The sequence below is a fragment of the Alteromonas gracilis genome, assembly GCF_043642145.1.
GTDB classification, from domain to species: Bacteria; Pseudomonadota; Gammaproteobacteria; order Enterobacterales; family Alteromonadaceae; genus Alteromonas; species Alteromonas gracilis_B.
The window spans coordinates 1-115,343 of record NZ_JBHZRZ010000002.1 but is presented as its reverse complement, the minus strand read 5'-3'; the positions used below and the strand labels follow the sequence as shown (position 1 = coordinate 115,343).

Below are 115,343 nucleotides of genomic sequence, written 5' to 3'. Positions count from 1 at the left end.
GCATAGTGTAATTTGTCTTTCGCGCGCGCCACTTTCGCTGATGGCGATTGTTGATTAAGTTTATGTTCAAGTGCATGCAGTTGCTTTTCTGCTTTTGCTAAATCGCTTTGCATTTTATGTGCTAAGCGAAGTTGTAGCCTATCTAAGGTTTGCCACTGCGACTGAATACGGCTTTGTGGATGCAGTGCATTCAAACGCTGCTTCTTCAATGCTAACTGCTGCTTACTAGCTTGCAGGTACTGCTGTATTGCGCGTGTTATGCGCTGCTTTTGTTGATTTAACGTTTGGAATAGAGCGGTAGAGTCCTGACTTAAAATTTCCGCAGCAGCGGATGGAGTAGGGGCGCGTACATCAGCCACAAAGTCACTAATAGTAAAATCTACTTCGTGACCCACTGCGCTTACAATGGGCAAGGCACTTGCGGCTACTTCTCTGGCCAAGCTTTCATCGTTAAAACACCACAAGTCTTCTAATGAGCCCCCACCTCGAGTAAGTAAGAGCACATCAACCTCGGCGCGATGGTTAGCCGTTCTTAACGCGTTAATTAACTGTTGAGGGGCGGTTTCACCTTGTACCATTGAGGGATAAACGATGACTTCAGTTTGTGGGCTGCGGCGTTTTAACACGCTCAACACGTCGTGAAGCGCTGCACCGCTTGATGAAGTAATTACGCCTATACGATTAATACGATCAGGCAAGGGGCGCTTTCGTGCAGCGTCAAACAAGCCTTCATTGTTGAGTTTAAATTTCAATGCTTCAAAAGCTTGTTTAAGCGCACCTTCACCATCGCTTTCCATGTGCTCGACAACCAGTTGATAGTCGCCGCGCGCTTCGTAAAGCCCTACTGATGCGCGTACTAAAATTTTATCGCCTTCTTTCGGGCGAATACGAACATTGCGGTTTGCGCCTTTAAACATGGCCGCGCGCACCTGCGCTTTATTGTCTTTCAACGTGAAATACCAGTGCCCAGAAGCCGCGGCCACAAAGTTTGATATTTCGGCCGATAGCCAAATTAGGCCAATTTCGCCTTCCAGCACGGTTCTGGCTAAGCGGTTTAGCTTGGTAACTGTTAAAATTTGTCGAGACGTAGATGGCGAATTTGTAAACATAAAAAAAATCACTGGGTTTAATACATTTAGAGTTTACCTGAAAACTAAAAAACACTACAATTGCGCCGCAATTAACCCTCAACTGAATAGGTGTTGTTGCATGCTACGTATCATCCAAGAAGCCCTGACGTTCGACGATGTGTTGCTGGTTCCCGGCCACTCGACCGTCCTCCCTCACACTGCAAATCTTCAAACGCGTCTTACGCGCGGTGTAACGCTAAATATTCCAATGGTGTCTGCTGCCATGGACACGGTTTCTGAAGCCCGTCTAGCTATCGCGCTAGCTCAAGAGGGTGGTATTGGTTTTATTCACAAAAACATGAAACCTGAAGAGCAAGCCAAACACGTACGTGAAGTTAAAAAATACGAAAGTGGTGTGGTATCAGACCCTGTTACTGTAGCGAAGGATGCGACCATTGGTGAAGTTATCGCGCTTTCTAAGCGCCTAGGCTACTCTGGTTTCCCAGTAACTGATGAAAATAATAACCTTATTGGTATTGTTACTGGCCGCGACCTTCGTTTTGAGAAGCGCTTAGAGCTTCCAATTAGCAACGTAATGACCGGTAAGGATGATCTGGTTACTGTTAAAGAAGGTGCAAGCTCTGACGTTGTGCTAGATCTAATGCACGAACACCGGATTGAAAAAATCCTTGTTGTTGACGACGCGTTTAAGCTAACTGGCCTCATCACCGTTAAAGACTTCCAAAAAGCAGAAAATAAGCCAAATGCATGTAAAGACTCACTAGGTCGCCTTCGCGTTGGTGCTGCGGTAAGCGTTGGCCCAGGTACAGACGAGCGTATAGCACTACTTGTTGATGCAGGCGTTGACGTTCTACTTATTGATACCTCTCACGGTCACTCACAAGGCGTTATCGATCGCGTGAAAAAAGTACGTGCAGACTACCCCGAGGTTCAAATTATTGCGGGTAACGTAGCAACGGGCGACGGCGCGAGAGCACTTGCTGATGCTGGTGTAGATGCGGTAAAAGTAGGTATTGGCCCTGGTTCAATTTGTACTACCCGTATCGTGACCGGTTGTGGTGTACCTCAAATCACGGCGGTATCTGATGCAGTAGAAGCGCTAAAAGATACTGATATTCCTGTTATCGCTGATGGCGGTATTCGTTTCTCTGGTGACATTGCTAAGGCACTTGCCGCTGGCGCTAGCTGCGTTATGGTTGGCAGCATGTTGGCGGGTACAGAGGAAGCGCCTGGGGAAGTTGAACTTTTCCAAGGCCGTTATTACAAGTCATATCGCGGCATGGGTTCATTAGGTGCTATGGACCAAAGCCATGGTTCTTCAGATCGTTATTTCCAAGATTCTGATAATGCAGAAAAACTAGTACCAGAAGGTATTGAGGGCCGTGTAGCGTATAAAGGACCAATTGCCAATATTATCCATCAGCAAATGGGCGGCTTACGTTCAGCTATGGGCCTAACTGGCTGCGCTACTATTGAAGAGCTCAACACTAAAGCACAATTTGTACGCGTGACCTCTGCCGGAATGGGCGAGAGCCATGTTCACGATGTAAGCATCACCAAAGAAGCGCCAAACTACCGTTTAGGTTAAGGCGACCGACAACTGCGAGGCTGGTATTACACCAGCCTTTGTTCTTTTATTTAACGGGTAAAAATAAAACATGACCACAAATATCCACGACCAACGCATACTTATTTTGGATTTTGGCTCGCAATACACGCAGTTGATAGCACGTCGTGTTCGCGAAATTGGCGTTTACTGTGAGCTTTGGGCTTGGGATGTGACCGAAGAGCAAATCCGCGAATTTAATCCTCAAGGGATTATCTTGTCAGGCGGCCCAGAGTCAGTAACTGAAGAAGGCTCACCACGCGCGCCTGAGTACGTATTTGAAGCCGGCGTGCCTGTGCTGGGCGTGTGCTATGGCATGCAAACCATGGCAGAGCAACTAGGTGGCGGCGTGCTAGGCTCAGACAAACGTGAGTTTGGTTATGCACAAGTTGAAGTGATTAAGCCAAGCCCACTGCTAGATAAAATTGAAGACGCCATTGGCGATAACGGTGCGGCGCTTCTTGATGTATGGATGAGTCACGGCGATAAAGTGGCCGCTATTCCTGAAGGTTTTGAAACCATCGCGCAAACCGCTTCTTGCCCACATGCAGCAATGTATAACGCCGAAAAGCAATTTTACGGTGTGCAGTTCCACCCTGAAGTGACTCATACGCGTCAAGGCATGCGTTTGCTAACCCACTTTGTGATGGACATTTGTAAATGCGAAAAGCTATGGACTGCTGGCGCGATTATTGAAGATGCAATAGAGCGTATAAAAGAGCAAGTGGGCGATGAAGAAGTTATTCTTGGTCTTTCAGGCGGCGTAGATTCTTCAGTAACCGCAATGCTGCTTCACCGCGCTATTGGTGACAAACTTACCTGTGTGTTTGTTGACAATGGCTTGCTTCGTTTAAATGAAGCTGACCAAGTAATGGAAATGTTTGGTGACCACTTCGGTTTAAACATCATCCGTGTTGATGCTGAAGGTCGTTTCTTAGACCGCCTTAAAGGCATTGAAGACCCTGAGCTTAAACGTAAAGCTATTGGCAATGAGTTCGTTCGTGTATTTGACGAAGAAGCGGGTAAGCGTGAAAACGCGAAGTGGCTAGCGCAAGGCACCATTTACCCAGACGTTATTGAATCAGCCGGTTCGGCAACGGGTAAAGCGCACGTCATCAAATCGCACCACAACGTTGGCGGCCTTCCAGAGGATATGGAGCTAGGCCTTGTTGAGCCACTGCGTGAACTATTTAAAGACGAAGTACGCAAAATCGGCCTTGAGCTAGGTTTACCGTACGACATGCTTTACCGTCACCCGTTCCCAGGCCCAGGCCTAGGTGTTCGTGTTCTTGGTGAAATTAAGAAAGAATATTGCGACTTGCTACGTCGTGCTGACGCCATCTTTATTGAAGAGCTATACGCAGCCGATTTGTATCAAAAAGTAAGCCAAGCGTTTACCGTATTCCTTCCTGTGCGCTCAGTAGGCGTAATGGGTGATGCACGTAAATACGACTGGGTGGTTAGCCTTCGTGCAGTTGAAACCATCGACTTTATGACAGCTCACTGGGCACACTTGCCTTATGACTTCTTAGGTAAAGTGTCGAATCGTATTATCAATGAAGTCGATGGCATCAGCCGCGTGGTATACGACATTTCAGGTAAGCCGCCAGCAACAATTGAGTGGGAATAACCTGCTTATAGCTGAATTAAGAAAGAGCCCTCGGGCTCTTTTTTTTGAAATTAATTATTGTGAGTTTCGCGTTTTGCAATCGATACTGTAACTGTATGGGAATAAATATAACCGTATTGCAATTAATACCTTCACTGTAACCATAGCGTCATAAAAATATAATCTAATGACGCGTCTTTCTTACAATAATACTAAAGGTTAAGCCGTGTTCAACTACACTAGCATCAGCCGTTTGGTCATGACGCCAGTTCTCGTCAGTTTCCTCACCCTTGTGCTGTTAAACGGTGCATCGATTCTAAAGTCTTTCTCGCTGCTCAATTCGTTCGACGAACTAGAAAATACACTTGTTCAATCTGAGCGCGATGTTAATACCACACTAAGTACATTCAAAACCCAGGTTCAAGAGTGGAAAAATGTGTTACTTCGTGGACATGAAAAGGAAAGTAGAGAGAAGTACTGGGAACGCTTCAAGCAGCGCGAAGCGGAAATTACTCGCCAGTTTGACCAAATGCTAGCAAACGATGTAGTTAATGAAAGTATTAAAGCAGATATTAGGCAGTTTCAAAAAGCCCATGCTGTTATGGCTACGAAGTATCGGGAAGGGTATGACGCTTTTATCAACTCTGGGTACGACTCGAAAGTGGGCGACAGCTACGTTCGAGGTATTGATAGGGAGCCAGCTAAATTATTAGCGGGCATTGCTGGGGATATTGCAACCGATTCAGCTGATGCCATAGCGCAGCTTAAAGCAAATACCCGGGCTATGCTTTGGGCCATCATTCTTGCTGCTATTGCTTTGTCTGTTGTCTCGGTTGTGTATGTTATTGCTCGCCTGCGTTCACAGGTGATTAAACCAACGAAACAAGTGGCAGCGTGTATTTCAAACCTTGCCAATAGCCGTTACGACTATAATTTAACGTATTCTAGCGACCATGAATTAGGGATGTTAGCTAATTCTGCACGCGCACTTCAATTCAAACTGAAGGACTCGGTTGCGCAACTTCAAGAAGCAGAGAGAGAAATGGAGAAAGCATTCGGTACGCTGGGTAACGTAAGTCAGTCAATCATGGATGGCGCAAACGGCCAATGCGACGCATCAAGATCTCTTGACAGCAGTACCGATAAGCTTAAAGAAATTGTTCAAAATTTAGTGGCGATAACTGATCAGGTAGCGGTAGCTACAAACAACTCTGAAAAGAATGTGGCAAGCTGTTACGCCACATTTGAAAGTGCTAATGCTGGGTTTAAACAGCTTGCTAAAACCGTGACCGAATCAAGCAACATAGTCTCTGAACTACAAAGTAGAAGCACTAATATTCTAAAAGTCGTAAACGTCATCAACGAAATTGCCGACCAAACTAATTTGTTAGCACTTAATGCGGCAATAGAGGCAGCAAGAGCAGGGGAGCACGGTCGTGGTTTCGCTGTAGTCGCAGACGAAGTGCGTGCGCTTGCGGCTAAAACGCAGCAGTCTACCAAAGAAATTAACGATATATTAAGCAGTTTTGAGGCCGAAGCCAAAGGCGCAGTTGCAGCCATGGCATCGGGTAAACAGTTATCAGATAACAATGCGGCAGAGGCTGCAACAGCGCTTGAAACACTTAATAACGTGGTAAGAGATATTCAAGAAACCGCGAGCGTCGTTATTGCACTTAACGAAGCTGCAGACGAGCAAGAGGCCGTTTTACAACAGGTAGAAGCGATAATTAGTAATGTAGTTACGTCTTCAGAAAAATATCACCAATTAGCCCAACGGGATGACATGTCGCGCTCTATGAAGAGTATGTCAGACAACGTTGAAAAAGTAGTGAATAGTTTGACCCGCTAGCGGCGCTTTGTCAGTATAAAAAATTCATCGACCAAAAGGAGCGTTATGCTCCTTTTTTAATTGCTTTTAAAGCGAATGTATTTAAGAAATTGTACTTTTAACAATGACAACGCCTTTAGTATTTCATCCCATATATAGTCAGTTAGACCTTCCAGAGCGCCATCGATTTCCCATAGAAAAGTATGTAGGGATCCGCGATGAGCTTTTAAGGCGAGGCGTAGACGATTCCCGCTTCGTTACGCCTGCACCTGTCGATTTGTCGGCACTAACGACGTACTACAACTCGGATTATGTTCATGCGCTTACCACTGGTGCACTGGATAAAAAAGCCATGCGCCGAATAGGTTTTCCATGGTCACAACAGCTAATCGAGCGAACTCGAACCGCCGTTGCTGGCACCTGCTTAACAGCAACACTGGCACTCGAACACGGAAAAGCCCTCAACTTAACGGGGGGGTATCATCACGCATTTGCAGATTTTGGCTCGGGTTTTTGTTTATTTAATGACTTATACCTTGCTGCCAAAACTATGCAGCAAAATCCGTTAATCGACAATGTACTTATTGTCGATTTGGATGTTCATCAAGGTGATGGAACGGCAAAGCTTGCAGAAAATGATCATGATATCTGTACCTTGTCCATTCACGGAGAAAAGAATTTTCCATACCGTAAGCAGCACTCTGATATTGATATAGGACTGGCTAAAGGCACCGAAGACGCCGAATATTTAGCAACGCTAGAACAAGCGCTTACGTTAGCGATTCGGCAATTTCAGCCCGATGCGATTATTTACGATGCTGGCGTAGACGTGCATGTAAATGATGACCTAGGGCATTTGCACATTTCTACCGAAGGCGTATATGAAAGAGATAAACAGGTGTTCTCTTTGGCCGAGCACTTGGGGGTTCCTATTGCAGCTGTTATTGGTGGTGGCTACCAAAGAAATATTGCTGCGCTGGTTGACGTGCACATTCAGCTCTATCGCGCCGCGGGTGTGATTGCTTAGGTAACAAAAAAAGCGCGCTAGTAAAAAACGTAGCGCGCTGTTTGATAGAAACGACCAACGAATACTTGCTTATAAGAACAATAATTGGAAACCAATACCAATTCGCTCTTGTGAACGATTGTAGTCGATGAGTGAGTCACCATAACCATTGAAATACTGCAGCATTACTTCATATCTATCCGAAATAGGATAGGTGAAGTCTAACTGAATACTGCCCCGATTATCACCAAAATCAAGATTGTTTCTCAAAAGCGCTAGCACTTTAAAATCGCCAACTTTTCTACCGTAGCCAAATTCCATTCGACCGTAAAAGTCTTGAATATCAGGGTTATCATCGCCAGTGGGGTCTGATGGGTCTTCTTTTTCGTCTTCAGGAATGCGATACCACGTTTTAAAGTAATAAATATCGTCGTCGTCACTAAAAACAATTGAAGCGAAAATACGGTTCCAGCTTCTAGAGCGCAGCCCGCTCTGACCGTTAGACATGTGGTTAAACCCTACTTGGAACGTATTAAACTTGTACCCAAGTACAGAGTAGTCAGCTGTTTCCTGCCAGAACACTTCTGGCTCGTAGTTTGTTTCACGAAACGGCTTTGATGCCTCGCTGTTGTATAGTTGCCAGAAAGACGTTAGCGTGAAACCAAAATACAGACCATCAAACCCAGTATCTTCCAAGAAAAGCGGTAGCTTCGCACTTACTTGAAACTTCGCTTCTTTATTATCAACGTTTTCTTCATTTAGCTCTTCGTTGCCAAAGGTATTCGGGTTAGATACATAGGTGATGGGCAAAATGTAGTTTTGTCTGTGCTGCGTGATGGCAAATACATTATCTAAGGCTTCTTTATCACCCTCTAGGCGATTGTCCAAGGCACTTTGTGTGACGGTATCGCGCTTTATAATATCAATAACTTCAATGCCGCTATCCTCTTGCGAGAGGTAGCTGTTGTCATCTTGCGCTGAGCTTTCCTGTTGGTTTTCTTCTAGAGTTTGTTCTGTGCGATTAACTTCTGAAGCGTTCTCTTGTGCGTTTACAGATAGGGAAGCAGCAAGCGCTGCCCACATTAACAAAGGCTTTAACACTGACACCTAATAAATCTCCGTTTTGGGTGGATGGAACTAATGCTTAACTGAAGTCCAGCGTTTGGCCTTCTGAAGATGCGAATAATTGTAAATTAGACTCTGCCACTGTGACGTATTCATTACAATGGTTTACGACATCATCTATATCGTCGTCAGTGCGTTCTGGATCATGACTGTATAGCGCTAACCTCTTTGCATTACTCGCCATTGCTAGTTTTACTGCCTCTTCAGCGACAGAGTGGCCCCATCCGTTTTTTGCCGGCATGTCAGACAACATATACTGCGCATCATGAATGAGAAGATCTGCATCGCGCGCAAACTGAGCGAAATCGATAAAATCAGTTTCTTTCTTATAGGGAGGATAAAGCTCGTTATCTGTGATGTAGGCAACTTTGGCTCCATCGGCTTCAATGCAATATGCACTGCCTCGGCCTGGGTGGTTCATCGCTAAACGAGTAATGGTTGCGCCACCTACTGTAAATCGAGTGGTCGTTTCAGGTATATCTATCAGTGATATGTTTGCTTTCAGCGCGCTTCTAGGTACAGGAAATAGCGACCCTTCCATTTGTTTCAGAATTTGGTCAGGCTCATTCAGTTCGGTTTGACCAGGATAAATATTGATATCCCGTGACGCTTGATAAATGGGTGTAAAAAAGGGAAAGCCTTGAATGTGGTCCCAGTGATTGTGGCTTAATAGAATATGAATTGGTGTGTCTTTTTGAACGAGGCGTTCACCTAACAGACGAATACCAGTACCAGAGTCGAGGACGATATCAGTACCGTCCTCAAGCTCAATGTGAACGCACGCCGTGTTGCCACCATAGCGGACGTAAGCTGCTCCCGGAGTTGGGATTGACCCTCTTACGCCATAAAATGTTAACCGCATACGCCCTCTTTTTCTTATCTAACGGACAAGTTCAGAAGTTAGAGTGCGGCTACAAAGTCTTTTGCTGCGCTAAGATCTAATAACTGCTTCTCGCCAGTGTGTCTATTTTTATACTCAACCTGTTGATTATCTAGGTTTCTTTCACCAATGACAATGCTATGCGGTATGCCTATTAACTCCATATCATTGAACATGACACCCGGGCGTTCTTTTCTATCATCAAACAACACTTCTACGCCAAGCGCGACAAGCTGTTCGTAAAGGGCTTCTGCCGCTTCTTTAATACGATGAGACTTGTGCATGTTCATTGGTATTAAAGCAATTTTAAACGGTGCGATAGCATCTGGCCACTTTATGCCAAATTTATCATGGTTTTGCTCGATAGCGGCGGCGACAATTCGAGACACACCTATTCCGTAACAACCCATAGTAAGCGTTTGGTGTTTACCTGATTCGCTTAGTACACCGCAATTCATAGCCTCTGAATATTTGCTACCAAGTTGGAAAATATGGCCAACTTCAATACCACGTTTTATATCAAGAGTGCCTTTACCGTCAGGTGAAGCATCGCCCGCTACTACATTGCGAATATCAACGCCTGTTGTATCTTCAGACCAGTTTACATTGATGTTCACTTTACCGCCTGCACCTGCACCTGTGGTGAAATCGGCTAGGGCAGCAGCGCTTGCGTCAACATACGTTGGAACAGGTAAGTTAGTTGCGTCAGCGAATAGTGGTGATACACCGAGAATGTCTTTTGCTTGTTCGAAAGACGCTTCAACAAGCGGGCTTGCTACGCCGTCTAATTTCTCTGCTTTTACATCATTTAGTTCATGATCGGCACGAAGTACAAGGGCTACCCATTTATCAGAAACAACTTCTTCGCCTTTGCTATCTACTTCGTTAGCGGCTTTAACTAATACTACTTTAACGGCGTTTGCGGCTTCGGCTTCTACGCTTTTAAGAATCGCATTAAAATCTTTGCCTTTGGCATCTTTGGTTTCAACCGCAGCGCCAGATGCATTTGCTTTCTCAGGAGCAACCGCTTCGGCCATTTCAACGTTGGCTGCATAATCACTGTCGCTTGAAAAGGCAATGTCGTCTTCACCTGATGCGGCAAGCACGTGGAATTCGTGAGAATGATTGCCACCAATTGAGCCAGAATCAGCGATTACGGCTCTGAAATCTAAACCCATGCGCGAGAAAATGGCACAGTAGGCGTTGTACATTTTCTGATAGGTTTCTTCTAAACAGCTGTCTTCTAGGTGGAAGCTATACGCATCTTTCATGGTAAATTCGCGGCCGCGCATAATACCGAAACGCGGGCGTACTTCGTCGCGGAATTTAGTTTGAATTTGATATAGATTCAGTGGCAGTTGCTTATAGCTGCTGATTTCGTTACGCACAAGAGCAGTAATGACTTCTTCGTGTGTAGGGCCAAGTACAAAATCACGCTGGTGGCGGTCTTTAACGCGAAGCAATTCTGGGCCGTATTCTTCCCAACGACCAGACTCTTCCCACAAATCAGCAGGTTGCACTACTGGCATTAGCACTTCAATAGCCCCTGCTTTGTTCATTTCTTCTCGAACAATATTGGCTACTTTGTTAAGTACACGAAGACCAGAGGGCAACCAAGTGTAAAGACCCGAGGCAAGTTTTCTGATCATACCAGCTCTCAGCATAAGCTGGTGGCTGATAACCTCTGCATCTGCAGGCGTTTCTTTCTGCGTGGCAAGCAAATATTGACTAGTGCGCATGTAAAGCAGGTTTCCTGTTAAATTCGTATTTTAAATTATGAGTGTGAAGACCTTTTTTAAATTTCACGTCGCAAAACACAAAGCTGCGAAGTGTCTGTTGTGCAAGGAAGGGCATCACACGCTTTGGCGTATTCTAATTAACTGTGAGCCATTACGCCACAGACTGTTACTACTATTAGTAGAATTATCCCAATTGAACGAGTTCAGTCACCCACACGGCGGCATTTTTGATTACGAAACCCACATCAATATCGTATAGCGTCACGCGATAGGTTTTTTCATCGTTATCTAGGTGTTGCTTATAAGCAGGGCGTGGATCTTGCGCCAGCACAGAAGTAACTAGCGAGGAAAAGCCGTTATGCTTTGCTTCTATTTCACGTAGTGCTAGTTCTAGGTTCGAGGAAAACAACACATCACGGTTTGGTATGGGGTTTATCTCGTCAAGTTTATCAAAGGCATTAGGCACGCTGTCAGCGTAAGAAATATAAGGCTTAATATCGACAATCGGGGTGCCGTCGACTAAATCTACGCCTTCCACAACAAGTTGTGTTGCTCCTTCGGTGTGAATCAGCCCTTTATTTTCCACTACAGACATGCCGATACCATTTGGCCTATGCGTACTTCGACTTGCAAGTACGCCCATGGTGGCGTTACCACCAAGGCGAGGGGCTTTAACCGTATTTTTCCATCCACGGTCTATATTTTGGTGAAAAATAAAAAGTAGCCACAAGTGACTGTAATTCTCGATTCCCTTCAACATCGTTTTTTCATTAAAGCCATCTTCAAAGGTAACAATGCCTTGAGCTTTCGCTAAATTAGGTTGCCTTGGAATGGCGAATTTTTGTTTGAAAGGCGTAGCGACAGTGGCAATGGTCGATACTGAAAATGAAGAATGTGTGTTCACACGTTAGCCTCAACTCAATCGAAAGTGTGGAATACTGTCATAATATTCACACAAAGGGTGGGTAAAATAACAATCTCAGTGAAAATTAAGCCAAATTGAACACTCAGTTAGTCATAAGTGAAATGTTTATTTGGTGTTCCTTGGAGTAATCCAATATTTTGGGCCTGCTTTACACACGAAACAAAACCTTTGTGTTCTATAGAGCAGGCTTGTCTTTTTTTATTGCCTCAAGCACGCTTTCGAAATACGGACAGCCAAGCGCCTGCGCTTTTTCAATATTGTGACTGAAAATTTTCTCGGCATCCTCTTCCTTTTTCATGTAGCGCGTAATATCGGCTTCTCGAATTAGATGCAAAAGGGGGTAGGGCGAACGATTCGTGAAGTTTTCTGCGTCGGCTACATCGCTGCCGTCAAACACATAATCGGGGTGAAAACTGGCAAGTTGGTAGATGCCGCCATACCCCCAGTCGTTCATCATTTGTTCGGCAATGGCTAACACGTCAAGGTACTCGTCAAAGCTAGCGATTGATGGGTGAGTGAGTGCTACTAATGTAGTCGCAGTATCTGTATTCTCCTCCAAATGCCTTAGTTCATCGTAAAGCGATTGAATGATATCGCCAGCATCACCAGAAATTACCACGCATCGAATCTGGTTCGGTGTTCTTACATAGCGCGCAAAAGGACAGAAGTTGTGTTTGATTACGATATCATCAACCCATTTTAGCGTTGCATCAATTACGTGTCTGTCGCACGGCGAGGAAGAAGAGTCTGCCATAGATAATTCGGTTAAGTAGAGTGTTAATGGTTAAAAAGCGAAGTATAAAACAAAAAAGGCAGAGTTTTTCTCTCTGCCTTAAAGAATGTTACTTAGTGCTTTAAGAATGAAATTTTACGTAGGCTTCTAAGGTATTTTCAATCAAACTTGCGACCGTCATTGGGCCTACGCCGCCTGGCACGGGGGTAATCCAACCAGCGCGCTCTTTTGCTTTCTCGAATTCTATGTCGCCAACTAGCGAACCATCGTTAAGGCGGTTGATACCCACATCGATAACAATTGCACCCGGTTTCACCCAATCTCCAGGAATAAAGTTAGGTTTGCCCACCGCAACTACGAGTAAATCGGCACGTTGTACATGGCTTTTTAAGTCTTGAGTAAACTTATGGCAGGTAGTAACCGTACAGCCTGCTAACAATAGCTCTAAACTCATTGGGCGGCCCACAATATTTGATGCACCTACAATTACTGCGTCTAAGCCTTTCACCGGGCGCTTAGTAGATTCAATCATGGTCATGATGCCTTTTGGCGTGCAAGGACGTAGCGCTGGAATGCGTTGTGCAAGGCGACCAATGTTGTAAGGATGGAATCCGTCTACATCTTTATGAGGATGGATACGCTCTAGTACTTTTTCTGCGTTTAGACCAGCAGGCAGAGGAAGCTGCACCAAAATGCCGTCTATCTCATTGTCTTCGTTTAACTCGTCTACTAAATTCAACAACGTTTCTTCTGTAGTGTCAGAAGGAAGATCAAAAGAGCGCGAGACAAAGCCCACTTCTTCACAGGCTTTACGTTTATTAGAAACATAAACTTGAGACGCAGCGTCGCTGCCTACTAAGACAACGGCTAGACCAGGCTGTCTTTTACCAGCTTGAGTCAGTGATTCAACATAGGAAGTTACGTGTTGGCGAACTTGTTTGGCAATTAATTTGCCGTCAATAAGATGAGCGGTCATAGTCTAGTGTGTTTCTTTTGTAGTTGGTTATCTGAATGGGTGATCAACAAGTGTCCATCATTGTTTCATAAAACCAGACTAATACTCTAGCAATTATTAGGATATCGCTAGCGCAATTGATAAAAAAACACAATGTAATTCGCGAAGGTCTACCAAAGTAAATGTCTGCCCTTCACAATCATCGCAATTTTATCGTAGGTAACTAGGTATGCTTTATGTGACTAAAAGCAAAGTAAATAGCAATAAACTAAGGCCTAATTGTTTAAAAAAACGTGATAATGGATGCTTTGTGAGCGGTTGATGATTTTATTTGAAAAAGTGTTTGACGAGGTGGGGGGATGTCAGTAATATTCGCACCCCGTAACGGCACAGAGGCTTACGCTTCAGTATCGGAACGACAGTCGGTGAGTGGCGCAGCTTGGTAGCGCACTTGTTTTGGGTACAAGGGGTCGCAGGTTCAAATCCTGTCTCACCGACCATTTTTGCAACGAAGATTCGTAAGCGCCCGTAGCTCAGCTGGATAGAGCAACGGCCTTCTAAGCCGTGGGTCGCAGGTTCGAATCCTGCCGGGCGCGCCATGCGAGTCAGGTAGGTCCTGGCAGAAAGGCTGAATTTTCGTGTTTACATTGCTAAAATAGAGCATGTAAGTTGCAAACCCCCTATGGTGGGCGTAGCTCAGTTGGTAGAGCCCCGGATTGTGATTCCGGTTGTCGTGGGTTCAAGTCCCATCGTCCACCCCACTTTTTCGCGGAAGTGGTGGAATTGGTAGACACGCTGGATTTAGGTTCCAGTGCTTCACGGCGTGAGAGTTCAAGTCTCTCCTTCCGCACCATATTTTCAAGCTTTACCAAAAGCTTTTCAAAATATCTCTGTCGGTGAGTGGCGCAGCTTGGTAGCGCACTTGTTTTGGGTACAAGGGGTCGCAGGTTCAAATCCTGTCTCACCGACCATTTTTGCTTTATTCGGTTATACATTACATATAGTTCAGCAAATTAAAACCTGAACCATAAATGTGTAAACTGGTGTCGTTAGTATCGGGCAGTTTTGTTAGATCCTGACAGCTCGATTGATGTGTATGTGTTTTACAATTCACACAAACACAGATTTAGGATTACTGTGGTGGGCGTAGCTCAGTTGGTAGAGCCCCGGATTGTGATTCCGGTTGTCGTGGGTTCAAGTCCCATCGTCCACCCCACTTTTTCGCGGAAGTGGTGGAATTGGTAGACACGCTGGATTTAGGTTCCAGTGCTTCACGGCGTGAGAGTTCAAGTCTCTCCTTCCGCACCATATTTTCAAGCTTTACCAAAAGCTTTTCAAAATATCTCTGTCGGTGAGTGGCGCAGCTTGGTAGCGCACTTGTTTTGGGTACAAGGGGTCGCAGGTTCAAATCCTGTCTCACCGACCATTATTTCTAGTTTCACTATCTCCTTCTTACACAACAGCAATATTGCGCTGTTTTTCTGCTATTTCAATCGCTACATTTGCTATTTGTTCAATTAGCAATCAAATGGTTGTTACAAACTTGTGTTTGCCTCTCGACTCTTGTGGTATGCGGCTGTATACTACCGCGTCTTTTTTTAACCAGTACGTTTGTTTCAGGTTGGTTTTAAGACACGATTTTGTGTCCTAGCTTTGATTTTATAAACGTCGAATAACGACCTCTACCCCGGAGTGATATGCAAAAAATGCATGACGGGAGAGGGGATTGAGAACAAAACGCCTGTAAAGGCGTATAGTTGAGGTAACATAATGCAAGTTTCAGTCGAGACGACCCAGGGTTTAGAACGCCGTCTTACTATCACCGTTCCAGCTGACACGGTTGATTCAGCAGTTAAGTCACGTCTACAGCAGTTGGCGAAAACACAACGCATCAACGGCTTCCGTCCAGGTAAAGTACCTGTAAACGTAATCAAAAAGCGTTTCGGCCAAGCAGTTCGCCAAGAAGTTGCTGGCGACGTTATGCAGCAAAACTTTTACCAAGCAGTAATTCAAGAAAAAATTCAGCCTGCTGGTATGCCAAAGTTTGAACTGACTAAAGACGAAGACGGTCAGGACTTAGAATTCACAGCATCTTTCGAAGTTTACCCAGAAGTGGAAGTAAAAGGTGTTAGCGAAATCGAAATCGAAAAGCCAGTAGTAGAAATTACTGATGCAGACCTTGATAACATGATGGAAACGCTTCAGAAGCAGCACGCAACTTGGAAAGAAGTTAAGCGTAAAGCGAAGAAAGACGACAAAGTTATCATCGATTTCGTTGGCTCTATCGACGGTGAAGAGTTTGAAGGCGGTAAAGCTGAAGACTTCGCACTTGAGCTAGGTAAAGATCGCATGATCCCTGGTTTCGAAAAGCCACTTGTTGGCGCGAAAACGGGTGAAGAAGTAACGATTGAAGTAACTTTCCCTGAAGACTATCACGCTGAAAACCTAAAAGGTAAAGACGCAGTTTTCCAAACGACTGTTAAGAAAGTAGAAGGTCTGAGCCTTCCAAAAGTTGACGAAGAGTTTGCTAAACTATTTGGTGTTGAAGAAGGTGGTGTTGACGCACTTAAAGCAGAAGTTCGTAAGAACATGCAGCGCGAACTAACACAAACGCTTAAAGCACAAGTTAAAGAAGACGTTATTGCTAAACTAGTTGAAGCTAACGAAATTGATATTCCTCAAGCGCTTATCGACCAAGAAGTAAATGCTCTTCGCGAGCAAGCTAAGCAACGTTTCAGCCAACAGGGCGGTGGCCAAAACCTTCCGGACCTTCCTGCTGAGTTGTTCACTGATAACGCTAAACGTCGCGTATCTATTGGTCTTCTTCTAGGTGAAGTGATCAAGCAGAACGAACTTAAAGCAGACGAAGCGAAAGTTAACGAGATGATCGAAACTGCAGCTTCAGCGTATGAAGATCCACAAGAAGTTGTTGATTACTACAACAATAATCAAGAACTTATGCAGCAAATGCAGAACGTTGCACTTGAAGAACAAGCTATTGAGTGGGTTCTTGAGCAAGCAAAAGTTACTGAAGTAACTAAAGCTTTTGACGAGGTTATGAACAAACAGGCGTAATTTTTTACTGTCTGATTGACAATACTTGTCAGCAACTGCTTAAATGCTCGGAACCTTCCGAGCATTTTTGTTTTTAACGCTAGATAATCAAGGTAGCTATGACTAATACCCCGTTTGACCCAATGAATGCACTTGTTCCTATGGTTGTTGAGCAAACCTCTAAAGGTGAACGCTCATACGACATCTATTCTCGCCTATTAAAAGAAAACGTAATTTTTTTGGTAGGACAAGTTGAAGATCACATGGCCAACCTTATCGTTGCTCAAATGTTGTTCTTAGAAGCTGAGAACCCAGAGAAAGACATTTTCCTTTACATCAACTCACCAGGTGGTTCTGTAACTGCTGGCATGGCCATTTATGATACTATGAAGTTTATCAAGCCAGACGTGAGCACAGTATGTATGGGCCAAGCTGCCAGCATGGGCGCATTCTTATTATCTGCAGGAGCAAAAGGTAAGCGTTATTGTCTACCTAATTCGCGCGTAATGATCCACCAACCGCTTGGTGGTTTCCAAGGTCAGGCATCTGATTTTGAAATACACGCGAAAGAAATTCTGTCTATAAAAGAGAAATTGAATCGCCTAATGGCAGACCATACTGGTCAAGACTATGAAAAAGTAGCGCGTGATACCGATCGTGATAACTTCTTGAGTGCAACTGAAGCAAAAGAATACGGGCTTGTTGACCAAGTTTTAGCAAATCGATCTGACGTAGCCGCAACTAAGTAGTATAGTTATAGTAGACCTGAGCCAATGCAAAGTGCGTTTAGGTTTTCGGCTCAGGCAAGGCAGAGGCAAAAGTAATGAGTGATAAGCAAAGCGGTGACGGTGATAATAAGCTACTGTACTGTTCGTTTTGTGGCAAAAGCCAACACGAAGTAAGAAAATTAATAGCAGGCCCGTCGGTTTTTATTTGCGACGAGTGTGTTGAGTTATGTAACGATATCATTCGCGAAGAAATTAAGGAAATTGCGCCAAAGCAGAAGCAGGACGCATTACCTAAACCAAGTGAGATTCACGCTCACCTTGACGATTATGTTATTGGTCAAGAGCATGCGAAGAAAGTTTTGTCAGTGGCGGTTTACAACCACTACAAGCGCTTGCGAAATGGCGATGTTCACGAAGGTGTTGAACTAGGTAAAAGTAATATTTTGCTAATTGGCCCTACAGGTAGCGGTAAAACGTTACTTGCAGAGACGCTTGCGCGTTTACTTGATGTGCCATTTACAATGGCTGACGCAACGACACTTACCGAAGCCGGTTATGTGGGCGAAGACGTCGAGAACATCATTCAGAAGCTACTTCAAAAGTGTGACTATGACGTTGAAAAAGCGCAGCGTGGTATTGTTTACATAGATGAAATAGACAAGATTTCTCGTAAGTCTGACAACCCTTCTATTACGCGCGACGTTTCAGGTGAAGGTGTTCAGCAGGCGCTTCTTAAACTAATTGAAGGTACGGTTGCCTCTGTACCACCGCAAGGTGGACGTAAGCATCCGCAGCAAGAGTTTTTACAGGTTGATACCTCTAAAATCTTGTTTATCTGTGGTGGAGCGTTTGCAGGTCTTGATAAAGTTATCGAACAGCGCGCTCAAAAAGATACGGGCATTGGTTTTGGCGCTACGGTTAAATCGAAAGATAATAGCAAGCAAATCAGTGAGCTGTTCAAGCAAGTTGAACCTGAAGACTTGGTGAAGTATGGCCTAATTCCAGAGTTTATTGGACGTTTGCCAGTTGTTACTAGTCTTGAAGAATTAAACGAAGAAGCATTGATTCAAATTCTACGCGAGCCAAAAAATGCAATCACCAAGCAATATGGTGCATTGTTCTCGATGGAAGACGTTGAGCTTGAGTTCCGCGATGACGCCCTAAATGCTATTGCTAAGAAGGCAATGGAGCGTAAAACTGGTGCACGTGGCCTTCGTTCAATTGTTGAGGCGGTGTTGCTTGATACCATGTATGACCTTCCAACAATGGAAAATGTCAGTAAAGTCGTAATTGATGAAACGGTAATTCGTGGCGAGTCGAAGCCAATTCTCATTTACGATAGTAATGACAAAAAAGCGGCATCTGAATAAGAGTTCGTTTTATGAAAGGGCCCTAAGGGGCCTTTTTTTGTTTTAGCAAACAACTGAGCTCTCTCTTCGTTTTAATAGCCCTTTTTAACGTTTTATCTGCTTATTCGATACCCCTTTAAAATTGTTCACCAATTTATTAAATCCCGCTGTTTAGCGGTTTTTGCTTTCCTATGTGGGTGAAATAACTGAAAGATGACTGATATTTGAACGGTTGTGGCCATTCTGTCCATCCTTTCTACTAGATTTGTCAGATAGGTATTGCCTTACGCTGCAAAATCGATAATGGTTATAGGTAGAGCAGGGAAGGTAAGGTTAAGGAATTAACGCACTTTAATAAGTTTCGATTGAACTTTGCTCTTGCATCCCCATATAAAAATGACATTTCAAACTAATTGAGAACAAGTATGACAGTTGAGCGTGAAAATCGCATTGAAATTCCTGTGCTTGCCTTGCGGGACGTGGTTGTCTACCCGCATATGGTCATACCCCTATTTGTTGGGCGTGAGAAGTCAATTCGTTGCCTTGAAGCGGCGATGGACAATGACAAACAAATCTTTTTAGTAGCACAAAAAGATGCAGGCGTTGATGAACCTGAAGCAGACGATATTTATACCGTAGGTACCATCGCTACTATATTACAACTTTTAAAGCTGCCAGACGGTACCGTTAAAGTTTTAGTAGAAGGTAGTGTACGTGGTGAGATTGAAAGCTATAAGCAGTCTGATCCTTTCTTTGTTGCTCATGTAGACAAACAAACTGACGAGGGTATTGATGAGAGCGAGCAAGAAGTTCTTATCCGCTCTGCGGTTTCTCAGTTTGAAGGTTACGTAAAGCTAAACAAGAAAATTCCACCTGAGGTGCTGACTTCACTTAATGGCATTGAAGATGCGGCCCGTTTGGCTGATACCATGGCTGCGCATATGCCGCTTAAGCTTACTGAAAAGCAAAAAGTATTAGAGATGCAGAGTGTAAATGAGCGTCTAGAATACTTAATGGCGTTGATGGAAGGCGAAATTGATTTGCTGCAGGTCGAAAAGAAAATTCGCACCCGCGTTAAAAAGCAAATGGAAAAGAGCCAGCGCGAATACTATTTGAATGAGCAAATGAAAGCCATTCAAAAAGAATTAGGTGAATTGGACGATGCCCCAGACGAATTTGAGGCCCTGTCTAAGAAGATAGCCGACGCTAAAATGCCAAAAGAGGCAGAAGATAAAGCGAAAGCTGAACTTCAAAAGTTAAAAATGATGTCGCCAATGTCAGCGGAAGCTACTGTACTTCGTAGCTACATTGAGTGGCTGACTAATGTGCCGTGGAACAAGCGTTCACCTGTGAAGAAAGACCTTTCTCGTGCAGAGGGCGTGCTTAATGAAGACCACTACGGCCTTGAAAAAGTTAAAGAGCGCATTCTTGAATATCTAGCCGTTCAACAGCGTGTGAAAAAGCTGAAAGGCCCTATTTTGTGTCTTGTTGGTCCTCCTGGTGTAGGTAAGACTTCACTAGGGCAGTCAATTGCTAAAGCGACAGGTCGCAAGTATGTACGTATGGCCCTAGGCGGCGTGCGTGACGAAGCTGAAATTCGCGGTCATCGTCGAACCTATATTGGGTCACTGCCAGGTAAGTTAGTGCAGAAAATGGCGAAAGTTGGCGTTAAAAACCCACTGTTTTTGCTGGATGAAATAGACAAGATGTCATCTGATATGCGAGGTGACCCTGCGTCAGCGCTTCTTGAAGTGCTTGACCCTGAACAAAATAATAGCTTTAGCGATCACTATCTTGAAGTAGATTATGATTTGTCTGATGTTATGTTTGTTGCTACGTCTAACAGCATGAATATACCTGGGCCATTGTTAGATCGTATGGAAGTTATCAGTCTGTCTGGATACACCGAAGACGAAAAGCTCAACATTGCTAAGAACCACTTAATTGGCAAGCAAATGGAACGCAACGGTCTTAAAGCCAAAGAGCTAGAAATTACTGACTCTGCGGTAATCGGTATGATTCGTTACTACACTCGTGAAGCGGGTGTGCGTAGCTTAGAGCGTGAAGTCTCTAAAGTGTGTCGTAAAGCCGTTAAAGATATCTTGCTTACAAAGAGCAAAGATAAAGTGGTAGTTACACAAGACAACCTTAAAGATTACTTAGGTGTTCAGCGTTTTGACTACGGTAAAGCTGATAAAGACAACCAGATAGGCCAAGTTACAGGCCTTGCGTGGACACAAGTCGGTGGCGACTTACTGACCATAGAAACAACGTCTGTTCCTGGTAAAGGGAAAATGACGTCTACAGGTTCTTTGGGCGATGTCATGCAAGAATCTATTAAAGCTGCGATGACGGTAGTAAGAAGTCGTGCTGAAAAGCTTCGTATTAACGATGATTTCTATGAGAAACGTGATATTCACGTGCACGTGCCAGAGGGGGCAACCCCGAAAGATGGCCCAAGTGCAGGTATTGCAATGTGCACGGCATTGGTGTCTTCATTAACGGGTAATCCTGTGAAATGTGACGTAGCCATGACAGGTGAAATCACGCTTCGTGGTGAAGTTTTAGCCATAGGCGGCCTTAAAGAAAAGCTTCTGGCTGCACATCGTGGCGGTATAAAAACGGTTGTTATACCCAAAGACAACGAGCGCGATTTGGAAGAAATTCCAGAGAATGTTAAGAAAGATTTATCAATCCATCCGGTTAAGTGGATTGATGAAGTTCTCGATATTGCACTTCAGGAACCTGTAGAAAGCTTCGAAGTGGTTAAAAAGTAACTTGAATAAGCGGTTGCAATCCTTTGTTTTTAAAGGCGTGCAGCCGCTTTTTTCATTTAAAATTGCAATAATTGAACAAATAATGCTCATTGTGCGAAAGAAAAGCTGATTTTTTTTAAAATAGGGCTTTCAAGTCTCAAAAGTTGTGTTACCTTTAAGTGGTATTCGCTTGAAGCCTTGCCACAAAAGGGATTGCAGCGATTCATTAATAAAGTTAATTAATTGTGACTGAAGCTTGATGTTAATAATCAAGCTTGTTATAACGTCCAAGCAAAATCGTTTTGGACAAACAGTATAATAACAATCGAAGGGGATCATAATTGTGAACAAGTCTCAACTTATCGACCAAATTGCTGCTGGTGCAGACATTTCTAAAGCAGCTGCTGGCCGTGCTCTTGACGCATTCACTGACTCAGTAACAGCGGCACTTAAAGACGGCGACCAAGTTGCACTAGTAGGCTTTGGTACTTTCTCAGTTCGCGAACGTTCAGCTCGCAGTGGGCGTAACCCACAAACTGGTGAGACTATTCAGATTTCAGCAGCGAAAGTTCCATCTTTCAAAGCTGGTAAAGCACTGAAAGACGCTTGTAACTAAGCACAAAAATTATAAAAAAAGGCGATGGCTAGTCCATCGCCTTTTTTATTTGTCAGCCAAATACTTCAATATTGGGGTCAGAGTAAAAACCACTTAACCTCAAAATTAGACGTGTAAACCATACCCAAGTGCTACCCAGGTTTTTAACTTGTTTTTGCATGGTCACTGACTAACGAATCTCGGCACAAATAGTGTGTTTTGGTCGTTTATATTCAGCGTCATTGGGTTATAATCACCGCTTATTTTACCTCTTTCCCACCATTTGTGACGACAAGGGGTGACTGTAGTAAGCAACGGAGTTGAAGAACAATCATGCTAGAAAGAATCAGAGAAGGTTCTCAAGGCCCTTGGGCGATGGCGATCATTGCGCTTATCGTTTTAAGTTTCGTATTCGCAGGTGTTGGTAGCTATCTAACATCTTCCGGTACTACCGCAGTAGCTACCGTGAATGGCGAAGAAATTTCGGCACAAGAACTAGAGCGTGCATACCAAAACCAACGTTCACAAATGGAGTCACAATACGGTGAAAGCATCGCGCAGCTTTTCTCTAGTGAACAATACCTCGCGGAATTCAAAAGAAATGTATTAGACAGGCTTATTGCTGAAAAACTTGTGCAGCAACAAGCGTCAGATATGGGCTTGCGAGTAAGCGATGAGCAAATTCGCGAAACCATCGTGCAAATGCCTGAGTTTCAGTTTGGTGGTCAGTTTGATAACGAGCGATTCCAGTCTATTCTTCGACAAAATGGTTTCCAAGTTGCTGATTTTCGAAATTACCTACGTGTTCAAATGACGCAAAATCAATTGGCTGCAGCTTTGAATAACTCATCGTTTGCGCTAGATGGTGAGGTGCAACAGGCTAATGCGCTTCAACGCCAAACTCGCGACGCGAAGTACGTACTTGTAAGTTCAGATGAATTTGCGAACGCTATCGAAGTAACCGATGCTGACGTTCAAGCGTTTTACGATAACAACATTGCTTCATTTGATACGGAAGAACAAGTTAAGCTTGCTTACGTAAAACTAAATGTTGAAGACTTAAAAAGTCGCGTAACGGTTGATGAAGACGCGGTACGTACCTATTACGAAAACAACCAAGCTAGCTACGGTAAAGAAGAGGAGCGTCGTGTTTCTCATATTCTCATCGAAGCGGGTGAAGATGCAGACGCTGCAAAAGCCAAGGCTGAGTCGTTAAAAGCCGAGCTAGAAAGTGGTGCTGATTTCGCTGCACTGGCAGAAGCTAATTCTGACGATACATTTTCTGCAGAGAATGGTGGTGATTTAGACTTCATCACACCTGAAATGATGGACCCTGCATTCGATGAAGCTGCATTTGCTCTGCAAAACGTTGGCGATGTATCTGACGTAGTTGAAACTGAATTTGGTTTCCACATCATAAAGCTTACAGATGTTAAAGAAGCACAAGTAAAAACATTTGAAGAAGTTGCGAGCGAAATTCGCGATGCGCTTCTTTATGATGCGGCAATGGAAAAATATTTCGAGCTACAAAATACATTAGCAGAGATTGCTTTTGAAGTACCAGATACTCTTGAAGATGCAGCGAATGCCGTTGATTTGCCAGTTCAAGAATCGGTGATGTTCAGTCGAAATACAGCGCCTGCTGAGCTGAGTTCGCCAGGCCTGCTAGACGTTGCTTTTTCTACTGAGCTAGTTGAAGAGCGTGTAAACAGCGACCTTATTGAATTAGACGACGAGACCGTTGTAGTTGCACGTGTTGTTGAGCATCAGCCACAGCGCACGCAATCACTTGACGAGGTGCGCGAAGGCATTGAGGCGTCAGTTAAAGCTGAGAAGTCTAAAGAAGCTGCTGAAGCGTGGGCGTCAGATGTTGCACAAAAGGTTCGTTCTGGCGAGAGCGTAGAAAGCGAATTAGCATCGAAATCTGTTGCGTGGCAAACGGCAACTTCAGTACCAAGAGCGGGCGGCACACTCGCTCGAGCGTTAGTTGATACACTTTTCACATTAGCGCCTGAGGGCGACGCAAAAGTAGACGTTGCAACTACTGTGAATGGCGATGTTGCTGTGGTTATGCTTGAAGGCGTTAATGCGGCACCAGAACTTGAGAACGACTTAGGCGAAAGCCTTAAGCAGCGTCTTGCTCAAGTGCAAGGCCAGCGCCTTTATCAGCAATATATTGATGCGTTACGCGCAAATGCCGAAGTGACGGTATCTGAAACACTTTAGACTGATAAGCATCGCTCTAGTTTAAGGAGTGGTGCTTTGTTAGCATCAAATTAAAAAGCCAGTATCTTTGAGATACTGGCTTTTTTGATCGAACCAAATTTTTTAAATACTTCACGCCAAAGTGTTAGTGAGTGAGAAACAACATTAACGTATAGAAAGCCGCGATAACGCCAGAGAGCACAAAAATATATAGAAAGCCCTGTTTTCCCTGTTCAAGGGTGTATTTATTGGCCTGTAAGTAGCCAAACCAAAGTAAAGAGAGAATGAGGGGAATTAAGACAATAATTTTTAACACAGTAATGCCTTTCTAAAAATAATATTCTATTTATAACAATGTGAGCAGGTTTAGACAAATCCTAACGTTTTGTACCGTTATCTTCACCGCTTATAGGGTACGTTGATAATATCGTTTAGTGCACTTTAACAAGCTTGGACGTAATGTCTTTGTCTCAAAACTGTTATTAACGTGTCACGTTAACCGCGTGTAATAGCATTAAGTGTTACACTAGGTTTTTAGCGTATGTCTATCCAGTCTTTACCGTCATTTATCCAAGCTCGTAGTATTCAAATTGCAGAAGTTCTGATGGCAAGAGAGTCTATAACTCCCGCAGATGCAGGCTGTCAGAGCTACTTAATGTATAAACTAGAAAAACTAGGGTTTGTTTGTGAAAAGCATAAAGTTAATGGCGTTAATAATCTCATTGCAAGATGGGGCCAAGGCCCGCTTCATTTTGCGTTTAGCGGTCACACCGACGTAGTGCCCCCTGGGCCGCTTGATAAATGGAAGTCACCACCTTTTAGCCCAGTAATAAGTCAAAACAAATTATTCGGCCGGGGCGCTGCCGACATGAAAACAGGTATTGCCGCAATGCTCGCTGCAACTGAACGCGTTATTGCGTTGTTAGATCACACCAAGGTGTCATATTGGTGGCTTATTACCAGTGACGAGGAGGGGGAAGCTGAGTTTGGCTCTAAATGGATAGCACAATACCTAGCTTCCCAAAATGTTAAACTGGATATGTGTTTAGTTGGTGAACCATCGGCGACGTCAAAAACTGGTGACACCATTAAGATTGGGCGCAGGGGATCGCTTTCTGGAACCATTGAGGTTACAGGGAAGCAAGGTCATGTTGCTTATCCAAAAACGGCGGTTAATGCTATTCATATTGCCAGCAAAGTAGTGAACGCGCTCACACGGTATTCTTTTGACTCTGGAAGTGATGATTTCCCCGGCACGACACTTCAAGTGACCCATATGGATACTGGTAGCTTTACCGACAATATGGTGCCGAGCGCTGCACGCATAGAGTTTAACGTGCGTTATTCATGGCAGTTCGACCAAGCGAATCTTTCTGCGTTGCTGCGTCAACTAATTCACGAGGTTGATGAAAGCGCCAGTGTTCGCTTTTCAAGACCCTGTGAAGCCTATTTTACTAAGCCTCGAACCGGGCCCCGAACTGGGCCTCGTACTCTTAATTCAGATAATCAGACAAAGCCTTGCCTGATTGCCAACGTTGAAAAAGCAGTGCGGGAAGCAACAGGCCGATACCCTGTGGTGAGTACATCAGGCGGCACGTCAGACGGTCGTTTTTTCGCTAATGCACATACCCAAGTTGTTGAATTGGGCGTACCTAACGCTACTATTCACCAAATTAACGAACACATTCACTTATCAGATTTGCTCACCCTTGAAGATATTTATGGCGATATCTTATTGAGGGTAGCGAGTTTATGATCGCTAATACTGTTTAATTATTTTGAAACAGACAAAGTTAAAAAAGGGAGCGTTTTTATAACGCTCCCTTTTTATTTTTCGCGAATTCACTTGAACGAATAAGCGTGTGTACATGCTAGCTTTTCAAAAAACTCAAAATATCTATGCCGATGCTTTAAGTTGAATATCAGTTAAATAGCGTTTACGCTTTTTTTCAGTAAGTGTTTGCATATCTACAACAACCAGCCCGTCAATACAGTTATTGAAATCAGGGTCGACATTAAAGCCTAAAAATGCCACACCACCGTCTTTTGATACCTCTGAATATTGCTTATAAAGGGTAGGGACATTCACTCCCATGTTAGCAAGCAGGTGCTTTAGTTGAGTGAACTCCGCTTTATAGTCATCTCCGGTAAAACGGTGCAAGGGCTCTTGTGTCATTTGATAAGGCCGTTTGCATGTAGCTTCCCCAAATTTTGCAGGAAAGTAAGTTGAATAGAATTGTACAAGCAAGTCTTTTGCGGGGTCTGGATAAGCGTTACTTAACGACACTGCGCCAAAAAGATAGCGATACTTAGGGTAGCGGTTGAGAAATGCGCCAATACCAAACCACAGATAGTCTAAGCTTCGTTTGCCCCAATAACGCGGCTGCACAAAGCTTCGTCCTAGCTCCAATCCTTCTTTGAACAGCTTGTCGTTATTTTCGGAATAATTAAAAAGGGTTGCAGAGTATAGCCCTGTTGGGTGCGAAGACGCACTGAGAAGCTCTGCATCACCGAAACGATATGCTCCTACAATTTCTAAGTCTTGCTCATCCCACAGCACAAGATGGTAGTAGTGCGAGTCGTACTGATCAATGTCTCGACGTTTGTTTGTGCCTTCGCCAACCGCTCGAAATGCCACTTCTCTCAAACGACCAATTTCACGCATAACAGGTGAGCAACTTTTGTGTTGATATAGGTAGATTGACTTTCCATCACCCGTTTCACCTAAGTGCTCGCACTCACGTATAGCTCTAGCAAGCTCTTTCCTATCTTCTGGCATGGCTATGGACGCTTGCGTTTCGAAAACGCCTTTCTTATTACTACCAATTCGATACAAGTGGCGTTTAAACAGCTTCACTTGTTCTTTTAGAGGAATATTGGTCTGTTGATAGGACTCGAAAGGAATGAGTTGCCCGATGCGCATAGGTAAGTGTTTTTTCCGCTGCTTAAACATTTCCTTAACGAGAAGGGCGGTTGCAAGCGGTTTGTAAACCATCGAGACACTGTAAAAAAGCGGGCTATTTTTAGCATCAATATAAACCGGTAATATAGGTGCTTTCGCTTGTCTTGCAATACGTAAAAAACCGGTATGCCAACGGGTGTCACGAACACCTTGGGGTCGTAATCGAGAAACCTCTCCGGCAGGAAAAATTAAAACGGCACCATCACTATTTAAATGAGACTGGATTGCAGATAAATGCTGCTTAGGTGTACCACCTTGCATATTGTTAACAGGCAGCAGCATGTCGTGAAGCGGCTCAATAGCCATTAGCATTTCATTTGCGACTACTTTTAAATCGTGACGAACTTCACTGACGAGTTTGATGAGCGCCAGGGCGTCAAGCGAGCCAATAGGGTGATTGGCAATGATCACCACTCTACCTTCGCTGGGTATCCGCTCTTTCTCTACATCTCGTGTAGAGTAGCTGATATTAAAATACTCCAGTACTTGTTCAACAAAATCGATGTCTTCGTAGTGTGGGTAAGTTTCACCAAACTCGGTAATTTCACGTTCATGAAGAAGGTGTTTTAAGACAAAAGACAGAGACTTAAAAAGAATTGGGTTATCCGCAACACGAGGATAATGTTTATTAAGAACATCGTTTACAGTAAACATAGAACCTGTTTCTCTTTCGGTTTTGCCGAACAATAGCAGGGCAATATGACGCTTTTTGCACACTTTAATGGCAGTTATTTGACAGCGTAGAGAATGGGTATCAGCCACAGTGCCAGCAACTTTAGGAAAAAGTAAAACCTCTGCGCCGTGGTGGCCTTTCAACGTTAGGTGTGTCAAAAAGTTGAAAGGCGTCAGCAGTGCTATTACCCGCTGCCAAAGTAACAAAAAAGCAAAATACTCGTTTGCTCAAATAGCTATGCCGCTTCAGAGCGAGACGTCTTCACATTTATTGAGGTAACGTTAGCTGATTCGAGAGTGTCAAGATAGTGAACAAGGGACAAATTGCCTTTGTCGTCTTCGGTCAGTGCACTACAGTTCTCAATCCAGTCTCCATCATTAATATAGTGGATGCCGTTTTCAACGGTGCTTTCTGGGTGATGGATGTGACCACAAACTACGCCGTCTAAACCCATTTCTTCAGCGCGTTTACAACATGCTTCTCGATAACGGGAAATGGCTTCATTTGCGCCTTTGATGTGCTTTTTTATATATCCGGCCAGTGACCAATACTCACGTTTTCGCCACGCCCTAAAACGGTTGAATTCACGATTCAAAAAAAGCAGTAAATCATAGCCTTTATCGCCAATCCAAGCATGAAATTTACCCATGGTGACATCGCCATCGAATTGATCGCCATGTAAAACCAAATAGCGCTTGCCTAACGCCGTGGTATGCACCAACTCGCGCTCTATTTCTATATCGCCAAAGGCCATGCCAGAATAAGATTGGATGGGTTCGTCATGGTTGCCCGGCAAATAAACAACACGTGTACCTTCTTGGCTCATTTGCATAAATTTATGCATGACTTGGTTGTGCGCCTTCGGCCAGCGAAACTGCTTGGTCATTTGCCACATATCTACAATGTCGCCCACCAAGTAAAGCGTGTCGACAGTAATACTGTCTAAGAAAGAAAGTAAATATTCGGCTTTACAATCGCGATTTCCCAGGTGGATATCCGAAAGCCAAAGTGTACGGTAGTGTGTTTTATTCATAGTGAGGGTCCAAAGCTATGCCTTGGACCCTCACTATAGGTTTGCATATTTACATTACCGTGACGCTTGCTTGACCGTTGTGTGACACACAGGAAAAGCTTTTTGTTGTATGGAAGTAGCATTTTCGAAAATTTAAGGTGAAAAACTACCTCATAATAGGTAGTCTGTTCATATCAAGGATGAAGTATGACAATGTACATGGCAGTACATATTCCCGCTTTATTGTCATTTCCTAAACGTGTTTTCTTTCATCCTTACTATTTTTGTTGCAATAAACTTGTATAAGGATGAAACATGAAGTTAAACAAAAAACTCGCTCCAATTCCTCTATTTGTTTCGCTTGCGCTAACGGGCTGTATTGAAGTTGATGACGACAGTAACGATGGCGTAGTTGATGCACTGAATCAACAAAACTCTGTACTGACTGAACAAAATAACCTTTTAGCCGAGCAATTAGAAAATAGTCAGACTTCTGTAACGCTTTCTGGTTTAGTGGTTGGTGTCGATAACGAGGCACCTGTAGATAATGTGTTGGTTACTGTTTATCAGGGTGAATCAGTACTTGCAGAAAATGTCGAAGCTGACAATGGGCAGTTTACTATTGAAGGGTTGCCATCAAGTTCAGATTTGACTGTCGTAGCATCAACTTCTGATGATAGCTATATGAGCCGCGCATACTTTATTACAACCGCCCCCGTAAGCACCGGTGAAGGGTTTGATGATATCGGTACTTTTATGCTATCTGAACCTGTTAATGTGACTTTCTCAGTTATGGATGAGAGCACTGGGGAAGCGATTAGCGGTCTTTCTTTTACTGGTTTCTCATATTCAGGTGTGGCAACTAGCAACGTGTTTGATTTTGCACATAGCACAACGTTTAACGAAGAGACGCAACAGTACGATATTACGCTACCAAAAGACTTGGCAGTAACTTTGCGTGCAGATATTGACTTGGATGATGACGGCGCAGCTGATTTCGCTACTGCTTCTCTAGATTTTGTGAGCATTGTTGATGATAAAATGTATATCTACAATGCCAATGAATTGGACGCATCAGAGATTACACTGGGTGAACCTGAGGTTATTGTCGATGAAGAAAAGTCACTCTCCATCACACTTATCGATACGCAAGGAAATGTGTTAGACGAAGCAGCATTTATTGTTGAAATTGAAGATGAGACAATAAATTCATCGTTTGATAGCGAAGCGCAAGTGCATGAAATGACTGTGCCTTTCAACAATTATAGTGACATAGAGATGCCGTCATTCACTAGCGATGATGTTACTTATTCTACGGGTAGGATTTCGCTATCAAGGTATACAACGTCTCAAACAAACGAAACGCGTATTAGCGTAAATTTGTCTGGGTATGACTCTAATAGCTACTACAGCATTGCAGATGAAGAAACACTTAATCTTGTGCTGGTAGCGCGTGAAGTGGTACCAAGTTCTACTGTTGAATTTATTACGTCTAACTTAAACAGTGATGACTTCGCTTACTCTGTTTTTTACAGCGAAGCGGTTAGTATAGACAGTGAAGAAGTTAGCTTAGTGTATGAAGACGTTACCGTTACACGTGGAAATGATTCAGCGGACGACACTGTACCAGCAGGGTATACGTATGTTAGAAGCACAGACAGAGAAGTAAGTGTAACAGCAAGCCAAGCATTAGGCGGTATAAAGCACACCTTTACTCCTGATGACGCTTTACAAGGGAACACGTCATACCGTTATGAAATTGGCGAAGTTACCCCTGCTTCAGGTACGCTCGCAACTGAATTGTATGAAGACGAGTACTCATTTACCACGCCTGCAGGTGATGCTGGTGACTTTGATATTAATTCATTAGTGTTAGATAACTTTAACTACTACACAAATGGTGCTGTGATCGTTAGTGAAAATACTGCCGGTGTCGCCAATCCTGCATATCCTTACAGCAGAAATGTGAGTGTGCTACTACCTACATCAATAGAATCGCTAAACTATCTTATTTTGAATACACAAAGCTACTCAGAAAATGGAAATGTGTATACACGAGAAAGACAGTATGAAATTGTTAGAGATGGCTATGTTTCGGCGACTCCCTATTTGGCTCTAGATGTTGCAGAAAATGAGATTGTTGATAACAATTCAAGCGAAAATATCATGCTTGGCACGACTGCTACCGACGGTAGCCACGTCTACAGACGTTCAATCAATATCTATCTTGAAGATAATACAGCTGATTACCCTGTAACCGTGACCTTCTCTTACGAGTATCAAACAAAAGAGGGTGAAACTGGCTCAGGAACAATGACGTTGCCTGTTCTATAAAGCTACTATTGTTTTGCAGAGGCTGATATTTGATATCAGCCATTTTTATTTCAAACCCAATACATCGGTAATTTCTATCAATTTACTGCGCATCCATTTGTTGACTAAATCATCTGCATACTTTTTGTGCCAATACATGTAAACCGGTAGCAGTGGGACCTCAAACGGAAGCGGAGAAACTATAATGTCGAACTTTTCACAAAGCTGATAGGCATACCGCTCTGGCATTGTCAGAAGAAGTGAGCATTGACTGGCGACGTGCACAGCTGCAAAGTAATGTTCACATTGAAGTGCAATGTTACGATGCATGTTATGTTGGGCAAGTGCGAGCTCCACGCTATCTAGCTTAGAGTCTTTGAGCGTTACCAAGATATGTTGCGCAGCAGCGTAGCCCTTTATTGTTGGATTTTTTAGGTAAGGGTTGTTTGGTGCGCTCACCACGACAAAGCGCTCGTTGCAGACAAACTGTGACAAAATGTCTTCACTTGTTGGAACCAGTACGTCAATCACAAGGTCCAGCTCTTTTTTTGTTAACAACGGCTCTATCTCAGGCCATGTGACTTGTCTGCTACATACCGAAATATTGGGAGTATGGGTAATAAGGTCAGGCATAAGCGTGGGAAGAAACGTCGATTCTAATATATCCCTCAGACCCAGCTTTAGCTGCCTTGCCGAAGCAGTAATATCAAAGGTCACATCACCTTGTATGGTTTGTTCTAGTGCATCAACGGCCTGACTGACTGGAGCAATGATTTTCTGGCATAAAGGTGTTGGTACCATTTGTCGTCCATGGCGGACGAACAGTTCATCTTTGAAGTTGACTCGCAATCTGCCTAATGCATGGCTAACGGCTGGCTGGGTTAAATGAAGGTGCCTTGCTGCTTTAGTTATACTACCTTGTTCATAAACTGCTCTTAACACGATAAAGAGGTTAAGATCGATCTTCCCATGCATCATATTTATGGCTTTCCATAATAAGGCATCATTTTTATTTATTGTTAAACAGAGTACACTGGCTCAAATGTTAATAAAAGGTTTCTTTTGTAAGGGGCGTGTACATGCAGGCATCTGTACTTACCGAGGTATTGTTACCTCTTGCGTTGGCATTCGTAATGTTTGGTATGGGCCTAACACTTACAATTGGTGACTTTACCCGTTTATTAAAAGCACCGAAGGCAGTGCTAACAGGGTTCATCGGGCAAATTGTATTGCTGCCATTACTGGCCCTGGGGCTGTGTTTTGTTTTCGGCCTGCCCGATTACATCGCCGTTGGCGTTATGATTTTAGCCGCTTGCCCTGGTGGCACAACAAGTAATTTAATCAGCCACATCGCAAAAGCAAATCTCGCGCTTTCGGTAAGTCTTACCGCTATTTCTACCATTGCGTGTGTATTTACTACCCCCTTCATTATTCAATTTGCTATCGATTACTTCGTAAAAGAAAACGCGCCTGAATTCTCTATCATTCAAACAGTAACAGGGCTTGTGGGTGTGTCTATTTTGCCTGTAATTATCGGCATGACCATTCGACGGTTTAACACAACATTTGCGACTAAGACTGAGAACTTTTTTCGACAGTTTTCCATGTACTTCATGCTGTTGATGATTGTTGGCGTGCTTGTGTCTGAAAGAAACAACCTTGCATCCTCGTTAGAAGCTGCATTTTTGGTGTGTTTAACGCTCAACCTCTCTTCGGTACTGCTTGGGCTATTATTGGCTAAGGTTTCGAAGTTAGCATTCAAAGACTCTCTCACTCTAGCCATTGAAATTGGCGTTCAAAATGCGGCATTGGCCATGTTGATATGCATCACCTTTTTAAATGCGCCAGACTATGCCATTGCGCCAGGTGTTTATGGTATTGCTATGTATATTGGGCCTGCGCTACTCGCTGTTTGGGCCAAACGTAAAAACAAAAGAGAACAAGAGGTTCAGAAAGCATCAAAAAAGGGCCAGCCAGTTAAGTTGGTTCAGTAGTTTAGTAACGTCCAGAAATGTCACATTGAGAAAAAGAAACCAAGAATAATAACTAGGAAATACATCATGCGCATAGTAATCACTGGCGGTGCTACCGGGTTAGGTCGGGCTATTGCCGTACATTGGGCTAAAAAGGTGGCGGGTTTAGACGTCTGTATCGCTGATATTAACGAAGAAAGAGGCAATAACGCGGTGGCTGAGTTGAGCTCGCTGGGCGCGAATGCTTTTTATATCCATTGTGATATTACTTCTGACAGCGATGTAAGGGCCTTAACACAAACTGTTGAGAGCCGGTGGGGCACAGTTGACCTTGTTTTTAACAATGCTGGTGTTGCGACAGGCGGTAGCCTTTTAGATGAAACGCCTGAACAATGGCAGTGGGTGTTCGATATAAATGTGCTAGGCATGGTAAGAGTAACCAGAGCCTTCGTTCCGTTGATGCGAAAACAGGGATGCGGCTATTTCGTGAATATTGCGTCTCAAGCAGGGCTAACGCCTATTCCATACATGGGAAGCTATAATGCAGTTAAAGCCGCTGTGGTTTCATTTTCCGAAACAATGAAATTAGAACTTGGCCCCGACAATATTGATGTTAGTGTTGTGTGTCCAAGTTTCTTTAAAACCAACCTCGATGAGTCTATGCGAAGTAGCAATCCCGCGTCGCATAAGATGATCAATAAGTTTTTTGCTAAAGCTGATATGACTAAAGAGGAAGTGGCTGAGTCAATCTATCAACAAGTTAGTAAGAAGCAGTTTCTTATTCTTACTCATAAGCTCGGAAAACGCGCTTTTATTTTAAAGAAATTGTTACCTATGCAGCGCTACATCAATAACATGCTTGCGCAGACGAAATCGATGAAACGGGCAATGGAAAAGCAGTCGTAAGTGAATATTGCATTACGCTCTTTAATTTGCAGCCTTTAATGCCGCTTTATAGAGCATCGTTTATTTATAGAAGATGATTTAGCAGACACTTTACATAGAAAATATCTAACACAAATCTAATTAGAAGAAACAAATATGCAGCAACAAGTTGTAGACAAGGCCGACAGTGTAAGAGCAGGCGAAGAACTAGAAGTGGGCGCCGTTCATAATTGGCTGAAAGAGAATATCCGTTCATCAGACTCATTGCTAACGGACGCTATACGCAATTGCAATGCGCTTCCCAAAGTAACTCAGTATTCTGGAGGCGCGTCTAACTGGACGTATTGTTTAGATTATCCAGAAACGTCCTTAATACTGCGCAGAGCACCAGCAGGCACTAAGGCAAAAGGGGCGCACGATATGGGCCGTGAATACCGGCTACAGCATGCACTAAAACCCGTTTATCGCTACGTTCCAGAGATGCTTGGGCTTTGTGAGGACGAGAGCGTAATTGGTACCGAGTTCTACGTGATGGAGAAGTTTACGGGTGTCATTCCGCGTAAGAATTTACCGAAAGGTTTAAGTACGTCTGAACAACAAACCAAGCAGCTTTGTAAGAATGTGCTTGATAGTTTGATAGAACTTCATAAAGTCGATTATCAAAAAGCAGGCGTTGATCATTTAGGTAAAGGAGCGGGCTATATCGAGCGTCAAATTAGCGGTTGGAGTACACGATATAGCAAGGCAAAAACATGGAACGTGCCTTCTGGTAAAAAAATCATGCGTTGGCTTGAAAACAACATGCCAGAAAACGAGCGTATTTGTATTACTCACAATGACTTTCGTTTCGATAATGTGGTGTTAAAACCCGACGATTACACACGTATTATTGGGGTATTAGATTGGGAATTGGCAACGTTGGGCGACCCGTTAATGGACCTAGGCAATACACTAGCGTATTGGGTTGAGGCAGACGATGACTTTTTAGCTCAGTCTACCCGAAGACAGCCGACGCACTTGCCCGGAATGCTCACGCGAAAGCAGGTGGTAGCTTATTACTGCAACGAGATGGAAATAGACGTTGAAGATTTTACCTTCTATGAAGTGTATGGGCTTTTCCGTTTAGCCGGAATTGCGCAGCAAATTTACTACCGTTATCACCACAAGCAAACTAATAACCCAGCATTCAAAAATTTCTGGATTTTCATTCACTATCTAATGTGGCGTTGTAACAAAGCCATAAAAGCATCAGGAAAACGATAATGACAACAAGACGCAATATTCTGATCACAGGCGCAAGCTCTGGCCTAGGGAAAGGCATGGCAATTGAGTTTGCTAAGCAGGGTTGCAACTTAGCACTATGTGCAAGACGCTTCGAAAACTTAGAAAAATTGAAAGAAGAGCTGCTTTCTATCAATCCGAACATTGAAGTGTATATTCGCTCATTAGATGTGAATGATCACGACGCCGTTTTTGAAGTGTTCGATGCTTTTAAAGCCGATATGGGAAGCTTAGACCGAGTTATTGTAAATGCTGGAATGGGCAAGGGAGCTTCAATAGGTACAGGCTTCTTTCATGCCAATAAACAAACGGCCGTCACTAATTTTGTGTCAGCACTGGCTCAGTGCGAAGCGGCAATGGCTATCTTTAGAGCGCAAAATAGCGGACATCTTGTAACCATTTCATCCATTAGCGCAGTCCGTGGTTTCAGACGTGCTATGACAGTTTATGCCGCTACAAAGGCAGGGTTAACCTCTATGACCGAGGGCATAAGAATGGATGTTATGAACACGCCAATTAGCGTTACCTGTATTCACCCAGGCTTTATTCGCAGCGAAATAAACGAAAAGGTAGAGAAGGTACCTTTCATTGTTGATACTGATGTGGGGTGCCGTGCAATGGTGAAAGCAATTAATAAAGAAAAGGCGAACGCTTTTGTTCCAAGCTGGCCGTGGGCTTTGCTGCACTGGATAATGCGTATCGCACCTGCCAGTACTATTCGAAAAATGAGTTGATGGCTGTTGCGCTGCTGATAAATGTAGCTTGAGCATGTGGCGCGAGTTCTTATGCAACTCGCGCTCGCCATATGAGGCAAGGTACAGTTTGCACAGTAAGTGACAACGCTATTTAAGATGGGATAACTGATGTAAAAAAAGAGATACAAAAAAAGCGCCAGAAGGCGCTTTTTTAACTACTAATCGTAAAGATTAACCTAGTGCTTTGATTTGCGCAGCTAGACGGCTCTTATGACGAGCAGCTTTGTTCTTGTGAATCAAGCCTTTAGTAGCCATTCTGTCAAGTACTGGAGTAGCAGCAGTAAGTGCAGCTTGTGCCGCTTCTTTGTCACCGCTTGCGATAGCAGCGATAACTTTCTTGATGCTTGTACGAGTCATTGAACGACGGCTAGCGTTGTGCTGACGACGCTTTTCGGCTTGGATTGCACGCTTCTTAGCAGACTTAATGTTAGCCAAGGTGTAACTCCCAAAATAAATTCATGTCAAAAACGAGGGTGCGGATTGTGCCTACCAAACGCCCAAATGTCAAACGATTTAAAACTTAAATCGTTTCGCGTTAAAACGCGCAAGCTATTGAACACAAAGTATGCTCAACACGTTGCACATTCTTTGCGACATTTTCTGCGAGAACATCGATTGATTATTTATCACTTAGATATTCTTTTAGGACACTCAAGCGACAGACATGCATAAAAAGTGCACCCCATATCGGGCGCGGATTATAACAAGAAAGTTATTAAAGATGCACAACTATTTTGAATAAATCATTTCGCCTGTCATGGCCTTTCGTTATGATGGCTGGCTTGCAACCTGATGTTGCCTTACAACATTTAGCAAAAGTCTTTGATGCTTTATCAATTCGCTTTTGTCTGTGAATCTGTTTTTTACCTCTTTATTGGAAATGTGACGTGTCACGGAAGTTAATAAAATCTGGTCTTATCGTCAGCATAATGACCTTAGTCTCTAGGGTATTAGGCCTAGTACGCGATGTTGTTGTAGCCAAGTTAATGGGCGATGGGGCGGCAGCGGACGTATTTTTCTTTGCCAACAAAATTCCCAACTTTCTTCGTCGGTTATTTGCTGAAGGCGCGTTTGCTCAAGCGTTTATTCCCGTTTTAACTGAGGTTCACGAAGGCGATGATAAAAAGCAACTGCGTGAATTTGTCGCCAAAATTAGCGGTACGTTAGGCGCTATCGTCTTCGTGGTATCAATTATAGGTGTTATTGCCTCTCCCGTTCTTGCGGCGCTTTTCGGTACAGGGTGGTTTGTAGCATGGCTTGAAGGTGATGAAGCTGGAGACAAATTTGTACTAGCATCGACCATGTTAAAAATTACCTTTCCTTATCTAGCGTTCATTTCTTTGACTGGGCTTGCGGGCGCTGTATTAAATACGCTCAATAAGTTTGCTGTAGCAGCCTTCACACCTGTCTTACTAAACGTGTGCATTATCGCGTGTGCAATTTACTTAGCACCTACATTAGAACAACCGGCTTACGCGCTAGCATGGGGCGTTTTCATTGGCGGTATCGTTCAATTCTTGTTTCAACTACCGTTTCTATACAGAGCTGGGCTATTGGTAAAACCAAAATGGGGCTGGCACGACGAAAACGTGGTAAAGGTTCGCACTTTAATGATCCCTGCGCTGTTCGGTGTGTCGGTAGGCCAAATAAACCTGCTGTTCGATACTTTTATCGCCAGCTTCCTTGTTACTGGCTCAATTAGCTGGCTTTATTACTCTGACAGATTGCTTGAGTTTCCATTGGGGCTTTTCGGTATAGCAATAGCCACCGTAATTTTGCCTACGCTATCAAGAAATCACGTGAGCAATAATCCCAAAGCTTTTGCCGCGAATATAGACTGGGCATTTCGCATGGTGTGTTTGTTAGGTATACCAGCAGCAGTGGGGCTTGGCGTGATGGCAAGACCAATATTAACGGTCATTTTCCAGCGCGGCGCTTTCACTGCAGAAACGGCCATCATGGCGTCTTACTCGCTTACCGCCTATTCATTTGGCTTGCTTAGCTTTATGCTGGTTAAAATACTTGCCCCAGGGTTTTACTCTCGCCAAGACACTAAAACACCCGTTAAATTTGGTATTTGGTGTATGGTGGCAAACATGGTGTTTAACGTTGTTCTTGCAATACCGTTTGGTTATGTAGGGCTGGCGGTTGCAACCAGTATGTCCGCTACGCTCAATGCCGCTTTACTTTACATCACACTGCATCGCCAAGGCGTTTTTGCGCTAAGTCGTACATCAATTCTGTTCATTGCACGGGTGGTTATAGCCAGTACTGCGATGGGCGGGCTAATTTATTACCGCGACCAAGGCTTAGCCTTCTTTGATTTGTCGCTTTCTGCCCAAATGTTAGAAGTAGGGGTAACTATTTCGCTGTCGGTCCTATTATTCATGACGACTATGGTTGTGTTGGGCATGCGACCTAGACATTTCAGAAGCGGCGGCGGTTAATTTTTAGTATAAGCACGGGCACCTCATCAGAATGGTGCGTATGCTTGGTATTGTGCTCGCGGTCGGCTATAATCGCGAGCTTTGATTTTCTAGCAGTTAAAAGGTAGTGGCTAACAGTGGAATTTATCCGCGGGCTAAACAATGTAAAACCGCACCACAAAGGGTGTGTGCTCACTATTGGCAAGTTCGACGGTGTACACCGTGGTCATCAAGCCGTGCTGGCCAATGTGCTTGAAAAAGCGAAATCGCTATCTCTTCCTGCCACCGTTATGGTTTTTGAACCACAGCCTGAAGAAGTTTTTATGCCTGACAGGGCACCAGCGCGAATTAGCCCGCTTCGAGAGAAATACGAGCTATTGCGCCAGCAAGGCGTTGATAGACTGTTGGCGGTAAGGTTTAATGCTGATTTTGCAAGACAAAGTGCAGACACCTTTGTTCATGACTTATTGGTAGACAAGCTAGGCGTTGAGTTTCTTGTTGTGGGTGATGATTTCCGTTTTGGTAACGGGCGAAAAGGCGACTTCGAGATGCTAAAGGCAGCAGGCCGCCACTACGGATTTGAAGTAGTTAGCACCCATAGTTTTACCATGCACGCTCACCGAATAAGCTCTACAGCAGTACGTGAAGCACTTGCTGATGGCGATTTTGGCTTGGCGACGGAAATGTTAGGTCGTCCGTTTGCTATTCATGGCAGGGTGGTTCACGGCGAGAAGAAGGGCCGTACTATTGGCTTTCCCACTGCAAACGTAATGCTAAAACGACAGAAGACACCCATCCATGGTGTTTTTGCTGTTCGCGTAGATGTAGATGGAAAACACTTCAACGGTGTAGCCAATATTGGTACTCGCCCTACACTTAACGGTGTAAGAAATCAGCTAGAAGTACATATTTTTGATTTGTCATCTGATTTGTATGGAAAACCCATCACCGTGTTTCCCATGGCAAAAATCAGAGATGAAATTAAATTCGCTTCGTTTGAAGCATTGAAAGACCAGATTCAAGCAGATGCAGCGCAGGCTCGTCTGTTATTAGCATAGATAAACATGGTAAAGTCGCAGTGAAAACTGGGGGTGTTGGGTTCGCTTTCATGCATCTTGAAACCTCTACAACTAGCGTTCACTGAACCACTTTGCCAAAAGAATTAAGCCGCTTTCGTGATAGTTATAACAACATAACGTTGAATTGTGCAGAACGAAAAGTGCATATCGCAAAATGAATATCGCCTTCACAATGTTTTATTGCATTGGGTGAAAATTAAGGTAACCGGATAATACAATTTTATGAGTGATTACAAAGCCACATTGAACCTTCCAGAAACTGCGTTCCCGATGCGCGGTAACCTCGCTCAGCGTGAGCCGAAAATGCTTAAAGACTGGCAGGAAAAAGGGGTATACAGCAAAATTCGTGAAGCGAAAAAAGGTAAAAAGCCCTTTATTCTTCACGATGGCCCTCCTTATGCGAACGGCGATATTCACATTGGTCATGCGGTTAACAAAATTCTTAAAGACATTATTGTAAAGTCGAAAACTTTGTCTGATTTCGATTCACCCTACGTGCCTGGATGGGACTGTCACGGTCTTCCTATCGAGCTTATGGTAGAAAAGAAAGTGGGCAAGCCAGGCAAAAAAGTCAGCGCTGCTGAATTCCGCCAAAAATGTCGCGAATATGCACAAAAGCAAATTGACGGCCAAATGGCTGACTTTAAACGTTTGGGCGTGTTTGGTGAGTGGGATAACCCTTACAAGACCATGGACTTCAAATCTGAAGCTGACATCATTCGCGCGCTGAGTAAAATAGTTGATTCTGGCCATTTGGAAAAAGGCTTTAAGCCAGTACATTGGTGCACAGACTGTGGCTCAGCGCTTGCTGAAGCGGAAGTGGAATATAAAGATAAAGTTTCACCTGCTATCGACGTTAAGTTCCCGGTGGCTGACGTGGCTGCTATTGCACAAGCGTTTGGTGTGTCTGAAGACGATCTTACAGCGCACAAAGCGGGTGTTGTAATTTGGACTACCACGCCATGGACCCTCCCAGCAAACCGTGCCATTAGTTTACACCCAGAGCTAACCTATGCCATTGTTGAGCTTAAGCCTTCAAATGAATGGCTGGTTGTGGCGCAAGACCTACTTGAAAGCTGCATGACTCGATACGGCGTAGAAGACTTCCGCGAAGTTGCTACCTGTACTGGTGCTGCCCTTGATAAGCTAAAGGTAAATCACCCATTCCTTGACCTTGAAGTGCCTTTAATTCTTGGTGACCACGTTACTACTGAATCTGGTACAGGCTGTGTTCATACAGCGCCAGCTCATGGTGTTGACGACTTCAACGTTGGCAAGCAATACGACATCGAAGTGTACAACCCAGTAGGTAATAACGGTGTTTATCTTGAAAATACGCCGCTATTTGCCGGTCAGTTTGTATTTAAAGCAAACGACGAAATTATCGAAACGGTAAAAGAGAAGGGCAACCTTGTCTTAAACGTGAAATACGAGCATAGCTACCCACACTGCTGGCGCCATAAAACACCAATTATTTTCCGTGCTACGCCACAGTGGTTTGTCAGCATGGACAAGAAAGGGCTTCGTGCGGAGTCTCTTGAACAAATCAAGCAAACTAAATGGATCCCTGATTGGGGTCAAAACCGCATCGAAAAAATGGTTGAAGGTCGTCCAGACTGGTGTATCTCGCGTCAACGTACATGGGGTGTGCCTATTCCGCTATACGTGCACAAGTTGACGGGAGAAATTCACCCAGAATCTGCTGCATTAATGGAAAAAGTAGCTTTAGAAGTTGAATCTAAAGGCATTCAAGCATGGTGGGACCTAGACGACGCAGCCTTACTTGGCAGCGAGCTAGATAACTACGAGAAAGTGACTGATACGTTAGACGTTTGGTTTGACTCAGGTGTTACACACTACTTTGTTGTAGACCAACGTGACGACATTCCAGCATCGGCAGATTTGTACCTTGAAGGTTCAGACCAACATCGTGGTTGGTTTATGTCTTCACTAATGTCATCTACAGCAATGCACGGCCATGCTCCTTACAAAGAAGTGCTTACTCACGGTTTTACCGTTGACGCTCATGGCAGAAAAATGTCTAAGTCGGTAGGTAACGTTGTGGCGCCTCAAGAAGTCACCAATAAACTAGGTGCCGACATTTTACGCCTATGGGTTGCCTCTACTGACTATCGCGGCGAAATCGCAGTGTCTGATGAAATCTTAAAGCGCGCTGCAGACAGCTACCGCCGTGTACGTAATACGTCGCGTTTCCTTCTTGCAAACCTTAACGGCTTTAAGGTAGAAGACGCGGTCGCAGAAGAAGATATGGTTGCGCTAGATCGCTGGATTGTAGCCCGTGCAAAGGCCCTACAAGAAGAGCTTATCGAAGCGTATGAAAAATATGACTTGCTAGTGGTTTCTCAGAAACTTACGCATTTCTGTTCTATTGAGCTGGGCTCTTTCTACTTAGACGTGATTAAAGACCGTCAATACACGGCCAAAGCAGATGGCCTAGCGCGCCGTTCATGCCAAACTGCGATGTATCATATTATTGAAGCGTTGGTGCGCTGGATGGCCCCAATCACAAGCTTCACTGCGCAAGAAATCTGGGAAACACTACCAGGTGAGCGTAGTGAGTTCGTATTCACTGAAACTTGGTACGAAGGTTTTAATAGCTTCACGCAAAGCGAAACCTTCAACGATGCGCTTTGGCACCAAGTGTTAAGTGTGAAAGACGCGGCAAACCAAGCGATGGAGCAGGCGCGTAAAGATGGCGAACTGGGTGGTTCACTTGAAGCGAGCATTTCACTTTATGCTAACGAGTCATTGTACAATGTGCTTGCCAAGCTAAAAGACGAGCTTCGTTTCGTGCTTATTACGTCAGGCGTTACGCTTACAAAAGTAGACAGCGCCCCGTCTGATGCAAAATCCACTGACGTTGAAGGTTTGTGGTTAAGCGTGAACAAAGCAGGCGGCGAGAAATGCGTGCGCTGCTGGCATCACCGCGAAGATGTTGGCTCACATGAAGGTCACGAAGAGCTTTGTGGTCGTTGTGTGACCAACATTGATGGTGATGGAGAAGAGCGCCACTATGCTTAAGCTTTTTCGCGAAACTGGCTTGCGATTTCTATGGATAAGCGCCCTTGCGTTTATCCTTGATCAATGGAGCAAATATACCGTTATTGACAGCATGACTCTGTATCAATCGATACAAATACTGCCGTTTTTTAACTTTACTTACGTACACAACTACGGTGCTGCGTTTAGCTTTTTAGAAAACGCAGGCGGTTGGCAACGCTGGTTTTTTACAGCAATTGCTGTAGTCGTTAGCGTGGTAATATTGTGGTGGCTTAAACAGTCGCCACGTTCGCAGAAAATGCTGCCCATCGCGTTTGCTTTTATTTTAGGTGGCGCACTAGGTAACGTTTACGACCGACTTGTTCATGGCTATGTCATCGACTTTTTAGATTTCTACGTAAACAATTACCATTGGCCTGCGTTTAATATCGCTGATAGCGCTATTTTTATTGGCGCGGCTTTGCTCATTATCGACATGTTTAAAAATGGCGATAAAAAAAGTGAAGACAACGGTGCTGACGCTAAAACAGGCTCGGCAAACAGTAGCGAAACCATCAAGTAGTATTTGGAAAGGTTATGACAGATTCATTAGTAATTGGCGCTGACAGTGAAGTTATTCTTCATTTTGATTTGAAACTTGAAGATGGCTCTGCAGCTGACAGTACCCGCGTAAATAACAAACCTGCCAAAATGGTAATGGGTGATGGAAGTCTTACCCCAAATTTTGAAGCGTGCTTACTAGGGCTTAAGAAAGGTGATAAAAAAGCCTTTACCCTTGCGGCTAATGATGCGTTTGGTGAGCCTAACCCGAACAACATTCATTACATGGACAGAAGCCGCTTCGGGGCTGATTTAAAAATAGAAGAGGGCATGATTTTGGCCTTCGCACAGCCCGACGGTTCGGAAATTCCTGGCATTATTCGTAGTGCAGCGGGTGACTCAGTTACGGTAGACTTTAATCATCCGTTAGCAGGGCAGACCGTTATTTTTGACGTCGAAATAGTTGATGTTAAACCTGGCGTATCAGCAAAAGGTGCAAACTAGTTATGCAAATTCACTTAGCAAACCCTCGTGGCTTTTGTGCTGGCGTAGACAGAGCGATCACCATTGTTGAACGCGCGCTTGAAATGTTCGAGCCGCCTATCTACGTTAGACACGAAGTAGTTCACAACAAATTCGTTGTAGATGGCTTGCGTGAGCGCGGTGCGCTATTTGTTGACGAGTTACATGAAGTGCCAGATGACAGCATTGTTATCTTCTCTGCTCACGGTGTTTCTCAAGCAGTAAGGAAAGAAGCCGAAAACCGTGGTCTGAAGGTGTTCGATGCAACGTGTCCATTAGTCACAAAAGTGCATATGGAAGTAACGCGAGCAAGTAAAACTGGTACAGAGTGTATTCTTATTGGTCATGCAGGTCACCCTGAAGTTGAAGGAACCATGGGTCAATACAGTAACAAAGACGGCGGGATTTACTTAGTAGAATCCGAGGCCGATGTTGCAACGCTGGAAGTGAAAGACCCCACTAACCTTTATTACTGCAGTCAAACAACGTTATCAGTTGATGACACGGCCGATGTTATCGACGCGCTTCGTGCTAAATTTCCAAAGATTAACGGCCCGAGAAAAGACGACATCTGTTACGCAACGCAAAATCGTCAGGATGCGGTTCGCGACTTAGCGCAAGATTGCGAAGTGCTGCTAGTGGTAGGTGCGCAAAATAGCTCAAACTCAAACCGTCTTCGCGAATTGGCTGAAAAGATTGGTGCGAAAGCCTATTTAATTGCCGATGCGAATTGCATTCAGGAAGATTGGTTGGAAGGCGTAGAGCACATTGGCGTAACTGCCGGTGCGTCTGCTCCTGAAGTTCTAGTGCAGGGCGTAGTAAATAAACTTAAAGCATGGGGCGCAGTCTCTGCTTCTGAGCGTTCAGGGCGTGAAGAAAATGTAGAGTTCGCAGTACCCAAAGAGCTGCGTGTAAAGCAGGTCGTGTAAACCTACGCAAGCCTTACCGTATGAAAACACCGCACTTTGATGCGGTGTTTTTTTATGCTTTTGTCTACTGGAAATTCAATGACTTGCGAATGGATAATAATACCTAAACTATCGACGTCTATTATGCGACAAAAAAGAGATTCGCAAATGTTGTGCAAAAATTTTTGAGTGCTCTACTAAGTGGCATAGTGGATAAGTTAAGTAACCACGCTGTTTTAGCGCAATCTTGTTTGTTCTGTGGCTTTTAAGCTGTACCGCCATCGTTAGGAGAGCAGTACAAAGCCTAACGCCCCCCATCGGCGCTGAAAATTATACGTTTTGATAACCAATGATACCCAGTGCCATACGCTTTTATCTTACTATACTAAATTGGTGATAACACCAAATGTAACGTTAGGTATATGGCGAAGACGATGAAATGTGAAAAGGTGATAATGAAGCGACCGACAGGATGCACGATTCGCGCACAACACGGTGCAGGTCTTATCGAGATCTTAATTACCTTATTTATATTGGCAGTAGGACTACTCGGCGTCGCCGCACTGCAGTTTACTGGCTCTTTTGCCAATAAAGATGCAATAAGCCGCACGCAGGCGGAAATGGTAGCAGCACAAGTCGCTGAACGTTTACGAGCAGCAGCACGCCCTGCCACGGTTGGAGACGGCATGGTTGTTAATAATGCCTATTTTTCAAATGATACCTATAACTTTTCAACCTTATCATGTACAGGTTCTTCTCATCCTTACCAATGTTTTTGCCTAGCAAGGCCAGCGGGTATTCCTAATTGCGAGGGGCAAGCCTGTAATGAAGCACAAATGGCAAGATATGATGGTTGGGCATTATCTTGCTCTGCGGTCCAAACTAACCCCCAAACTGAAGTCTCAGTGTCTTGTGACGACAATAACATCAACGACATTTATAGCTGCAGTGCTGGCTCGCGTGTAGAGGTGCTTTTGTCGTGGCCAGTTGCGTCATCGGGAAATCAATCTTACACGTTAAATACTAGATGTAACCCAGACGAGGGAGATAGTAATGCCTGCGTGTTTAAGGACATTACGCTATGAACGTAGTAAGTGGTAATTCGCAGCGTGGCTTTTCCTTAGTTGAGCTGATGATCACGCTGACATTGGGCCTAGTAATTTCAGGGGCAATCATTCAAGTTCTTGTGAGTAGTAGCGTTACCAACAAGCTTAATCAAGCGGTAGCACAAGTCCAAGAATCTGGGCGTTTCATTATGGGGCGACTGTCGGCGGAATTTTACGAAGTTGGTCGCTATGACCAAATTACCGCCAACCTTGATACATCTGTTGATACCGTAGCCGAGGCTGCTTATGTACAAAACCACCCTGTCGCCGTTCCCGGAGACTTTGTGAATAATGCGACGCTGGGCAGTATTCAAACAACGGGTGGAAGCAGTGATAAGCTAGTAGTGAGTTTGTTGGGGACCGAGGATTGTACGGGAAATCAACACGGGTACGCACCAGGTAGCGAGTTTCACATTGTTAATCACTATTTCACAAGCGGGAATACACTTAAATGTACAGGCTATGACGGACGGGTACTGCGAGGGTTGAAAATTCAAGCTGTCTCACCTGAAACCGTTACTCTGCTTGATAACGTCGAAAGCTTTCAGGTTCAGTTTGGTGTTTCCGACAGCATAGCCAGCTCGCAAGGACAAGCCGTATCTTATGTTACAGCCAATGAAATTGAAGCGCTAAGGGCGCTTAACCAGCAAGTGGTCTCTTTGCGCTGGGCCATCATGCTTAAAAGCTATCAAAATGAAGTTCGGCAAACTCAAGTCCAAAAGTATGCATTACTTAACGAAGCTTCCAAAACTATGGACTCTGCACATTATTACCAAGTTTTTTCGAAAACACTGGCACTTCGAAATATGAAAAACTTTGTTAGGAGCTCGAAATGAAACAGCAAGGCTTAGTGATGGTGTTTGCACTGCTTATATTACTTTCAATTACCGTTTTGGGCGTAAGTGCGGTTACCAGTAGTTTATCTCAGTCAAAAATGGCGATGTCTATGCAGCAAAGTGGATTGGCATTTGATGCAGCTGAGTCTGCCATTGCTGGCGTATTTTTTGAGTCAGAAGATGAAACTTTACTGACCGACCCGACCAAGACAGATCCGCTATCAGAAGCACGGCAAGGTAATGTATTTGACCCTGCAGCTGACACAATGAGTTGTTTCGATGAAGGTGAATGGACAGATAGGTTCATGACAGAAGGGGGACTCGCATTTGGAGACAGGCACGTGGTGGATGGCACGTATCAAAGCGAAGCATCCTCGAAAAGTTGGTCGCGTACGGCATTTGTAAGAGAGCAGGCGTGCCGAGGTTCAAGTAACGTTATTGGCGGAAGTAACATAAATTGTCACGTTTTCATTATAAGAGGCTGCGGAAAAGTTTCAGGAAAGTCCTCAGTAGTAGCAAATAGTTTGGCTGCCTCAGTATTTGGCCCAGCTTCACAATAGGTATCATCATGAAGAAACTAACCACTTACTTTGCGTCACTTGCTCTATTTAGCTGCATAGGCTTTTCTGCTTTTGGTGATGATCTAGATATTTATCTTGGTAATGCGAACAATGCGGTAACTTACAACCCTAATGTACTGTTTATTATGGACTCTTCGGGCAGTATGAGGGCTTATGACAATACAGAACAGACGCGAATGCTTCGCGTGCAAAACGCGCTGAAAGAAGCGCTTACGTCGGCTACTAATATAAACGCGGGCCTTATGCGATTTTCAGATTACGGCGGCCCCATCTTGTACCCTATTCGTAATATTGATGAAGCGGTTCGCCCTGAAATAATTATCTCTACTAACGACGACGACCATGACGCCCATGAAATTGATGGCAGTGTGACCACAGAAAGTAATGACTTAATACTTAGTAAGGGGACCAAAACAGTTACCTCAGGACTACGTTTTACCGAATTAAACATTCCTCAAGGGGCAACAATTGTTAGTGCAAGCCTGAGATTCACATCAGAGAAGTTCAATGTTGCTGGGACATCTCTTGTTATATCTGCTGAAGCGTCTGCTTCAAGTACCGCCTTCACTTCAACAAATAATAATTTGAGTGCGCGTACTAAAACTGCGGCAAATGTAGAATGGACGACTGACAACAGCTTTCCGGCTTCGGGTGAAGTTATTACCACGCCTGATATTAGTGCAGTCATTCAAGAAGTTGTTGATTTATCGGCATGGTGTGGCGGAAAAAACCTCAATATTCTTATTGAAGGCTCAAGTGCTGACACGGCCAGTTCTAGGGAAGCAAGAGCGAGCGATGTGGGGCAAAGCGGTGCGCCACAATTGGTCGTATCCTACGATGATTCTACCGCTACAGGATGTGTTCAGGGTCAGGCCATTTACCAAGTAGCTAGTTCAAAAGATAACTCTGAAGAGAACGTTAACGGTTACCCTAACACGGGAAGTGAGCTTACTTTCCACCCTTCGTATAACAATTACATTGGTGTTCGTTTTAGAAATGTGAATATTCCGCAAGGCGCAGTAATAACTGAAGCTTACTTGGATTTTACTGCTTATAGTACGGTAACTTACGGCAGTCCAAGCATGCGTATTCGTGGTGTCGCTGATGACGATGCGTCAGACTTTCACCCAAATAGACGCTATCGCCTACGCGATCTACCAAAAACGTCAGGTATCACATGGTCAATGCCAGACTTTTATAACAATTATACGTATCGTTCGCCCGATGTAAGCGGCATTGTTAAAGAGATTGTCGACCGCTCTGGATGGCAGTCTGGAAATGATATGGCATTCATATTCGATAACTTTGTTTCATATCGTGGAGCGCACACTTACAACAATTCTCCGTCTAAGGCGCCAAGGCTGATCGTAAAGTTTAACGGTGCTGCAACACCAGGCGCTTCATCCACAGTTCGCGAACACTTGATGGGCAAAATAGACGAGTTGAGTGCAAATGGTTTTACACCCATTGTAGATACCATGTTAGAGGCAGCAAATTACTACGGAGGAAGGAATGTAGATTACGGCCTTAAACGTGGTGAGAGCGATGTGAATAGCTCGGTAAGGCGAAGCACACGTGTGAGCCATCGCAGCTCTTACCTAGGTGCAGACTCAATTCTGCCATCGGGTTGCTCGGAAGATAACTTGTCTGACAGCGACTGTATAAACGAGCGAATTCCGGCTCCCGCGACCTATATATCTCCTGTTTCAGATTTACAATGCCAAACAAACAACCATATTGTTTTACTATCTGATGGTGAAGCGAACAACAATCACAGTGTTTCAAAAATTCAGGCATTGCTTGGAAAAACATGTACTGGCAGTGGAGGTGAAAAGTGTGGTTTAGACTTGGCCAGAAACATCAGTGAAGCGTCCACGTCGGTGATAGGGCCTAGGGTCATCACTCATACCATTGGCTTTGCAGCTAATAGCACTGCTAACAACTTTTTAAATCAGCTAGCAATTCAAAGTGGCGGCGGCTTTTATCAAGCTGACAACAGCACTGACTTGCTTGAAGCGTTCAATACTATTTTACGCTCGGTCAAGGATATCAATGCAACGTTCGTATCGCCTGGTGTGGCGGTAAACCAGCTCAATCGACTGACTCATAGGGATGAGCTGTATTTTGCATTGTTTAAACCGAGTGAAGGGGCCATATGGCCAGGAAACCTTAAGCGGTATCGCTTACGAGGCGATGAAATTCTAGATAAGAATAATCTCGATGCCGTAGATAGCGTAACGGGGTTCTTTTCTGAAAATGCACACAGTTACTGGTCTACCCTTGCTGACGGCAGTGAAGTGAGCGAAGGAGGAGCGGCAAGTCGATTAGGTGCTAATCGCAACGTTTACATATTTGATGAAGTTGGCAGCATTATCAGAGGTGCCAACGAGCTACACGAAGACAACACGAGTATTACAACAGCCGATCTCGCTATTCAGGATGAAAGTGACGCCAGTGCTTTAAGAGACGCGATTTTAAAATGGGCCAGAGGGGTTGACGTAAAAGATAGTAATGGTGACGGAAGCACTACGGATTATCGTCCACAAATGGGTGACCCTATCCATTCCCAACCTATCATAGTGAATTATGGTATAGACGACTCAGCCATTTTCGTGGCGACTAACCATGGAATGCTTCATTCTTTTGATACCACTACGGGTGAAGAGAACTTTGCAATCATGCCCAAAAGCCTATTGCAAAACCTGCATCACTTCTACAAAGACACGTCTTCACTAGAGCATAAATATGGCCTAGATGGAGACATGATTCTAAGAACGGTTGAAGGCAAGAGGTATTTGTACGTTGGGATGCGCAGAGGCGGGCGTAATTACTATGTATTTGACGTTACAGAAAAAACATCGCCAACCCTAAAATTTACGATAAATGGTGGCACCGGCACGCTTTCGAAGCTTGGGCAAACATGGTCTCGCCCTACTATCACCAAAGTAAATATGGGCGGGCAAGTGAAAAACGTGATGATTGTTGGTGGTGGTTATGACGATGCGCAAGACGACCGTCCGGTTAGAGCAAACGATGTTGTAGGTAATGCTGTATTCATGTTTGATGCGGATACGGGCAGTTTGCTCTGGCATGCGAGTAACGCAGACTCTGATTTGAATTTAACTGACATGACTTACAGCGTTCCTGGTCGTATATCTGTAATTGACCGAGACAACGATGGGTTTGCCGATCACATGTACGTTGCCGATATGGGCGGACAGTTGTTCCGGTTAGATATCTACAATGGCAAATCGGGCGCTGATTTTATTAAAGGCGCACGATTAGCGGACTTCGGCGGTGATACGGCTGAAACAAATCGTCGTTTTTATTATGGCCCAGATGTAACTGAAATCGCCCTTGGCGACGAGCTTTATTATGGTGTTGCGCTTGGCAGTGGATGGAGAGCTTCTCCTTTGGATACCGTAGTTGAAGACAACTTTTATATGTTAAAAGACAGCGGTGTATTCAGCCGTGATACCAATGGCAACTTTACCTTCATGGAAACAGTAGGTGAAAGTGATATGTACAACGCAACAAGCCATGCCCTCAATAGCAGTGACGAAAGCGAAAGAAAGCTAGCCTCGGAAACTTTTGCGAATAAGGCGGGTTGGTATTTGAATCTAACTATTAATGGTGAAAAGGTATTATCTTCACCGTTAATCATTGACTACAAAGTGTTTTTTACAACTTACGTTCCAGCGGTTAGCAGCACAAGTGCTTGCGCTCCTCCAACGGGAAACAGTCGTGCCTATCTTGTCAGCATGTTCAACGGGAATGCGGTAACCGACGTGAATAACGACGGGCAAATAAATAACGCTGATCGTTCTGCAGAGCTAAAGCAAACTGGTATTGCCCCCGAAACTAAGATTCTCATCGAAGACATCGTAAGCCCTGTAGTGTGTCTGGGAACCGAGTGTGTATCTGCGGTTATTGACGTTGATGAAGATGGAAATGATGAGGCTTGTACAAGCGCATTTGAGTGTTTAGCTGAAAATATTTACGGCCGATTTGAGCGCATTCAGCGTGGCAGTTGGCACTCAGAAACAGAGAGAGAGTAACCATGTACAAAAATGGATCAGAAAAGGGCTTTTCACTGATAGAGCTGATGATTGTTGTAGCGATAATTGGCATTATTGCAGCCATTGCCTATCCATCTTACCAAGGCGTTATTGCTGACGGATATAGAGGAACAGGACAAGCTGATTTGCTGGGCTTGGCATCGGCAATGGAGCGCCATCATAGTGGTTCATTTAGCTATGAGGGTGCAGGAAGTGGAGGTGCAAACACAGGTGCGCCCGCAATTTTCGCTACTCACTCACCGTCATCTGAGCCTCTGTCAAACCGTCGTTATAACTTAAGCATTCAAGCAGCTAGCGCCACTGGCTATGAGTTAAGGGCAAAGCCTGTTGCAGGTACAGGCCAAGCTAACGATGGCACCTTGTTTTATTTTAGCGATGGAAGAAAGGGGTGGGACAGGAATAATAATGGCACCCTAGAAGCGAGCGAGTTTTGTTGGTCGTGCTAGCACTGTATCCAATAAGTTAAACATAACAGCGCCTAAGGCTTTGACGTGCGCAGTGTGGGTACACCAAATACCGCAACATCTTCCCATTTTTGATCTACGTCGCTGTCGATATAGTTCAAGCGCAATGTGTTAGCAGTATGAATGTGGTGACCTTGTTTGCTTAGCATGGTTTTCCATTGAACGTAAGAATGGATATTGGCAGAAAGCAAATAAGCGCTTGTTGCGAGAAAGATAGACAAAGCCAGCAATACTTCTACTAAAACGCCACCAAGGCTAACCGAAAAAAGACGGTTGCGAGGACATTTTCTCATAACCCATCCCGTTTTTAGCGAATTTAGCTGTTTTCTCTTAATTGGGGTCATAAATAGTTCCGGGGACGGGAATTATCTTCGCTAATGAATTCTTTGACTGTAGATTTTTAAGGACAGAATTAGAAGGTGTAACAGTTCCTAACACATTGGCATTAAAGGGGCGGTTTGAAACATAGGCACCTTCTATTGTTGCTGAGTTTGCTACATTTAATGTGGGAACATGAGAGGCAGTTGAGAGCAAAATCAGTAAGCCGTAGAAATGCGTGTTTTTGCTTACATCAACATTCCCATTAACCACAATGAGTAACATCGGGGCGCTCTTGCTAGTATGGTCAACATCATTAATGTCTATCGTACAATTTCCTTCTATCCAGTGCACGCCGCTACTCTCCAAATCTGCACACTTTGAATCGATAACGTTTTCTGGAAAAAAGGTTGCGTTTAGCTGGTGGATATCTCGATTGAACATCCATTGAGTGATATCGCTACTCCAAGAAAACTGATGGCCTGCTGAAGGAATCTGAAGGAGAGCGGGGTACTTTAAAAACCTGGCAGTGAATTTCATATTTTCAGCTTTATGCGACACGCTTACCATAAAGTGGGTGAGGGGTTGGTGGTTACTGCCCTCTAATTGCTCAGCATCTACCTTGGCGGTAATATCAGGGTCTTTTATCGCATGTGATGCATGTGCAGAACCTTGAGATCTTAGTGCTTCTGCTATTTTTTTAACGTGCAGCTTAAGCGCAAACTTCGTATCTTCTGAGTTGCGTTTTGCTTTTTCTATAACGTAAAACTGCTGAACATGCTGCGTTGTACTCACCGTTGTAAGCGTAATAACGCCAAGCATAATTGCAACAATGGCCAGTACCGCCATTCCTCTTTGATACCTTTGACTGTGGGGCTTGAGAGTGGCATGTTGCTTGGGTTGTTGTTCAATTATGTTTTGCCTGTGAGCGTTGCTAGTCATTCTCAACCTCCACGACAAACCGCTTGTAGCTTTTAACTTCAGGATCAACCTTGCTTTGTAATCTAATTTCTAGCTCGTAGGCTGAACCCCAACTGCTATGGCTCGCCAGCTTTATACTAAACTTTGTGGCTTTTACGGTTTTGGGGTCGGTTAAGTCGAACCATCCTCCTTGTTCACATGTTTTACCAGCCACGCGATATTCAATGGCGTTTTGATTAAGACGGAAACCCAACAGCTCCCCTTGCTCCATTGACGCAACACCATCACTATTTTTGTCGTAAGAGAACGTAACGCAGCTATTTAAGGCCTCAGAAGAGCGCTCTGCAATAACAACATTTTTAGGGCGTGGGCTCGTGCCTGAAGCAGTAAGAAAAGGCGTAAACAGATCTGAACTGTAAACATATCCCGCTTTTTTTAAGTGTTGCGATATCGTATCTTGCAATGCACGCATGTCATCTTCTGTGCTAGTTGCGTGTTGCAAAGAAGACAGCGCTACGTGCGAACGCGCTGCTTCAGAGGCAACCGCGGCTATCAGAATACCTGCTAAACTACATGCAACTAAAAGTTCTGTCATACTGAACCCTTGTGCATAGATGTTAGAACAACAGCTTCTTTGTCTGTTTAGCATTGTGCAATTCCTACAAATGGTTGAAAGCTGCAAAGCTTTACTCTTCCTAAGGTGTTAATGATAACGCTTGCTTTGTAGCGTTGACTGGTTAGGGTGAAGGTTGTGCTATCTCCGAAGTTGAGCGACCCATTTCTATTAAAAGCCAAAGTTTTATCTTCGCCATTCGATGTTTTTAGTTTCATTTTGAAAAGAGTTGGCATCGACCAGAATGCGGCGTCATTGACTACACAACTTTTATGGGTTGAACAGGTACAGCTTTTGTCTTCACTTATCAGAATGCACTGCTCACTGTTTATTTGTGTGATTAAGTAAACGGTTTTGCCTTCTGTTAACGCATGAATTCGGCTTTCTTTGGCCAAGGCGGCAGTGCGTGTTGCAAAGCTTTTAAATGCGTTTCGCTCTTGCCATTCTTGGAAAGAGGGAACGGCAATCAACGATAAAATACTCATAAGTAACAAAACGCCTAATACTTCAATCAAGGTAAACCCGTTGAAACTGAGCGATGAATTATTTTTAGTTATTTTGCCAAAAGGAAAGTGAAAGAAAGCCATCCTGAAGTCCAGTACTAGAGTTAAGTTCTAATTGATAATCTCAATGTACTGAATAACTGACTGACAGAAAGCTGTACTATGGAAGGGAATAACAAAAACGGATCTGGCATTCGCTTTAGTGCGGGGGTGACTCTTGTTGAGCTAATGATAACACTCGCCATTGTAAGCGTGCTTTATTTGGTTTCTATCACTGCAATAGACGCCAGTTGGCAACTTAGTCAAATAAATAGAGTTAAGGCTTACTTACTTTCTGCTCAAGCTATACAGTCAAGAAGCTGGCTAGAGAGCGGCATTTATCTACCGCTGGAAAAGATGCCTGCAGCTGATATTCAAGAAGTCAGCTTTAAACAAACCATTAATAGCAAAGTTGGGTATGAGATTACCGCTACGCTTAAGTTTAAGTCTACTCGCGATAGCTGCTATAAAATAATAATCAGTGAAACAACACTTGCTCCGAAGAGCTGTTGGTAATAGTAAAGTTATAGACTACTAAAATAATTGAAGTACGCTGCCATACAAAGAGTGAATGAACTCGTTTAAGCAATGCCAGGCTTAGCTACAGCTTAGTTCGTTACCAGCTAGATCTTCTTTTTTACCGTTGTTATCGCTATCGATTGCAACTGAAACTCTTCCATAAAGCGAAAGTAAGAGCGCAGATGCATAGTTAGCGTCCTTATCTTTTGGGCACAACGTAATCGTGGCTGCTTTATCGATACCGCCTTGTTCGTCGAACACAAGGCTTCCGTCAACGCCGAAGATGATGTTTGCACTGTTTAGCGGGTCGCTAGCGACGATAAGGCTCTCGCTCCCATCGCGACTTCCATTCCCATTCAAGTCGATAAACACCATCTTCGCCTTTTGCCAACTACTGACGCAGGATGCGTAGTTTTCGGTAGGACACAGAACTACATTAGCTTGCTCATCCACTGCCGTAAAGCGTGCTCGTTGGGTCACCGCGCTCAAGTTGTTTAAGTCAGACGTTATCCTATTTTTAATCAGAATACTCTGTATATTTGGCGCTACCGTGGTAAGGATGATAGCAAGAACGGCAACGGCTACGAGCATTTCAAGAAGGGTAAGCCCATGATGTGTCGATATTTGTGTTGGTCTTGCTGCTCGCATTGTATTCATCATAAATTGATGTCGAATTCCTCGTGTTTTGCATTCAATCAGGAAAAAGTGTTTTTACACTTTGCGTCTCTTTCCTTAATGTTATGTGGTAACGGCATAAATTTACGTTACTTGTACATAGTTTAGGGTAAACTAAATTAGAAAGGCAAAGGTATGTTTTACTGCGCAATCGCATAGGGGGCCATACGCCTGATGGTTAAAATTTTGCGGCCAACCTTTTGCCAACGCTTTAATAATTTAAGCTTACGAATAATTGGGTTTCCTTTATGCATTATACGTTTAGAGGAAATTCTTAAGGATGCGCGGTTACTACTAACATCTGTGGTCATATTGTCGTAGAATCAAATTCCAGGACGCCTCAAAAATACGTGGATATTATAATGCAAAAACAAGCAGTTATTGATGAAATGAAAGTGCTGCCTGAAATTGACGTGGAACATGAAGTTACTCGTCGAGTCTCGTTTATAAAAAAACAGCTGCTTACTTCAGGTCTTAAATCACTTGTGCTGGGTATCAGTGGTGGAATTGACTCATGCACGTTAGGTAGATTGGCCCAATTAGCTGTCAATGAATTGAATGAAGAGCATCAGGAAAATTACCAGTTCATAGCGGTTCGCTTACCTTACGACACGCAAGCCGATGAAGAAGATGCACAGCAATCTATCGACTTTATTCAGCCGACCCACTCGCTGGCAGTAAACGTAAAACCGGGTGCTGATGCAATCCATACGTCTACATCTCAGGCTTTATCAAGTGCAAACCTTCTCCCTGACAATGACGCCAAGCAAGACTTTGTAAAAGGCAATGTTAAAGCGCGCACACGTATGGTGATTCAATACGAGATTGCAGGAATGGTAGATGGCCTAGTTCTTGGCACTGATCACTCAGCTGAAAATATTACAGGCTTTTATACCAAATATGGTGATGGTGCATGCGATTTAGCGCCTTTATTTGGTTTAAGTAAGCGCCAAGTGCGTGCAGTGGCGGCCCATTTAGGTGCACCGCAAAACGTTATCACTAAAGCGCCTACAGCCGATTTAGAAAGCCTGTCACCGCAAAAGGCCGACGAGCAAGCATTGGGCATGTCTTACGATGAAATTGACGACTTTTTAGAAGGCAAGCCAGTTTCTGCGGAAGTGGAAGAGAAATTGCTCTATATTTATGAGCGTACACAACATAAACGTGTACCCATTCCAACAATTTACGATGAGTTGTAGTCATGAAAAAAATTGAAGCTATCATTAAACCGTTCAAAATGGACGATGTTAGGGAAGCGTTAGCTGAAGTCGGTATCGCAGGGATGACAGTGTCAGAAGTGAAAGGGTTTGGTCGTCAAAAAGGCCATACCGAGCTTTATCGCGGTGCTGAATACCAAGTAGACTTCCTACCTAAGATCAAAATTGAGCTTGTGCTAGACGATGACCGCGTTGAGCAAGCGGTTGAAGCCATTCAAACGTCGGCAAAAACGGGCAAAATTGGCGATGGTAAAATATTCGTTTATAACGTTGAAACCGCAGTGCGTATTCGTACTGGAGAGCAAAACGAAGACGCTATCTAAGATGGTTCACTTATATAAAAAAGGGAGCAAATGCTCCCTTTTTAATATCTTAAATGAGGCTTAGTGCTTGTCTTCTGAGCATTCGCCAGTTTTTGGGTCACAACAGCTGCTCTCCGCTTGGTGAACATGGCCGTGTTCTAACTCTTCTTTTGTTGCTTCGCGCACATCCACTACAGTGACATCAAATGTAAGAGGAATACCCGCTAAAGGGTGGTTACCATCAACAACCACTTCTTCTTCAGTTGTTTCAATGATAATGACAGATTGTTCGCCTTGAGGTGTGGTTGCACGGAAAGACATGCCCACTTCAACGTCCATTCCATCAAACATCGAGCGAGGAACGGTTTGCACCAGCTCATCAGAACGTTCGCCATACGCTTTTTCTGGGTTTACAGAAACGTTGAAGCTGTCGTCTTTTGATTTACCGATTAGTGCATCTTCAAGTCCTTCGATTAAGAAGCGACGACCCAGTAATACAACCAGCGGCGATTTCCCTTCTGAAGAGTCTAGCGTTGTGCGGTCTTCGGTAGATACGGTGTAGTGTAGCGTTACAACGCTGTCAGAAGTAATAGTCATAACAAATCCTATCTTGGCCCTGTTAACAAAAGGGCAATGAATGTAATACAGTAAAAATAATGCTTATCGACGTTTTTTCACAATATTGCTAGCTTGCTGCTCAATACTGTACGGCAAAGCGTTAGGGTAACAGGTAATGGCAGTATTATCAGCCAATCTGTGCAAATCTTCCGTGGTAGTATCGTTGCTTAATACAGCAATAAACCAGGTTTCGCTTTCCAGTTTAGCCACATTCAGCACTTTACCTGCTATGCGCCAATTCTCGCCCAATTGTTTTTCAATTGCATCGCCAGAACCAACGTTAATGTTTCCATCAAGCTTGAAGCTAAACGCCGCACGTTTGTTTTTACCCAAGAAGCGAGTGCGGGCAACGACCTCTTGCCCCATGTAACAACCTTTATCAAAATCAATACCGTTTAATGCTTGCACGTTAATCATTTGTGGCACATATTCGGCCACAGCGTCACCTTGTACCATGGCATGCACACTTTCAATTTGAACGGCGTTGTATACTTCATGTGAGTAGCAAGGAAGCGACTTAACCTCCGCTTGCTCATTAAATTGATGGGCTGAATCGTCGTTTAGCAACACCACAAGCCCTTGACGTGTTGTATTTGATAAAAATGCAACGCCATTTTCACTCTCTATTTTTTCAAGCTTGTCATTGTCCGCTTCGTTATCTGTAAGAAGGCGTTCAACGTCTTCACTTGAAAATAATGCTGTTAGGGCCGCTTTAACGCCGCTGTTTTTTACAGCCTCAATTGAAAGGAAATAGGCGCCGTATTTGGGGGTGTCATCTAAAATATCAACTTTTGAAAATACGCCATATTTATTGAGTTGCGCTAAAGAGTGATTACCTGCATCGCTATTGGTTACTAACAACAGTTTAGATTGGTGTCGAGTAACATAACCAGTCGACCAGGTTTTACCTTTGTTATCACAATGGGCGAAGTGTCGAGCAGACAACGCATCGAGTTTATTAATATTGACCGTAATTTGCCCTTGCAGGTAACTATCGGCTTGTTCACCTTCCAGTGTCACTACCATGGTGTCTGAAAGCTTAACCATAAATTCATTGGGTAGGTCGTGTAATGATGCAATTGAGGTCATATTCACCACTTATTAAATTCGCTGTATTTACACAACGTATGGTAAAACCGACAATATTCAAGAGCAATTCGCGTTAAAGTGAACAGATTAAGTTCTATTTAGTTTGCCTATCAGACCAAAAGAGCAGTGATCCCCACGTGTAGGCCATGGTATTATTGATAACGAATAAAAAACGGTAAGAAAGACATATGTTTGAACCAAAAAGATTAGCCCGATTAAAGTGGGCATGCCGCCGAGGTATGCTGGAGTTAGATGTACTTTTGCTTCCTTTTGTTGAAGAAGCCTTCGATTCCCTTAGCTATAAGGATCAAGAAACATTCGAACGACTACTTACCAGTGATGACCCAGATTTGTTTGCTTGGATAATGGGTCATCAGAAGTGTGAAGACCCTGAGTTAGCAGCCATGGTGGCGACTATCGTTAACCGTGTCAAAGTATAGAGTTAGCGTTACTCATAATAAGTTTAGAAAGCTAGCGGGGAATGTGTGCATTGCAGTCTGTTTAGTTACTGCGCTTATTTGCATCCCCGATTATTTTTGGACGTCGACAAGTTTTCTCTACACGTCAGTAGCTTTGCTTATCGCGGTTGCATTGTTGCTTTGTAAGCATCTATACGACGCATTTAGTGACAATATTTCAGTTACTCATTACGTACTTTCACTTAGCAGCGATGGTATTATACGCGTTGTTAACGACGACACGCGTGATTTACAAAAACCGTACAGTAAAGCATTGAAAGATGCGCATGCTGACGGCACAGCGATAAAGATTCATGAATCTTCCCAACTTTTTGCATGGGGGCTGTGCATCAATGTAATGCGTCGCAAACGTCGATGGTTCGAAAATGGCCACAGCCATTTAGGTTGGATTTTAAAAGGTGAGTGCAGTGAAGCAGATTACCGCCGTTTGGCTAGAGCCATAATCTTGGCGAGAAAAGCTACGCATTCAAGGAATTTATAGATGTTTCGTGAGTATACCAAAGCGTTATTCAAACGCGTTGACGCTAAACAGCTTATGCAGTTCAAACCGCCTACGCTGCCTCAACGCATCTACACAAAAACGTTTAATATAGATAACGCCCATTATGGCGCGTTCTGCCAAGAAGTAGACTGGCCTGCAAGTGAAAACATGCACCCACTTTACTTGCAAATGTTGTCATTACCCTTGCAAATGCAGTGTTTACTTGACAAGCAAAGTCCGTTTCCTTTGCTAGGGCTTATCCATGCTGGCAATAGTGTGGTGGTTTTAGACAACTGTGATTTGAGCGAGCCTTTTGAATGTCGCGTTCGTTTTCATGAAGTAAGGCCGCATAGCCGCGGCTGGGAAGTGGATGTCATTTTAGAAGCGTTGCAGGCAGGCACGCTTGTTTATCGCGCAATAAGCAGCTACTTGGTAAAGGTCAAAGCAGTGCATGTTGCGCCACTTGGCCTAAAGCAAGAAATACACGACGAATGTGAATTGCAGGATAGGGGGCTTATCGGTGAAATAAGCGCAACAGCAAATACAGGGCGACGCTATGCAAAGCTTTCAGGCGATTATAACCCAATTCATTTGTCTGCCATTTCCGCTAAAGCATTTGGGTTTAAAAAGCCCATTGCCCATGGTATGTGGACCTTGTCACGTGCGGTGTCTGCATTGGTGAGTCATAACGACAATGCGCAATCGCTGACAGTAAAAGAGGTTAACTGTCGCTTTAAGAAACCCGTTTTTTTACCTAATGAAATACACATTCAGCAGCACTGCAAAACGGCAGATAGCGTGCTTCTAGATGTCACTGATAGTAGCGATAGCATAGTTCACTTGTCTGCAAGTGTGGCGTTTAACCAGCCATAAAGACCGAGCTTTCAGGTTTTTGAGGGCTAACTGTGACTCACTTGGCCCGATGCGATTCGATGTGGCACTCTACGGCGTGAGCTAAAGTTTGCAGTATGGCGGTGGTTTAGTTGGGTTACTAATAAAAAAGGAGAACATGGATTTAATGTTCTCCTTTTATGCGTCACAGCTGGTTAATGCGTTGATGCAGTAAACTGTTCGGTGATTACAGTGAATGCGAACCCTTAGTCTTCATTGTTGAAACTGTCTTGCGTTATTAATGAACCCACATCAGCGCCAGAGAGCTGCTTTTTCGGGATCAAGACGGTAGGAACGGGGTTATCTAATTGTTCTGGATGGTCCAGATTAAAGTGAAGCCCGCGACTTTCTTTTCTTTCCATAGCACATCGAACAATAAGTTCGGCAACAGTAACGAGGTTGCGAAGCTCTAATAAGTTATTGCTCACTCTAAAGTGCGAGTAATACTCAGTAATTTCCTGCTCTAATAGCTTGATGCGGCGCATGGCCCGTTCAAGGCGCTTATCGGTTCTTACGATTCCAACGTAATCCCACATAAATAAACGCAACTCGTGCCAGTTATGTTGAATAATCACTTCTTCGTCAGAGTTAGAAACTTGGCTTTCATCCCAAGGCGCAATCGATTCTTCACATTCTGCACTGGGCAGGTTTTTAATTATATCTTCTGCTGCTGCACTAGCGAATACCACGCACTCCAGCAATGAATTGGACGCCATACGGTTTGCGCCATGTAGCCCGGTGTAAGCCACTTCACCTATTGCGTAAACATTGCTCAAATCAGTTTTAGCGTTGAAGTCGGTCATAACCCCACCGCAGCTATAGTGCGCAGCAGGTACGACAGGAATAGGCTCACGGGTAATGTCGATACCCAGCGAACGACACTTACGATAAATATTGGGGAAGTGCTTTACGATAAAATCTGCAGGCTTGTGGCTAATGTCTAAGTACATGCAGTCAGCGCCCAATCGCTTCATTTCGTAGTCGATTGCGCGTGCCACAACGTCTCGAGGAGCCAAGTCGCCACGCTCGTCAAATTTGTGCATAAAGCGGGTGCCATCTGCATGGCAAAGGTTGGCACCCTCGCCTCGAAGCGCTTCGGTAATCAAAAAGTTTCGTGCCTGCGGGTGGAATAAACAGGTCGGGTGGAACTGATTGAATTCCATATTGGCAACTCGACATCCCGCGCGCCACGCCATTGCGATACCGTCGCCGCTGGAAACATCAGGGTTGGATGTGTATTGATAAACTTTACTGCCACCGCCCGTTGCAAGTGCAACAAACGGCGCGCGAATGACTTCAACGTGCTCTTGTTGTCTATTCCACACATACGCACCCACAACACTGTTTTTTTCTTCTTTCGAAGGAATAAGGTCTATAGCGTTGTAGCGCTCAAATACGTGAATGTTGGGGTGTGTTGAAACAGCATCATTAAGCGTAATTTGAAGTGCTTCGCCAGTGGCATCTGCGGCATGAAGAATGCGTCGGTGGCTATGTCCACCCTCACGGGTAAGGTGAAAGCGTTCTTCTCCCGATTCGCTTTTTTCTGTATCAAAGGGTACGCCGTAACCAATTAGCCATTCCAGTGACGCTTTGGCTCGCTCTGCGGTAAAGCGCACAGCTGGTTCATCGCATAAGCCTGCGCCTGCTGTAAGGGTATCTTTAACATGCGCATCAATTGAGTCTTGCTCGTCAAATACCGCAGCAATGCCTCCTTGGGCATAACGGGTAGAGCCTTCATTGCGGTCACTTTTGCTCAGCACAATAACCTGACAATGGTCGGCAAGTTTAAGTGCTAAGCTTAATCCTGCCGCACCACTCCCTATTATCAATACGTCACAACGATGTTCAATTGCATTTGATGTGGAAGTTAGTGAAGACGATACAGATTTCATGTATTTTTATATCAATTCAACGAGCAAAGGTTCGGCAAGTCTAAAGGATGAGTAGCAAAACACAATCATTGTTACCCTCAGACTTAAGCATTTTTTAAAAAATTTAATGCTTTTTAAGAACTTTTTTAAAAAGAACGCGTCTACACACATGCTTGTTAGAGCTAGGGTGTAGTTGAAGTAGGGAGTAACGGCTCGAATGAGCGAGCAGATAACCGACCAACAACTGGTCGAAAAAGTACAGCGGGGCGATAAAAATGCGTTCAATTTGTTGGTAACTCGTTACCAGCATAAAGTTATGCATCTTGTTTCTCGCTATGTAAAAAATAGTGGTGATGTTGCTGATGTAACGCAAGAAGCGTTCATTAAAGCTTATCGCGCCTTACCTAATTTCCGTGGCGACAGTGCATTTTACACGTGGCTTTATCGTATTGCGGTAAACAGTGCCAAAAACTATCTCGTGTCGCAAGGGCGTAAACCGCCTGCAAGTGATGTCGATGCTGACGAAGCGGATTTTTATGAAGGGAGCGACGCTTTAAAAGAGCAGTCCACACCTGAAAGAAGCCTGTTATCTGAGGAAATAGAAGAAACCTTGTTTAAGGTGGTAGAGAAGCTACCCGATGATTTACGCATGGCAATTACACTGCGTGAAATTGAAGGGTTAAGTTATGAAGAAATTGCAAATGTTATGTCGTGTCCTGTTGGAACAGTAAGATCCCGCATTTTTAGGGCGCGAGAAGCGATTGATAAAGTAATTCAGCCGCTGTTAGAAAACTAAAGAAAAATAAAATCAAAAAAAGATGAACTTTCTTTTTTCTAAGATGACTAACAGCTGTGTTAGGGTAGTTAATGATCAAATTGATCTGGAAATGAATATATGACGCAACAGCAAGAAAAATTGTCCGCATTCATGGATGGTGAGATAGAAGGCAATGACATCATTGAAGCAATTAAGCAAGATGAAGCGCTTCAAGCCAAATGGCAACGTTACCATGTATATCGCGGCGCAATGCGTAAAGAAGCAAGTGTTGCTCCTCAGCTCGATATTACCGCAAGCGTTGCTGCGGCACTAGAAAGTGAACCAGCAATCGTCGCGCCTAAACCTTCGCGTTGGAAGTCAATCCCTGTTATCGGTAGTGTTGTTCCTTTTGCAAAACAATCTGGTCAGCTCGCAGTAGCTGCATCGGTTGCAGTGGCGGTAATCTTCGGTGTTCAATACACTAATCAAGATGTTCCAACTGAGCCATTCATGACAGCGCCAACTATTGCACCTCAAGGTGGCTTGTCTCCAGTAAGTCTGGAGCAGACAAGAATGTTACCGCGTAACGACATGAACGAGGTGCTTGAGAAGAAGCGTAAAATCAACGCGCTTATTGCTGACCATGAACAGCAAATCAAACTTAAGCAAGCGCAAGAAGATGAAAGCGAAAGCAAGAAGAATGGACCTGAGCGTCCTTAATTAAAAGCTTTGCGTTGCAATGTTCGCGGAACCGTTTGGTTAGCTGTATCACTTTTGCGATAACATGTAGTAGAAGTGCACTCACGCCACTCACTGTGCTGAAGATGCAGTTTTATATTTTAGTCATACCAGCATATACTGCTGGTATGTTTGTTTTAAGGCGGAAAAAATGCGCTGTTGTTCATTTGTTGCCCTTTTTTTCATTTCTGGGGCGGCTATTCAACCCACGTTTGCCCAATCGAATTCACCTGCCAACGCAGCGCAGGTTACTTCAAGTTCTACTCAGTCTTCAGGCGAAGAAAACGTTGATAATGAAGAACGAGTAGAAATCACTCAGCAGGTAAACCCGGCTTCAGAGCGAGTAGAACCTACTCGCGATGATAAAAAAATGCCTGCCTCACGTGGTCAGCTACCTCAGTCTGCGAACCAATGGCTCGCAGAGTTACAAAACATTATTACAAACGCCAATTTTCAAGTCTCGTTTGTTCAAACGGTAGCGGGTAAGGAAACGATCCCCTATCTTTGGCGTCACGGAATTTTGGATGATGGGACTGAACTAGAGCAGTTGAATCTACAGAATGGCCCTGGACGAGAGCTTATTCGCGTGAATGATGTCGTTAGCGTATTTGAGCCTGACGTACAGCCTTACAGCTTGCGTTCGAAGCACATTAACGGCCCGATTCCCAGTGCGTTGCTTTATCACCCTGAACAACTTTCTGAAGCGTACGAGTTTGTTGCGGTGGGAAGAGCACGCGTTGCTGGCCGCTCTGCTCAACAAATTCGAATTGTTAGTCGTGATAACACTCGTTTTGGCTATCAACTTTGGCTTGATGAGTCTTCTGGCATGCTATTGAAGTTAAATATGCTGGACTTACAAGGTGCGTTGCTCGAGCAAATTCAGGTTACCGCTTATGCCATTTCGCCTGCGCCAGCGGACTACTTTTCGCGAATCAATACAGCATCGCTGCCACCGCCCATGGCATTGAGCAACACACCAAACAGAGCTCACAAGTGGGATGTAACGTATTTACCTGCGGGGATGCGAGAGATAAAGCAGGATACAAGACGACTAGCATTAACAGGGCAGGTCGTAGAGTATAAGCTCTTTTCTGATGGCTTAGTGGATGTTTCTGTTTATGTTCAGCCAGCAGAAGATGCTGTAGGTGAAACCTTTGCGCTTCGAAATGAATTGAGCACGTTTTTGACCTTAACTGATGGTAAAGCGCAAGTTACCGTTGTGGGAGAAATTCCACTTCAAACTGCAAACGCCATAGCGACATCGTTAAGACCTGTCTCTAATGTAAATGAGTAGCAATGCAAACCACTATTAACAAAAACGAGTGCTAATGATTAAAGAAACTGCCACCGTCGTTGCGATTGAAGGTGACCTCGTGACCGTTGAAGCTGCGATAAAGTCGACCTGCAACGCTTGCCAGGCGCAAAGCGATTGCGGAACGGGCGTTGTTTCGCGAGCTATTGCGCCCAAAACTCAGCAGCTCACGTTGCGTACGCCTATGCCTGTTCGCATCGGACAGCGGGTGACCGTAGGTATTCCCGAGGCGGGCATCTTAAGCGCGTCTGCCTGGCTATATTTATTGCCGCTTGTTGCCTTTATTCTGGCTTACTCGCTGACAATGACGCTCCTAAGCGATACTGGCTTTACCCACGAGTTATGGGCTTTGGTGCCCAGTGCTTTAGTCACTTACAGCGTTTATAAGATAATCGCTTTCAAACTACACCGAATTGAAAACAGTAAATACCAACCTGTGTTAATGGGCCTACAAGACCAAAGCACAGCGAAAGACTAGTTTGACTGTAATTATTTCCACTAAATCATGGGATAGGAAAGAAAAAACGGATTTGTCGCTATAGTCACGTCAGGTTGCCACCTTCATAGAAGCTGTTTAGTGCGGCTTTGCAATTTTCCGCGACGCCAATTCGCTTTTCGCGCCAGAAATGGGTAAAATCCGCACGCGCTGCGTATAACCCTTGAAGCAAGGCAAGCAGCATATTTTGTTTAATGAATTTTTCTGCAGGTAATTTCCAGCATTATGCAACAATCGCACATTCGTAACTTCAGTATTATCGCCCACATTGACCACGGTAAGTCTACGCTGTCAGACCGTTTAATCCAGCACTGTGGAGGGCTATCAGATCGCGAAATGGCTGAACAGGTTCTCGACTCAATGGACCTGGAAAAAGAGCGCGGTATTACTATCAAGGCGCAAAGCGTTACGCTGAACTACGAAGCGCGCGATGGTGAAACATATCAGCTAAACTTCATTGACACGCCAGGACACGTTGACTTCACCTATGAAGTATCGCGCTCACTAGCCGCTTGTGAAGGCGCATTATTGGTAGTTGATGCAGGGCAAGGCGTAGAAGCTCAAACACTGGCAAACTGCTATACCGCCATCGAGATGGACATGGAAGTAGTGCCTGTGTTGAATAAAATCGACCTTCCGCAGGCCGAACCTGACCGCGTTGCAGAAGAGATTGAAGATATCGTAGGTATCGATGCACTTGATGCCGTGCGCTGTTCAGCGAAAACAGGTATTGGTATTGAAGATGTACTTGAAGTCATCGTAAATAAAATTCCACCGCCAGGAGGCGATCGCGAAGCACCGCTCAAAGCGTTGATTATCGACTCGTGGTTCGACAACTACCAAGGCGTTGTATCTTTGGTACGTATTGTTGAAGGTCAATTGAGCAAGAAAGACAAAATTCAAATTATGTCGAATGGTCAAACGCACCAAGTAGACAAAATTGGTGTGTTTACACCTAAGCCACTGGAAACCGGCATATTAAGAGCGGGTGAAGTAGGCTTTATCATTGCTGGTATTAAAGACATTCAAGGTGCACCGGTAGGTGACACTATAACGTTGGCCCGCGACCCCGCTGACGCTATGCTGCCGGGCTTTAAAAAGGTTAAACCTCAGGTTTATGCCGGTATTTTCCCAATCAGCTCAGACGATTATGAAGACTTCCGTGATGCGCTAGCTAAGCTAAGCTTAAATGATGCTTCTTTGTTTTATGAGCCAGAAAGCTCTGCAGCGCTAGGTTTTGGTTTCCGCATCGGTTTCCTTGGCATGCTTCACATGGAAATCATTCAAGAACGATTAGAGCGTGAATATGACCTTGGTCTAATTACCACAGCACCAACGGTAATTTACGAAGTAGAAACCACAAAAGGTGAAACGCTTACGGTTGATAGCCCTGCGAAATTACCACCAGTGAACGACATTGCTGAAATTCGTGAACCTATGGTTGAAGCCAACATTCTTGTGCCACAAGAATACTTAGGAAACGTTATTACGCTTTGTGTAGAAAAACGCGGCATGCAAACCAACATGACTTACCACGGCAAGCAAGTGGCGGTAACTTATGAACTGCCAATGGCAGAGGTTGTGCTGGATTTCTTTGACCGCTTAAAATCAACAAGCCGTGGTTTTGCGTCGCTAGACTACAACTTCAAGCGCTTCCAGACATCAGACATGGTCCGCGTTGATATTCTAATTAACGGCGAGCGTGTAGATGCACTTGCGGTAATCACCCACAGAGAAAATTCTCAGGGCCGTGGTCGCGAACTGGTAGAGAAGTTGCGCGAATTGATTCCACGTCAAATGTTCGATATCGCTATTCAAGCGGCTATCGGGAACCACATTGTTGCAAGAAGTACCGTGAAGCAGCTACGTAAGAACGTAATTGCAAAGTGTTACGGTGGTGACGTAAGCCGTAAGAAAAAGCTACTTCAAAAACAAAAAGAAGGTAAAAAGCGAATGAAGCAAGTGGGTAATGTTGAGTTGCCACAAGATGCGTTCCTTGCAGTACTGAAGGTGGGTAAATAATGGCAAATTACTTCTCCTTGATTTTGGTGGCACTCACCTTAATATCAGGATTAATCTGGCTAGTGGACAGCCTAGTGTTTGCACCGAAGCGAAAAGCTCGTTTACAAGCTGCGGCAACAGCAGAAGGTGCGGGCTACGGAGAAGATCCGCAACTACCGTATTTGGTTGACACTGCTCAGCAAATTTTCCCTGTTATCGCGTTTGTATTGGTATTGCGTTCGTTTTTATATGAACCATTTCAGATACCATCAGGTTCCATGATGCCTACATTGCTGGTCGGCGATTTCATATTGGTTGAAAAGTTCGCATATGGCATAAAAGACCCTGTGTTCAGAAGTAAGCTAATTGAAACTGGCGAGCCTGAGCGCGGTGACGTTGTGGTTTTCAAATACCCTGAAGACCCTTCCATTGATTACATAAAGCGCGTTATTGGTTTGCCTGGTGATACGGTGGTTTACCAAAACAAGCAGGTTTATATCAAACCTAAATGCGATACGGGAAGTGACTGCCCGAAACTTAAAGCGGTTCCTCTTACTTTCCAAGAACGTGGTGAATTCGTACAGGATATGGCACAGCTTATGCGCTATACCGAAGACTTAGGCAACGTAGAACACGATATTTTACGCCATCCTATCCGCGAGATTTCTCCAGTTAACTTTTACACTCAACCGGGTACCCGTAGCAATGAATGGATAGTACCCGAGGGGCAATATTTCGTACTGGGCGATAACCGCGACAATAGCCGAGATAGCCGTTTTTGGGGGTTTGTTCCCGATGCAAACTTGGTTGGAAAAGCCGTGGCAATTTGGATTTCATTTGAATTTGAGCGCAGCCCATCAGACTTTCTTCCAACTTGGGTACCAACAGGTGTTCGATTTGAGCGAGCAGGTGGCATTCATTAATGCAGGGAATTGATAAATATCGTCGCCTTTATAAGGCGTTAGGCTATACATTTACCAATGAAGCGTTATTGGAACAAGCGCTTACACACCGAAGCGCCGCTAAACAGCACAACGAACGACTAGAATTCTTGGGTGATGCGATTTTGGGCATGATTGTAGGCGAGACACTTTTCAGACGCTTTCCAACAGTGCCGGAAGGTAAGCTGACAAGAATGCGTTCTACCCTAGTAAAGGGCGACACGCTAGCTGAACTTGCAAAAGAAGCGAGTGTGGGCGAATTGCTAAACCTTGGACCCGGCGAGCTCAAAAGTGGGGGCCATCGCAGAAGCTCAATATTAGCCGATGCTGTTGAAGCCATTCTAGGCGCCATTTATCTTGACTCAGGGATGGATGAAGTTCGTGGCGTTATCGACCGTTTATGGGAAAGTCGAATTAAAAAGTTAGATCCAAACGCCCATCCAAAAGATAGCAAAACTCGCTTGCAAGAATTTCTGCAAGGGCGCAAGCAGGCGCTACCAACCTATGAAGTATTATCAATATCAGGCAAAGACCACGCGCAAACGTTTGAAGTGAGCTGTAAAGTGGAAAGTATGTCTGAAGCCGTTGTGGCGTCTGGTAATAGTCGTCGAAAAGCAGAACAAGAAGCTGCTCGTTTAACATTGGAGAAGCTTGATGACAACGCATGATGAATCAAATTTACCGGATATGCCTGACATTCAAACGCGCTGTGGCTTAGTTGCCATAGTAGGTCGCCCAAATGTGGGTAAATCAACATTGCTAAATCGCTTGCTAGGTCAGAAGGTAAGTATCACTTCGCGCAAGCCGCAAACTACGCGCCATCGTATTTTAGGTATAGACACCGACGGTGACTATCAGGCTATTTATGTCGATACGCCAGGGCTTCATCAAGACGAGAAGCGGGCAATCAACCGCTACATGAACCGAGCAGCGTCGAGTTCACTTGCTGAAGTTGGGTTGGTTCTGTTTGTAGTTGAGGGCGATCGCTTTAACGCCGAAGATGAAATGGTGTTAAGTAAAGTAAAACAAGCGAACCTTCCTTGCTACCTTATTGTAAACAAAATGGATAAGGTGGAAGACAAAGAAAACTTTATGGTTCACCTTCAAAAGTTAGGTGAAAAGCACGCGTTTGAGCATATGATTCCGATCAGTGCTAAACAGGGCAAAATGGTTGACGAAATCAGAGAGCTTGTTGCTAAGTCGCTGCCAAAAAGTGACTTCTTCTTTCCTGAAGACTATATCACCGACCGCTCTAGCCGCTTTATGGCCGCTGAGATCATTCGCGAAAAGCTCATGCGCTTTACAGGTGACGAACTGCCTTATTCAACCACCGTTGAGATAGAGCAGTTTAAAATGGCTGACAATGGCGTATATCGCATTAGCGGCCTAATTCTGGTTGAACGTGAAACGCAAAAACGCATGATCATTGGTAAAGGCGGTAAGCATTTGAAGACCATTGGTGAGCAGGCACGTAAAGATATGGAAAACTTGTTTGATAACAAAGTTTTTCTAGAGCTTTGGGTTAAAGTCAAACAAGGTTGGGCTGACGATGAGCGTGCACTGCGTTCGCTCGGTTACGGCGACGACAGCAATTTCTAACTCCAAATCAGTTCACAATTATTGCCCTTGCACGTAAGGGCAATAGCTTACATAAGTTATACGTCATTTTGGGAGCGTGGTATGGCAATTTCAGATATGCGTAGGCAGTACTCAAGAGGTAGTTTGAGTGAGGCTGATGTTACATCAAACCCATTTACTTTATTTGATAAATGGTTGAAAGATGCCATAGACGCTGGAATTCCCGATCCTACTGCAATGACAGTTGCTACCGTGGATGCAAGCGGTCAGCCTTCACAGCGAATCGTATTGCTAAAAGACGTTAATGAAAAAGGCTTTGTTTTTTTCACCAATCTAGGCAGTCGAAAAGCGCAAGAATTAGCGGTTAATCCTAAAGTGTCATGTCACTTTCCTTGGTTTTTTATGGAGCGCCAAGTACGGGTATGTGGCAGCGTTGAAAAACTTTCTGTTTCTGAAAACGCGGCTTACTTTTTCTCTCGCCCCAAAGACAGCCAACTTGCTGCTTATGCCTCTAAACAAAGCAAACCCATTGGAAGCAAAGAGCTACTGCTTACTCAGTTTAAACAGTTAAAAGACAAGTTCGCCAACAAAGAGCTCCCTGTTCCTGATTTTTGGGGCGGCTTTAGAATAGTGCCTCACCAAATTGAGTTCTGGCAGGGTGGGGAAGACAGACTTCACGATCGTTTCGAATACAATAAAACCGACGACGGGGTGTGGTCAACGCAGCGGTTAATGCCTTAATGTACGTCTAGACAAGTCATTGCCGCTCATAGCTAACATTGATACTTACTTGGCTTCTACTTCTACTTTTAAAGTTACGATTTGTAACGAAGTTTGGTACTTGAAGGCGAAATTCCATATACACATAGCATCTTAGACAAATAGCACCGATTCAAGCGAAGTAAGAGGAGGCCCCCAGCCGTGATTGACAGCCATTGCCACCTTGATTTGTTGGCTTCCCAAAAAGATCTTCATCGTGCTTTAGAAAAGGCCAAGGCTGAAGGTCTTACTCGCATTATGGCGCCTAGCATTACTCCTGAGTCTTGGCAATCGCTACAGGCGCTGAGCGAGCAGTACAAAAGCCTGCTTCCTATCGATACAGCCCTAGGTCTACATCCCTACTTTTTAACCGAGCGCAGTATTGATAATAAAGCGGATGTAACCGACGCAAGCCAACGCATGTTACCTGACCACCTACACCAGCTTGAAGCCGCTTCGGCTACTCTACATCCATCGGTAAAAGCCGTCGGTGAAACAGGCATAGACGGACATATTAGTGTGCCGCTTGCGCTTCAAAAGCAAGTGTTTCGCGCACATTTAACGCTCGCTGATAGAATTTCGCTCCCTGTTATTATACATCACAGAAAAAGTCATCATTTGCTGCTTGAAGGGTTCAAGCAAGCGAAGTATCAAGGTGTTGGCGTCATTCATGCGTTTTCAGGCAATGTAAACGTTGCCAAAGAATACCTTGAGCGTGGCTTCTACTTGGGTATAGGAGGTACAATAACGTACGAACGCGCGAAGAAAACCCACGAGACGTTGGGGTTCTTGCTTGAGCATCACTTCGACAGATTGCTTTTGGAAACTGACGCGCCAGATATGCCAATGTTTGGCCGGCAAGGGGAGCCCAATGAACCTTGTTACTTGCCAGATGTGGTGGACGTTATTTGCAAAAGCTATGGTGTTGCTCGTAACGAAGTTATAGCAACGACATCAGATAACTATTGTCGATTGTTTGGTGTAAAAACGGACAGCCATAGCTAAATTTACGCCACAAAACACGCGTTTAAACGAAAATAACCTCTAGCGTGTGACAGTAAAAATCCCCTATTACTCTTTGTTTTTGAATCTCTTCGACTCTATTATCTGAATAAACCACGGACGCGATTTATAAAATGCTCGGGTGAGATAAATACCAAGCATGAGCGCGAGAAACACTAGTATGCTGGCGATTAGTGCTAATTGATAACGCAGGGTTAGCGGGCTTTCTAACACGGCTTTGGTATTCATATGAATATTTACATAGCCCAGTAGGTTGTCGTCTTCGTCACTTATAACGCCAACAAAGGTAAGCGGCGTGACGCTTTGTGCCTGATTTAACGATACTACGCTGTCTATTTGAGGCAAAGGAGCAATATATCTTCCATCTTTGTCAAAAACAGACAAAGCCAAAATATGTGGTTCATTAACTAAAACAGAGGCGACACTTTCAATATACTCACGCTGTGCGAGGGTTTGGGATAGCGCTGAATCAACATCTATGTCTTCAGCCTGGTTTGAGAGCTCATCAGCAATAAAAGCCGGCTGCAGTAGATTGGCGTATTGTCTAGCAATACTTTCACCTGAGAAACGAGTTTGTACTGTGAGCCAGTCGTTCTGGTATTGCTGCAACAACAAAAGCAACACAACAATTAAAGCAAACACCGTGCTCACCACTACAGTGTGGAACAGTCGTTTTAGTACCGTGTATAGCGAGTGAGAGTCTTTCTTTGACTTTGAAATTGCTTTGTTAAGCACGTCTACCAATTCGTATATCCATAAAGTGACGAGGGTTGCCTAACAGTAGGATAATTCGAAATAATTTAAAAGGGGATATTTTATTAGTTCGCCTAATTGGTTAGCATTAGGGCATCATTTGCCAACTTCCGCAGTTTTGTGTGCGTTATGAAAGACACGCTTTTTATCGATATTAATAATGACGAAATCCATCTAGCTTCATCCCTATCACAAATTGTGAGCAAAGAGCACGACAACAGTCCGTTTTCTCAAACGCTAACTGTTTTTGGTCAAGCAATAACACCTTATTTAATCAAAAGCATCATAGACAAGCTCGAAGCCGTTTTTTCACCGGTAAGCGTAGCGTTTCATCATTTACACCAGAGATTGGGTGATGATGTGATTGAATTAAGGGGGAATCTTATTGATGTAGAGCTTGAGCAAGTTAAGCCGTTACTTGGTGATGTATCGAACGCGTTCAACCTCGATTTAGGGCTGCAATCGTCAAAGCCTTCATTGTCTGAGCCTGGTTTGCTAGTTATGGATATGGATAGCACGGTAATAGCTATCGAGTGTATTGATGAAATAGCGAAACTGGCTGGAGTAGGCGATCAAGTCGCTGAAGTTACCGCTAAAGCCATGCGTGGCGAAATCGCATTTAATGACAGCCTAACGCACAGAGTCGCTTGTTTAGAAGGCGTGCCAATCGCTCATCTCAATCAAATTCGAGACAGCATACCAATAATGCCTGGCATACAGTCATTACTTATGCACTTAAAGCAGCACAACTGGAAGCTGGCGATTGCTTCTGGAGGCTTTACGTTTTTTGCTGATCATTTAAAAGACCGACTTGGGCTCGATTTCGCAATATCTAATACGCTTGCTGTTGATAACGACCGGTTAACTGGAAAAGTAGAAGGTGAAATTGTCAACGCTGACGTAAAGGCGCGCACGGTAAGAGAGCTTGCAGAAAAATGGCAAATTCCGGCGAAACAAACTGTTGCAATGGGAGATGGGGCTAACGATCTCGTCATGATGGCTGAGTCTGCCCTTGGCGTAGCCTGTCACGGTAAGCCGCTAGTAAATGAAAAAGCGGATGTAGCGATACGCATCGGTAGCCTACACAGCCTCTTGTACTTTTTAGAAAAGTGAAGCGTTAAATTAAAAAGTGTTTTGCTAGATTGAAGGCAAGATAATTGAGAGCAAGACAATGGTAGCGAAGTTTTTAGCAAACACGACGTATTGAAAAATACGTCTCTTGTTTTTAAAAATACGCGCTAGCCTGCTCTAACAATGGCTTTTTGAGGTACGGAACTTTTAAGTGTTTTGTTCGCTGTAATATCTTCTATCGAGAAGCCGTATCGTATGAGCACTTCATCGGTCACATCGACAAGGTGAGAACACGCGGCAATACTCCACATGCTTTTTTCAAGTTCACGGGCCCTGTGCATAGCATACATGGTGACGTAATTAATCTCGGTTTGCAGCATTGTCATGTCGGGCTTTCCGGTTGTTGTCAACATAACGTGAATGGCCACAAACTGACCACGTACCATTGCTTCTCTGATGAACGCACGGCGCTGCTCGTTACTTTCAAACTTGTCGGAGTAACGTGGAATAATCGCCATTCTTGGCTCTTTTTGTGATGCATCAAATGAAATAAAGAGTTCTTGCCTTAAAGGCATGTTTTCCAGCTTAACCGCTTTAATCCCGTTTTGTACAAACGGTGTATCCTGCTTTCTATCTCTAAATAAAAACTCTAAATTCACTTTTCCTCGTTCGGCATACTGCGTAGTGAGTGTAGTGATACGTTCATCTTGCTTACCGATGATACAAGCTTGAGGAGTATAGCGGACGCCTTCTTTGTTCATCAAAAACGAGAGAGATGTAGCGTTTCTTGCGTTAATGCAACGAAGTGCTTGACCCATTCCCGGTACTTCTTCCTCGTCGCTTTCAACTTTAAGACTACCCTTATTCTTCTTTATCAACTCATCAAAGAAATTGCGTGCGCTTCGTCCTTCGTCACCGGGCATAGTTTTCAAATGCAGAATATTCTTTTCTACATTGTGATAAATGATTTCATATTGAAGGTGCATAACGTCAAACGCATTGGCAATTTCTTGAAGGCGAGGAAAAGCAACTTCAACTTTCCCTTCCAAATTACCTTTGTACTCTTTGCTTAACTCTATGCGAAGGCCAAGCCCATGCACCGAAATATCTTCGCTAACCCCTTTGTGAACCACTTCTTCATTATTGAAGCGAGCTTCAATTTGCGTTCTAAGCTGATAGCGACTCTCTATGCGCTGTTCCTCATACTTAAATCGAACAATCTGGATGTTAGATGGCGCACGGTTTCTAGGGTGGCCAAAGTTCCTCAAATGAGTGAGGTTTTCGCGATTAAATTTAAATTCATTATAGGTTTCTTGCCCGGTTACTGAGGTTACATCGGTAACATGCGCAAGGAATCGCAAGTTTTTCAGCTTAGACATCAACCGTGCAGAAGGAGGTGTATTTAGCTTCTTGACCTTGTTGCCTACGGAATCTGGAATGGAAAGCGGAATATGGGCTTGCTCAGGATCCATGTCAGTTAACGTTATTTTGAATACACGCCAACTCGCCTTTTTAGAGCCGAACCCTAAGAAAACGCGCGTAAGTACCTCTTTTTGCAGTAGCTCTTCGTAAGACGCTGAATAGAAGTAAACTTTATCGTTTTGCAAATGAGTGAAGCTAAAGACAAAAATTTCGCGTACTTCTTCCGACTTTTGTAAAAGTCGCATTAGCCGTTCTTGTGTTAACAAAAAATTCAGACGACAGTTATCGTCCTCGTCCTGCCAATACTGGACTGTCTCTCGATTGACTTCATTTGCCATAGCATAGCGGGGCACCAGTGTTTTGTTGATTACATCGATATACACGGGCAATGTGGGGCTTCGAGGAGAAAAATACTGCTCACAAATTTTGCTAGTAATAGCTTCAATTGTATTACTCATATTCACTTTATAGCGGCGCTTGTTACCATGGATAAAGCTTTCTAAGAATTTATCAAATGCTGGGCTTGGTTTTTCTTTATCACGCTGAAGCGCAAGATAGTTAACATCGTTCTTTGTCATGACCTTAACTAGCTTGTACGCAATGCCATTTTTCTTGTCCATGGCAAACTCATTCTCAAGGCCTCTGAAAAAGATAAATAAGTTTTCACCTTTTTTAAAAAACGAGTCTTTTGAGAGTTTAATTTGTAAACCTTCTAATGAAATATCTACGCTCAATCCACGCATTGATTGATTGGCGCTATTTACTATTTCGACGGCCACCGCAAAGTTCATGCGCTCTGCGTTGCGTTGGCTGTAATCGAGAAGGTTTACGGTAGGAACTTTAAATTGCTCAAGCACGGCAGAGCGTTTTTTGAGCTCAGGATTTTCTTTATCTGCACGCTCTTGAGCGAGCTCTTTTTCGCGCATTAGGCGAAAGTTATTTTCGGTGTTTTGAACAGCTTCATATACGCCGTAGGTATACCTACCGAAAACGCGTAATTGCTCCTCAAATTTATCAACGGCAAGGTCATCCATGTAGTGGCTGCGACCCTCGTGCACATATTTGTTACACTTACCGTCTACATGACCCCTTAGGTCAATGGTTCGCATACAAGGTTTAGCTAAACGCTTCACTTCCATTTTAATGAGAAAGCGCTTTTCCTTTGGCACATCAGAAGCGGTTTGAAGCAATACTTGGTTAAACTCAGGCTCGTTTACCATGGGCTTCAGCTGTTCAATAATATCAGCGTATTGCTTTAAATCTTGACTCATGAATGCGCAACTTTGTTGTTAAGTATCATTATTTTAGTTGTTATCGGCAAATCAGCAATTCTCATTAGCTTGCAAGCTTTCTTGTTTTATATAGCTAGACCGGCGTAAAACTGGACACAGGTTTGTGCTTAATTCACTGTTGTTAAGTGTTAGAATACTCTTTTTAGGCATGGGATAAAACTGGAATATGGCAAAACGTAAAACTGCTTATGTGTGTTCTGACTGTGGGGCAGAGTTTCCTCGCTGGCAAGGGCAATGTTCAGAATGTAAAGCGTGGAACACAATAAGTGAGTTTGTTGTAGCAAGTGCAAAAAGTACTACTCGCCAAACAACGTCTGGGTATGCAGGGCAAACGGCTGCCAAAATCGAAACCTTAAACGCGATAGACTTAGAATCATTGCCGCGTTTTTCATCCACTTTTAAAGAGCTCGATAGAGTATTAGGTGGGGGAATTGTGCCTGGTGCTGCAATGTTGATAGGTGGGTCTCCCGGTGCGGGTAAAAGTACGTTGCTATTGCAAGTAATGTGTCAGATGGCGCAGCATGAAACTGCCCTTTACGTAACGGGGGAGGAGTCGCTTCAACAAGTGGCGATGCGCGCTAAGCGCTTGGGTCTTCCAGACGATAAGTTGATGATGTTGGCCGAAACCAATGTGGAAACTATCTGTGATTTAGCGCTAACTAAAAAGCCTAAAATCATGGTTATCGACTCTATTCAAGTGATGCATGTGGCTGATGTTCAATCGGCGCCAGGTAGCGTATCGCAAGTAAGGGAAAGTGCCGCATACCTAACGCGTTTCGCTAAACAAAACCACATTGCCATGTTTATTGTTGGGCACGTAACTAAAGACGGTAACCTAGCTGGCCCCAAAGTTCTAGAGCACTGCATTGACAGCTCAATGATGCTAGATGGGGAAAGTGATGGTCGCTACCGCACGTTACGAAGCCATAAAAATCGCTTCGGAGCCGTTAATGAGCTTGGCGTGTTCGCTATGACCGAAAAAGGGTTAAAAGAGGTCAGCAACCCGTCTGCGATATTTTTAAGCCGTGGTGATAACGAAACTCCGGGCTCAAGCGTCATGGTTATTTGGGAGGGAACACGCCCTCTACTTGTAGAAATTCAAGCACTGGTCGATTATTCGCAAATGTCTAACCCACGCAGAATTGCTGTTGGACTTGATCAAAATCGCTTATCTATGCTTTTGGCGGTACTGCATCGTCATGGCAATGTACAAATGAATGACCAAGACGTATTTGTAAACGTAGTGGGTGGTGTACGTGTTTCAGAAACTAGCGCAGACTTAGCTTTGTTACTGGCAATGATTTCAAGCTTTAGAAATCGCTCGTTGCCAAGGGATTTGATTGTGTTCGGCGAGGTAGGCCTTGCTGGTGAAATTCGCCCGGTTCCTAATGGTACAGAACGTATCATTGAGGCTGCAAAGCACGGTTTTAAACGAGCAATAGTACCAAAAGCCAATGCGCCTAAACAGCCAATTAATGGTATGAAAGTCGTCCCTGTGGCGCGATTGTCTGAAGCGCTAGATGCACTAGAGTAATACGGAAAATCAACTGTGCTAACGTTGTTAAAATAGCAGGAAACAAACGCATGCCTAGCCGTGTCTATTGGTTGGCTTGATAGTGCTAATAAAATTTACGGCGTGCGTGTTAATTGACTAACATCCAAGCTCCAACAACACTAATGAGGAGCTTGGTACACCGCGTTGACCAAAGCATTTAAGTCTTTCTCATCAATACTGGCGTCGTCGCTGTTTAAAGCAATTAAACGGCGAAGGGCACTGATGCTGTCTACATCCATGCTTTCTACTTTGCAGCCAAGAGAAACGCAATCCTTTCGACTGTCAGCATGACGATACAATTGAGAAATGTGCAGTGTAATAACTGGGCTATCTTCATTCGCTTGAAAAGTGGCGGAGTACGGGTCGTGGCTATCGAAAGGCAGGTTAGACAAGGCTTCTTCTGTTGCTTGAAGCTTAATGCCCTGAAGCGATACGTCGCTCACTATTACATCAATATTATGTTCGTTATGTGCTAGCGTGCCGTTTACATTCAGTGACACCCGTTGAAATTGGCGCTTATCTGTCATTGCTCGAATACCTAGTGTTCGTTTACGCTGACAGTATTGGCTAATTTACGTCCGTTCGCAATCAAAAGACTAGAAATAAAAAAGGGCCAATATAGGAATATTGACCCTTAAAACAAGCTGGCAAGATAGAGAAGGTCTCAATCTGCCAGTTTGATGTTATTTAGACATGCGCTTGTATTTTAGACGGTGTGGCTCAACCACATCCTGTCCAAATTCTTGCTTCAACCAGCTTTCGTAGTCTGAATAATTGCCTTCAAAGAAGTTAATGTTGCCTTCGTCGCGGTAGTCCATGATGTGTGTAGCAACACGGTCAAGGAACCAACGGTCGTGCGAGATAACCATGGCACAGCCCGGGAATTCCAATAAGGCGTTTTCGAGTGCTCGAAGCGTTTCAACGTCTAGGTCATTGGTTGGCTCATCCAGTAGCAACACGTTGCCGCCCGCTTTTAGCAGTTTGGCTAGATGAACACGGTTACGCTCACCACCTGACAAGTCTTTAATGAACTTCTGTTGGTCGGTGCCTTTAAAGTTGAAACGGCTGCAGTACGCGCGGCTGTTTATCTCAAAGTTACCAATGCGAATGATGTCTTGTTCGTCAGAAATTTCTTTCCACACTGTGTTGTTTTCATTCATGTGGTCACGGAACTGTTCAACCGCAGCTATTTGTACAGTTTCACCCAAGTCAATGGTACCAGAATCAGGTTGCTCAGCGCCGGTAAGCATTCTGAACAAGGTCGATTTACCCGCACCGTTTGGGCCAACAATACCTACAATTGCGCCTTTCGGTACCTTAAAGGTTAAATCGTCGATGAGTAAGCGATCGCCATAAGATTTCTTAAGATTACTTACTTCAATAACCTTGTCACCTAAGCGTTCACCTGGTGGAATGAATAGCTCGTTGGTTTCGTTACGCTTTTGGTAATCGCTAGTCGACAACTCTTCAAAACGAGCCATACGCGCTTTACTCTTAGCATGACGGCCTTTCGGATTTGAGCGTACCCACTCAAGTTCCTGCTTCATGCTCTTCATTCGCGCAGTTTCAGTTCGCTCTTCTTGCTCTAGACGGTTTTCTTTTTGCTCTAACCATGACGAGTAGTTACCTTCCCATGGAATACCTTCACCACGGTCTAGTTCTAATATCCATCCTGCCACGTTATCTAGGAAGTATCTATCGTGGGTAATAGCTACCACGGTGCCTTCATAGTCGTGAAGGAAACGCTCAAGCCAAGCTACTGATTCTGCATCCAAGTGGTTGGTTGGTTCGTCAAGAAGCAACATTTCAGGTTTTTCTAAAAGCAAACGGCACAATGCTACTCGGCGACGCTCACCACCAGAAAGTTTGCTTACATCAGCATCCCAAGCCGGAAGGCGAAGCGCATCAGCGGCACGCTCTAGGGCATTTTCGAGGTTGTGCCCGTCTTTCGCTTGAATGATGGCTTCTAGCTCGCCTTGTTCTTTTGCCAGGGCATCAAAATCGGCATCTGCTTCTGCGTAGGCTGCGTATACTTCATCAAGACGAGTTAGCGCATGCTTAACATCTGCAACCGCTTCTTCAATGTTGCCGCGAACATCTTTGCTTTCATCAAGCTGTGGTTCCTGCGGCAGGTAGCCCACTTTAAGCCCTGGTTGAGGGCGCGCTTCACCTTCAATATCGGTATCAACGCCTGCCATAATGCGAAGTAAGGTTGATTTACCTGCGCCGTTTAGACCTAGCACGCCAATTTTGGCGCCCGGGAAAAAGCTTAGTGAGATATTTTTAAGAATGTGTCTGTTTGGTGGGACGATTTTCCCCACGCGATGCATACTGTAAACGTATTGAGCCATGCTCTATCCTCGCTGAAAAAGCGGTGAAAAATAAAAAGGTGTAAGCTGTGTTGAACTCTAACGTACTTAAGACGCCAGTATAGTTCAACATGCCATAACTGGTGGCGTATTCTACTCGTAACAGGGTAGTTTATGCTAGGGCCTGTTGACCTTTGATGTACAGTAAAGGTCAACAGGTCCTTGTCACAAACGGTAGCTGAATCGGCGTTTGGTGATATTTTGAGCGCTCATGGTAAAAAGATTGATTAAGGCGTCGGTTGACGCGTAGTTTTAAGGTAAACTCGCTTTCATAAGAATGAGTAATCAAGTACTTGTGAGCTTTCTACAATTAACCGAAAAGATCTGAGTACGTTTAACTCACTACTATTCATATTTTTGAACAGGTAATAAAGATGACCGCTATGAATAAACGCACATACAGTTTGGACGAACTTGCTAAACATGTTGGTGGGGAAGTGCAGGGAGAGGGAAGCGTGACCATTTCTGCAGTGGGCACTCTATCGGGGGCGGCGTCGCACCAAATTTCTTTTCTTACCAACCCAAAGTACAAACCCCAATTAAAAGATACCAAAGCAGGTGCGGTTATTCTGCATGAAAGTTTGAAAGGCGAATGTCCTACACCAGCACTGGTTGTTAGCAACCCTCACGCTGCATTTGCACTTATTGCTCAATTATTTGATACCACCCCAGCGGTAGCAACAGGTATTGCTGAGTCAGCTGTAATAGCACCATCTGCGCGAATTGGCAGCGACGTATCACTGGGTCACAACGTAATCATTGAAGAGAACGTGGTGTTAGGCGACAGAGTGACTGTGGGGGCAAATTCGGTAATTCGCAAAGGCACGCAAATTGGAGAAGGCTGTACTATTCACCCCAATGTGACCATTTATCACGATGTGATCATTGGTAAGCGCGTTACTATTCATAGTCAAACGGTTATCGGTGCGGCGGGCTTTGGTTATGCGAATGACAAAGGTGTATGGATCCCTATTCCTCAAACGGGTACAGTCCGCATTGGCGACGACAGCCAAATAGGTGCAAGCAGCAGTATTGATCGCGGCGCTATGGAAGATACAGTGCTAGGCACCAACGTTATTATCGACAACCAAGTACAAATAGGCCACAACTGTATTATTGGCGACCACTCTTGTATTTGTGGCGCAACTGGCATTGCTGGTAGCTGTCATATTGGCAAACACGTCATCATTGGTGGTGGAGTAGGGATTAACGGCCACATCAGTATTTGTGACAACGTTCAGGTTACAGGTTACACCATGATTGTCCAAGATATCACAGAGCCTGGCGTTTATTCATCAGGTCAGCCTGCACAAACTAATCGTGATTGGCGCAAAAATACGGTTCGTCTTGCCAAAATTGGCAGCTTGTTTGACCGAGTTAAAGCCCTTGAAAAACAGGTCTGATCTCACGCTAGCGTAGGTATTTCGTTAAACCTACGCCATTTGTATTAATTTGGTGATAAAGCGGTATACAACTACCCGAAAATGACTAGAATATGGCTCGAATTTGAGCATTCGGTGCGTAATGCCATATAAAAACCGCAGTTAAGGAGCCCCCATGTTTTCTCGCGAAATGAATATTGCTGACTTCGATCCAGAATTAGCCAACGCAATGGCGAAAGAGGTAGAGCGTCAAGAACATCACATCGAGCTAATTGCCTCTGAGAACTACTGTAGCCCACGTGTTATGGAAGCCCAGGGTTCGCAGCTTACGAACAAGTATGCTGAAGGCTATCCAGGCAAGCGTTATTACGGTGGTTGTGAACATGTAGATGTTGTTGAACAGCTTGCTATCGACCGTGCAAAAGCACTTTTCGGTGCAGACTACGCAAACGTTCAACCACACGCAGGCTCTCAAGCAAACTCAGCTGTTTTTATGGCGTTACTTGACGCAGGCGATACGGTACTAGGTATGAGCCTTTCTGAAGGTGGTCACCTTACGCACGGTTCGCACGTAAACTTCTCTGGTAAAACCTACAACGCGGTTCAGTACGGTTTGAACAAAGAAACAGGCGAAATTGATTACGCGCAGGTTGAAGCGCTAGCTAAAGAACACAAGCCGAAAATGATTATTGGCGGCTTCTCAGCGTATTCAGGCATTGTTGATTGGGCTAAATTCCGCGAAATCGCAGATAGCGTTGGCGCATACTTGCTAGTTGATATGGCGCACGTGGCAGGTCTAGTTGCAGCGGGTGTTTATCCAAACCCTCTTCCTCACGCTCACGTGGTAACAACTACTACCCATAAAACCCTTGCAGGTCCGCGCAGTGGTTTAATCCTTTCTTCATGCGGCGACGAAGCGATTTACAAAAAGCTAAATAGCTCTGTTTTCCCAGGGAACCAAGGTGGCCCTCTTTGCCACGTGATTGCAGCTAAAGCGGTTGCATTCAAAGAAGCACTACAGCCTGAGTTCAAAGTTTATCAGCAGCAGGTAGTGGCAAATGCAAAAGCCATGGTGTCAGTAATGCAAGAACGCGGTTATAAAATCGTGTCTGGCGGTACCGATAACCACTTATTCCTTCTTGACCTAATCGACAAAGATATTACGGGTAAAGACGCTGACGCAGCATTAGGTGCTGCGAACATTACGGTTAACAAAAACTCAGTACCTAATGACCCGCGCTCTCCATTTGTAACCAGTGGTCTTCGTATTGGTAGCCCGGCTATTACTCGCCGTGGTTTTAAAGAAGAGCAAGCGCAGCAGGTTGCAACGTGGATTTGTGACATCTTAGATAACATGGGCGATGAGTCTGTTATCAAGCGTGTTCAAGATGAAGTGGTTGCACTTTGCGCACAATTCCCTGTTTATAAGTAAATAGGTTTGTGTTTTATTGCGTACTTTGGTACTAATGCTGGACTAGTTAGTCTAGGTTTGTTTTAACGACCTAAGTACGCAATATTTAAGGATTATTCATGTTTTGCCCGTTTTGTTCAGAACAAGAAACAAAAGTTATTGATTCTCGTTTGGTTGCAGAAGGGCAACAGGTGCGTAGACGCCGTGAATGCATGGTGTGTCACGAGCGATTCACTACATTTGAAAGTGCGGAACTTGTGATGCCCCGCGTTATTAAACGCGATGGTTCGCGAGAACCTTTCAATGAAGACAAATTACGTGCAGGCCTTCAACGCGCGTTAGAAAAGCGGCCTGTTAGCACGGAAAAAGTTGAGCAATGCATTCTTTCGCTCAAATCACAGCTGCGAGCCACTGGCGAGCGTGAAGTCAGCAGTGAATTGCTGGGCAACTTGATTATGAAAGCGCTCAAAGAACTCGATAAAGTCGCCTATGTTCGGTTCGCATCTGTTTATCGTTCCTTCGAAGATATTCGTGAATTTGGGGAAGAGATTGCACGACTGGGGGATTAGCCTAATAAAACCCACGACCCTTTACGCAAACACTTAGGGCTACAACAGGAATCCAAGTGAATCACGCTACGGTTAAAAATGACTATTTCTGGATGGCAAAGGCCATTCAACTTGCCCAAAAAGGGCGCTTTACCACTTCACCGAACCCCCGCGTTGGCTGCGTCATAATTGATGAAAACAACCAATTATTAGGCCAAGGTTATCATATTCAGGCAGGCACTCCTCATGCCGAGGTACACGCACTTAAACAAGCTGCTAGTGCTCGCGCTGAAGGGGCGAAGAGGGCAACTGCCTATGTGACCCTAGAGCCTTGTAGTCATTTCGGCCGAACTCCACCTTGCGCACTAGCGTTGGTTAAAGCACAAGTGTCTCGCGTTGTCATTGCTATGACAGACCCTAACCCAAACGTTTGTGGCAAAGGTATAAGTATATTGCAAGAGGCGGGCATTGAAGTGGTTAGCGAAGTAATGGCTGCAGAAGCGGCAGCACTTAACCCTGGTTTCATTAAACGCATGCTAACTGGCAAACCCTTTGTTCGCGTGAAGTTGGGTATTAGTGTAGATGGGAAAATTGCCTTACAAAATGGGGTAAGTCAATGGATAACAGGGCCTGAGGCTAGACGCGATGTGCAACATTATCGCGCACAAAGTTGTGTGGTGTTAACGGGCTCAGGTACGGTTGAAGCCGATAATCCTAGCTTGTTAGTACGAGAAAAAGAAGCGCAATTTGATGACTATCCACTAGAGCAAATACGACAGCCTGCGCGGGTGGTCGTAGATAATAAAAGCAGACTCGAGCGCGACTTTACACTATTTAACGATGGTAATGTCACGCTTACCGCTACATCTGTCACTCATCCAGATACTGCAACTCAGCAATACCTTCAGCTAGATGAAAAAGACGGAAAGCTAGATTTACATGCGCTTATGTCGGCACTAGGCGATAAGCAATATAACGAGGTATGGGTTGAGGCCGGTCCAGGTTTGGCTGGAGCATTACTTAATGAGGGGCTGGTGGATGAGCTTATTTGTTATCAAGCGCCCAAGCTTTTAGGTGATAAAGGCATCAGTATGGTTAATTTGCCTGCATTTACTGCTTTAAATCAATCTATTTCGCTTTCACTTATTGAAAATCGTCAGGTCGGGAACGATATTAAACTTATCTTCCGTCCTAGTGTTGCCAAGACCCTTGGTTAACGCGATCAAAGAGGAAATTTATGTTTACTGGAATTATTCAAGCGCTAGGTACAATTAAAAAGCTCGACAACCGCGGCAATGATATTCGCCTTACGGTTTCATCTCCTACACTTGATATGTCGGATGTAGCGCTTGGCGACAGTATTGCGACCAATGGAGTTTGCTTAACAGTGACAGACATGGGCGATGATTATTACTGCGCAGATGTTTCGGCTGAAACCATTAAACTAACAGGCTTTGCACATTACAGCGCAGGCTCTACGGTAAACTTAGAAAAAGCGATGCGCCCCAGTGACCGTTTGGGAGGACACATTGTGTCAGGCCACGTTGATGGCGTGGGTGAAGTCACTCAAATTATTAAGCACTCAGATTACGTTGAGTTTTGGGTAAAAGCGCCTGAAGCGTTGGCGAAATACATTGCTCACAAGGGCAGCATTACTGTTGATGGTATAAGTTTAACCGTTAATGAAGTAAACGGCGCAGAGTTTATGCTTTGGATCATCCCTCATACGTTGCAAGAAACGATAATGGGAAGCTACAAAGTAGGCACAGCGGTTAACTTAGAGGTTGATGTTATTGCACGCTATCTAGAGCGCCTAATGCTGGGTGATAAAGCCGCCGAGCCGAAGAGCAAAGGCATTGATATGGCATTTCTAGCCGAGAACGGATTTTTAAAAAAATAACCCTACAAGAAGCACACGACATGGCATTTAACACTACACAAGAAATAATTGAAGATATCCGTCAAGGTAAAATGGTTATTTTGATGGATGATGAAGACAGGGAAAACGAAGGCGACCTTATAATGGCTGCCGAGCACGTTACGCCTGAAGCGATTAATTTTATGGTCACCCATGCCCGTGGTTTGGTGTGTTTACCCATGACTCAAGACCGCTGCCGCCGGTTAAACTTGCCGTTAATGGTGGATAAAAACGAAGCACAGTTTTCTACCAACTTTACCGTTTCAATTGAAGCAGCAACGGGCGTTACTACAGGTATTTCTGCCGCTGACCGCGCTACAACAATTAAAGCAGCGGTAGCAAAAGACGCGAAAGCGACAGACATTGTGCAGCCTGGCCATATCTTCCCACTTATTGCTAAAGATGGCGGTGTACTTAACCGTGCTGGGCACACTGAAGCTGGCGTAGATTTACCCCGTTTAGCAGGCTTAGAGCCGGCGGGTGTCATTGTTGAGATCCTTAATGAAGACGGCACCATGGCCCGTCGTTCTGAATTGGAAAAGTTTGCGCAAAAGCACGATTTGAAAATCGGGACCATTGCTGATTTGATTGAATATCGCAATCTTAATGAAACAACCATTGAGAAAGTAGCGCAGTGCAATATGCCAACAGAATATGGCGATTTTGAGCTGCATACATTTAAAGACAGCATCGATAATCAGCTGCATTTTGCACTTAAAAAAGGTGAGATAAAGGAAGACGAACCAACGTTAGTGCGTGTTCACCTTCACAACACATTTAGTGATCTTCTTGGCTCTACTCGCGGTATTCATCGCTCAATGACACTTGCCGATGGCATGCGAAAAATAGCGGAAGAAGGCGGTGTACTTGTTCTACTGGGCAAAGAAGAGCACATCGAGCACCAAGTTCGCCGTTTTGCTGCAGAAGACAGAGGTGAGCGACCTGCGGGGGCAGATTGGCAGGGCTCATCGCGTACGATAGGTGTAGGTAGCCAAATTCTTGCATCAATGGGCGTACATAAAATGCGCTTGCTTAGTAAGCCAATTAAATACCACGCACTTTCAGGTTACGGCCTTGAAGTGGTGGAGTATGTGCACGACTAATGCTTGCTTACTGGCTCTTTGTTAAGGTGCATCAAATGCGTTAACGCGTACAAAGAGTAAGTTTATCGTGAAGGTTTGGTGAACTAGAGTGGGGCAGTAGGCTCGGTTTTGAACCCTCCACCGCATGGATGCGGTGGTGGAGCGTACAGGGATGTATTTACCGCGTGTTCACAACCGAGGTTGTTGCCCCAATCAGCTTAAGTCAAAAGTACGAATGTAAGTTAAAGAAACAATCGATTTAGTTTGGGCGCAGTTGTGGTATACTTCGCGCCGTTTTTTCTCGAGGAATGAATCCATGCAGGTAATTGAAGGTAATATCAGAGCAACCGGTAAGAAGTTTGCTATCGTTGTATCACGCTTTAATAGCTTTGTTGTTGAAAGCTTACTAGAAGGTGCGTTAGACACGCTAGAGCGTCACGGTGAAGTGAGTGATGACGATATCACGCTAGTACGTGTGCCTGGAGCTTACGAGTTGCCTGTTGTTGCTAAGAAATTAGCTGAGAAAAAGTCATTTGACGCCATCATCGCATTAGGTGCGGTTATTCGTGGTGGCACACCACACTTTGATTTTGTAGCAGGCGAATGTAATAAAGGTCTTGCGCAAGTATCGCTTGAGTATGGGATCCCCCTATCATTTGGCGTAATCACAACAGATTCAATTGAACAAGCTATCGAGCGTTCTGGAACCAAAGCGGGTAATAAAGGTGCTGAAGCAGCCCTTGGCGCGCTTGAAATGGTTAACGTTATCGATGCTGTTGAAAAGCTTTAAGGTATACATTAAGTGAAAGTTTCAGCTCGTCGTAAAGCCCGTGAACTCGCCTTGCAAGGCGTGTATTCATGGCAAATGAGTCACAACGATATTCAGCAAGTTGAACTGGCGCTAGCGACCAGTAACGACATGCAAAAGGTAGACATGGCGTATTTTCAAGCCTTGCTTCGCGGTGTTGCACACAACGCAAGTAACCTTGATGCCACGATTAAGCCTTACCTTGGCCGTTTGCCAGAAGAGTTAGATGCTATTGAAAAAGCTATCTTGCGCATCGCGACGCTGGAACTGACGGAGCGCATTGACGTACCTTACCGCGTAATCATTAATGAAGCGATTGAACTTGCTAAAGCATTCGGTGCTGAAGAAAGTCATAAATTTATTAATGGCGCATTAGATAAAGCAGTGCGTACGTTGCGCAAAGATGAGCGCGACTAACCTTACTGTAGTGGCATGGATTGCCGCTAAAAGGGTTTAAAAATTACCGTGAAAGAATTTGATCTTATCGGCCGCTACTTTTCAAACAGCGGCCACAAACGTAAAGACGTTGTTATTGGTATAGGTGATGACTGTGCTGTAACAACAGTTCCTGAAAACCAGCAGCTAGCCGTTACTACAGACACCCTTGTAGAAGGCGTGCACTTCTTAAAAGATGCACCAGCAAAGTCTGTAGCGTACAAAACAGTAGCAGTTAATTTAAGCGACCTTGCCGCAATGGGGGCTGAACCCGCATGGATAAGCCTATCTTTGTCTCTTCCAGAAGTCGACGAAGCATGGCTGGATGATTTCGTTACTGGCCTTCACGAGCTTACACAATATTACTCTGTGCAGCTTATCGGCGGCGATACCGTTAAAGGCCCAATGGCTATGACCATTACTGCGCAAGGCTTTATACCGCCAGGCTCTGAACTAACGCGCGGTGGTGCAAAACCCGGTGACTGGCTTTATGTCACGGGCACACTTGGTGACGCTGGCGCTGGCTTAGACATTCTTCAAGAAAAACTGAGCGTATCAGGTGAAGCAAAAGATGTTTTGGTGAATCGCCACTATTTCCCTACGCCTAGAGTAGCAGTTGGTACGGCAATTCGCCGAATTGCGACATCGTGTATTGATATCTCAGACGGTTTAATCTCCGATTTAGGTCACATCTTGAAAGCCTCTCAGTGTGGTGCAAACGTTCACGTTGAGCGTTTACCGCTATCACGCGCTCTAACAAGTGCTGTGTCGCAAGAGCAGGCTATTGAATATGCGCTGTCAGCAGGCGACGATTACGAGCTTATTTTCACCGTAAGTGAAGAGCAACGTGGAAGCCTTGAGACATCACTGGCAAGCACAAACGTAAAAGCGACTTGCATAGGGCAGTTAACAGGGCATAACGGAACGCTTTCATTGTTAAAAAATAATGAAAAGTATACGCCTGTTACAGCGTCAGGTTACGAGCACTCATTTTAAGTTAAAAACACTGCTTAAAAGCAAATTGAAGGAACGCACATGCAGGCTGAATTTCGCGCTAGAGTAAGTATGAAAAATCCGGTTCATTTTCTAGCGCTAGGATTTGGCAGCGGCCTCATTCCTTTTATGCCAGGTACATTTGGTTCGCTCGCTGCATTGCCGTTACTTGTAGCGTGTAGCCAAGTATCTGTTATTTCTTTCATTGCACTTACGCTTATTTTTTCTGTAGTAGGCATTTACCTTTGTGGTAAGACTGCTGACGATATGCAGGTTCACGATCACGGGTCTATCGTGTGGGATGAAATTGCTGGGATGTTTGCGACCTTTCTGTTTGTTCCGATTTCGGCATCGTCATTGTTAATCGGATTTGTTCTATTCAGGCTTTTCGACATTTTAAAGCCATGGCCAATAGGTGTTATTGATAAGCGCTTACACGGCGGCACAGGCATTATGCTCGACGATCTTATCGCTGGGGCGATGGCCTGCGGATGCCTTCACTTGTTAATGGTATTTTGGCCAGCGGCACTGGCTTTGTTGTAACGTTTAAAACACACACTGAGTATAAGCGCAACAAGCTAGGATGCGTGTAACGCTTAATAAAATAAAAAGCCCGCTTTACGCGGGCTTTTTTGTCTTTCTTTAGCACGAATGTAAAAGTACGTTATTTACCTAATAAAACGTTAGCTGCTGCAATAACTCCTTGTGTATCTAAGCCATGTTCTTTGTACATTTCTTGCTGCGTACCTTGCAGTATAAAGCTATCTGGTAGGCCTAGCATCTTCACGGTTTTTAGCACGCCGTTTTGTTGCAAATGTTCAAGTACGGCGCTGCCTGCACCGCCCATAATGCAGCCGTCTTCAAGGGTAATAAGCGCACTGTGTTCACTAGCCGCTTTTAACACGGCTTCGCCGTCTAATGGCTTAATAAAGCGCATGTCGATAACGGTTGCGTCAATGGCCTCTGCGGCCTCAAGCGCATAAGGTAATAAGCAGCCAAAGTTTAGAATAGCAACGTTTTCAGACTTATCTTTAGATGCTTCACGGCATGTACGTGATTTACCAATTTCAAGCTCTGTCATGGCTTCATCTGGGGTTACGCCCATACCTGCACCGCGAGGGTAGCGCACTGCTGCTGGCTTTTGTAGCTTATGGCCAGTGTAGAGCATTTGGCGGCACTCATTCTCATCAGAGGGGGCCATTACAACCATATTCGGAATACAGCGAAGGAAAGCGATATCAAACGCGCCTTGGTGAGTAGGGCCGTCGGCGCCAACAATACCTGCTCTATCAATAGCAAATAATACAGGTAAGTCTTGAATGGCTACGTCGTGTATTAGCTGGTCGTAAGCTCGCTGTAAGAATGACGAATAAATAGCAACAACTGCATTCATACCGTCTTTAGCAAGGCCAGCACCAAAGGTAACAGCGTGTTGTTCTGCAATCGCAACGTCGAAGTACTGTTCAGGGAAGCGCTGCGAAAATTCTACCATGCCTGACCCTTCTCGCATGGCAGGCGTAACGGCCATTAATTTAGGGTCTTGCGCTGCCATATCACACAACCATTGACCAAAAATGGCCGAATAAGTTGGCGCAGAAGGCTTAGACTTCGGCAAAGCATTGTCCGCAGGGTTAAACTTTGGAACTGCGTGAAACTTAATAGGGTCTTCTTCTGCAACCGCGTAGCCTTTACCTTTTTTGGTGACTACGTGAAGCAGCTGAGGGCCGTCGAACTTGCGCATATTCCGAAGTGTATCAACCACACCGTTTACATCATGACCGTCAATAGGGCCAATATAGTTAAAGCCTAGCTCTTCAAAAATAGTGCCTGGCACCACCATGCCTTTAATATGCTCTTCAGCACGGCTAGCAAACTCTTTAATGGGTGGCACATTGCTTAGCAGCTTTTTGCCACCATCGCGAATTGAATTGAAAAAGTTGCCTGTAAGCAAACGGGCAAGGTGGCTGTTTAAGGCTCCCACGTTCTCAGAAATAGACATTTCGTTGTCGTTTAGCACCACAACCATGTCCTTTTTAATATCACCAGCATGGTTAAGCGCTTCAAACGCCATGCCTGCCGTCATGGCGCCATCGCCAATGACTGCAACAACCTTTCTGTTTTTGCCTTCTTTCTCGGCAGCTACCGCCATGCCTAAGCCAGCACTAATTGATGTAGAGGAATGACCCACTGCAAAGGTGTCATAATCACTCTCTGGTGGCCAAGGAAAGGGGTGTAAACCGTTTTTCTGGCGAATAGTGCTCATGCGCTCAGCGCGGCCAGTCAGTATTTTGTGTGGGTAAGCTTGATGGCCCACATCCCACAACAAGCGATCAAATGGTGTTTCGTAAACATAGTGTAGTGCCACAGTAAGCTCTACGGTGCCCAAACCAGACGCAAAGTGGCCACTGGTTTGACTTACACTGTTAAGTAAGTACTCACGCAACTCATCGGCGAGTTCGCGTAATTTCTCTTGAGGCAGCTGCCTCAATTTGTCGGGTGTTTGCGCAAGCGCAAGCGTTGGGTAATGTTGGAGATCTAAACTCATGTACTTATTATCTTTTTCAACATGGCGCGTGGCTAATGGTCGCGTTTTACCAAAAGCTCGCTAAACGCAATTAAACTATCAGTATTGTAGGGTAAACGCGCCAGTGCTTGAAGTGCATTATTGTGAAGCATTTCTAATTCTTGCTTCGCACCGTTTATTCCCAGTTTTGCTGGAAACGTGTTTTTTCCTAGCGCTTGGTCAGACCCGGCAGGTTTTCCTAACTTTTCACTGCTGCCTTCCACGTCTAAAATGTCGTCTTGAACTTGAAAAGCTAGTCCAATATCCGCGGCATAGGCCAGTAAGTCAATTTTAGTTTGAGGAAGTAAACCTTCGCTGACTATTGCCACCATCTCTACACAGGCTTTTAAAAGTGCACCAGTTTTAAGCCTATGAAGCTGTTTAAGCTCTTCTAGAGAAATAGTTTTGCCAGTACTGGCCAAATCAATCGCCTGACCTCCACACATGCCTACGTAACCTGCGCTTTTAGCAAGCACTGAAAGCAATTGGCTGCGTTTAGTTTCAGCAAAGCTGCTAAGAGGAGCGTCGGCAAGAACACTAAATGCAAGTGCTTGAAGTGCGTCCCCTGCAAGTATCGCGGTGGCCTCGTCAAAGGCAATGTGACACGTGGGCATACCGCGGCGCAGGTCATCATCGTCCATTGCTGGCAAGTCATCGTGAACTAACGAATAAGCATGAACGCATTCAATTGCCATACTAATGGCCATTTGGTCTTTTTTAGGCACATCTAACGTATTGCCTACTACCTGAACCAGAAGCGGGCGCATACGCTTACCGCCGGCAAGCAAGGCGTGGCGCATGGCATCCTTTAGGCGCGGTGCGTAATCGGGTAAATCGTCAATTAATGTAAGAAGAGATGCATCAGTTTGTTGTTTAACTTGCTGATGCAAAGCAGAAAAATTCATAAATAGCCTGTTAGTTAACAATGAACAAGTTAAGGCTGTTCACTTTCAGGAAGAGTTTGAAGCGTGTCTTCACCTTGTTCACTGAGCAGAATTTTTACTTTTTGTTCAGCATTTTCAAGGGACTGTTGGCCTTGTCGAGAAAGCGCAATGCCGCGCTCAAACTTCTCTAGTGCTTTATTAAGAGGCAGATCACCGTTTTCCATTTCGTTAACGATAGCTTCTAGTTCTGATAAAGTTTCTTCAAAAGACGCTGATGCTTTTTCTGTCGTCATAAAAACACTCAAATTATTGGCCAAAATACATATACCGCGCACATTAACCGAGGGTCGCACAGGGGTCAAATGGTTTGTCTGTATATCGTCTATATCACAGTAACTTCGGCTTTTTTTCATTCAGTACAAGCAATATGTCAAAATTAAATTATGCTATATTCGTTGCAGTACACGATTAGGTTTTTGTTGAATTTTTAGGGCCGCTTTACATTATTATCACGTGTAAAAAATTTTCGAAAAAACAGTGACGAATAATTGAAGAGGCAACACATACATCATTAACTAGAAATAAATGTGATATTTTTCAATAATGTCGTTTTAGTATTTCTATCCTTTGCCGATAGAATATTTGAATATTAATAGCACTGACTGCGCATAAATGGGGAAGAGTGAGTGGATTTAGCAACCGTCATAGGTATGTTGGGCGCCATCGGTTTTGTTGTGATGGCAATGATGTTGGGCGGCAGCATGAGTATGTTTGTCGACGTGCCGTCAACCTTAATCGTATTTGGTGGTACTTTGTTTGTTGTCCTTTCTCAATTTACTCTTGGGCAGTTTTTTGGTGCAGGCAAAGTAGCCGGTAAAGCATTTATGTTTAAAATCGATACGCCAGAGGAGCTTATCGAGAAGATAGTAGAAATGGCCGATGCTGCGCGCAAAGGTGGTTTCCTAGCCTTGGAAGAGGCTGAGATTTCAAACGAGTTCATGCAAAAGGGCGTCGATATGCTGGTTGATGGACACGATATTGAAGTTGTGCGAGAAACCTTAGCGAAAGATATTTCTATGACCACCGACAGACACGATTTCGGTGTGTCGATTTTCAAAGGCATGGGTGATGTTGCGCCTGCGATGGGAATGATTGGAACGCTTATTGGTCTAGTAGCTATGCTTTCAAACATGGATGACCCAAAGGCGATTGGACCTGCAATGGCGGTAGCCCTTTTGACTACTTTGTACGGTGCCTTTTTGGCCAACGTTGTTTGTCTGCCTATTGCAGCAAAATTAGCGAATAGAGCAGCAGAAGAAAAGCTTAATCAAAGTTTGGTGCTAGACGGCATAGTCGGTATTGCAGATGGACAAAATCCTCGTGTTATCGAGGGAATATTGAAAAACTATTTAGCTGCAAGTAAACGTGGGTCTGCCGAGGAAGAATAATGGCTGAAGAAGAATGCCCAAAATGTCCTCCCGAAGGCCTTCCCGCTTGGATGGGGACATTCGCTGATTTGATGTCGTTGCTGATGTGTTTCTTCGTTTTGCTGCTCGCTTTTTCTGAAATGGACGTGTTGAAGTTTAAGCAAATTGCAGGCTCGATGAAGTTCGCGTTCGGCGTGCAAAACAAGATAGAAGTGAAAGACATCCCCAAAGGGACCAGTGTTATTGCTATGGAGTTCAGGCCTGGTAAACCCGACCCAACGCCAATTGAAACGATACAGCAACAGACCATCGAAATGACGCAACAAATGCTTGAGTTTCAAGCTGGAGACGAAGATTCTGCTGGCGGTCGTCAGCGGCAGCGTGGTGAACAACGGGGTGGTCAAGCTCAACAAACGGCAACCGACTCGTCATCGTCTGCGCAGGAAAGCACAGATCAATCACAAACGGCTGAATTAATGAAGAAAGTTGCTCAGCAGCTACAGAAACAGATTTTAGACGGGTCGATTGAGATGGAGTCGCTCGGTCAGCAACTCACTATTCGCATTCGTGAAAATGGTTCTTTTTCTGCGGGGTCTGCATTCCTGCAGCCACAGTTCCAACCAATATTACGTAAAATTGGAACACTGTTGGCAGACGTACCTGGTGAAATAGAAATATCTGGTCATAGCGATGGGCAGCATATCGCCAATGAGCTTTATCGTTCAAATTGGGACTTATCTGCACAGCGTGCTGTTGCTGTCGCTGAAGCTATGCGTAAGGCGCCTGGCTTTGACGAAAGCCGTATGTCTGTTGTCGGAAAAGCCGATACTGACCCCATTGTGGAAAATGCAACAGTGGCTGCCGATAGGGCTAAGAATCGTCGTGTTGAAATTAATATCAACCAAGGAAAGCCCATGCTTTCAAAACCTATTTCGGTAGTAGACGAGTAGGGGACTTGTTTCCTAATCACTTTATTGACAACATAAAAACGGCGTTTATTAAACGCCGTTTTTTGTTCCTAAACTGTGAAGATTATCTTGCCTTCAAACGTTAAACACGCGCCAGTTCATCTCTAAAATGGGGCTTTGAAATAACCAGCTGTACCGTGCTGATTGTCCTCTCCAAAAAACCACCTTCACAATACTTTAAGTAGTACGTCCACATGCGCATAAAGCGTTCGTCGTATCCATCATTGAGTAATTCGTCTTTCGCTGAAATAAACGCTTCGTACCAGTGGTTTAAGGTCTTCGCATAGTCAATACCAATGTCATGTAAGTCACGAATCATCATGTTGGTATACTTTTTAAGGTGGGCATTAAGCTGATGCTGAGAGGGCAAAAAACCGCCTGGAAAGATGTATTTTTGAATGAAGTCGACGCTGTTTGAGTAACTATCGTAACGTCTATCATCAATGGTGATTGATTGCAGAAGCATTAGGCCTTCATCTTTCAAAAGCGATGAACATTTTTCAAAGAAATTACCTAAAAACTGCTTACCCACCGCTTCAATCATTTCGATAGACACCAGCTTGTCGTATTTTCCATCGAGCATTCGATAGTCTTTCTTAAGCAGCGTAATGTTGTGTTCAAGCCCTTCACGAATAATCCAGTCTTTTGCCCAGGCATGTTGCTCTTCTGATATAGTCGTAGTGGTAACGCGGCAGCCGTAGTGCTTGGCTGCATAAACAGCAAGCCCGCCCCAACCTGTGCCAATTTCAAGGAGGTGATCGCTTTCGTTTAGCTGTAGTTTGTCACAAATAGCTTTAAGCTTGTAATTTTGGGCTTCATTGAGTGATGAATTATCGTCAGGGTAAATGGCTGACGAGTACATCATGGTATTATCGAGAAAGCGGGTATAAAGCTTGTTGCCTAGGTCATAGTGCGCTTCAATATTGCGCTTAGCTTGGTCTTTCGTGTTTCGTCTTGCAAAGTGTTGCAGCTTATTAACAGGCATGGTTACCCATTTAAACTTGTTTTCCCACTCATCAAGCGTGGGTAAATTTCGGGCAAATATTCTCACCACAGCGGTTACATCATCGCTGTCCCACAAGCCGTCCATGTAAGCTTCACCCGCTCCCACACTTCCACCAAGCAGTAAGCGGCGATAAGCTTTAACATCTTTAATGTTGACATTTGCGCGTAATTCTTCGTCTTGTGCTCCAAAACGGGCTATTTCGTCACCATTTTCTTGAATGGTTAAGCGACCAAATGGTAATTTTTTTAAGCATTGTAAAAATAGTGTTCTACAAGCTTTATCTACAAAAGAGACCTCTGAGGTGGTCAATAGTACAGATTCACCGAAAGACATTGTTATTGTTCCTGACTCTTTTCTGGATGTGTATAAAGTGGCGTTCGTTTCAGCAGTAATTTGAGCGCGTGCCAATAAATTCCTGCCATTGTTTTTATTGTCATACTGGGTATACGTTTTAGTGCGGCAGATAGATTCGCATCGTCTAAACAAAATCTGGTTAAGTTTATGCCTGCACTGAATTCTTTATCCTCTCTCACGCAATCCATTGCCAAGGAAAGTGTAGACGAAGGCTGCGAAATCGACCATTTGTAGGTCATATCCATTGGGTTAAACGGCGATACGTGAAAAGCCTTCGGCGTGTCGTCTTGTGTATCTAAATTGACGAGATAGTGATGTCGTTCATTCCAAGGCGTATTACTGACTTCAGCAAGCATGTGAGTAAATTTACCCTCAGAATTGCGAAGGTAATAAAAGTTAACTGGACTAAAATACAAGCCCCACATTCTTAGTTGCCCAAGCATAAACACATCTCCCTCAAGCGTTCTGTTGCCGTTCAATTCAGTCATTCTATTGATCACGGCTTCACGTAAGGAGAGAGAGGCATCGCCCAAATAGTCTTCGCGCTTAAAACGCACTCTGGCTTTCTTCTCGGATGAAAAATACGTTAGAGTTTTGGACAAGGTCGCTAACTCATTATCTTCTAGTTTTAGCCAGAACAGATATATGTCGTAGTCGAACTGGTGCTGAGTAGGCTTAAACCGCTGGTGATACACCTTACCTTTATAAATAGCGCTTTCAATCACAGCGACTCACCAAATCGAGCACACACGTCAAGCGCACTGGTAACACCATCTTCATGGAAACCGTTATACCAATATGCCCCGCAAAAATGTAGATTGTCTACTCCGCAGATTTCGCTTCGTCTGCTTTGTGCCTTTACCATTTCTGCACTGTATTGAGGATGTGCATATTGATAAGTGCGTAACACCTTATCGTTATCAATTTCTGCAGTGTTGTTTAACGTAACACTGTATGTATTTTTCGCGTCTAGTCTTTGAAGGATATTCATATTGTAGGTAACAGACGCCGGACGCGATTCTTCACTCGCATCTTCCTTAAGCCTGTAATTCCAACTTGCCCAAGCCAGCTTTCTCTTAGGAAGTTGAGATATATCTTTGTGCATAACCACATCGTTTTCTGCGTAAGGAATGTTGCCTAGAATATCCTTATGTAGCGGCGTAGGAGAGTGAAGCATTTTTAATGCTTGGTCGCTGTGGCAAGCAAAAACTACATGATCGTATTGGGCACTTTCGCCGAGCGCGTCAATGACTGTCCAATTTGTTTCATTTTTAACTACAGACGTCACTGGTGTCGATAGCTTAATTTTTGATTTAAAAGGTTCAATTAAAGGGGGAATATACTGACTCGAGCCGCCTTTGATGGTGTACCATTGGGGTCTGTCAGTGATATTCAGCAAACCGTGATTGTTAAAAAACTGAAGAAAGAATGTCAGTGGAAATTTCCGAGTCTGCTCTAAACTGCTCGACCAAATAGCCGCGCACATCGGAAGAATGTAATAGCGAGCGAAGTCATCGCTTAGATTAAGCTCTTTAATAATGTCTTCTAAAGTCAGTGCTGCAGTATCGCGTTTCTCAGCCACCATGGTTTTACACGCTTTGTTAAACGTAAGTATGTCTTTGACGATTCGCCAAAATTTAGGGCGAAGGATATTTCGTCTTTGAGCAAACAAGCTGTTTAAATTATTGCCGTTATACTCGAGGTTTGCTTTTTTACTTGTTACTGAAAAGCTCATTTCCGTAGGCTGATAATCTACATTCAACTGAGTTATGAGCTTGATAAAATTGGGATAGGTCCAATCGTTGAAAACGATAAATCCTGTGTCTATGTTATGCACTTCTCCATCGTCACTGATTTCTTTTGTTGCGGTGTGGCCACCTATATAGTCATTTGCTTCATAAACGGTAATATCATTTTTTTTGTTAAGAAGGTGCGCGCACGTTAATCCTGAAATACCAGTGCCTATAATGGCAATCTTATCTGTCATGCTTTTTCTCTTATTGTTTTTCTCGCATTGCCAATGACAAGCGCTTTTGTAGCTGGGTAGGTAATATGTGTAAAAACCGAAGAATTAGGCCAAAGAACGTAGGAAAGAAAATACTCTGCTTATTACTTTCTATTCCCTTGAGCATTGCCTTAGCAGCTTCTTCTGCACTTATTTTCATTGGCATCTCAAAATCATTCTTATCTGTTAATGGTGTCTCCACAAACCCCGGCGAGACTGCCTGAACCTTTACACCTTTATGGTGCAGGTCAACTTCAAGTGACTTGGTAAAATAATGTAACGCAGCTTTGCTGGCACCGTAAGCTTGTGACCGCGTGAAAGGAAGCAGTCGTGCCATACTGTCTACAATGACAAGTTTATCTCCCTGTCTGAAGTGCGGCAGTAGGGCATCAACGCAGTTCACAACGCCAAAAAAATTGGGTTCGAAAACACGGCGGAACATATCTGTTTCAAAATCGTCGATATCGACATATTCGCATGTGCCTGCATTTAACACTGCGATATCGAACTTGATTGATGCTAGCGCGTGGCGCGTATCATTCAGGTCTGAAACATCAAATTGGCATGAATCGATGTTGGAGTGGCGACTTAGCTCTTCGAGCGCGTCCTTATTTCTTCCGCACGCGACCACGCGGTAACCTGTATTTGCAGCATGAGTCGCTAATGCTTTACCAATTCCTGAGGTTGCTCCGGTAATGAGAATAGTTTTCACTTTGCCAGCTTCCCTTTAATCTTCTTAATTACAAAACCTAGAATAGGTACGTGTTCATAAACCATTTCGCCCAAGTCATAGTAGTCTTTGTGGTAAATGATACTGTCGTTCTTAACGCCAAGTTGGGTGGTGCCGTCTAAAGTAATACGCTTATTTTTATTCTTTAGCACTAACGTCATTGTCCAATTTACAACATGGGTAACATCAGAGTGGCTTTGTACTTCCTTTTCGGTACAAGTGAAAATGTCAGCAATATCGAACTTGCAGCTCTCGGCGTGCGTGAATAAATTAGAAAAGTAGCCTTTGACTTCGTTAATGCCTCTGTGCGTTGTAATGGGGTCTATAAATACAACGTCACTCGCATAGATATCGTCTAGGTCTTGTAGCGATATCTGACAAACATCTGTGTAAATTTTACAAAAGCGTGAAATGACGTTCATACACGTTCCTTACATTACATTTTATATTTACGAATACGTGTGGACATTAGACAGGAATCGTAAAACCAAAAAACGATGCATTAACTTTATGAACGCAAGTCTTTGATATGGAGTCTGTTAATATTTACTTTATGCAGTAAATTACATCCGTCGGTGTACTTAAGATCACGTTTTTCTTTTTATCTGTGAAAAAATTTCCCATTAGATCCTATTTGTTCTCACTCGCGTAGATATTTTCGTGTTTTCGGAAGTATTGAGTATGAGCGTAGAACGATTTCCCTTATTCCCTTTATCAGCGCACCTTTTGCCAGAAGGTAGAATGGCCCTGCGCATTTTTGAGCCGCGTTATGTACGAATGGTTAAGCAGGCATGTGCCGAAAACAAAGGCTTTGTCATGTGTATGCTAAACGCAAATGGCAACAAAGATGCGAATGAGCATATTCACAAAATTGGTACATATGCCCAGGTGGTAGACTTCGATATGCTCGATGATGGGTTGCTTGGCATAAAGGTTGCTGGGTTACACCTAGTTGAGGTAAGCAACATTGAAGTCGAAAAAGATGGTCTTCGCATCGGTGAGTGTACGGTTTTGCCGCCTTGGCAATGTGATTTGGCCCCTCAGCAAATAGCGCCTATGGATGAGCGACTTAAAGAGATATTTGGAAATTACGAAGAATTGGCAGCGCTTTATGAGTCGCCAAAATTTGATTGCCCTAACTGGGTATTGAATCGTTGGCTAGAACTTTTGCCAGTCGATGGCTCTCAAAAGCAGCATTTTTTAGCTCAGCGAGAATGTACGAGTTTGTTAAACTACCTTTCTGCTTTGGTTGTCTAAGGCACAAAAGTGGTTAAGCGCTCTGTCAGACATTACAAAATCGTAACCCAACTTTTGCGAATTTCGCGAACGTTTTAAGTCATAAAACCGTAGAATGTCAGAACCAAAACGGAAAAGCGGACGAATCTTATGTTAGTTGGAATTCCTTTGGAACAAAGCAACAGCACAATTAAGCCAAAAGAGTGTGCTACTGAAATGTCTGATTACCTTGTCGCGGTTGCAGACGCCCGCTGCAAACGCTCGTTTGCTCGGGTGTTCAATTACTTCGCGCCACGCCTTCGCTCTTATGCGCTAAAGCAGATGGGCAATGAAGCACTTGCGATGGAGTTAGTCCAAGACACCATGTCAAACGTATGGCAAAAAGCGCATTTGTTTAATGCTGAGAAGGGCTCTCCGTCCACATGGATCTTTACTATTGCCCGAAACATTCGATTTGATATGTTACGCAAACTACAAAACAGAAAAGAAGATGTATGTTCTGATGATTTATGGCCTGTATTGTGTGAGCAAACGGCAGACGCTAACGAAGCGCCTCTTGACGAGCAGGTCACTTTAGAGCAAATTGGAAATCTATTCGAATCGCTTCCAGTTAAACAAAAAGCGGTGGTCGAGGCCATTTATATTGATGGTAAGTCTCAACAAGAAGTCGCCGATGAACTTTCAATTCCTCTTGGAACGGTAAAATCACGCACGCGTTTGGCACTTCAAAGATTAAAGGTCATGTTACACGACAATGATTAAGTTTCACCCGAGTGCCCAGCAACTTAGAGATTTTGTTGAGGGCACGTTGTCACCTGCAATATCACTGATGGTCTCTGCACATTGCGACATGTGCGAGAAATGTCAGCGCTTTGTTGAAGTTGAGACAGAAAAGTTAGCCGCTCAGATGGTGTCTAACGCCAATGTTAGTGCTAGTGATAAGGTGGACATGTCGCTTCAATTTGGCGATATGCTTTCACAGATAACGCGACTCCCTTCTTCAAAACAAGAAAATACGTCTACCGTCATGCCGTTGGCTTACAGTGAGTCGTGTGATACACGAACTAAAGCCAAGTCGCTAACGGGTGTATCTTCGATTGAACTAGACGGTAGAGTCTTCACTTTGCCGAGAACCTTGCATCGCTACATTGACAAAACCGGCAATTGGTCAAGCTTGGTTGGAAAGCTGTGGCAAGCTCCCGTTGACTTGGGTAATCAAGGTGTTGCGAACTTCATTTTCATGGGAAGTGGCGGAAGCGTACCGGAACACACCCACCGTGGTACCGAGTACACGCTTGTTATCGACGGTGAGTTTAGTGATGGACTTAGTCGATATGACACGGGCGACTTCATTTTCATGGACGGAGAGAAAACTCACACGCCAAAATCTGAAGGTAAAGACGGATGTCTAGTTTTTAGTATTGTTGATCAACCGCTACACTTTACGTCGGGCTTGGCGAGGTTGTTAAACCCTTTCAGCCATTTGTTTTTCCGTTAATGCGTCTACGCTTTTTTAAGCTGCATTGGCGGCATATATAAAAAAACGCACTATATGTGCGTTTTTTAGGCTTTTTAAAATGTACTTCTTAAGCTTAACTAATGAACTCACTGTCTGGGTAGTTAAGTTTTAAGGTCTTCATTGCATTTAAACGTAGCTCTTCTAAACCAAGTTGCTCATAACTTGAAACCATAATCTCTAGCGCGTGTTGAACTTGCGTGCTATTTGGGAAGTGCTCAATTACGTAGCGTCCACGGTTAGCAGCAGCAACGTACGCTTGGCGTCTCATATAGAAACGGGCAATAGCAATTTCATAACGCGCTAAGCGGTCTTTAATATGAACCATGCGCTGTTTTGCATCTGCAGCATATTTACTATCGGGATACTGTTGAATCAGTTTGCGAAAATCTTCAAACGCCTGACGAGATTTAGATGGGTCTCTATCTGCGCGGTCAATATTCATCAACTCTTGGAATAAATTGCTATCCGATTCCATATTCGTGAGTCCACGCATGTAGTAAGCATAGTCTACATCTGAGTGGTTTGGGTTCAAACGAATGAATCTATCAATAGTCGCAAGGGTTTCATCGGTCTTGCCTGATTTGTAGTAGCTATATACCAGGTCCAATTGAACTTGATGTGATAAAGGGCCAAAAGGATAGCGAGAGTCCAAAGCACTTAACGTTTGCGCAGCAACACTAAAGTTTCCCATATCCATGCTTTGCTTCGCTCTGTCATACAGTTGCTGCGCGCCCATGTTAGCTAGAACCGCTTTTTCTTCAGTGTCTGAAGAGCTACACCCTGCAACAGATACCATAGCACCAAGTAAAACGGGTGCCAGTAGACGAAATGATTTCATAATAATTCTATTTTCCTGCTAAACAGTTTTGTTTCTTCGCTGTCTAAGCTCATGTGTTAAACAACAACACTTTCTTTGCATTCTAACGTACTAATGGTGAGAAAAACCATACAAAAACGTAAACAAGGCAGTGTACAACGTGAATACTTGTTATAATACCCTTTTTAAGACGTAATCAATGGTGTTATGACACAGTCGCCGAACACAATACAATTAGAGGCTTCAACGGAAGCTGCCCATTTTGGTTTAAGGTTAGATCAGGTTTTAGCTGATTTGTTCCCTGAATATTCACGTTCTAAGCTAAAAACTTGGATTCAAGACGGCAATGTTGCTGTTAACGGCGAGGTAATAACGATTCCTCGTCACAAAATGCAAATGGATGAACTTGTTACCGTACAGGCAGAAATGGATGTACAAGTAACCAGTGAAGCACAAGATATTGCATTGAACATTGTTTATGAAGATGAGCATATTTTAGTGATCAACAAGCCAGCAGACTTAGTTGTTCACCCAGGCGCGGGTAACCCAAGCGGAACTGTGCTTAATGCGCTTCTCAATCACGTGCCTGATATTGATAAGGTACCGCGTGCGGGTATTGTTCACCGTCTTGATAAAGACACTACGGGTTTAATGGTGGTAGCAAAGACCATTCCAGCGCAAACTCACCTTGTTGACCAGCTACAGCGCAGAGAAATGAGCCGAGAATATGAAGCCATTGCTTTAGGTACTATGGTAGCTGGTGGCATTGTTGATGCGCCTATCGGACGACACGCTACTAAACGCACACATATGGCAGTGCGTGAAATGGGCAAGCCGGCGGTTACGCATTTTCGCGTAATTGAAAAATTTAGAGCTTACACACATTTGCGATTAAAACTTGAAACTGGGCGTACGCACCAAATTCGTGTTCACATGGCCCATATCAAACATCCTTTGTTGGGCGATCAGGTTTATGGCGGACGTCCTCGTCTTCCTAAAGGTGCATCGGAAGCGTTTATTGCTGCACTTCGCGGTTTCCAGCGCCAAGCGCTACACGCAGCTCAGCTTTCACTTTTTCACCCCGAAACCGAGGAGTGGATGACGTGGAAAGCGCCTTTGCCGCAAGACATGCAAGACTTGCTCAAGGCTGTTAAAAAAGATACGGCGGATAATCCACAAGACATGCTTTAAGCAGGAACTGCGCGTTATGACTCAGCTCGATGCAAATTCATCTTCATCATCAGCGCTTAATTTGATTACGCCACAGTGGCCTTGTCCGCCAAATATAGTGGCGTATACCACCACAAGAAGTGGTGGCGCGAGTGTAGGTGATTTTGCGGGCTTGAACGTTGGCAGTCATGTGGGCGATGACTTGTTAATGGTAAAGGCAAATAGAAGCCTTCTTCCCTATAGTGATAAAATTACGTGGTTAGAGCAAGTACATAGCAACCGTGTTGTTAGTCTACCAAGCGTTGACACAACAGCAGATGCGGCGTATTCAACTTCAACATCGCACTTTTGCGCTGTTATGACAGCAGACTGCGTTCCTATTTTATTGTGTGACGACCAGGGACAAGAAGTTGCTGCTGTGCATGCAGGATGGAAAGGGCTTGATAGCAAGATAATCGCCAATGCGGTGGCGCGATTTACCTTTCCGGCTTCTAAGTTGATGGCGTGGATTGGGCCTGCTATTAGCGGTTGTTGCTACGAAGTAGATGTCGACTTGGCAAACAAGTTTAAGCACGTTGAAAATGCTGTAAGCATGAGTGCTAATAAAGGTAAGTTTTTACTCAATTTACCGCTAATCGCACAGACACAGCTCATCGAAGCTGGAGTAACGAATGTTACGCAAAGTAATTTGTGTACGTATTCTGACGAACAGCGCTTCTATTCACATCGTCGCGCTACTCATCAACACAAGCGCACCACTGGAAGAATAGTGAGTGTGATTGGTATTCGTTAATTTTTTACGCGTACTAGGTTAACTCGCTCCACTGGTCATTCGCGCCATCAATTTGCGCTGCATCAAAGTTTGGCCATTATTTCTTATCTTTTTGACTAACTTTTCAATCTCATACTTGAATCACAATTGACCAGCCTACATAACTAGAACATAAATAATTGTTCATTTACTAGGTTGAGATTATGAGACTAGATAGATTTACCAGTAAATTTCAGCTCGCTATTTCCGATGCTCAATCTCTCGCATTGGGGCGAGATCATCAATACATTGAACCTGTCCATTTAATGACCGCCATGCTTAATCAGCAGGGGGGATCGGTTCGACCTCTGCTTGATCAGGCAAATATTAATGTAAATGCGCTTCGCTCAGCGCTTAGCCAAGCCATTGAGCGACTGCCTAGAATTGAAGGTATAGGTGGTGATGTTCAACTAAGTAAAGACAGTGGCATACTGCTAAACCTTTGCGACAAAATAGCGCAGCAACGAAAAGACGAGTACATCACGTCTGAAATATTCGTGTTGGCAGCGTTGCAAGATAAAGGGCGATTAGGAGAAATTCTTAAAAGCCTAAACATCACGAAAGATGCTATTGAAAGTGCAATTGACGATATGCGAGGTGGTCAGAAAGTGACAGACCCTAATGCCGAAGATGTGCGTCAAGCCTTAGAAAAATACACTACAGACCTAACAGAACGGGCCGAACAGGGCAAACTAGACCCGGTTATTGGGCGCGACGATGAAATTCGCCGAACTGTTCAGGTGCTACAGCGCCGAACTAAAAACAATCCGGTGCTTATCGGTGAGCCAGGTGTGGGTAAAACAGCCATTGTGGAAGGCTTAGCTCAGCGCATTATTAATGGCGAAGTACCCGAAGGTCTTAAAAACAAACGCGTACTTGCGCTTGATATGGGCGCATTAGTAGCAGGCGCAAAATATCGCGGTGAGTTTGAAGAGCGCTTGAAGGCCGTACTTAATGAACTTGCGAAAGAAGAAGGCCGCGTTATTTTATTCGTTGATGAACTGCACACCATGGTAGGTGCAGGGAAGGGCGACGGCGCAATGGATGCCGGTAATATGTTGAAGCCTGCGTTGGCACGTGGCGAGCTTCATTGTGTGGGCGCTACTACGTTAGACGAATATCGCCAGTATATTGAAAAAGACGCTGCGCTTGAGCGCCGCTTCCAAAAAGTACTGGTAGAAGAGCCAAGCGTTGAAGACACTATTGCTATTCTGCGTGGACTGAAAGAACGCTATGAGCTTCATCACTCGGTAGACATCACAGATCCAGCCATTGTAGCGGCAGCGAGTTTGTCTCATCGCTATATCAGCGACCGCCAGCTTCCGGATAAAGCTATTGATTTAATAGACGAAGCGGCATCTAGTATTCGTCTGCAAATTGACTCTAAGCCAGAAGACATGGACCGCCTTGAGCGCAGAATTATTCAGCTCAAGCTGGAAGAACAGGCCCTTGCAAAAGAAACAGACGATGCCAGTCACAAGCGCCTAGAAATGATAGAACTAGAGCGCGAGCAAGCAGAAACTAAATATGCAGAGCTTGAAAAAGTATGGCTAGATGAAAAAGACGCCATGCAGGGAACGCAAACAATAAAAGGTGAGCTAGAGCAGGCAAAACTTGATTTAGAAATTGCGCGAAGAGCGTCAGACTTAAATCGCATGTCAGAGCTTCAATATGGACGTATTCCCGAGTTAGAAGCAAAGCTAGAACAAGCCGCTGAAAATGAAACCCGTGAAACTAAGTTGGTTAAGAACAAAGTAACCGATGCAGAAATTGCCGATGTACTATCACGCTGGACAGGTATACCTGTAGCAAAAATGCTGGAAGGCGAGCGCGACAAGTTACTGCGTATGGAAGACGTGCTTCACAAGCGAGTAGTGGGGCAGGAAGAGGCGGTTCAGGCTGTTTCAAACGCAATTCGTCGCTCGCGCGCAGGGCTTGCCGACCCGAACCGACCTATTGGTTCATTCCTATTCTTAGGGCCGACGGGTGTAGGTAAAACCGAGCTGTGTAAAGCGCTTGCTGGCTTTATGTTCGATACAGAAGACGCCATGGTGCGTATAGACATGTCTGAATTTATGGAGAAGCATTCTGTCGCTCGCTTAGTTGGTGCACCTCCCGGGTACGTTGGATATGAAGAAGGTGGCTATTTGACAGAGGCGGTACGCCGCAAACCTTACTCGGTCATTTTGTTAGATGAGGTTGAAAAAGCACATCCAGACGTATTCAACATTTTGCTGCAAGTGCTTGATGATGGAAGACTGACAGACGGACAGGGGCGCACGGTAGACTTTAAAAATACCGTGGTGATTATGACGTCTAATTTAGGCTCAGACATCATTCAAGATAAGCACAATGAAAGTCAGTACGATGACATGAAAGCATCGGTGATGAATGTTGTGGGTCAGCATTTTAGACCAGAGTTCATCAACCGCGTGGATGACATCGTGGTATTCCACCCATTAGGTAAAGAGCAGATTAAATCCATTGCTAAAATTCAGCTCGCGTCGCTTAGAGCACGGTTGGCTGAAAAAGGTTACAAACTTACCCTTTCAGCTGCGGCAATGGATAAACTGGCAGATGCAGGTTTCGACCCTGTGTTTGGTGCGCGCCCGCTTAAGCGCGCTATACAAGTGCAGGTGGAAAACCCGCTTGCGCATAAGCTATTGGCGGGTGAGCTAATGCCTGAGTCTACTATAAGAGTTGATGCCGACGAAAGCGGACTTTTCGTAGTAAATAGCTAATCACTACGCATCACTAGAAGTTCAAAAGGCACTGGCAACAGTGCCTTTTTTATTGCATATCCGTTATCTTTTCCTTTAGTTTACAAGCTAAAAGAATGAACGCGTGGTTACCAAAGGAGTTAGACATGCAAACAACCCCAATCATTGACGCATTTAAACGCGTACTAGGGGAAAGCAATGTTGCTGTAGGCAAGCGTCAAACCGAGCATTATCGCAAGGGGTGGCGCTCGGGCGAAGGCGACGCTTTGGCAGTGTTGTTTCCCAATACGCTTATGCACTATTGGGAAGTACTTAAGGTTTGCGTTGAATACAACTGCATTATCATTATGCAGGCTGCGAAAACAGGTCTAACCGAAGGTTCAACACCAAGCGGTAATGATTATGACAGACCCGTTGTTGTCATTAATACATTAGCGATGGACGACATCGTTTTAATTAACGATGGGAAGCAAATATTAAGTTTTCCTGGCGCAACTCTATTTAAACTCGAGAAGGCACTCAAACCACTTGGGAGATCGCCACACTCGGTTATTGGTTCATCGTGTTTAGGGGCTTCTATAGTTGGTGGTGTTGCAAACAATTCTGGGGGCGCTTTAGTAAAGCGAGGACCAGCTTATACAGAGTTGTCTTTGTTTGCACAGGTCAATGCCCGTGGAGAGCTGCAACTTGTCAATCACCTAGGAATAGATTTGGGCGATACACCAGAAGAAATTATAGGAAATCTATCTTCAGGTAATTTTCCCAAATCACGACTTGAAACAGATAAGAAAGCCTCTGCGAGCGATTACGAGCAAATCGTTCGAGATGTAAACGCGAATACACCAAGCCGTTTTAATGCCGACCCAGCAAGACTTTATGAAGCAAGCGGATGTGCAGGAAAAATTGCAGTGTTTGCTGTACGTCTTGACACCTTTGTAGTTCCTAAAAAAGAGCAAACGTTTTATATAGGTACTAACGACCCTGCCGTTTTAACCCGTATTCGTAGAGATGTTTTAAGCCACTTTCATCATCTACCAGAGGTAGGAGAATATCTTCATAGAGAGATGTTTGATATTGCAGATGTGTATGGCAAAGATACTATTTTAAGTATTCAGCGTTTAGGTACAGACTCGCTACCTAAAATGTTTGCATTGAAAGGGCGGGTGGACGCGTTTCTTAATAAAGTGCCACTACTTCCACCTTACATTAGTGACAGAGTCATGCAGTTGGGAAGCAAGTTCTTCTCTGACCAGATACCTCAAAGTATTCGACGTTTCCGAGAACAGTACGAACATCATCTTATCCTCAAAATGAGCGATGAGGGAATTGAAGAGGCGAAAGCATTTTTAAGTACATTGTTTTCAGAAGAGCAATTAGAGGGTGGTTATATTGAATGTAATGAAGATGAAGCCTCAAAAGCGTTTTTATTGCGCTTCGCTGCTGCGGGGGCTGCGGTTCGCTATCAAACCCTGCATCACAAACAAGTAGGGGGTATCCTCGCTTTAGATATTGCGCTAAGACGTAACGACGAGTTCTGGGTAGAAACATTGCCAGAACATATTGCCAAGCATATTGAGAAGCCACTTTATTACGGACACTTCTTTTGCCATGTTTTTCATCAAGATTACATACTAAAGAAAGGCAGTGACACTAAAAAGGTAAAGGCTGCCATGCTAGCGCTTTTAGATAGCCGAGGGGCAAAATATCCAGCAGAACACAATGTTGGGCATCTATACAAGGCAGAAAGTTCACTGCAAAGTTTCTACAAAGCTTTAGATCCAACCAACACGTTTAACCCTGGAATAGGCATGATGGAAAAGCACAAACGAAATTGTTCGTGCTGCCTTTAACACTTAAGTGTTCTATTTAGATAGAAGAGAGCCTTTAGAGGCTCTCGAGCAACGCTTGAGCTTGCGGGCGTTTAAAGAATGGACGCTCAACATTAACAGCAAATTCTAACTCTTTCTTTGCTTCTTCTATTCTTTCTAACTTTGCTAGCGTATAGCCAAGGTGATAACGGATATTTGGATCGTTTGCATCCCTAGCGAATGCATCCCTCAGCATTTTAAGGCTCCCCTCGAAGTCTCCTTGTAATGCTTTAATGTGTCCGTATGTGTCCAATATTTTGGCCGAGTTGGGCTGCAAGTCGTGTGCTTGTTGCGCGTAGTTTTTTGCAGTATCGAGAGATTTATCTACATGCATTATTGCTAAACGATTAAACGCCTCAGCTAGGCTAAGCAAGTTTGGTTCAGTAATAAGCTCTTTATAGAGTGCTATCGACTCATCATATTCTTGAATGAAGAAGAGATACTGCGCTAACAGATTTTTTGCTAAAAGGTTATTTTCATTTTCCGCTACAAGCTGTCGAGCGGTATCTAAGAATACATCAACAAACTGTTCGTTTAGTGCATAGTTATATAAGGCGACAAATGCTTGGGCAAACGCTGTATCTATCTCTAGTGCTTTTGTAAAAGCCTTAACTGCACGTGCATCATTTCCTTTGTTTGCTTCTAAGCGACCTCTTAAAAAGTGATACACCGGATTTTGTTGCTGGTCAGTTGGAACGGAAGCTAAGATTGATTGTGCTTTATCGTTATCCTGGAAGTCCAGCAATAAGCTTGAATAGCGCAATGTCACTAAAATACTGGAACTGGCAATTTCGTAAGCTCGTGCCATTGCCTCTTTAGCTTCTTTGTCATTGCCTATTCTTCGCGCTTGATCAGCGTAAGAAATCAGTTTACCGGCATCATCGTTAATAAAGTTTCTAACAATGCTCAGCGTTTTTTCTGCATCGGCACGCTGATTAGTTTCAAACTGAAGCGCAGCCTTTTGCAAAAGATAATCAGCATTATCGAATTCATCTTTTATCAGTAAATCTAAATGATACAAGGCATTTTTAGTATCACCTTGGCGTTGATACAATGATGATACTCTTTCTCTTGCTCCGGTATTCGAAGGAGTCAGCGTGAGAATATCAAGATAGATTTGCTTGGCTTCATCAATATTGCCCGCCTTAGCCAAGTTGAATGCTTTCAGCATTAAGGTTTCATTATGTTGTGGTGAAAGGGTAAGCAGCTCTTCTACTAATAGGTTCGATTGTTCGATATTCCCTAAGCGACTTTCTGTTGCAGCCAAATTGAACTTTGCAGGAAAAAGCGTTGGGTTTCGCGATAATGCCTTTTCAATATTAGCCTTAGCGTCTTCAAGCTGCCCTTGTCGAATAAAGATGCCAGCTTTGAGGTTGTAAACCTCAGCTTCTTCAGGAAACATTTCACTAAGCAAATTCGCGCCCTTTAATGCATTATCGTATCGTTGCGCTTGCAAGTTCATCAAAGAGTAAGTGAAAAGAAAACCTGCATTATCTTTATAAGCTGGCAAATTCATTTCAAGAATACGCAATGCTTCTTCTTCTTTGCCTCTTGCTGCCATTAGCTTTATTTTAAAAAGCTGAAGTTTGTTTTCGTTCGGGTACTTATACTCAAGGTTTTGTAATAAACGCTCCGCTTTAAAAGCCTTATTTTGACGAATAAGTAAATCACCTAAAAGTAGGGCTGAGTCGGGGTTCTCCATCAGCGCATCTTGATAGCGCTCTAGCAACATAAGCGCTTGCTTGTCTTGCTGGGTCGCCATGTAGACTTGACTCAGCATTAGTACGGCTTGTAAGTCCTCAGGTTCTTTTTGCAAATAAGCGTTAAAGTCTTTTGCTGCTGATTCCATACTGTTGTTGAAAAAATTAGTAAGCCCGCTGATGTAAAGCAACATGGGTTGAGAAGTGATAAGCTCCGGGTCCAGCTGTGCCATGAAGTCGTTAAGCTCTTTAAGCTTTTCGTTGTCTATCGCTTGCTGGTTGTCTCTACTTTGTAACCAACTATTAAGCAAAATAGCTAACGGGTCATTTGGCGTATCTTGAATGATTTCATCAACAAAAAGCTTAGCCGAGTCATAGTCTTTTGCCTCTAAATACAAGTCAACAAGGTTTCTAAGTGCAATAGGGTCGTCGCGGTTAAAAGTCAGCGCTTTTTGTAGGTGTGCCGTTGCAGCTTCTTTATCGCCTTGACGATAGGCAAGTTGACCTTTTAATCGCCAGGTAATGGCGTTCTCTGGCGTTATTGACATGGCCTTTTCAATAAGAGATGCAGCCTTCGTTAACTCGTCATTTTGAAGTGCAATTGAGGCTAATCCGTTTATAGCTGGCACAAAGTCAGGTGTGCTTGAAATGACTTTGTTGTAGTCGCGTAGTGCGCAAAGCTCGTCTTCCAGCCTTATACATGCTGTAGCGCGTACCATTAACCACTCACGTTCAGCATCGCCCGACAATTTGTTTAAATCAGAGAAGTCTACAATTTCTTGATATTTATTCAAAAACAGCCACGTGTTGCCCAAAGGTTCCGCTAACAGGTTTATGTCTGCACCCATTTCAAGCGCTTCGACGAACTCTATTTCTGCGGCCGTTAAATAACCGTTAATCAGCAAAATTTCGCCCATTAAAATTTTTGCTGCTAGGTTTTCTGGGTCTTTTTGTAAGCTATTTTTTAGGTGAATGTAGGCTTCATCAAAGGCACTCTGGTTAAATGCTGTTAGCGCTTTTTCATAGTCTTCTGACGTCGTCGCGTAGCTGTTAAATGAGATAATAGAAGAGACAACTGCCGAGATAAGTGCACGATGTACAACACCCTTTTTATTATAAAACGAATCCATATATACCTTCGAAAATTAGCCTAGCTGCGGGCTTAAAAATAGCACAAAAAAAGGTGGCCTAAGCCACCTTTTAAAGATACGTGTTTTCTACGTGTTTTTAAACTATTAAACGCGACGCTTGCGTCTATATAGAAGAAGGCTAAGACCTAGCCCCATCAGCGCTAATGCGCCAGGCTCACTTACGTCAACACTAGGAGTATTTTTCACAATGCCAACGTTCAATGAAGAAAGTTTAAAGCCAACACCATCGAATGATGAGGCAGAGTTGTCACCAAAGTATGTGTTATATGCGCCAACTAACCAATATTTGGCAGATGCTAAATTTGTAAATGAAGATTCATACAATCCGCCGGCTGCCTTTGAGATTCCAAAGTGACCTGAGCTAATTACGTTTGTCTTTTTCGCCGCATCAGACCATGTGCTGTTTAGGCGGTCACTAAACATAGAAATGTCATTAAGACCCGCAACCGTAACTTCTTTATTTCCATTCGACCCGCTTTTCCAGGTATATCCGGCACCATTTAGCACAACCTCGGTGTCAAAACTTAAAAGGAACATGTCGAAATCATCTTTTCCTTTGTCGTTGTAATTATCAACCGAATGACTGTCACCACCCCAACTATAATCTCCATTTTCTTGACCGTATCCTATTTCTTGAATGCAGCTTGAAGGAGAATTTGAGTGGCAGTTTGACCAATGTGGTGTATCACTTGAACGTAGCAGATCATCATTACTGCCACCAGTGTCCGACCACGCGGAGAAATCCAAAACTGAAACTTTTGTATCGCCGATTGTAAATACATTTCCTAGAAAATAGTTATCATGCAGAGAGTACTTAGCTTCTTCTAAGCTACTATCTGATGCATGACAAAAACCGGAGATTAAACCTGTAGATATAGCGAGGAGAGATACTACTTTTTTTACTGCTTTCATTAGAAACTACCAAAACGACTTCATTGGTGCTTGCTTAGCTAGTTTCGTGCCAGTTTTTAAGTTACTGATTTTTTGTGTTTTTTGTTGGTTGGGGTTGTGATGAGTAAAAAAAACTGACAGGTTGTACCACCTGTCAGTGATCTAAAGTCTAATTTCTTTAAATGATTTTTTTGCGTCGCCACATGACAAAGAGCGAGCAGGCCATAATCAAGCCAATAGTTCCGGGCTCAGATACCTCTGTAGGAGATGGAGTGCCTGTCGGTTCTGTTACATTGAACCCTATATTAGCAAGTTTAAACGCGTCGTTTCCTACGCGACCACCAACGTTTCCGAAAACAGAATTATAAGCACCTACTAACCAATACTGTGCAGATTCAGTGAATGTGAAGTCTGCGCGGTGATCTAAATATTCACAGTTTTCAATATCAAACGAGGCAGAAGTTAACGCGTCAGCTACAATATCGCTCCAAGTATTTACACCTGAAGTTAAGGTAGACGTGTCGCCTAAAGCAGCTACCGATACCTGACTGTCCTTATTGCTATACAACCATGAGAAGCTTGCACCGGTTAAGGTAACAGCAGAGTCAAAGGATAGAAGGACAAAATCGTAATCTCGTTCCACGTTTGCAAAGTTGTGGTAGTTAGAATTAAAACTACCGTTAGAAAAATAATTTATGTTATCGATGGCGTGGTCCGCACCACCACCATAGTGTGACTCATCGTCATTTGTAATGCCGTAGGCCCATTTATTCGAGATTTTCTCTAGTTTGGCACCTACTACTGTTTCACCTCTGACGTTATGGGTATCAGAAAAGGCAGACATGGCAATATTAACACCGTCAACGTTAACCGAAGACTTTGTTGCATCAATATCATGAAAAACGCCATCACTTACTAAGTCATAAGTGTGTTCACCCAAAGGCGAGTTGCAAACTTTGTTTTGTTCTTGGTTATTGCTTGACGAGCCGCAATAGGAATAATTGTTTTTGTGCCAGTTTTTTGCAATAGCCTGACTTGTGCTAAGGGTCGACAGCAAAGCTGCAGAAATCAGCATTACTGTTTTTAAAGAAAACGATTTTTGTAGAGTTCGCATAACAGCTTTCCTTTATGAGAGAGGAGAACCACTCTCAGTAACTAAACAGTCAAGATGCACCAAAGACTGTGCACATATTTGTTTAGTACTTAATTTCAACATGGACTTGTATGATATATGAACGGTGAGCTCTTTAGGGTATGCATCCGTATACCTAGTTATTAGTGCTGGGTTTTTCAATCACTAAAGCTAAACTGATACGGAGCGGTTTTAATCTACCGTTAATGATAAACAATTGGGTTGGGTTTTGAGCTTGTATTTGTCTACAAGAATCAAACCAGACATGGCAGTTGTTTTACTTTGCTATGCGTTCCAGTCTATCTATGGAATAATTAGTGTCATTATATATGTAGAAGTACGAGGACATATGTCTGAACAAAAACGTAAAGGGATATACTTACTTCCCAACTTATTAACAACGGCAGGTTTGTTTTCCGGTTTCTTTGCTGTTGTTTCATCAATGAACGGTCGCTTTGAAGCTGCAGCGGTTGCAATTTTTGTTGCGATGATATTCGACGGACTCGATGGTCGAGTTGCGCGTATGACAAACACACAAAGCGACTTTGGCGCTGAATATGATTCTATGGCTGACATGGTTTCATTCGGCATGGCGCCGGCGCTTGTTGCTTATAATTGGGGGTTAACAGAGTTGGGTAAGTTAGGCTGGTTAGCTGCCTTTATATATGTAGCGGGTGCAGCACTTCGCTTAGCTCGCTTTAATACGCAAGTAGGTATTGCCGATAAGCGCTTCTTCCAAGGTCTTGCCAGTCCTGCGGCTGCGGCAGTTGTTTCTGGTCTAGTGTGGGTTGGTGTTGAGTATGATGCTGTTGGTACAGATTATGGTTTAATTGTTGCGGCAGTTACTGGCTTAGCTGGATTACTAATGGTCAGTAACTTTAAATACAACTCGTTTAAAGAAGTTAACTGGCACGGCAAGGTTCCGTTCGTAGGCCTTCTTATTGTATTGCTTATATTCGTGGTTGTTGCAACTGAGCCTGCTTTGGTACTTTTCTTAGTGTTTGCCTTATACGCATTAGCTGGGCCTATCAATACGTTTCGAACGGTTGATAAAGTAACGTTGGATGATGTAGTGGGCGACCATGAAGAAGACGCAGACTTTAATGCTGACAAAAAGAAACAAGACGAAAGCGTTAAGGATTCACATCAATAAGTAGAGATATAAAGCATTGAAGTGTGACGATGTGGCATTGATGAATAAGAAATGGGTGTAATTTCCCGTTAAAATGTACACAAAGTAAACATGTGGATTAAAAAGCGACCGAACGGTCGCTTTTTTTATATTTAGTTAGAAAAGGGTGTTGACGATACGTCAGGAATGCGTAAAATGCGCGCCTCCTCAACAGGGAGCAGCAAAACGCTGACAACTGAAGAGGATGTCAAAAACCAAGTTTGAAAATAAATAAACAAAAGTTGTTGACAAAAAAATGATGCGCTGTAAGATACGCATCCGCTTCGGGAGAGGCAGCTAGCAAAAGCTAGCAACGTTCTTTAAAAATTTAGACAAGACAATCTGTGTGGGCACTCGTTAAGGGTGTCACAACGACGATTCATATTTCGATATATTTAATTGAAGAGTTTGATCATGGCTCAGATTGAACGCTGGCGGCA

The 115,343-nt window shown here is 44.1% G+C and carries 100 protein-coding genes and 8 tRNA genes (1 of these 108 running past the window's edge); 73 read left to right on the top strand and 35 right to left on the bottom strand.

Features of this window, described 5'->3' with window-relative positions; translation table 11 throughout:
- Positions 1-1,109: the 5' portion of an exodeoxyribonuclease VII large subunit gene (xseA, locus tag ACHUFN_RS04650; RefSeq protein WP_394221138.1), read on the bottom strand. The gene continues 244 nt to the left of window position 1, outside the view; 1,109 of the gene's 1,353 nt are visible here — the first part of the coding sequence; its start codon is at positions 1,107-1,109; its stop codon lies beyond the left edge, outside the window.
- A gap of 100 nt (positions 1,110-1,209) precedes the next feature.
- Between xseA and guaB the strand changes: the two genes are divergently transcribed.
- The 4 genes from guaB to ACHUFN_RS04630 all read left to right on the top strand — a co-directional run bounded on the left by guaB (position 1,210) and on the right by ACHUFN_RS04630 (position 7,161).
- Positions 1,210-2,679 carry an IMP dehydrogenase gene (gene guaB / locus ACHUFN_RS04645; RefSeq protein ID WP_394221137.1) on the top strand — a complete coding sequence of 490 codons (1,470 nt, stop codon included), beginning with the start codon at positions 1,210-1,212 and terminating at the stop codon, positions 2,677-2,679.
- 70 nt (positions 2,680-2,749) lie between these two features.
- On the top strand, positions 2,750-4,327 hold the full coding sequence (gene guaA, locus ACHUFN_RS04640) for a glutamine-hydrolyzing GMP synthase (RefSeq protein ID WP_394221136.1): 1,578 nt from the start codon (positions 2,750-2,752) through the stop codon (positions 4,325-4,327).
- Between the two features lie 205 nt (positions 4,328-4,532).
- Complete coding sequence (locus ACHUFN_RS04635) at positions 4,533-6,155, top strand: methyl-accepting chemotaxis protein (protein WP_394221135.1); 1,623 nt, start codon at positions 4,533-4,535, stop codon at positions 6,153-6,155.
- 103 nt (positions 6,156-6,258) lie between these two features.
- Complete coding sequence (locus tag ACHUFN_RS04630) at positions 6,259-7,161, top strand: histone deacetylase family protein (protein WP_394221134.1); 903 nt, start codon at positions 6,259-6,261, stop codon at positions 7,159-7,161.
- A gap of 69 nt (positions 7,162-7,230) precedes the next feature.
- Here the strand turns inward: ACHUFN_RS04630 and ACHUFN_RS04625 are convergent, their stop codons facing one another.
- From ACHUFN_RS04625 to folD, 6 genes are all read right to left on the bottom strand, one after another.
- Positions 7,231-8,247: a phospholipase A gene (locus ACHUFN_RS04625; RefSeq protein ID WP_394221133.1), complete on the bottom strand. Its 1,017-nt coding sequence runs from the start codon at positions 8,245-8,247 to the stop codon at positions 7,231-7,233.
- A 37-nt stretch (positions 8,248-8,284) separates the two neighbouring features.
- Positions 8,285-9,127, bottom strand: a complete 843-nt coding sequence (locus ACHUFN_RS04620) for an MBL fold metallo-hydrolase (RefSeq protein ID WP_394221132.1) — start codon at positions 9,125-9,127, stop codon at positions 8,285-8,287.
- A 38-nt stretch (positions 9,128-9,165) separates the two neighbouring features.
- Complete coding sequence (locus ACHUFN_RS04615; protein ID WP_394221131.1) at positions 9,166-10,884, bottom strand: proline--tRNA ligase; 1,719 nt, start codon at positions 10,882-10,884, stop codon at positions 9,166-9,168.
- A gap of 184 nt (positions 10,885-11,068) precedes the next feature.
- Complete coding sequence (tsaA, locus tag ACHUFN_RS04610) at positions 11,069-11,788, bottom strand: tRNA (N6-threonylcarbamoyladenosine(37)-N6)-methyltransferase TrmO (RefSeq protein WP_394221130.1); 720 nt, start codon at positions 11,786-11,788, stop codon at positions 11,069-11,071.
- A 196-nt stretch (positions 11,789-11,984) separates the two neighbouring features.
- Positions 11,985-12,563 carry a DUF1415 domain-containing protein gene (locus ACHUFN_RS04605; protein WP_394221129.1) on the bottom strand — a complete coding sequence of 193 codons (579 nt, stop codon included), beginning with the start codon at positions 12,561-12,563 and terminating at the stop codon, positions 11,985-11,987.
- A gap of 100 nt (positions 12,564-12,663) precedes the next feature.
- Positions 12,664-13,518 (bottom strand): bifunctional methylenetetrahydrofolate dehydrogenase/methenyltetrahydrofolate cyclohydrolase FolD, encoded by an 855-nt coding sequence (gene folD, locus ACHUFN_RS04600; RefSeq protein WP_394221128.1) that lies wholly within the window; start codon positions 13,516-13,518, stop codon positions 12,664-12,666.
- Between the two features lie 402 nt (positions 13,519-13,920).
- On the opposite strand from folD, the gene ACHUFN_RS04595 reads away from it, so the two are divergent.
- The 15 genes from ACHUFN_RS04595 to dapE all read left to right on the top strand — a co-directional run bounded on the left by ACHUFN_RS04595 (position 13,921) and on the right by dapE (position 25,940).
- Positions 13,921-13,997 (top strand) — tRNA-Pro (locus ACHUFN_RS04595).
- Positions 13,998-14,019: 22 nt separating this feature from the next.
- A tRNA-Arg gene (locus ACHUFN_RS04590) sits at positions 14,020-14,096 on the top strand.
- Between the two features lie 86 nt (positions 14,097-14,182).
- Positions 14,183-14,258, top strand: a tRNA-His gene (locus ACHUFN_RS04585).
- A 7-nt stretch (positions 14,259-14,265) separates the two neighbouring features.
- Positions 14,266-14,350 (top strand) — tRNA-Leu (locus ACHUFN_RS04580).
- A 41-nt stretch (positions 14,351-14,391) separates the two neighbouring features.
- Positions 14,392-14,468: transfer RNA gene (locus ACHUFN_RS04575), tRNA-Pro, on the top strand.
- Positions 14,469-14,637: 169 nt separating this feature from the next.
- Positions 14,638-14,713 (top strand) — tRNA-His (locus ACHUFN_RS04570).
- 7 nt (positions 14,714-14,720) lie between these two features.
- Positions 14,721-14,805: transfer RNA gene (locus tag ACHUFN_RS04565), tRNA-Leu, on the top strand.
- A gap of 41 nt (positions 14,806-14,846) precedes the next feature.
- Positions 14,847-14,923 (top strand) — tRNA-Pro (locus tag ACHUFN_RS04560).
- Between the two features lie 344 nt (positions 14,924-15,267).
- The gene (tig, locus tag ACHUFN_RS04555; RefSeq protein ID WP_394221127.1) at positions 15,268-16,572 is read left to right on the top strand and encodes a trigger factor; all 1,305 of its coding nucleotides are present in this window, start codon (positions 15,268-15,270) and stop codon (positions 16,570-16,572) included.
- 98 nt (positions 16,573-16,670) lie between these two features.
- The gene (clpP, locus tag ACHUFN_RS04550) at positions 16,671-17,300 is read left to right on the top strand and encodes an ATP-dependent Clp endopeptidase proteolytic subunit ClpP (protein WP_014950147.1); all 630 of its coding nucleotides are present in this window, start codon (positions 16,671-16,673) and stop codon (positions 17,298-17,300) included.
- 74 nt (positions 17,301-17,374) lie between these two features.
- Positions 17,375-18,649, top strand: a complete 1,275-nt coding sequence (gene clpX, locus ACHUFN_RS04545) for an ATP-dependent protease ATP-binding subunit ClpX (protein ID WP_394221126.1) — start codon at positions 17,375-17,377, stop codon at positions 18,647-18,649.
- Between the two features lie 404 nt (positions 18,650-19,053).
- The gene (gene lon / locus ACHUFN_RS04540) at positions 19,054-21,405 is read left to right on the top strand and encodes an endopeptidase La (protein WP_394221125.1); all 2,352 of its coding nucleotides are present in this window, start codon (positions 19,054-19,056) and stop codon (positions 21,403-21,405) included.
- Between the two features lie 322 nt (positions 21,406-21,727).
- Positions 21,728-22,000 (top strand): nucleoid-associated protein HU-beta, encoded by a 273-nt coding sequence (gene hupB / locus ACHUFN_RS04535; protein ID WP_012518978.1) that lies wholly within the window; start codon positions 21,728-21,730, stop codon positions 21,998-22,000.
- Between the two features lie 312 nt (positions 22,001-22,312).
- Complete coding sequence (locus ACHUFN_RS04530; protein WP_394221124.1) at positions 22,313-24,205, top strand: SurA N-terminal domain-containing protein; 1,893 nt, start codon at positions 22,313-22,315, stop codon at positions 24,203-24,205.
- A gap of 520 nt (positions 24,206-24,725) precedes the next feature.
- A complete protein-coding gene (dapE, locus tag ACHUFN_RS04525; RefSeq protein ID WP_394221123.1) occupies positions 24,726-25,940 on the top strand; it encodes a succinyl-diaminopimelate desuccinylase in 1,215 nt (404 codons plus the stop codon).
- Positions 25,941-26,081: 141 nt separating this feature from the next.
- Here the strand turns inward: dapE and olsF are convergent, their stop codons facing one another.
- Both olsF and ACHUFN_RS04515 read right to left on the bottom strand, forming a co-directional pair.
- Positions 26,082-27,800, bottom strand: a complete 1,719-nt coding sequence (olsF, locus tag ACHUFN_RS04520; RefSeq protein ID WP_394221596.1) for a bifunctional ornithine lipid synthase OlsF — start codon at positions 27,798-27,800, stop codon at positions 26,082-26,084.
- 254 nt (positions 27,801-28,054) lie between these two features.
- Positions 28,055-28,852 carry a UDP-2,3-diacylglucosamine diphosphatase gene (locus ACHUFN_RS04515; RefSeq protein ID WP_394221122.1) on the bottom strand — a complete coding sequence of 266 codons (798 nt, stop codon included), beginning with the start codon at positions 28,850-28,852 and terminating at the stop codon, positions 28,055-28,057.
- A 294-nt stretch (positions 28,853-29,146) separates the two neighbouring features.
- On the opposite strand from ACHUFN_RS04515, the gene ACHUFN_RS04510 reads away from it, so the two are divergent.
- A complete protein-coding gene (locus ACHUFN_RS04510) occupies positions 29,147-31,165 on the top strand; it encodes a hypothetical protein (protein WP_394221121.1) in 2,019 nt (672 codons plus the stop codon).
- A gap of 45 nt (positions 31,166-31,210) precedes the next feature.
- On the opposite strand, the gene ACHUFN_RS04505 is transcribed toward ACHUFN_RS04510, so the two are convergent.
- A complete protein-coding gene (locus tag ACHUFN_RS04505) occupies positions 31,211-32,122 on the bottom strand; it encodes a LysR family transcriptional regulator (RefSeq protein WP_394221120.1) in 912 nt (303 codons plus the stop codon).
- A 101-nt stretch (positions 32,123-32,223) separates the two neighbouring features.
- On the opposite strand from ACHUFN_RS04505, the gene ACHUFN_RS04500 reads away from it, so the two are divergent.
- The 4 genes from ACHUFN_RS04500 to ACHUFN_RS04485 all read left to right on the top strand — a co-directional run bounded on the left by ACHUFN_RS04500 (position 32,224) and on the right by ACHUFN_RS04485 (position 36,017).
- Entirely contained in the window at positions 32,224-33,138 is a 915-nt protein-coding gene (locus ACHUFN_RS04500) for a bile acid:sodium symporter family protein (RefSeq protein WP_394221119.1), read from the top strand.
- 66 nt (positions 33,139-33,204) lie between these two features.
- Positions 33,205-34,023 (top strand): SDR family oxidoreductase, encoded by an 819-nt coding sequence (locus ACHUFN_RS04495; protein WP_394221118.1) that lies wholly within the window; start codon positions 33,205-33,207, stop codon positions 34,021-34,023.
- A 135-nt stretch (positions 34,024-34,158) separates the two neighbouring features.
- Complete coding sequence (locus ACHUFN_RS04490) at positions 34,159-35,265, top strand: phosphotransferase family protein (RefSeq protein WP_394221117.1); 1,107 nt, start codon at positions 34,159-34,161, stop codon at positions 35,263-35,265.
- Positions 35,265-36,017: an SDR family oxidoreductase gene (locus tag ACHUFN_RS04485; RefSeq protein ID WP_394221116.1), complete on the top strand. Its 753-nt coding sequence runs from the start codon at positions 35,265-35,267 to the stop codon at positions 36,015-36,017. The genes ACHUFN_RS04490 and ACHUFN_RS04485 overlap by 1 nt, the downstream gene beginning before the upstream one ends.
- 192 nt (positions 36,018-36,209) lie before the next feature.
- On the opposite strand, the gene rpsT is transcribed toward ACHUFN_RS04485, so the two are convergent.
- A complete protein-coding gene (rpsT, locus tag ACHUFN_RS04480) occupies positions 36,210-36,473 on the bottom strand; it encodes a 30S ribosomal protein S20 (protein WP_014950134.1) in 264 nt (87 codons plus the stop codon).
- Positions 36,474-36,925: 452 nt separating this feature from the next.
- Between rpsT and murJ the strand changes: the two genes are divergently transcribed.
- The 11 genes from murJ to ACHUFN_RS04425 all read left to right on the top strand — a co-directional run bounded on the left by murJ (position 36,926) and on the right by ACHUFN_RS04425 (position 51,582).
- Positions 36,926-38,485, top strand: a complete 1,560-nt coding sequence (murJ, locus tag ACHUFN_RS04475; protein ID WP_394221115.1) for a murein biosynthesis integral membrane protein MurJ — start codon at positions 36,926-36,928, stop codon at positions 38,483-38,485.
- Between the two features lie 116 nt (positions 38,486-38,601).
- Positions 38,602-39,522: a bifunctional riboflavin kinase/FAD synthetase gene (ribF, locus tag ACHUFN_RS04470; RefSeq protein ID WP_394221114.1), complete on the top strand. Its 921-nt coding sequence runs from the start codon at positions 38,602-38,604 to the stop codon at positions 39,520-39,522.
- Positions 39,523-39,765: 243 nt separating this feature from the next.
- Positions 39,766-42,585: an isoleucine--tRNA ligase gene (ileS, locus tag ACHUFN_RS04465; protein WP_394221113.1), complete on the top strand. Its 2,820-nt coding sequence runs from the start codon at positions 39,766-39,768 to the stop codon at positions 42,583-42,585.
- A complete protein-coding gene (lspA, locus tag ACHUFN_RS04460; RefSeq protein WP_394221112.1) occupies positions 42,578-43,126 on the top strand; it encodes a signal peptidase II in 549 nt (182 codons plus the stop codon). Before ileS ends, lspA begins: the two co-directional genes overlap by 8 nt.
- A gap of 14 nt (positions 43,127-43,140) precedes the next feature.
- Complete coding sequence (gene fkpB / locus ACHUFN_RS04455; RefSeq protein ID WP_394221111.1) at positions 43,141-43,608, top strand: FKBP-type peptidyl-prolyl cis-trans isomerase; 468 nt, start codon at positions 43,141-43,143, stop codon at positions 43,606-43,608.
- Between the two features lie 2 nt (positions 43,609-43,610).
- Positions 43,611-44,555: a 4-hydroxy-3-methylbut-2-enyl diphosphate reductase gene (gene ispH / locus ACHUFN_RS04450; protein ID WP_394221110.1), complete on the top strand. Its 945-nt coding sequence runs from the start codon at positions 43,611-43,613 to the stop codon at positions 44,553-44,555.
- Between the two features lie 413 nt (positions 44,556-44,968).
- The gene (locus tag ACHUFN_RS04445; RefSeq protein ID WP_394221109.1) at positions 44,969-45,619 is read left to right on the top strand and encodes a pilus assembly protein PilV; all 651 of its coding nucleotides are present in this window, start codon (positions 44,969-44,971) and stop codon (positions 45,617-45,619) included.
- A complete protein-coding gene (locus ACHUFN_RS04440; RefSeq protein ID WP_394221108.1) occupies positions 45,616-46,476 on the top strand; it encodes a PilW family protein in 861 nt (286 codons plus the stop codon). Before ACHUFN_RS04445 ends, ACHUFN_RS04440 begins: the two co-directional genes overlap by 4 nt.
- Positions 46,473-47,036, top strand: coding sequence for a pilus assembly PilX family protein (locus ACHUFN_RS04435; protein ID WP_394221107.1), 564 nt, complete (start codon positions 46,473-46,475; stop codon positions 47,034-47,036). Before ACHUFN_RS04440 ends, ACHUFN_RS04435 begins: the two co-directional genes overlap by 4 nt.
- 8 nt (positions 47,037-47,044) lie before the next feature.
- The gene (locus tag ACHUFN_RS04430) at positions 47,045-51,115 is read left to right on the top strand and encodes a PilC/PilY family type IV pilus protein (protein ID WP_394221106.1); all 4,071 of its coding nucleotides are present in this window, start codon (positions 47,045-47,047) and stop codon (positions 51,113-51,115) included.
- Positions 51,116-51,117: 2 nt separating this feature from the next.
- Positions 51,118-51,582: a type IV pilin protein gene (locus tag ACHUFN_RS04425; RefSeq protein WP_394221105.1), complete on the top strand. Its 465-nt coding sequence runs from the start codon at positions 51,118-51,120 to the stop codon at positions 51,580-51,582.
- A 32-nt stretch (positions 51,583-51,614) separates the two neighbouring features.
- Here the strand turns inward: ACHUFN_RS04425 and ACHUFN_RS04420 are convergent, their stop codons facing one another.
- From ACHUFN_RS04420 to ACHUFN_RS04405, 4 genes are read right to left on the bottom strand one after another with little or no spacing between them, the layout of a single operon-like run.
- Positions 51,615-51,944 (bottom strand): hypothetical protein, encoded by a 330-nt coding sequence (locus ACHUFN_RS04420; RefSeq protein ID WP_394221104.1) that lies wholly within the window; start codon positions 51,942-51,944, stop codon positions 51,615-51,617.
- Positions 51,931-52,860: a hypothetical protein gene (locus ACHUFN_RS04415; protein WP_394221103.1), complete on the bottom strand. Its 930-nt coding sequence runs from the start codon at positions 52,858-52,860 to the stop codon at positions 51,931-51,933. The genes ACHUFN_RS04420 and ACHUFN_RS04415 overlap by 14 nt, the downstream gene beginning before the upstream one ends.
- Positions 52,853-53,434 carry a potassium:proton antiporter gene (locus ACHUFN_RS04410; protein ID WP_394221102.1) on the bottom strand — a complete coding sequence of 194 codons (582 nt, stop codon included), beginning with the start codon at positions 53,432-53,434 and terminating at the stop codon, positions 52,853-52,855. Before ACHUFN_RS04410 ends, ACHUFN_RS04415 begins: the two co-directional genes overlap by 8 nt.
- Positions 53,435-53,481: 47 nt before the next feature.
- Positions 53,482-54,039: a pilus assembly FimT family protein gene (locus ACHUFN_RS04405; protein ID WP_394221101.1), complete on the bottom strand. Its 558-nt coding sequence runs from the start codon at positions 54,037-54,039 to the stop codon at positions 53,482-53,484.
- A 78-nt stretch (positions 54,040-54,117) separates the two neighbouring features.
- On the opposite strand from ACHUFN_RS04405, the gene ACHUFN_RS04400 reads away from it, so the two are divergent.
- Positions 54,118-54,510 carry a type IV pilin protein gene (locus ACHUFN_RS04400; protein ID WP_394221100.1) on the top strand — a complete coding sequence of 131 codons (393 nt, stop codon included), beginning with the start codon at positions 54,118-54,120 and terminating at the stop codon, positions 54,508-54,510.
- Between the two features lie 81 nt (positions 54,511-54,591).
- Here ACHUFN_RS04400 and ACHUFN_RS04395 read toward each other — a convergent pair whose 3' ends face one another.
- A complete protein-coding gene (locus ACHUFN_RS04395; RefSeq protein WP_394221099.1) occupies positions 54,592-55,173 on the bottom strand; it encodes a GspH/FimT family pseudopilin in 582 nt (193 codons plus the stop codon).
- 377 nt (positions 55,174-55,550) lie between these two features.
- On the opposite strand from ACHUFN_RS04395, the gene nadE reads away from it, so the two are divergent.
- Together nadE and ACHUFN_RS04385 are read left to right on the top strand one after the other, a co-directional pair.
- Complete coding sequence (gene nadE, locus ACHUFN_RS04390; RefSeq protein ID WP_394221098.1) at positions 55,551-56,387, top strand: ammonia-dependent NAD(+) synthetase; 837 nt, start codon at positions 55,551-55,553, stop codon at positions 56,385-56,387.
- 2 nt (positions 56,388-56,389) lie between these two features.
- The gene (locus tag ACHUFN_RS04385) at positions 56,390-56,728 is read left to right on the top strand and encodes a P-II family nitrogen regulator (protein ID WP_014950115.1); all 339 of its coding nucleotides are present in this window, start codon (positions 56,390-56,392) and stop codon (positions 56,726-56,728) included.
- 60 nt (positions 56,729-56,788) lie between these two features.
- On the opposite strand, the gene ACHUFN_RS04380 is transcribed toward ACHUFN_RS04385, so the two are convergent.
- Together ACHUFN_RS04380 and ygfZ are read right to left on the bottom strand one after the other, a co-directional pair.
- Positions 56,789-57,304 (bottom strand): FKBP-type peptidyl-prolyl cis-trans isomerase, encoded by a 516-nt coding sequence (locus ACHUFN_RS04380; RefSeq protein WP_394221097.1) that lies wholly within the window; start codon positions 57,302-57,304, stop codon positions 56,789-56,791.
- Positions 57,305-57,367: 63 nt separating this feature from the next.
- Complete coding sequence (ygfZ, locus tag ACHUFN_RS04375) at positions 57,368-58,414, bottom strand: CAF17-like 4Fe-4S cluster assembly/insertion protein YgfZ (protein ID WP_394221096.1); 1,047 nt, start codon at positions 58,412-58,414, stop codon at positions 57,368-57,370.
- A 188-nt stretch (positions 58,415-58,602) separates the two neighbouring features.
- Between ygfZ and ACHUFN_RS04370 the strand changes: the two genes are divergently transcribed.
- From ACHUFN_RS04370 to ACHUFN_RS04360, 3 genes are read left to right on the top strand one after another with little or no spacing between them, the layout of a single operon-like run.
- Positions 58,603-58,854, top strand: coding sequence for an FAD assembly factor SdhE (locus tag ACHUFN_RS04370; RefSeq protein WP_394221095.1), 252 nt, complete (start codon positions 58,603-58,605; stop codon positions 58,852-58,854).
- Positions 58,841-59,374: a hypothetical protein gene (locus ACHUFN_RS04365; RefSeq protein ID WP_394221094.1), complete on the top strand. Its 534-nt coding sequence runs from the start codon at positions 58,841-58,843 to the stop codon at positions 59,372-59,374. Before ACHUFN_RS04370 ends, ACHUFN_RS04365 begins: the two co-directional genes overlap by 14 nt.
- Positions 59,375-60,247, top strand: a complete 873-nt coding sequence (locus ACHUFN_RS04360) for a MaoC family dehydratase (RefSeq protein WP_394221093.1) — start codon at positions 59,375-59,377, stop codon at positions 60,245-60,247. It begins immediately after the preceding gene.
- Positions 60,248-60,471: 224 nt separating this feature from the next.
- Here the strand turns inward: ACHUFN_RS04360 and nadB are convergent, their stop codons facing one another.
- Entirely contained in the window at positions 60,472-62,157 is a 1,686-nt protein-coding gene (nadB, locus tag ACHUFN_RS04355) for an L-aspartate oxidase (RefSeq protein WP_394221092.1), read from the bottom strand.
- A gap of 196 nt (positions 62,158-62,353) precedes the next feature.
- Here nadB and rpoE point away from each other — a divergent pair, with 196 nt between their 5' ends.
- The 10 genes from rpoE to ACHUFN_RS04305 all read left to right on the top strand — a co-directional run bounded on the left by rpoE (position 62,354) and on the right by ACHUFN_RS04305 (position 71,723).
- The gene (rpoE, locus tag ACHUFN_RS04350; RefSeq protein WP_394221091.1) at positions 62,354-62,932 is read left to right on the top strand and encodes an RNA polymerase sigma factor RpoE; all 579 of its coding nucleotides are present in this window, start codon (positions 62,354-62,356) and stop codon (positions 62,930-62,932) included.
- Positions 62,933-63,031: 99 nt separating this feature from the next.
- A complete protein-coding gene (locus ACHUFN_RS04345; RefSeq protein WP_394221090.1) occupies positions 63,032-63,613 on the top strand; it encodes a sigma-E factor negative regulatory protein in 582 nt (193 codons plus the stop codon).
- Between the two features lie 169 nt (positions 63,614-63,782).
- Positions 63,783-64,925, top strand: coding sequence for a MucB/RseB C-terminal domain-containing protein (locus tag ACHUFN_RS04340; RefSeq protein ID WP_394221089.1), 1,143 nt, complete (start codon positions 63,783-63,785; stop codon positions 64,923-64,925).
- A gap of 34 nt (positions 64,926-64,959) precedes the next feature.
- On the top strand, positions 64,960-65,421 hold the full coding sequence (locus ACHUFN_RS04335; RefSeq protein WP_394221088.1) for a SoxR reducing system RseC family protein: 462 nt from the start codon (positions 64,960-64,962) through the stop codon (positions 65,419-65,421).
- A 243-nt stretch (positions 65,422-65,664) separates the two neighbouring features.
- Positions 65,665-67,461 carry a translation elongation factor 4 gene (gene lepA / locus ACHUFN_RS04330; RefSeq protein WP_394221087.1) on the top strand — a complete coding sequence of 599 codons (1,797 nt, stop codon included), beginning with the start codon at positions 65,665-65,667 and terminating at the stop codon, positions 67,459-67,461.
- Positions 67,461-68,363 (top strand): signal peptidase I, encoded by a 903-nt coding sequence (gene lepB, locus ACHUFN_RS04325; protein ID WP_394221086.1) that lies wholly within the window; start codon positions 67,461-67,463, stop codon positions 68,361-68,363. Before lepA ends, lepB begins: the two co-directional genes overlap by 1 nt.
- Positions 68,363-69,049 carry a ribonuclease III gene (rnc, locus tag ACHUFN_RS04320; RefSeq protein ID WP_394221085.1) on the top strand — a complete coding sequence of 229 codons (687 nt, stop codon included), beginning with the start codon at positions 68,363-68,365 and terminating at the stop codon, positions 69,047-69,049. The genes lepB and rnc overlap by 1 nt, the downstream gene beginning before the upstream one ends.
- 19 nt (positions 69,050-69,068) lie before the next feature.
- Complete coding sequence (gene era / locus ACHUFN_RS04315; RefSeq protein WP_394221595.1) at positions 69,069-69,980, top strand: GTPase Era; 912 nt, start codon at positions 69,069-69,071, stop codon at positions 69,978-69,980.
- A gap of 81 nt (positions 69,981-70,061) precedes the next feature.
- Complete coding sequence (pdxH, locus tag ACHUFN_RS04310; RefSeq protein WP_394221084.1) at positions 70,062-70,700, top strand: pyridoxamine 5'-phosphate oxidase; 639 nt, start codon at positions 70,062-70,064, stop codon at positions 70,698-70,700.
- Positions 70,701-70,880: 180 nt separating this feature from the next.
- A complete protein-coding gene (locus tag ACHUFN_RS04305) occupies positions 70,881-71,723 on the top strand; it encodes a TatD family hydrolase (protein WP_394221083.1) in 843 nt (280 codons plus the stop codon).
- Between the two features lie 66 nt (positions 71,724-71,789).
- On the opposite strand, the gene ACHUFN_RS04300 is transcribed toward ACHUFN_RS04305, so the two are convergent.
- Complete coding sequence (locus tag ACHUFN_RS04300; RefSeq protein WP_394221082.1) at positions 71,790-72,476, bottom strand: hypothetical protein; 687 nt, start codon at positions 72,474-72,476, stop codon at positions 71,790-71,792.
- Between the two features lie 147 nt (positions 72,477-72,623).
- On the opposite strand from ACHUFN_RS04300, the gene serB reads away from it, so the two are divergent.
- Positions 72,624-73,607 (top strand): phosphoserine phosphatase SerB, encoded by a 984-nt coding sequence (serB, locus tag ACHUFN_RS04295; protein WP_394221081.1) that lies wholly within the window; start codon positions 72,624-72,626, stop codon positions 73,605-73,607.
- A gap of 125 nt (positions 73,608-73,732) precedes the next feature.
- Here the strand turns inward: serB and ACHUFN_RS04290 are convergent, their stop codons facing one another.
- Entirely contained in the window at positions 73,733-76,258 is a 2,526-nt protein-coding gene (locus ACHUFN_RS04290) for a PilZ domain-containing protein (protein ID WP_394221080.1), read from the bottom strand.
- Between the two features lie 187 nt (positions 76,259-76,445).
- Between ACHUFN_RS04290 and radA the strand changes: the two genes are divergently transcribed.
- Positions 76,446-77,813 (top strand): DNA repair protein RadA, encoded by a 1,368-nt coding sequence (gene radA, locus ACHUFN_RS04285; protein WP_394221079.1) that lies wholly within the window; start codon positions 76,446-76,448, stop codon positions 77,811-77,813.
- Positions 77,814-77,953: 140 nt separating this feature from the next.
- Here the strand turns inward: radA and ACHUFN_RS04280 are convergent, their stop codons facing one another.
- Together ACHUFN_RS04280 and ettA are read right to left on the bottom strand one after the other, a co-directional pair.
- Positions 77,954-78,361: a PilZ domain-containing protein gene (locus ACHUFN_RS04280; RefSeq protein ID WP_394221078.1), complete on the bottom strand. Its 408-nt coding sequence runs from the start codon at positions 78,359-78,361 to the stop codon at positions 77,954-77,956.
- A gap of 156 nt (positions 78,362-78,517) precedes the next feature.
- On the bottom strand, positions 78,518-80,185 hold the full coding sequence (gene ettA, locus ACHUFN_RS04275; protein WP_394221077.1) for an energy-dependent translational throttle protein EttA: 1,668 nt from the start codon (positions 80,183-80,185) through the stop codon (positions 78,518-78,520).
- A gap of 392 nt (positions 80,186-80,577) precedes the next feature.
- Between ettA and lpxD the strand changes: the two genes are divergently transcribed.
- The 10 genes from lpxD (at position 80,578) to ACHUFN_RS04225 (ending at position 89,323) form a co-directional block, all read left to right on the top strand.
- Positions 80,578-81,606 carry a UDP-3-O-(3-hydroxymyristoyl)glucosamine N-acyltransferase gene (lpxD, locus tag ACHUFN_RS04270; RefSeq protein ID WP_394221076.1) on the top strand — a complete coding sequence of 343 codons (1,029 nt, stop codon included), beginning with the start codon at positions 80,578-80,580 and terminating at the stop codon, positions 81,604-81,606.
- Positions 81,607-81,760: 154 nt separating this feature from the next.
- A complete protein-coding gene (glyA, locus tag ACHUFN_RS04265) occupies positions 81,761-83,017 on the top strand; it encodes a serine hydroxymethyltransferase (RefSeq protein ID WP_394221075.1) in 1,257 nt (418 codons plus the stop codon).
- Between the two features lie 98 nt (positions 83,018-83,115).
- Positions 83,116-83,565 carry a transcriptional regulator NrdR gene (gene nrdR, locus ACHUFN_RS04260; RefSeq protein WP_012517538.1) on the top strand — a complete coding sequence of 150 codons (450 nt, stop codon included), beginning with the start codon at positions 83,116-83,118 and terminating at the stop codon, positions 83,563-83,565.
- 56 nt (positions 83,566-83,621) lie between these two features.
- The gene (gene ribD / locus ACHUFN_RS04255) at positions 83,622-84,761 is read left to right on the top strand and encodes a bifunctional diaminohydroxyphosphoribosylaminopyrimidine deaminase/5-amino-6-(5-phosphoribosylamino)uracil reductase RibD (RefSeq protein WP_394221074.1); all 1,140 of its coding nucleotides are present in this window, start codon (positions 83,622-83,624) and stop codon (positions 84,759-84,761) included.
- Between the two features lie 20 nt (positions 84,762-84,781).
- On the top strand, positions 84,782-85,444 hold the full coding sequence (locus ACHUFN_RS04250) for a riboflavin synthase (protein WP_394221073.1): 663 nt from the start codon (positions 84,782-84,784) through the stop codon (positions 85,442-85,444).
- Positions 85,445-85,464: 20 nt separating this feature from the next.
- Positions 85,465-86,565: a bifunctional 3,4-dihydroxy-2-butanone-4-phosphate synthase/GTP cyclohydrolase II gene (ribBA, locus tag ACHUFN_RS04245; protein ID WP_394221072.1), complete on the top strand. Its 1,101-nt coding sequence runs from the start codon at positions 85,465-85,467 to the stop codon at positions 86,563-86,565.
- 295 nt (positions 86,566-86,860) lie between these two features.
- Positions 86,861-87,334: a 6,7-dimethyl-8-ribityllumazine synthase gene (gene ribH / locus ACHUFN_RS04240; protein WP_394221071.1), complete on the top strand. Its 474-nt coding sequence runs from the start codon at positions 86,861-86,863 to the stop codon at positions 87,332-87,334.
- 12 nt (positions 87,335-87,346) lie between these two features.
- Positions 87,347-87,769 (top strand): transcription antitermination factor NusB, encoded by a 423-nt coding sequence (gene nusB / locus ACHUFN_RS04235; RefSeq protein ID WP_014979773.1) that lies wholly within the window; start codon positions 87,347-87,349, stop codon positions 87,767-87,769.
- A 48-nt stretch (positions 87,770-87,817) separates the two neighbouring features.
- On the top strand, positions 87,818-88,783 hold the full coding sequence (gene thiL / locus ACHUFN_RS04230; protein ID WP_394221070.1) for a thiamine-phosphate kinase: 966 nt from the start codon (positions 87,818-87,820) through the stop codon (positions 88,781-88,783).
- Between the two features lie 39 nt (positions 88,784-88,822).
- On the top strand, positions 88,823-89,323 hold the full coding sequence (locus ACHUFN_RS04225; RefSeq protein ID WP_394221069.1) for a phosphatidylglycerophosphatase A family protein: 501 nt from the start codon (positions 88,823-88,825) through the stop codon (positions 89,321-89,323).
- Positions 89,324-89,444: 121 nt separating this feature from the next.
- Here ACHUFN_RS04225 and dxs read toward each other — a convergent pair whose 3' ends face one another.
- From dxs to xseB, 3 genes are read right to left on the bottom strand one after another with little or no spacing between them, the layout of a single operon-like run.
- A complete protein-coding gene (gene dxs / locus ACHUFN_RS04220) occupies positions 89,445-91,325 on the bottom strand; it encodes a 1-deoxy-D-xylulose-5-phosphate synthase (RefSeq protein WP_394221068.1) in 1,881 nt (626 codons plus the stop codon).
- 32 nt (positions 91,326-91,357) lie between these two features.
- Complete coding sequence (locus tag ACHUFN_RS04215; protein ID WP_394221067.1) at positions 91,358-92,248, bottom strand: farnesyl diphosphate synthase; 891 nt, start codon at positions 92,246-92,248, stop codon at positions 91,358-91,360.
- A 29-nt stretch (positions 92,249-92,277) separates the two neighbouring features.
- Positions 92,278-92,520, bottom strand: a complete 243-nt coding sequence (xseB, locus tag ACHUFN_RS04210) for an exodeoxyribonuclease VII small subunit (protein WP_394221066.1) — start codon at positions 92,518-92,520, stop codon at positions 92,278-92,280.
- Positions 92,521-92,913: 393 nt separating this feature from the next.
- On the opposite strand from xseB, the gene pomA reads away from it, so the two are divergent.
- Entirely contained in the window at positions 92,914-93,675 is a 762-nt protein-coding gene (gene pomA / locus ACHUFN_RS04205; protein ID WP_394221065.1) for a flagellar motor protein PomA, read from the top strand.
- The gene (locus ACHUFN_RS04200) at positions 93,675-94,604 is read left to right on the top strand and encodes a flagellar motor protein MotB (protein WP_394221064.1); all 930 of its coding nucleotides are present in this window, start codon (positions 93,675-93,677) and stop codon (positions 94,602-94,604) included. The genes pomA and ACHUFN_RS04200 overlap by 1 nt, the downstream gene beginning before the upstream one ends.
- 100 nt (positions 94,605-94,704) lie before the next feature.
- Here the strand turns inward: ACHUFN_RS04200 and ACHUFN_RS04195 are convergent, their stop codons facing one another.
- Genes ACHUFN_RS04195 through ACHUFN_RS04175 form a run of 5 tightly spaced genes read right to left on the bottom strand, consistent with a single transcriptional unit; the run spans position 94,705 to position 99,139 of the window.
- Positions 94,705-95,961: a class I SAM-dependent methyltransferase gene (locus ACHUFN_RS04195; RefSeq protein WP_394221063.1), complete on the bottom strand. Its 1,257-nt coding sequence runs from the start codon at positions 95,959-95,961 to the stop codon at positions 94,705-94,707.
- 2 nt (positions 95,962-95,963) lie between these two features.
- Positions 95,964-96,707, bottom strand: coding sequence for a DUF1365 domain-containing protein (locus ACHUFN_RS04190; protein ID WP_394221062.1), 744 nt, complete (start codon positions 96,705-96,707; stop codon positions 95,964-95,966).
- Positions 96,704-97,969 (bottom strand): NAD(P)/FAD-dependent oxidoreductase, encoded by a 1,266-nt coding sequence (locus tag ACHUFN_RS04185; protein ID WP_394221061.1) that lies wholly within the window; start codon positions 97,967-97,969, stop codon positions 96,704-96,706. Before ACHUFN_RS04185 ends, ACHUFN_RS04190 begins: the two co-directional genes overlap by 4 nt.
- Before the next feature lie 10 nt (positions 97,970-97,979).
- A complete protein-coding gene (locus ACHUFN_RS04180) occupies positions 97,980-98,699 on the bottom strand; it encodes an SDR family NAD(P)-dependent oxidoreductase (protein ID WP_394221060.1) in 720 nt (239 codons plus the stop codon).
- Positions 98,696-99,139, bottom strand: coding sequence for a nuclear transport factor 2 family protein (locus tag ACHUFN_RS04175; RefSeq protein ID WP_394221059.1), 444 nt, complete (start codon positions 99,137-99,139; stop codon positions 98,696-98,698). Before ACHUFN_RS04175 ends, ACHUFN_RS04180 begins: the two co-directional genes overlap by 4 nt.
- A gap of 259 nt (positions 99,140-99,398) precedes the next feature.
- Between ACHUFN_RS04175 and ACHUFN_RS04170 the strand changes: the two genes are divergently transcribed.
- The 3 genes from ACHUFN_RS04170 to ACHUFN_RS04160 all read left to right on the top strand — a co-directional run bounded on the left by ACHUFN_RS04170 (position 99,399) and on the right by ACHUFN_RS04160 (position 101,451).
- On the top strand, positions 99,399-99,974 hold the full coding sequence (locus ACHUFN_RS04170) for an LON peptidase substrate-binding domain-containing protein (RefSeq protein ID WP_394221058.1): 576 nt from the start codon (positions 99,399-99,401) through the stop codon (positions 99,972-99,974).
- A gap of 129 nt (positions 99,975-100,103) precedes the next feature.
- Positions 100,104-100,715, top strand: a complete 612-nt coding sequence (locus ACHUFN_RS04165) for a sigma-70 family RNA polymerase sigma factor (protein ID WP_394221057.1) — start codon at positions 100,104-100,106, stop codon at positions 100,713-100,715.
- Positions 100,708-101,451, top strand: coding sequence for a ChrR family anti-sigma-E factor (locus ACHUFN_RS04160; protein ID WP_394221056.1), 744 nt, complete (start codon positions 100,708-100,710; stop codon positions 101,449-101,451). Before ACHUFN_RS04165 ends, ACHUFN_RS04160 begins: the two co-directional genes overlap by 8 nt.
- Positions 101,452-101,545: 94 nt before the next feature.
- Here the strand turns inward: ACHUFN_RS04160 and ACHUFN_RS04155 are convergent, their stop codons facing one another.
- Positions 101,546-102,310: an outer membrane protein assembly factor BamD gene (locus ACHUFN_RS04155; RefSeq protein WP_394221055.1), complete on the bottom strand. Its 765-nt coding sequence runs from the start codon at positions 102,308-102,310 to the stop codon at positions 101,546-101,548.
- Positions 102,311-102,496: 186 nt separating this feature from the next.
- Between ACHUFN_RS04155 and rluD the strand changes: the two genes are divergently transcribed.
- The 4 genes from rluD to dld all read left to right on the top strand — a co-directional run bounded on the left by rluD (position 102,497) and on the right by dld (position 108,840).
- Positions 102,497-103,480, top strand: coding sequence for a 23S rRNA pseudouridine(1911/1915/1917) synthase RluD (gene rluD, locus ACHUFN_RS04150; protein WP_394221054.1), 984 nt, complete (start codon positions 102,497-102,499; stop codon positions 103,478-103,480).
- A gap of 16 nt (positions 103,481-103,496) precedes the next feature.
- The gene (pgeF, locus tag ACHUFN_RS04145) at positions 103,497-104,252 is read left to right on the top strand and encodes a peptidoglycan editing factor PgeF (protein WP_394221053.1); all 756 of its coding nucleotides are present in this window, start codon (positions 103,497-103,499) and stop codon (positions 104,250-104,252) included.
- A 182-nt stretch (positions 104,253-104,434) separates the two neighbouring features.
- A complete protein-coding gene (gene clpB / locus ACHUFN_RS04140) occupies positions 104,435-107,011 on the top strand; it encodes an ATP-dependent chaperone ClpB (RefSeq protein ID WP_394221052.1) in 2,577 nt (858 codons plus the stop codon).
- A 125-nt stretch (positions 107,012-107,136) separates the two neighbouring features.
- Complete coding sequence (dld, locus tag ACHUFN_RS04135; protein WP_394221051.1) at positions 107,137-108,840, top strand: D-lactate dehydrogenase; 1,704 nt, start codon at positions 107,137-107,139, stop codon at positions 108,838-108,840.
- A gap of 34 nt (positions 108,841-108,874) precedes the next feature.
- On the opposite strand, the gene prsT is transcribed toward dld, so the two are convergent.
- The 3 genes from prsT to xdp1 (ACHUFN_RS04120) form a co-directional block, all read right to left on the bottom strand.
- Positions 108,875-111,688, bottom strand: a complete 2,814-nt coding sequence (gene prsT, locus ACHUFN_RS04130) for an XrtA/PEP-CTERM system TPR-repeat protein PrsT (protein ID WP_394221050.1) — start codon at positions 111,686-111,688, stop codon at positions 108,875-108,877.
- 105 nt (positions 111,689-111,793) lie between these two features.
- Positions 111,794-112,621, bottom strand: a complete 828-nt coding sequence (xdp1, locus tag ACHUFN_RS04125) for an exosortase-dependent surface protein XDP1 (RefSeq protein WP_394221049.1) — start codon at positions 112,619-112,621, stop codon at positions 111,794-111,796.
- 157 nt (positions 112,622-112,778) lie between these two features.
- Positions 112,779-113,714, bottom strand: coding sequence for an exosortase-dependent surface protein XDP1 (gene xdp1 / locus ACHUFN_RS04120; protein ID WP_394221048.1), 936 nt, complete (start codon positions 113,712-113,714; stop codon positions 112,779-112,781).
- A 367-nt stretch (positions 113,715-114,081) separates the two neighbouring features.
- Here xdp1 (ACHUFN_RS04120) and pssA point away from each other — a divergent pair, with 367 nt between their 5' ends.
- A complete protein-coding gene (gene pssA, locus ACHUFN_RS04115; protein ID WP_394221047.1) occupies positions 114,082-114,885 on the top strand; it encodes a CDP-diacylglycerol--serine O-phosphatidyltransferase in 804 nt (267 codons plus the stop codon).
- Positions 114,886-115,343 lie beyond the last annotated feature (458 nt).

Excerpts from the sequence above, each read along its gene's own strand:
- ACHUFN_RS04185 (WP_394221061.1), bottom strand. The coding sequence starts at position 97,969 with ATGACAGATAAGATTGCCATTATAGGCACTGGTATTTCAGGATTAACG.
- folD (WP_394221128.1), bottom strand. The coding sequence starts at position 13,518 with ATGACCGCTCATCTTATTGACGGCAAATTAATTGCCAAACAAGTTCGC.
- ACHUFN_RS04425 (WP_394221105.1), top strand. The coding sequence starts at position 51,118 with ATGTACAAAAATGGATCAGAAAAGGGCTTTTCACTGATAGAGCTGATG.
- guaB (WP_394221137.1), top strand. The coding sequence starts at position 1,210 with ATGCTACGTATCATCCAAGAAGCCCTGACGTTCGACGATGTGTTGCTG.
- ACHUFN_RS04505 (WP_394221120.1), bottom strand. The coding sequence starts at position 32,122 with ATGATGCATGGGAAGATCGATCTTAACCTCTTTATCGTGTTAAGAGCA.
- dxs (WP_394221068.1), bottom strand. The coding sequence starts at position 91,325 with ATGAGTTTAGATCTCCAACATTACCCAACGCTTGCGCTTGCGCAAACA.
- ACHUFN_RS04225 (WP_394221069.1), top strand. The coding sequence starts at position 88,823 with ATGCAGGCTGAATTTCGCGCTAGAGTAAGTATGAAAAATCCGGTTCAT.
- ACHUFN_RS04200 (WP_394221064.1), top strand. The coding sequence starts at position 93,675 with ATGGCTGAAGAAGAATGCCCAAAATGTCCTCCCGAAGGCCTTCCCGCT.
- nrdR (WP_012517538.1), top strand. The coding sequence starts at position 83,116 with ATGTTTTGCCCGTTTTGTTCAGAACAAGAAACAAAAGTTATTGATTCT.
- lepA (WP_394221087.1), top strand. The coding sequence starts at position 65,665 with ATGCAACAATCGCACATTCGTAACTTCAGTATTATCGCCCACATTGAC.
- ACHUFN_RS04395 (WP_394221099.1), bottom strand. The coding sequence starts at position 55,173 with ATGATGAATACAATGCGAGCAGCAAGACCAACACAAATATCGACACAT.
- ettA (WP_394221077.1), bottom strand. The coding sequence starts at position 80,185 with ATGGCTCAATACGTTTACAGTATGCATCGCGTGGGGAAAATCGTCCCA.
- clpB (WP_394221052.1), top strand. The coding sequence starts at position 104,435 with ATGAGACTAGATAGATTTACCAGTAAATTTCAGCTCGCTATTTCCGAT.
- ACHUFN_RS04290 (WP_394221080.1), bottom strand. The coding sequence starts at position 76,258 with ATGAGTCAAGATTTAAAGCAATACGCTGATATTATTGAACAGCTGAAG.
- ACHUFN_RS04515 (WP_394221122.1), bottom strand. The coding sequence starts at position 28,852 with ATGAATAAAACACACTACCGTACACTTTGGCTTTCGGATATCCACCTG.
- ACHUFN_RS04160 (WP_394221056.1), top strand. The coding sequence starts at position 100,708 with ATGATTAAGTTTCACCCGAGTGCCCAGCAACTTAGAGATTTTGTTGAG.
- ygfZ (WP_394221096.1), bottom strand. The coding sequence starts at position 58,414 with ATGACCTCAATTGCATCATTACACGACCTACCCAATGAATTTATGGTT.
- rnc (WP_394221085.1), top strand. The coding sequence starts at position 68,363 with ATGCAGGGAATTGATAAATATCGTCGCCTTTATAAGGCGTTAGGCTAT.
- rpoE (WP_394221091.1), top strand. The coding sequence starts at position 62,354 with ATGAGCGAGCAGATAACCGACCAACAACTGGTCGAAAAAGTACAGCGG.
- ACHUFN_RS04615 (WP_394221131.1), bottom strand. The coding sequence starts at position 10,884 with ATGCGCACTAGTCAATATTTGCTTGCCACGCAGAAAGAAACGCCTGCA.
- ACHUFN_RS04445 (WP_394221109.1), top strand. The coding sequence starts at position 44,969 with ATGAAATGTGAAAAGGTGATAATGAAGCGACCGACAGGATGCACGATT.
- ACHUFN_RS04335 (WP_394221088.1), top strand. The coding sequence starts at position 64,960 with ATGATTAAAGAAACTGCCACCGTCGTTGCGATTGAAGGTGACCTCGTG.
- clpP (WP_014950147.1), top strand. The coding sequence starts at position 16,671 with ATGACTAATACCCCGTTTGACCCAATGAATGCACTTGTTCCTATGGTT.
- ACHUFN_RS04250 (WP_394221073.1), top strand. The coding sequence starts at position 84,782 with ATGTTTACTGGAATTATTCAAGCGCTAGGTACAATTAAAAAGCTCGAC.
- pgeF (WP_394221053.1), top strand. The coding sequence starts at position 103,497 with ATGACTCAGCTCGATGCAAATTCATCTTCATCATCAGCGCTTAATTTG.
- ACHUFN_RS04400 (WP_394221100.1), top strand. The coding sequence starts at position 54,118 with ATGGAAGGGAATAACAAAAACGGATCTGGCATTCGCTTTAGTGCGGGG.
- ACHUFN_RS04630 (WP_394221134.1), top strand. The coding sequence starts at position 6,259 with ATGACAACGCCTTTAGTATTTCATCCCATATATAGTCAGTTAGACCTT.
- radA (WP_394221079.1), top strand. The coding sequence starts at position 76,446 with ATGGCAAAACGTAAAACTGCTTATGTGTGTTCTGACTGTGGGGCAGAG.
- olsF (WP_394221596.1), bottom strand. The coding sequence starts at position 27,800 with ATGTTTACTGTAAACGATGTTCTTAATAAACATTATCCTCGTGTTGCG.
- ACHUFN_RS04195 (WP_394221063.1), bottom strand. The coding sequence starts at position 95,961 with ATGTCTTTCGGTGAATCTGTACTATTGACCACCTCAGAGGTCTCTTTT.
- pssA (WP_394221047.1), top strand. The coding sequence starts at position 114,082 with ATGTCTGAACAAAAACGTAAAGGGATATACTTACTTCCCAACTTATTA.
- ACHUFN_RS04495 (WP_394221118.1), top strand. The coding sequence starts at position 33,205 with ATGCGCATAGTAATCACTGGCGGTGCTACCGGGTTAGGTCGGGCTATT.
- glyA (WP_394221075.1), top strand. The coding sequence starts at position 81,761 with ATGTTTTCTCGCGAAATGAATATTGCTGACTTCGATCCAGAATTAGCC.
- tig (WP_394221127.1), top strand. The coding sequence starts at position 15,268 with ATGCAAGTTTCAGTCGAGACGACCCAGGGTTTAGAACGCCGTCTTACT.
- ACHUFN_RS04175 (WP_394221059.1), bottom strand. The coding sequence starts at position 99,139 with ATGAACGTCATTTCACGCTTTTGTAAAATTTACACAGATGTTTGTCAG.
- guaA (WP_394221136.1), top strand. The coding sequence starts at position 2,750 with ATGACCACAAATATCCACGACCAACGCATACTTATTTTGGATTTTGGC.
- rluD (WP_394221054.1), top strand. The coding sequence starts at position 102,497 with ATGACACAGTCGCCGAACACAATACAATTAGAGGCTTCAACGGAAGCT.
- clpX (WP_394221126.1), top strand. The coding sequence starts at position 17,375 with ATGAGTGATAAGCAAAGCGGTGACGGTGATAATAAGCTACTGTACTGT.
- ACHUFN_RS04490 (WP_394221117.1), top strand. The coding sequence starts at position 34,159 with ATGCAGCAACAAGTTGTAGACAAGGCCGACAGTGTAAGAGCAGGCGAA.
- ACHUFN_RS04415 (WP_394221103.1), bottom strand. The coding sequence starts at position 52,860 with ATGACTAGCAACGCTCACAGGCAAAACATAATTGAACAACAACCCAAG.
- ACHUFN_RS04420 (WP_394221104.1), bottom strand. The coding sequence starts at position 51,944 with ATGACCCCAATTAAGAGAAAACAGCTAAATTCGCTAAAAACGGGATGG.
- ribH (WP_394221071.1), top strand. The coding sequence starts at position 86,861 with ATGCAGGTAATTGAAGGTAATATCAGAGCAACCGGTAAGAAGTTTGCT.
- lon (WP_394221125.1), top strand. The coding sequence starts at position 19,054 with ATGACAGTTGAGCGTGAAAATCGCATTGAAATTCCTGTGCTTGCCTTG.
- ACHUFN_RS04345 (WP_394221090.1), top strand. The coding sequence starts at position 63,032 with ATGACGCAACAGCAAGAAAAATTGTCCGCATTCATGGATGGTGAGATA.
- ileS (WP_394221113.1), top strand. The coding sequence starts at position 39,766 with ATGAGTGATTACAAAGCCACATTGAACCTTCCAGAAACTGCGTTCCCG.
- prsT (WP_394221050.1), bottom strand. The coding sequence starts at position 111,688 with ATGGATTCGTTTTATAATAAAAAGGGTGTTGTACATCGTGCACTTATC.
- ACHUFN_RS04430 (WP_394221106.1), top strand. The coding sequence starts at position 47,045 with ATGAAGAAACTAACCACTTACTTTGCGTCACTTGCTCTATTTAGCTGC.
- ACHUFN_RS04405 (WP_394221101.1), bottom strand. The coding sequence starts at position 54,039 with ATGGCTTTCTTTCACTTTCCTTTTGGCAAAATAACTAAAAATAATTCA.
- xseB (WP_394221066.1), bottom strand. The coding sequence starts at position 92,520 with ATGACGACAGAAAAAGCATCAGCGTCTTTTGAAGAAACTTTATCAGAA.
- ACHUFN_RS04215 (WP_394221067.1), bottom strand. The coding sequence starts at position 92,248 with ATGAATTTTTCTGCTTTGCATCAGCAAGTTAAACAACAAACTGATGCA.
- nadE (WP_394221098.1), top strand. The coding sequence starts at position 55,551 with ATGCAAAAACAAGCAGTTATTGATGAAATGAAAGTGCTGCCTGAAATT.
- ACHUFN_RS04360 (WP_394221093.1), top strand. The coding sequence starts at position 59,375 with ATGTTTCGTGAGTATACCAAAGCGTTATTCAAACGCGTTGACGCTAAA.
- ACHUFN_RS04605 (WP_394221129.1), bottom strand. The coding sequence starts at position 12,563 with ATGGCAGACTCTTCTTCCTCGCCGTGCGACAGACACGTAATTGATGCA.
- ACHUFN_RS04370 (WP_394221095.1), top strand. The coding sequence starts at position 58,603 with ATGTTTGAACCAAAAAGATTAGCCCGATTAAAGTGGGCATGCCGCCGA.
- lspA (WP_394221112.1), top strand. The coding sequence starts at position 42,578 with ATGCTTAAGCTTTTTCGCGAAACTGGCTTGCGATTTCTATGGATAAGC.
- dapE (WP_394221123.1), top strand. The coding sequence starts at position 24,726 with ATGTCTATCCAGTCTTTACCGTCATTTATCCAAGCTCGTAGTATTCAA.
- ACHUFN_RS04380 (WP_394221097.1), bottom strand. The coding sequence starts at position 57,304 with ATGACTATTACTTCTGACAGCGTTGTAACGCTACACTACACCGTATCT.
- ACHUFN_RS04620 (WP_394221132.1), bottom strand. The coding sequence starts at position 9,127 with ATGCGGTTAACATTTTATGGCGTAAGAGGGTCAATCCCAACTCCGGGA.
- lpxD (WP_394221076.1), top strand. The coding sequence starts at position 80,578 with ATGACCGCTATGAATAAACGCACATACAGTTTGGACGAACTTGCTAAA.
- xdp1 (WP_394221048.1), bottom strand. The coding sequence starts at position 113,714 with ATGCGAACTCTACAAAAATCGTTTTCTTTAAAAACAGTAATGCTGATT.
- ACHUFN_RS04485 (WP_394221116.1), top strand. The coding sequence starts at position 35,265 with ATGACAACAAGACGCAATATTCTGATCACAGGCGCAAGCTCTGGCCTA.
- serB (WP_394221081.1), top strand. The coding sequence starts at position 72,624 with ATGAAAGACACGCTTTTTATCGATATTAATAATGACGAAATCCATCTA.
- xdp1 (WP_394221049.1), bottom strand. The coding sequence starts at position 112,621 with ATGAAAGCAGTAAAAAAAGTAGTATCTCTCCTCGCTATATCTACAGGT.
- ACHUFN_RS04510 (WP_394221121.1), top strand. The coding sequence starts at position 29,147 with ATGAAGTTAAACAAAAAACTCGCTCCAATTCCTCTATTTGTTTCGCTT.
- dld (WP_394221051.1), top strand. The coding sequence starts at position 107,137 with ATGCAAACAACCCCAATCATTGACGCATTTAAACGCGTACTAGGGGAA.
- ACHUFN_RS04155 (WP_394221055.1), bottom strand. The coding sequence starts at position 102,310 with ATGAAATCATTTCGTCTACTGGCACCCGTTTTACTTGGTGCTATGGTA.
- ACHUFN_RS04280 (WP_394221078.1), bottom strand. The coding sequence starts at position 78,361 with ATGACAGATAAGCGCCAATTTCAACGGGTGTCACTGAATGTAAACGGC.
- lepB (WP_394221086.1), top strand. The coding sequence starts at position 67,461 with ATGGCAAATTACTTCTCCTTGATTTTGGTGGCACTCACCTTAATATCA.
- ACHUFN_RS04410 (WP_394221102.1), bottom strand. The coding sequence starts at position 53,434 with ATGACAGAACTTTTAGTTGCATGTAGTTTAGCAGGTATTCTGATAGCC.
- ACHUFN_RS04340 (WP_394221089.1), top strand. The coding sequence starts at position 63,783 with ATGCGCTGTTGTTCATTTGTTGCCCTTTTTTTCATTTCTGGGGCGGCT.
- ACHUFN_RS04385 (WP_014950115.1), top strand. The coding sequence starts at position 56,390 with ATGAAAAAAATTGAAGCTATCATTAAACCGTTCAAAATGGACGATGTT.
- ACHUFN_RS04165 (WP_394221057.1), top strand. The coding sequence starts at position 100,104 with ATGTTAGTTGGAATTCCTTTGGAACAAAGCAACAGCACAATTAAGCCA.
- fkpB (WP_394221111.1), top strand. The coding sequence starts at position 43,141 with ATGACAGATTCATTAGTAATTGGCGCTGACAGTGAAGTTATTCTTCAT.
- nadB (WP_394221092.1), bottom strand. The coding sequence starts at position 62,157 with ATGAAATCTGTATCGTCTTCACTAACTTCCACATCAAATGCAATTGAA.
- era (WP_394221595.1), top strand. The coding sequence starts at position 69,069 with ATGCCTGACATTCAAACGCGCTGTGGCTTAGTTGCCATAGTAGGTCGC.
- pdxH (WP_394221084.1), top strand. The coding sequence starts at position 70,062 with ATGGCAATTTCAGATATGCGTAGGCAGTACTCAAGAGGTAGTTTGAGT.
- ACHUFN_RS04500 (WP_394221119.1), top strand. The coding sequence starts at position 32,224 with ATGCAGGCATCTGTACTTACCGAGGTATTGTTACCTCTTGCGTTGGCA.
- ACHUFN_RS04440 (WP_394221108.1), top strand. The coding sequence starts at position 45,616 with ATGAACGTAGTAAGTGGTAATTCGCAGCGTGGCTTTTCCTTAGTTGAG.
- ispH (WP_394221110.1), top strand. The coding sequence starts at position 43,611 with ATGCAAATTCACTTAGCAAACCCTCGTGGCTTTTGTGCTGGCGTAGAC.
- ACHUFN_RS04435 (WP_394221107.1), top strand. The coding sequence starts at position 46,473 with ATGAAACAGCAAGGCTTAGTGATGGTGTTTGCACTGCTTATATTACTT.
- ACHUFN_RS04530 (WP_394221124.1), top strand. The coding sequence starts at position 22,313 with ATGCTAGAAAGAATCAGAGAAGGTTCTCAAGGCCCTTGGGCGATGGCG.
- ribBA (WP_394221072.1), top strand. The coding sequence starts at position 85,465 with ATGGCATTTAACACTACACAAGAAATAATTGAAGATATCCGTCAAGGT.
- ACHUFN_RS04170 (WP_394221058.1), top strand. The coding sequence starts at position 99,399 with ATGAGCGTAGAACGATTTCCCTTATTCCCTTTATCAGCGCACCTTTTG.